The organism is Xanthobacter oligotrophicus (genome assembly GCF_008364685.1).
GTDB lineage: Bacteria > Pseudomonadota > Alphaproteobacteria > Rhizobiales > Xanthobacteraceae > Xanthobacter > Xanthobacter oligotrophicus.
On record NZ_VTTL01000013.1, the window covers coordinates 56,916 to 169,246 of the forward strand.

The 112,331-nt window shown below is 68.6% G+C and carries 105 protein-coding genes and 1 other RNA gene (1 of these 106 only partly in view); 41 read left to right on the forward strand and 65 right to left on the reverse strand.

Features of this window, described 5'->3' with window-relative positions:
* The 11 genes from FZ033_RS20530 to FZ033_RS20580 all read right to left on the reverse strand — a co-directional run.
* Positions 1 to 31: the 5' portion of a bacteriophage N4 adsorption protein A gene (locus FZ033_RS20530; protein ID WP_188079603.1), read on the reverse strand. The gene continues 3,371 nt to the left of window position 1, outside the view; the window shows 31 of its 3,402 coding nt (coding positions 1-31); the start codon lies at positions 29 to 31; its stop codon lies beyond the left edge, outside the window.
* Between the two features lie 251 nt (positions 32 to 282).
* The gene (locus tag FZ033_RS20535; RefSeq protein ID WP_149577926.1) at positions 283 to 1,296 is read right to left on the reverse strand and encodes an alginate O-acetyltransferase AlgX-related protein; all 1,014 of its coding nucleotides are present in this window, start codon (positions 1,294 to 1,296) and stop codon (positions 283 to 285) included.
* Positions 1,293 to 2,369, reverse strand: coding sequence for an alginate O-acetyltransferase AlgX-related protein (locus tag FZ033_RS20540; protein WP_149577927.1), 1,077 nt, complete (start codon positions 2,367 to 2,369; stop codon positions 1,293 to 1,295). Before FZ033_RS20540 ends, FZ033_RS20535 begins: the two co-directional genes overlap by 4 nt.
* 6 nt (positions 2,370 to 2,375) lie before the next feature.
* Complete coding sequence (locus tag FZ033_RS20545; RefSeq protein WP_149577928.1) at positions 2,376 to 3,761, reverse strand: MBOAT family O-acyltransferase; 1,386 nt, start codon at positions 3,759 to 3,761, stop codon at positions 2,376 to 2,378.
* A gap of 13 nt (positions 3,762 to 3,774) precedes the next feature.
* A complete protein-coding gene (locus FZ033_RS20550; RefSeq protein WP_149577929.1) occupies positions 3,775 to 4,476 on the reverse strand; it encodes an alginate O-acetyltransferase AlgF in 702 nt (233 codons plus the stop codon).
* A 181-nt stretch (positions 4,477 to 4,657) separates the two neighbouring features.
* Positions 4,658 to 5,287, reverse strand: coding sequence for an LbetaH domain-containing protein (locus tag FZ033_RS20555; RefSeq protein ID WP_149577930.1), 630 nt, complete (start codon positions 5,285 to 5,287; stop codon positions 4,658 to 4,660).
* A complete protein-coding gene (locus FZ033_RS20560) occupies positions 5,269 to 5,988 on the reverse strand; it encodes a DUF1045 domain-containing protein (RefSeq protein WP_149577931.1) in 720 nt (239 codons plus the stop codon). Before FZ033_RS20560 ends, FZ033_RS20555 begins: the two co-directional genes overlap by 19 nt.
* Positions 5,989 to 6,053: 65 nt before the next feature.
* Positions 6,054 to 6,695 (reverse strand): MBL fold metallo-hydrolase, encoded by a 642-nt coding sequence (locus FZ033_RS20565; RefSeq protein WP_149577932.1) that lies wholly within the window; start codon positions 6,693 to 6,695, stop codon positions 6,054 to 6,056.
* A gap of 134 nt (positions 6,696 to 6,829) precedes the next feature.
* Positions 6,830 to 8,185: a DUF3422 family protein gene (locus FZ033_RS20570; RefSeq protein WP_149577933.1), complete on the reverse strand. Its 1,356-nt coding sequence runs from the start codon at positions 8,183 to 8,185 to the stop codon at positions 6,830 to 6,832.
* 138 nt (positions 8,186 to 8,323) lie between these two features.
* The gene (locus FZ033_RS20575; protein WP_149577934.1) at positions 8,324 to 10,879 is read right to left on the reverse strand and encodes an ABC transporter permease; all 2,556 of its coding nucleotides are present in this window, start codon (positions 10,877 to 10,879) and stop codon (positions 8,324 to 8,326) included.
* A complete protein-coding gene (locus tag FZ033_RS20580) occupies positions 10,879 to 11,604 on the reverse strand; it encodes an ABC transporter ATP-binding protein (protein WP_149577935.1) in 726 nt (241 codons plus the stop codon). Before FZ033_RS20580 ends, FZ033_RS20575 begins: the two co-directional genes overlap by 1 nt.
* 106 nt (positions 11,605 to 11,710) lie before the next feature.
* Here FZ033_RS20580 and FZ033_RS20585 point away from each other — a divergent pair, with 106 nt between their 5' ends.
* Together FZ033_RS20585 and FZ033_RS20590 are read left to right on the forward strand one after the other, a co-directional pair.
* Positions 11,711 to 12,355 carry an arylesterase gene (locus tag FZ033_RS20585; RefSeq protein WP_149577936.1) on the forward strand — a complete coding sequence of 215 codons (645 nt, stop codon included), beginning with the start codon at positions 11,711 to 11,713 and terminating at the stop codon, positions 12,353 to 12,355.
* A 193-nt stretch (positions 12,356 to 12,548) separates the two neighbouring features.
* Positions 12,549 to 12,857 (forward strand): hypothetical protein, encoded by a 309-nt coding sequence (locus FZ033_RS20590; protein WP_149577937.1) that lies wholly within the window; start codon positions 12,549 to 12,551, stop codon positions 12,855 to 12,857.
* Between the two features lie 149 nt (positions 12,858 to 13,006).
* Here the strand turns inward: FZ033_RS20590 and FZ033_RS20595 are convergent, their stop codons facing one another.
* Entirely contained in the window at positions 13,007 to 15,031 is a 2,025-nt protein-coding gene (locus tag FZ033_RS20595) for a c-type cytochrome (RefSeq protein ID WP_149577938.1), read from the reverse strand.
* 196 nt (positions 15,032 to 15,227) lie between these two features.
* Here FZ033_RS20595 and ligA point away from each other — a divergent pair, with 196 nt between their 5' ends.
* The 4 genes from ligA (at position 15,228) to FZ033_RS20615 (ending at position 19,014) form a co-directional block, all read left to right on the forward strand.
* Complete coding sequence (gene ligA, locus FZ033_RS20600; RefSeq protein WP_149577939.1) at positions 15,228 to 17,405, forward strand: NAD-dependent DNA ligase LigA; 2,178 nt, start codon at positions 15,228 to 15,230, stop codon at positions 17,403 to 17,405.
* Positions 17,406 to 17,438: 33 nt separating this feature from the next.
* An RNA gene (rnpB, locus tag FZ033_RS20605) (RNase P RNA component class A) lies at positions 17,439 to 17,830 on the forward strand.
* A gap of 178 nt (positions 17,831 to 18,008) precedes the next feature.
* Positions 18,009 to 18,719, forward strand: coding sequence for an AzlC family ABC transporter permease (locus FZ033_RS20610; RefSeq protein ID WP_138400685.1), 711 nt, complete (start codon positions 18,009 to 18,011; stop codon positions 18,717 to 18,719).
* Positions 18,709 to 19,014, forward strand: a complete 306-nt coding sequence (locus FZ033_RS20615; protein WP_149577940.1) for an AzlD family protein — start codon at positions 18,709 to 18,711, stop codon at positions 19,012 to 19,014. Before FZ033_RS20610 ends, FZ033_RS20615 begins: the two co-directional genes overlap by 11 nt.
* A gap of 93 nt (positions 19,015 to 19,107) precedes the next feature.
* On the opposite strand, the gene FZ033_RS20620 is transcribed toward FZ033_RS20615, so the two are convergent.
* Positions 19,108 to 19,800, reverse strand: coding sequence for a thioesterase domain-containing protein (locus FZ033_RS20620; protein WP_149577941.1), 693 nt, complete (start codon positions 19,798 to 19,800; stop codon positions 19,108 to 19,110).
* Between the two features lie 351 nt (positions 19,801 to 20,151).
* Between FZ033_RS20620 and FZ033_RS20625 the strand changes: the two genes are divergently transcribed.
* Positions 20,152 to 20,364, forward strand: a complete 213-nt coding sequence (locus FZ033_RS20625) for a hypothetical protein (RefSeq protein ID WP_188079604.1) — start codon at positions 20,152 to 20,154, stop codon at positions 20,362 to 20,364.
* Between the two features lie 137 nt (positions 20,365 to 20,501).
* On the opposite strand, the gene FZ033_RS20630 is transcribed toward FZ033_RS20625, so the two are convergent.
* The 4 genes from FZ033_RS20630 to FZ033_RS20645 all read right to left on the reverse strand — a co-directional run bounded on the left by FZ033_RS20630 (position 20,502) and on the right by FZ033_RS20645 (position 24,059).
* On the reverse strand, positions 20,502 to 21,182 hold the full coding sequence (locus FZ033_RS20630) for a LutC/YkgG family protein (RefSeq protein ID WP_149577943.1): 681 nt from the start codon (positions 21,180 to 21,182) through the stop codon (positions 20,502 to 20,504).
* Positions 21,179 to 22,639: a LutB/LldF family L-lactate oxidation iron-sulfur protein gene (locus FZ033_RS20635; protein WP_149577944.1), complete on the reverse strand. Its 1,461-nt coding sequence runs from the start codon at positions 22,637 to 22,639 to the stop codon at positions 21,179 to 21,181. The genes FZ033_RS20630 and FZ033_RS20635 overlap by 4 nt, the downstream gene beginning before the upstream one ends.
* The gene (locus FZ033_RS20640) at positions 22,636 to 23,436 is read right to left on the reverse strand and encodes a (Fe-S)-binding protein (protein WP_149578066.1); all 801 of its coding nucleotides are present in this window, start codon (positions 23,434 to 23,436) and stop codon (positions 22,636 to 22,638) included. The genes FZ033_RS20635 and FZ033_RS20640 overlap by 4 nt, the downstream gene beginning before the upstream one ends.
* A 101-nt stretch (positions 23,437 to 23,537) precedes the next feature.
* The gene (locus FZ033_RS20645; RefSeq protein WP_232847587.1) at positions 23,538 to 24,059 is read right to left on the reverse strand and encodes a L,D-transpeptidase family protein; all 522 of its coding nucleotides are present in this window, start codon (positions 24,057 to 24,059) and stop codon (positions 23,538 to 23,540) included.
* 144 nt (positions 24,060 to 24,203) lie between these two features.
* On the opposite strand from FZ033_RS20645, the gene FZ033_RS20650 reads away from it, so the two are divergent.
* Both FZ033_RS20650 and FZ033_RS20655 read left to right on the forward strand, forming a co-directional pair.
* Positions 24,204 to 24,890 carry a response regulator transcription factor gene (locus FZ033_RS20650; protein WP_149577946.1) on the forward strand — a complete coding sequence of 229 codons (687 nt, stop codon included), beginning with the start codon at positions 24,204 to 24,206 and terminating at the stop codon, positions 24,888 to 24,890.
* A gap of 59 nt (positions 24,891 to 24,949) precedes the next feature.
* Entirely contained in the window at positions 24,950 to 25,435 is a 486-nt protein-coding gene (locus FZ033_RS20655) for a cyclic nucleotide-binding domain-containing protein (protein ID WP_149577947.1), read from the forward strand.
* Positions 25,436 to 25,477: 42 nt separating this feature from the next.
* Here FZ033_RS20655 and chrA read toward each other — a convergent pair whose 3' ends face one another.
* Complete coding sequence (gene chrA, locus FZ033_RS20660) at positions 25,478 to 26,743, reverse strand: chromate efflux transporter (protein ID WP_149577948.1); 1,266 nt, start codon at positions 26,741 to 26,743, stop codon at positions 25,478 to 25,480.
* 200 nt (positions 26,744 to 26,943) lie between these two features.
* Positions 26,944 to 28,284, reverse strand: coding sequence for a dicarboxylate/amino acid:cation symporter (locus FZ033_RS20665; protein WP_149577949.1), 1,341 nt, complete (start codon positions 28,282 to 28,284; stop codon positions 26,944 to 26,946).
* 276 nt (positions 28,285 to 28,560) lie between these two features.
* Between FZ033_RS20665 and FZ033_RS20670 the strand changes: the two genes are divergently transcribed.
* Both FZ033_RS20670 and FZ033_RS20675 read left to right on the forward strand, forming a co-directional pair.
* Entirely contained in the window at positions 28,561 to 30,411 is a 1,851-nt protein-coding gene (locus tag FZ033_RS20670; RefSeq protein WP_149577950.1) for a sensor histidine kinase, read from the forward strand.
* The gene (locus FZ033_RS20675; protein ID WP_149577951.1) at positions 30,408 to 31,763 is read left to right on the forward strand and encodes a sigma-54-dependent transcriptional regulator; all 1,356 of its coding nucleotides are present in this window, start codon (positions 30,408 to 30,410) and stop codon (positions 31,761 to 31,763) included. Before FZ033_RS20670 ends, FZ033_RS20675 begins: the two co-directional genes overlap by 4 nt.
* A gap of 23 nt (positions 31,764 to 31,786) precedes the next feature.
* Here the strand turns inward: FZ033_RS20675 and FZ033_RS20680 are convergent, their stop codons facing one another.
* The 9 genes from FZ033_RS20680 to FZ033_RS20720 all read right to left on the reverse strand — a co-directional run bounded on the left by FZ033_RS20680 (position 31,787) and on the right by FZ033_RS20720 (position 40,902).
* The gene (locus tag FZ033_RS20680) at positions 31,787 to 32,638 is read right to left on the reverse strand and encodes a quinoprotein dehydrogenase-associated SoxYZ-like carrier (protein ID WP_149577952.1); all 852 of its coding nucleotides are present in this window, start codon (positions 32,636 to 32,638) and stop codon (positions 31,787 to 31,789) included.
* Between the two features lie 125 nt (positions 32,639 to 32,763).
* Entirely contained in the window at positions 32,764 to 33,333 is a 570-nt protein-coding gene (locus tag FZ033_RS20685) for a PQQ-dependent catabolism-associated CXXCW motif protein (protein WP_149577953.1), read from the reverse strand.
* Entirely contained in the window at positions 33,333 to 34,256 is a 924-nt protein-coding gene (locus FZ033_RS20690; protein ID WP_149577954.1) for a substrate-binding domain-containing protein, read from the reverse strand. The genes FZ033_RS20685 and FZ033_RS20690 overlap by 1 nt, the downstream gene beginning before the upstream one ends.
* The gene (locus FZ033_RS20695) at positions 34,228 to 34,698 is read right to left on the reverse strand and encodes a c-type cytochrome, methanol metabolism-related (protein ID WP_188079613.1); all 471 of its coding nucleotides are present in this window, start codon (positions 34,696 to 34,698) and stop codon (positions 34,228 to 34,230) included. The genes FZ033_RS20690 and FZ033_RS20695 overlap by 29 nt, the downstream gene beginning before the upstream one ends.
* 460 nt (positions 34,699 to 35,158) lie before the next feature.
* Positions 35,159 to 36,964: a lanthanide-dependent methanol dehydrogenase XoxF5 gene (gene xoxF5, locus FZ033_RS20700; protein ID WP_149577955.1), complete on the reverse strand. Its 1,806-nt coding sequence runs from the start codon at positions 36,962 to 36,964 to the stop codon at positions 35,159 to 35,161.
* A 345-nt stretch (positions 36,965 to 37,309) separates the two neighbouring features.
* Entirely contained in the window at positions 37,310 to 38,257 is a 948-nt protein-coding gene (locus tag FZ033_RS20705) for a quinoprotein relay system zinc metallohydrolase 2 (RefSeq protein WP_149577956.1), read from the reverse strand.
* Between the two features lie 56 nt (positions 38,258 to 38,313).
* Positions 38,314 to 39,069 (reverse strand): ABC transporter ATP-binding protein, encoded by a 756-nt coding sequence (locus FZ033_RS20710; protein WP_149577957.1) that lies wholly within the window; start codon positions 39,067 to 39,069, stop codon positions 38,314 to 38,316.
* A gap of 15 nt (positions 39,070 to 39,084) precedes the next feature.
* Positions 39,085 to 39,846, reverse strand: coding sequence for an ABC transporter permease (locus tag FZ033_RS20715; RefSeq protein ID WP_149577958.1), 762 nt, complete (start codon positions 39,844 to 39,846; stop codon positions 39,085 to 39,087).
* A 24-nt stretch (positions 39,847 to 39,870) separates the two neighbouring features.
* The gene (locus tag FZ033_RS20720; RefSeq protein WP_149577959.1) at positions 39,871 to 40,902 is read right to left on the reverse strand and encodes an ABC transporter substrate-binding protein; all 1,032 of its coding nucleotides are present in this window, start codon (positions 40,900 to 40,902) and stop codon (positions 39,871 to 39,873) included.
* Between the two features lie 344 nt (positions 40,903 to 41,246).
* On the opposite strand from FZ033_RS20720, the gene FZ033_RS20725 reads away from it, so the two are divergent.
* From FZ033_RS20725 to FZ033_RS20750, 6 genes are all read left to right on the forward strand, one after another.
* Positions 41,247 to 43,721: a TonB-dependent receptor gene (locus FZ033_RS20725; RefSeq protein WP_149577960.1), complete on the forward strand. Its 2,475-nt coding sequence runs from the start codon at positions 41,247 to 41,249 to the stop codon at positions 43,719 to 43,721.
* A gap of 365 nt (positions 43,722 to 44,086) precedes the next feature.
* Positions 44,087 to 44,980 carry a methylene-tetrahydromethanopterin dehydrogenase N-terminal domain-containing protein gene (locus tag FZ033_RS20730; protein WP_149577961.1) on the forward strand — a complete coding sequence of 298 codons (894 nt, stop codon included), beginning with the start codon at positions 44,087 to 44,089 and terminating at the stop codon, positions 44,978 to 44,980.
* 96 nt (positions 44,981 to 45,076) lie between these two features.
* Positions 45,077 to 46,069 carry a methenyltetrahydromethanopterin cyclohydrolase gene (mch, locus tag FZ033_RS20735; protein ID WP_149577962.1) on the forward strand — a complete coding sequence of 331 codons (993 nt, stop codon included), beginning with the start codon at positions 45,077 to 45,079 and terminating at the stop codon, positions 46,067 to 46,069.
* A gap of 1 nt (position 46,070) precedes the next feature.
* Entirely contained in the window at positions 46,071 to 46,967 is an 897-nt protein-coding gene (locus tag FZ033_RS20740) for a RimK family alpha-L-glutamate ligase (RefSeq protein ID WP_149577963.1), read from the forward strand.
* A gap of 40 nt (positions 46,968 to 47,007) precedes the next feature.
* Entirely contained in the window at positions 47,008 to 47,964 is a 957-nt protein-coding gene (locus tag FZ033_RS20745; protein WP_149577964.1) for an ATP-grasp domain-containing protein, read from the forward strand.
* Complete coding sequence (locus FZ033_RS20750) at positions 47,961 to 48,989, forward strand: hydantoinase/oxoprolinase family protein (protein ID WP_149577965.1); 1,029 nt, start codon at positions 47,961 to 47,963, stop codon at positions 48,987 to 48,989. Before FZ033_RS20745 ends, FZ033_RS20750 begins: the two co-directional genes overlap by 4 nt.
* A 134-nt stretch (positions 48,990 to 49,123) precedes the next feature.
* Here FZ033_RS20750 and FZ033_RS20755 read toward each other — a convergent pair whose 3' ends face one another.
* From FZ033_RS20755 to secB, 15 genes are all read right to left on the reverse strand, one after another.
* Entirely contained in the window at positions 49,124 to 49,522 is a 399-nt protein-coding gene (locus FZ033_RS20755) for a c-type cytochrome (RefSeq protein WP_138400707.1), read from the reverse strand.
* 68 nt (positions 49,523 to 49,590) lie between these two features.
* Positions 49,591 to 50,397 carry a formylmethanofuran dehydrogenase subunit C gene (locus FZ033_RS20760; RefSeq protein ID WP_149577966.1) on the reverse strand — a complete coding sequence of 269 codons (807 nt, stop codon included), beginning with the start codon at positions 50,395 to 50,397 and terminating at the stop codon, positions 49,591 to 49,593.
* Entirely contained in the window at positions 50,394 to 51,317 is a 924-nt protein-coding gene (gene fhcD / locus FZ033_RS20765; protein WP_149578068.1) for a formylmethanofuran--tetrahydromethanopterin N-formyltransferase, read from the reverse strand. The genes FZ033_RS20760 and fhcD overlap by 4 nt, the downstream gene beginning before the upstream one ends.
* A gap of 11 nt (positions 51,318 to 51,328) precedes the next feature.
* On the reverse strand, positions 51,329 to 52,978 hold the full coding sequence (locus tag FZ033_RS20770; protein WP_149577967.1) for a formylmethanofuran dehydrogenase subunit A: 1,650 nt from the start codon (positions 52,976 to 52,978) through the stop codon (positions 51,329 to 51,331).
* Positions 52,975 to 54,297: a molybdopterin-binding domain-containing protein gene (locus tag FZ033_RS20775; RefSeq protein ID WP_149577968.1), complete on the reverse strand. Its 1,323-nt coding sequence runs from the start codon at positions 54,295 to 54,297 to the stop codon at positions 52,975 to 52,977. Before FZ033_RS20775 ends, FZ033_RS20770 begins: the two co-directional genes overlap by 4 nt.
* Before the next feature lie 328 nt (positions 54,298 to 54,625).
* Entirely contained in the window at positions 54,626 to 54,979 is a 354-nt protein-coding gene (locus FZ033_RS20780) for a hypothetical protein (RefSeq protein WP_149577969.1), read from the reverse strand.
* On the reverse strand, positions 54,960 to 55,676 hold the full coding sequence (locus FZ033_RS20785; protein WP_149577970.1) for a hypothetical protein: 717 nt from the start codon (positions 55,674 to 55,676) through the stop codon (positions 54,960 to 54,962). The genes FZ033_RS20780 and FZ033_RS20785 overlap by 20 nt, the downstream gene beginning before the upstream one ends.
* On the reverse strand, positions 55,673 to 56,827 hold the full coding sequence (gene pqqE / locus FZ033_RS20790; protein WP_149578069.1) for a pyrroloquinoline quinone biosynthesis protein PqqE: 1,155 nt from the start codon (positions 56,825 to 56,827) through the stop codon (positions 55,673 to 55,675). Before pqqE ends, FZ033_RS20785 begins: the two co-directional genes overlap by 4 nt.
* A gap of 17 nt (positions 56,828 to 56,844) precedes the next feature.
* Entirely contained in the window at positions 56,845 to 57,120 is a 276-nt protein-coding gene (pqqD, locus tag FZ033_RS20795; protein WP_138400714.1) for a pyrroloquinoline quinone biosynthesis peptide chaperone PqqD, read from the reverse strand.
* 3 nt (positions 57,121 to 57,123) lie between these two features.
* Complete coding sequence (gene pqqC, locus FZ033_RS20800; protein ID WP_188079606.1) at positions 57,124 to 57,924, reverse strand: pyrroloquinoline-quinone synthase PqqC; 801 nt, start codon at positions 57,922 to 57,924, stop codon at positions 57,124 to 57,126.
* A complete protein-coding gene (gene pqqB, locus FZ033_RS20805) occupies positions 57,921 to 58,820 on the reverse strand; it encodes a pyrroloquinoline quinone biosynthesis protein PqqB (RefSeq protein ID WP_149577971.1) in 900 nt (299 codons plus the stop codon). The genes pqqC and pqqB overlap by 4 nt, the downstream gene beginning before the upstream one ends.
* 52 nt (positions 58,821 to 58,872) lie before the next feature.
* Positions 58,873 to 58,950 carry a pyrroloquinoline quinone precursor peptide PqqA gene (gene pqqA, locus FZ033_RS24685; RefSeq protein ID WP_081437156.1) on the reverse strand — a complete coding sequence of 26 codons (78 nt, stop codon included), beginning with the start codon at positions 58,948 to 58,950 and terminating at the stop codon, positions 58,873 to 58,875.
* Between the two features lie 144 nt (positions 58,951 to 59,094).
* Entirely contained in the window at positions 59,095 to 59,793 is a 699-nt protein-coding gene (locus FZ033_RS20815; RefSeq protein WP_149577972.1) for a response regulator transcription factor, read from the reverse strand.
* Positions 59,794 to 59,819: 26 nt separating this feature from the next.
* Entirely contained in the window at positions 59,820 to 61,433 is a 1,614-nt protein-coding gene (locus FZ033_RS20820) for a sensor histidine kinase (RefSeq protein WP_149577973.1), read from the reverse strand.
* Positions 61,434 to 61,681: 248 nt separating this feature from the next.
* Positions 61,682 to 62,152: a protein-export chaperone SecB gene (gene secB, locus FZ033_RS20825; protein ID WP_149577974.1), complete on the reverse strand. Its 471-nt coding sequence runs from the start codon at positions 62,150 to 62,152 to the stop codon at positions 61,682 to 61,684.
* A gap of 181 nt (positions 62,153 to 62,333) precedes the next feature.
* Here secB and FZ033_RS20830 point away from each other — a divergent pair, with 181 nt between their 5' ends.
* Positions 62,334 to 62,768 carry a lipocalin-like domain-containing protein gene (locus FZ033_RS20830; RefSeq protein ID WP_149577975.1) on the forward strand — a complete coding sequence of 145 codons (435 nt, stop codon included), beginning with the start codon at positions 62,334 to 62,336 and terminating at the stop codon, positions 62,766 to 62,768.
* Positions 62,769 to 62,822: 54 nt separating this feature from the next.
* Complete coding sequence (locus FZ033_RS20835; RefSeq protein ID WP_149577976.1) at positions 62,823 to 63,020, forward strand: DUF1674 domain-containing protein; 198 nt, start codon at positions 62,823 to 62,825, stop codon at positions 63,018 to 63,020.
* 39 nt (positions 63,021 to 63,059) lie between these two features.
* Here FZ033_RS20835 and FZ033_RS20840 read toward each other — a convergent pair whose 3' ends face one another.
* Positions 63,060 to 63,866 carry an undecaprenyl-diphosphate phosphatase gene (locus FZ033_RS20840; RefSeq protein ID WP_149577977.1) on the reverse strand — a complete coding sequence of 269 codons (807 nt, stop codon included), beginning with the start codon at positions 63,864 to 63,866 and terminating at the stop codon, positions 63,060 to 63,062.
* Between the two features lie 377 nt (positions 63,867 to 64,243).
* On the opposite strand from FZ033_RS20840, the gene FZ033_RS20845 reads away from it, so the two are divergent.
* The 10 genes from FZ033_RS20845 (at position 64,244) to trmB (ending at position 74,598) form a co-directional block, all read left to right on the forward strand.
* Positions 64,244 to 64,933: a glutathione S-transferase family protein gene (locus tag FZ033_RS20845; protein WP_149577978.1), complete on the forward strand. Its 690-nt coding sequence runs from the start codon at positions 64,244 to 64,246 to the stop codon at positions 64,931 to 64,933.
* Positions 64,930 to 66,087 carry a tRNA epoxyqueuosine(34) reductase QueG gene (gene queG, locus FZ033_RS20850; RefSeq protein WP_149578071.1) on the forward strand — a complete coding sequence of 386 codons (1,158 nt, stop codon included), beginning with the start codon at positions 64,930 to 64,932 and terminating at the stop codon, positions 66,085 to 66,087. Before FZ033_RS20845 ends, queG begins: the two co-directional genes overlap by 4 nt.
* 150 nt (positions 66,088 to 66,237) lie before the next feature.
* Positions 66,238 to 67,650, forward strand: coding sequence for a tRNA (N6-isopentenyl adenosine(37)-C2)-methylthiotransferase MiaB (gene miaB / locus FZ033_RS20855; protein ID WP_149577979.1), 1,413 nt, complete (start codon positions 66,238 to 66,240; stop codon positions 67,648 to 67,650).
* A gap of 101 nt (positions 67,651 to 67,751) precedes the next feature.
* Positions 67,752 to 68,792 (forward strand): PhoH family protein, encoded by a 1,041-nt coding sequence (locus FZ033_RS20860; RefSeq protein ID WP_232847599.1) that lies wholly within the window; start codon positions 67,752 to 67,754, stop codon positions 68,790 to 68,792.
* A 4-nt stretch (positions 68,793 to 68,796) separates the two neighbouring features.
* Entirely contained in the window at positions 68,797 to 69,327 is a 531-nt protein-coding gene (gene ybeY, locus FZ033_RS20865; RefSeq protein WP_149577981.1) for an rRNA maturation RNase YbeY, read from the forward strand.
* Positions 69,328 to 69,350: 23 nt separating this feature from the next.
* Positions 69,351 to 70,325 carry a hemolysin family protein gene (locus FZ033_RS20870; protein WP_149577982.1) on the forward strand — a complete coding sequence of 325 codons (975 nt, stop codon included), beginning with the start codon at positions 69,351 to 69,353 and terminating at the stop codon, positions 70,323 to 70,325.
* 40 nt (positions 70,326 to 70,365) lie between these two features.
* Positions 70,366 to 71,958 carry an apolipoprotein N-acyltransferase gene (gene lnt, locus FZ033_RS20875; protein WP_269152437.1) on the forward strand — a complete coding sequence of 531 codons (1,593 nt, stop codon included), beginning with the start codon at positions 70,366 to 70,368 and terminating at the stop codon, positions 71,956 to 71,958.
* Between the two features lie 99 nt (positions 71,959 to 72,057).
* Positions 72,058 to 72,471, forward strand: coding sequence for a helix-turn-helix domain-containing protein (locus tag FZ033_RS20880; protein ID WP_149577984.1), 414 nt, complete (start codon positions 72,058 to 72,060; stop codon positions 72,469 to 72,471).
* A 120-nt stretch (positions 72,472 to 72,591) separates the two neighbouring features.
* A complete protein-coding gene (gene metK / locus FZ033_RS20885; protein WP_149577985.1) occupies positions 72,592 to 73,785 on the forward strand; it encodes a methionine adenosyltransferase in 1,194 nt (397 codons plus the stop codon).
* Positions 73,786 to 73,902: 117 nt separating this feature from the next.
* Entirely contained in the window at positions 73,903 to 74,598 is a 696-nt protein-coding gene (gene trmB / locus FZ033_RS20890) for a tRNA (guanine(46)-N(7))-methyltransferase TrmB (protein ID WP_408068501.1), read from the forward strand.
* A 30-nt stretch (positions 74,599 to 74,628) separates the two neighbouring features.
* Here trmB and FZ033_RS20895 read toward each other — a convergent pair whose 3' ends face one another.
* The 9 genes from FZ033_RS20895 to hemE form a co-directional block, all read right to left on the reverse strand.
* The gene (locus FZ033_RS20895; protein WP_149577987.1) at positions 74,629 to 75,495 is read right to left on the reverse strand and encodes an SDR family oxidoreductase; all 867 of its coding nucleotides are present in this window, start codon (positions 75,493 to 75,495) and stop codon (positions 74,629 to 74,631) included.
* The gene (locus tag FZ033_RS20900; RefSeq protein WP_331251201.1) at positions 75,492 to 76,433 is read right to left on the reverse strand and encodes a lysophospholipid acyltransferase family protein; all 942 of its coding nucleotides are present in this window, start codon (positions 76,431 to 76,433) and stop codon (positions 75,492 to 75,494) included. Before FZ033_RS20900 ends, FZ033_RS20895 begins: the two co-directional genes overlap by 4 nt.
* A complete protein-coding gene (locus FZ033_RS20905) occupies positions 76,430 to 76,849 on the reverse strand; it encodes a Fur family transcriptional regulator (protein WP_149578073.1) in 420 nt (139 codons plus the stop codon). Before FZ033_RS20905 ends, FZ033_RS20900 begins: the two co-directional genes overlap by 4 nt.
* A gap of 91 nt (positions 76,850 to 76,940) precedes the next feature.
* Positions 76,941 to 77,417: a GNAT family N-acetyltransferase gene (locus FZ033_RS20910; protein WP_149577988.1), complete on the reverse strand. Its 477-nt coding sequence runs from the start codon at positions 77,415 to 77,417 to the stop codon at positions 76,941 to 76,943.
* Positions 77,414 to 78,097, reverse strand: a complete 684-nt coding sequence (gene tsaB, locus FZ033_RS20915; RefSeq protein WP_149577989.1) for a tRNA (adenosine(37)-N6)-threonylcarbamoyltransferase complex dimerization subunit type 1 TsaB — start codon at positions 78,095 to 78,097, stop codon at positions 77,414 to 77,416. Before tsaB ends, FZ033_RS20910 begins: the two co-directional genes overlap by 4 nt.
* 101 nt (positions 78,098 to 78,198) lie before the next feature.
* Positions 78,199 to 78,759: a NifU family protein gene (locus FZ033_RS20920; RefSeq protein WP_149577990.1), complete on the reverse strand. Its 561-nt coding sequence runs from the start codon at positions 78,757 to 78,759 to the stop codon at positions 78,199 to 78,201.
* 383 nt (positions 78,760 to 79,142) lie between these two features.
* The gene (gene rho / locus FZ033_RS20925; RefSeq protein ID WP_012113847.1) at positions 79,143 to 80,411 is read right to left on the reverse strand and encodes a transcription termination factor Rho; all 1,269 of its coding nucleotides are present in this window, start codon (positions 80,409 to 80,411) and stop codon (positions 79,143 to 79,145) included.
* Between the two features lie 249 nt (positions 80,412 to 80,660).
* On the reverse strand, positions 80,661 to 81,095 hold the full coding sequence (hemJ, locus tag FZ033_RS20930) for a protoporphyrinogen oxidase HemJ (protein WP_149577991.1): 435 nt from the start codon (positions 81,093 to 81,095) through the stop codon (positions 80,661 to 80,663).
* 23 nt (positions 81,096 to 81,118) lie between these two features.
* On the reverse strand, positions 81,119 to 82,165 hold the full coding sequence (gene hemE / locus FZ033_RS20935; protein WP_188079607.1) for a uroporphyrinogen decarboxylase: 1,047 nt from the start codon (positions 82,163 to 82,165) through the stop codon (positions 81,119 to 81,121).
* 338 nt (positions 82,166 to 82,503) lie between these two features.
* On the opposite strand from hemE, the gene FZ033_RS20940 reads away from it, so the two are divergent.
* The 5 genes from FZ033_RS20940 to dnaQ all read left to right on the forward strand — a co-directional run bounded on the left by FZ033_RS20940 (position 82,504) and on the right by dnaQ (position 86,397).
* Complete coding sequence (locus tag FZ033_RS20940) at positions 82,504 to 83,355, forward strand: pyruvate, water dikinase regulatory protein (RefSeq protein WP_149577992.1); 852 nt, start codon at positions 82,504 to 82,506, stop codon at positions 83,353 to 83,355.
* 253 nt (positions 83,356 to 83,608) lie between these two features.
* Positions 83,609 to 84,208: a Maf family protein gene (locus FZ033_RS20945; protein WP_149577993.1), complete on the forward strand. Its 600-nt coding sequence runs from the start codon at positions 83,609 to 83,611 to the stop codon at positions 84,206 to 84,208.
* Complete coding sequence (locus FZ033_RS20950) at positions 84,205 to 85,053, forward strand: shikimate dehydrogenase (RefSeq protein ID WP_149577994.1); 849 nt, start codon at positions 84,205 to 84,207, stop codon at positions 85,051 to 85,053. The genes FZ033_RS20945 and FZ033_RS20950 overlap by 4 nt, the downstream gene beginning before the upstream one ends.
* 3 nt (positions 85,054 to 85,056) lie before the next feature.
* Positions 85,057 to 85,659 carry a dephospho-CoA kinase gene (coaE, locus tag FZ033_RS20955; RefSeq protein WP_149577995.1) on the forward strand — a complete coding sequence of 201 codons (603 nt, stop codon included), beginning with the start codon at positions 85,057 to 85,059 and terminating at the stop codon, positions 85,657 to 85,659.
* A 15-nt stretch (positions 85,660 to 85,674) separates the two neighbouring features.
* On the forward strand, positions 85,675 to 86,397 hold the full coding sequence (gene dnaQ / locus FZ033_RS20960; protein WP_149577996.1) for a DNA polymerase III subunit epsilon: 723 nt from the start codon (positions 85,675 to 85,677) through the stop codon (positions 86,395 to 86,397).
* A 190-nt stretch (positions 86,398 to 86,587) separates the two neighbouring features.
* Here the strand turns inward: dnaQ and FZ033_RS20965 are convergent, their stop codons facing one another.
* The gene (locus FZ033_RS20965) at positions 86,588 to 88,597 is read right to left on the reverse strand and encodes a thioredoxin domain-containing protein (RefSeq protein ID WP_149577997.1); all 2,010 of its coding nucleotides are present in this window, start codon (positions 88,595 to 88,597) and stop codon (positions 86,588 to 86,590) included.
* A 135-nt stretch (positions 88,598 to 88,732) separates the two neighbouring features.
* Here FZ033_RS20965 and mnmE point away from each other — a divergent pair, with 135 nt between their 5' ends.
* From mnmE to FZ033_RS20990, 5 genes are all read left to right on the forward strand, one after another.
* On the forward strand, positions 88,733 to 90,028 hold the full coding sequence (gene mnmE, locus FZ033_RS20970) for a tRNA uridine-5-carboxymethylaminomethyl(34) synthesis GTPase MnmE (protein ID WP_149577998.1): 1,296 nt from the start codon (positions 88,733 to 88,735) through the stop codon (positions 90,026 to 90,028).
* 121 nt (positions 90,029 to 90,149) lie between these two features.
* Positions 90,150 to 92,024, forward strand: a complete 1,875-nt coding sequence (gene mnmG / locus FZ033_RS20975; RefSeq protein ID WP_149577999.1) for a tRNA uridine-5-carboxymethylaminomethyl(34) synthesis enzyme MnmG — start codon at positions 90,150 to 90,152, stop codon at positions 92,022 to 92,024.
* A 103-nt stretch (positions 92,025 to 92,127) separates the two neighbouring features.
* Positions 92,128 to 92,823, forward strand: coding sequence for a 16S rRNA (guanine(527)-N(7))-methyltransferase RsmG (rsmG, locus tag FZ033_RS20980; RefSeq protein WP_232847588.1), 696 nt, complete (start codon positions 92,128 to 92,130; stop codon positions 92,821 to 92,823).
* Positions 92,820 to 93,668: a ParA family protein gene (locus FZ033_RS20985; RefSeq protein ID WP_149578001.1), complete on the forward strand. Its 849-nt coding sequence runs from the start codon at positions 92,820 to 92,822 to the stop codon at positions 93,666 to 93,668. Before rsmG ends, FZ033_RS20985 begins: the two co-directional genes overlap by 4 nt.
* A gap of 32 nt (positions 93,669 to 93,700) precedes the next feature.
* A complete protein-coding gene (locus tag FZ033_RS20990) occupies positions 93,701 to 94,618 on the forward strand; it encodes a ParB/RepB/Spo0J family partition protein (protein WP_149578002.1) in 918 nt (305 codons plus the stop codon).
* Positions 94,619 to 94,715: 97 nt separating this feature from the next.
* Here FZ033_RS20990 and FZ033_RS20995 read toward each other — a convergent pair whose 3' ends face one another.
* Positions 94,716 to 95,183, reverse strand: a complete 468-nt coding sequence (locus FZ033_RS20995) for a MucR family transcriptional regulator (RefSeq protein WP_149578003.1) — start codon at positions 95,181 to 95,183, stop codon at positions 94,716 to 94,718.
* Positions 95,184 to 96,156: 973 nt separating this feature from the next.
* On the opposite strand from FZ033_RS20995, the gene recR reads away from it, so the two are divergent.
* Complete coding sequence (gene recR / locus FZ033_RS21000; RefSeq protein WP_012113862.1) at positions 96,157 to 96,762, forward strand: recombination mediator RecR; 606 nt, start codon at positions 96,157 to 96,159, stop codon at positions 96,760 to 96,762.
* A gap of 29 nt (positions 96,763 to 96,791) precedes the next feature.
* Here recR and FZ033_RS21005 read toward each other — a convergent pair whose 3' ends face one another.
* The 6 genes from FZ033_RS21005 to murD all read right to left on the reverse strand — a co-directional run bounded on the left by FZ033_RS21005 (position 96,792) and on the right by murD (position 105,574).
* The gene (locus FZ033_RS21005; RefSeq protein WP_232847589.1) at positions 96,792 to 97,640 is read right to left on the reverse strand and encodes an outer-membrane lipoprotein carrier protein LolA; all 849 of its coding nucleotides are present in this window, start codon (positions 97,638 to 97,640) and stop codon (positions 96,792 to 96,794) included.
* Positions 97,641 to 97,992: 352 nt separating this feature from the next.
* Positions 97,993 to 100,476 carry a DNA translocase FtsK gene (locus FZ033_RS21010; protein WP_408068502.1) on the reverse strand — a complete coding sequence of 828 codons (2,484 nt, stop codon included), beginning with the start codon at positions 100,474 to 100,476 and terminating at the stop codon, positions 97,993 to 97,995.
* A 15-nt stretch (positions 100,477 to 100,491) separates the two neighbouring features.
* A complete protein-coding gene (locus FZ033_RS21015) occupies positions 100,492 to 101,742 on the reverse strand; it encodes an aminotransferase class I/II-fold pyridoxal phosphate-dependent enzyme (protein ID WP_188079608.1) in 1,251 nt (416 codons plus the stop codon).
* A gap of 72 nt (positions 101,743 to 101,814) precedes the next feature.
* On the reverse strand, positions 101,815 to 102,765 hold the full coding sequence (locus FZ033_RS21020) for a bifunctional riboflavin kinase/FAD synthetase (RefSeq protein WP_149578005.1): 951 nt from the start codon (positions 102,763 to 102,765) through the stop codon (positions 101,815 to 101,817).
* Positions 102,766 to 102,880: 115 nt separating this feature from the next.
* Positions 102,881 to 103,783, reverse strand: a complete 903-nt coding sequence (locus tag FZ033_RS21025) for a TIGR01459 family HAD-type hydrolase (RefSeq protein WP_149578006.1) — start codon at positions 103,781 to 103,783, stop codon at positions 102,881 to 102,883.
* A 228-nt stretch (positions 103,784 to 104,011) separates the two neighbouring features.
* Positions 104,012 to 105,574 carry a UDP-N-acetylmuramoyl-L-alanine--D-glutamate ligase gene (murD, locus tag FZ033_RS21030; protein WP_232847590.1) on the reverse strand — a complete coding sequence of 521 codons (1,563 nt, stop codon included), beginning with the start codon at positions 105,572 to 105,574 and terminating at the stop codon, positions 104,012 to 104,014.
* A gap of 223 nt (positions 105,575 to 105,797) precedes the next feature.
* Between murD and FZ033_RS21035 the strand changes: the two genes are divergently transcribed.
* Positions 105,798 to 106,046, forward strand: a complete 249-nt coding sequence (locus tag FZ033_RS21035) for a YgaP family membrane protein (RefSeq protein WP_331251202.1) — start codon at positions 105,798 to 105,800, stop codon at positions 106,044 to 106,046.
* Between the two features lie 76 nt (positions 106,047 to 106,122).
* Here FZ033_RS21035 and mraY read toward each other — a convergent pair whose 3' ends face one another.
* The 4 genes from mraY to FZ033_RS21055 all read right to left on the reverse strand — a co-directional run bounded on the left by mraY (position 106,123) and on the right by FZ033_RS21055 (position 112,325).
* Positions 106,123 to 107,208 carry a phospho-N-acetylmuramoyl-pentapeptide-transferase gene (gene mraY / locus FZ033_RS21040; RefSeq protein WP_149578008.1) on the reverse strand — a complete coding sequence of 362 codons (1,086 nt, stop codon included), beginning with the start codon at positions 107,206 to 107,208 and terminating at the stop codon, positions 106,123 to 106,125.
* A 7-nt stretch (positions 107,209 to 107,215) separates the two neighbouring features.
* On the reverse strand, positions 107,216 to 108,667 hold the full coding sequence (locus FZ033_RS21045; protein ID WP_232847591.1) for a UDP-N-acetylmuramoylalanyl-D-glutamyl-2,6-diaminopimelate--D-alanyl-D-alanine ligase: 1,452 nt from the start codon (positions 108,665 to 108,667) through the stop codon (positions 107,216 to 107,218).
* Positions 108,668 to 108,735: 68 nt separating this feature from the next.
* On the reverse strand, positions 108,736 to 110,220 hold the full coding sequence (locus tag FZ033_RS21050; RefSeq protein WP_232847592.1) for a UDP-N-acetylmuramoyl-L-alanyl-D-glutamate--2,6-diaminopimelate ligase: 1,485 nt from the start codon (positions 110,218 to 110,220) through the stop codon (positions 108,736 to 108,738).
* Positions 110,221 to 110,378: 158 nt separating this feature from the next.
* Positions 110,379 to 112,325, reverse strand: coding sequence for a peptidoglycan D,D-transpeptidase FtsI family protein (locus tag FZ033_RS21055; RefSeq protein ID WP_232847593.1), 1,947 nt, complete (start codon positions 112,323 to 112,325; stop codon positions 110,379 to 110,381).
* Between the last annotated feature and the right edge of the window lie 6 nt (positions 112,326 to 112,331).

Genomic DNA, 112,331 nt, shown 5'->3' on the forward strand with positions numbered 1-112,331 from the left:
CCGAGGCGGCCAGCATCACGCCGAGGACCATGCGCCGACGGCGCCGAGGGTCCCGGAAGGCATGGAGGGAAAGGGCCGTGCAGAGAGGAATCGCGGTGGTCATGGGGCCACCGTCTCAGGGATTATTTAAGCCGGGGTTAACCTTAAGAGATACGGTGAACAGAATACTTCCATAAATACTCTGTTTACCATATTGGCCGGCATGCCCCCCATGCGCGCACAAGAAACGCGCCACTTCGGCCAATGGTGCAGCGCGGCGCGGAGGCATTCTTAACTTGCTGTTTACTTTCCGATCGCTGCCAGCATGCGCTCGCGCCAGGTCTGCGCGCTCATGATGGAGGGCGCATCCCATTGGTCGGTGGCCTGCGGGCCGCTGTGGAACGGCCCCTCGTTGAACTGCCACACCATCACCTGCGGCGGCGCCTTGGCGAAGTCCGGCGTGCCTACAGCCTGGAGGAAGGTGACCCACGGCCCCACATTGCCGGGGTTCCAGGTGAGGGAGACCGGGCGGTCGAGCACGTTGGAGAGCTTCTGCGGGAAGCCGAGATAGGGCTGCACGAAGCTGTTGCCCACCACATGGACGGGGGCCGGCCCGCCATCGAGCAGGGACGCCTTGGCGGCGGGCGGGGTGCGCACCGTGTAGAGGTCCGGCCCCACCTGCTTCTGCTGGTCGGGCGGCAGGAAGCGCTCGGCAAGGTCCCCCAGATGGCGCTGGGTGACCCATTCCCCCAGCTTGTCGCCGCCCGGCGCGCCGGCGATCTTGGCGACCTTGCCCTTGATGAAGGTGGCCACCGCGTCCGCCGCCGCCTCAGCCGACCATGCGGTCCAGTGGTAGTCGGCCCGGTAGAAGCTGGTCTGCCGGCCGGTCTCCACCGATTTCTGGGCGGGACGCAGGTCCAGCGTGTCGATACCGGCCTTCTTCAGTTCATCGAGGATGAAGTCGTACTGGCCCGCCACGTCCGCCGACAGGCTGGTGCCGTCCGGCAGGCGCGGCGCGTAGAAGCGCGCCTTCAGCGGCACCACGAGGGTGACGAGGGTGACGCCCCGCGCCGCGAGGGCCGCCTTGGCGTCCTTGATCAGCCCCACATTGGCGGTGATGCCGGCGCGGTCCAGAACGGTGAGGCTTTCCCAGCCCGGAAACAGCCAGCCGTCCCTGCCGATGATGAGGGAAGTGCCGCCAGGTGCGCCCTGCGCCGCCGCCGGAGCCGCACCCATGGGGGCGACAGACATCACCGCGAGCGACATGAGGCCGCCGACGATGATCCGGCGTCGGTTCAAGAAGGGGCGAAGCCTCATGTCCTCTCTCCCAGATAGCGGCGCTCGGTTTCGGTAAGAGGCTGTGTCAGGACCCGCAGGGGAAATTCCCACACCACCAGACGCACGCCGTCGAGCATCTGCGGTGTCGCATCGAGAATGTCCAGAAGGGCGCCGGCAAACCCCCCGCCATCCCGACTCCTCTGCGCCACCTCGCGGCCCAGCGCGGCCTGGAGGCGGTCGGCAAAACCCGAATTCAGGGAAAAGGACGAGCCGGCGAGAAGCACCGAGGGCACCGGAACGTCATCAAGCAGGCCGCCGGAGCGGGCAATGGCCGCATGCACCGCTCTTACCTCGTCCGGCGCAGGACCCGACCAGGGCCAGGAGCGCGACAACCCTGCAAGGCGCATGAGGTCGCCTACGCGGGGGGCGGGCGCGCTCTCGCCAAGCGACACCCGCGTGTCGCCCGGCCCCAGCCGCCGGGTGATCGCTTCCGCGAGGCGGCTGGCAGCGAAGCTGGCGCCCGTACCGCTCCAATGAGTGTCGGTGCGCAGGGAACCGCCCTTCGGCCAGTCCTTTGCGACATAAACCTGGTCGAGACCGAGGGACGCGCTCGTCGCCTGCCACGCCCCGCGCCGCCCTCGTGCCTGACCGGAGACAGCAAGCCCGCACAGGCTATCGGCCGCCAGTTCCGCTTTGTCCGGCACCGGCAGCACCACAAGCGCGATGTTGCGCCTGGCCATCTCGTCGCGGATGCGGACAGCAAGCTGTGCGCGGGCGACGAGGTTCTTTTCCCCGCCCTTGTACTCAACCAGTTCCTCGGCGAGGAAGAGCCAGCCCGGACAGCCGGCGCGCACCTGCGCCCCCGCATCCCCGAACAGGCGATAGGCGAGGCCGGAGGAGATATCGTCCAGGGCGGTGGTCTTCGGCATCGCCTCCACCACCGCCTTGTCCAGCACTGCGGCGAAGCGGCCGTTCTTGAGATTGCGGCCGGTGAGCGCCGCCGCAACGTTCGCACCGCCCGCTCCCGCAAGATGCGCCACGACGAAGCCGAGGCCGGCCAGCATCAGCGCCAGGAAGGCCAGGGTGGCGAGGGTGCGGGCGAGGGTCGTCATGGCGCGTCAGAACTGGAAATAGAGGAAGGGCACGACGATCCGCCCCTGCAGCACGAACACTGCGAACAGGAACAGGGGCAGCGCCGTCCACGCCCGCAGCGCATGGCCCGGATTGGGCGCGGAAGGGTCGATGCGCATCAGCTTGGGCAGATAGATGAGGCCGATGCCGAGGGCGAGGGTGACCAGCTCCAACGGCCGGATCGCCGCCCCCATGGCAGGCGACAGGCCGAGCCCGTGGGCGCCCACGAGGCCGGAGAAGATGCGCCCCGCCTCATCCCAGCTCGCGGCGCGGAACAGCGCCCAGCCGACCATGACGAAGGCCAGCGTGAGCACATGGCCCAGCACCGCCCCGGTGCCGGGCAGGCGCGCGGCCTTCCACACCCGCCCCACCATCAGGCCGAAGCCGTGCCACAGGCCCCAGATCAGGAAGGTCCAGCTCGCCCCGTGCCACAGGCCGCCGAGGCCCATGGTGACGAGCAGGTTCATGGAGACGCGGCCGGTGGCGCCCCGGTTGCCGCCCAGCGGAATGTAGAGATAGTCGCGTAGCCAGGTGGACAGCGAGATATGCCAGCGCCGCCAGAAATCGGAAAGCGAGGTGGCAAGATAGGGATTGTCGAAATTCTCCGGGAATTTCAGCCCCACCATCAGCCCGAGGCCAATGGCCATGGCGCTGTAGCCGGAAAAGTCGAAATAGAGCTGCAGCGTATAGCCGGCGACCGCCAGCGCCACGTCCGCCGTGGTGGGCTCGGCGATGGCGTAGCCCGCATCCACCATGGGGGCCAGCGTGTCGGCGATAAGCACTTTCTGGGCGAAGCCGAGCATGAAGCGCTCCACCGCGAACATGAACTCGGCGCGGTGGAAGGTGCGCGCCTTCAGCCGCTGCGCCACCCATTCGTAGCGCACCACGGGGCCGGCCACGAGGTGGCCGAACATGGACTGGTAGGTGGCATAGTTCACGAACGAGGGCTCTGCCGCGACCGTGCCGCGGAACACGTCGGTGGAATAGGAGATGGCGCCGAACACGAAGAAACTGAGGCCGATGGGCAGAAGCACGTCGTGCCAGCCCCACACCGAGGCCCCCAGCGCCCCGGCCGAATGGACGAACATGTTGGCGTATTTGAACCAAGCCAGGGACGCCAGCGGCCACGCGATCCCCACCACCAGCGCCCGCCGCCTTCCTGCGCCGTCCGCACGGGCGATCCACAGGCCCGTGGCCCAGGACCACACGGCGATGGAGACGATGAGCGGCAGGAAGTCCGCCCGCCACCAGGCATAGAACAGCCAGGAGAAGGCGAGGATGGCAAGGTTCCGCGCCGCCCCCGGCGTCAGCGCGTAGACGATGAGGAACACCGGCAGGAACAGGAACAGGAAGCTGTCGGAGGCGAAGACCATGGACCCCGCCCGACTAGTTGGCGGCGCCGCGATAGGGCTCGGTCTCGTCGCGTTGGCCGGTGAGCACCGGACCGGAGGCGCCGGGCAGCAGGAACAGGCTGTAATGGTCCCCGGCCTTCAGCGGCGGCAGGGTCAGGGGGCCGGAGGCCGCCGCCCCGCAGGTCGCCGCAAGGATCGCCTCGATGGGATTGATGGCGCGCTGGCGGGTGGCGTTGGGCGCCACCGCCTCGAACACGGTGGGTCCGCCATCGGCCACGGTCACCGCGCCCTCGCACCCGGGCACGAGATTGTAGAAGCGCAGTTGGGCCTTCAGGTCGTTGCGGCCCTCGGTGGAATCGGCGATGACCACCGCCGGGCCGCTCGACGGCACCACCACGGTTGAGAAGGCGTCGGCCGCCGGCACGATCTCCCCTGCCACCGGCCGGCCATCGATGCTGAGGGCAAGCGGCGCCCCGCCCTTCACCACGCGGTAGATGGTGGCCGTGTCGCCCGGTGGCACCGGCGCCGCCGGTCCGCTTCCGAAAGCGATGGGCGCGCCACTGCGGGCCAGGTCGATCACGCGCACATAGGCCGAGCCGGCCGGGGGCTTAGGCGCATAGAGCCGGGTCAGCTCCTGCCCCTGTGCGCCGAGGCCCGCCATGGTGAGCGCCAGGACGCCGAAGCCGGCGACGACATGGCGTGCGGCGGCACGCGTGACACGGATGGAGACAGGCATGCGCGGACCCCTGACCAGCCTGAAGACGGCTCAAGCCTTCGGCACCGCCCCGGAGCAAGTCCCGGGATCGTGCCGCGATCGAACGCTAGACAGTTAGGCCCTGAGCCGGCCGCAGACAACCAAGCCGCGCCGCCCATCACCCTCTATGGTTACGTGGTGACCGAGGCTGGCGCGCCAGCGCTCACCCCTCGTACTTCTCCAGGAAGCCCTCGATGGGCAGAGCGCGGAAGTCCGGCAGGGCGGCCCGAAGTCGCTCGTGGCTCCAGTCCCACCAGCCCAGCGCCTGGAGGCGCGTGGCGATATCCGCCGGGAAGCGCTCCTTCACCACCCGCGCCGGCACCCCGGCGACGATGGCGTAGGCCGGCACATCCTTGGTCACCACAGCCCCCGCCGCCACCACAGCGCCGGTGCCCACGTTGCGCCCGGCGAGCACCACGGAGGCATGGCCGATCCACACGTCATGGCCGAGGGTCAGGCGCTGGTCGCGGCGCCACTGGAAGAAGTCCGCCTCGTCCTCCTCGCCGGGAAAATAGGCGGAGGCGCGATAGGTGAAATGCGCCTGCGAGGCCCGCCACGTGGGATGATTGCCCGGATTGAGCCGCGTCATGGCGGCGATGGAGCAGAACTTGCCGATGCGCGCATAGGCGATGTCGGCGTCGTTCATCACGTAGGAATAGTCGCCCATCTCCACTTCGAGCAGCTTGGTGCGGGCACCCACCTCCGTATAGCGGCCAAGGGTGGAGGCCTTCACCTGCGCGGTGGGATCGATGAGGGGGACTTCGCCCAGCACCTTCACAGAAGCCCCCCGCAAGGCTCACCTCCGAACGGCAGGCGCTTGAGGATGCGGAAGCGCGCGCCGGGCGTCTCCTGCACATAGAGGGCGATATCGCCAACGCTCACCGGCACGTCGGCCCCGCTGGCCCGGTAGGCGTCGGCAAGGGCGTTCATGGCGTGGCTCCGCTCGCCCTCGCCCAACGGGCCGGTCAGCGTCATGTGGAAGCGGAACTCGTCCAGCACATAGGGATAGCCGTAGGTTTCGAGATATCCCGTCTGCCGCGCCGACAGGCGATCCGGCTTGCGACGCGCCATGTCCGCCGGTGAAAGCTGCGCCCGCATCCCCTCGAGCTCCAGCACGCAGGAGGCCGCGAGGTGTTCGAGCTTGGGTGCCGCCACCGCCGGTACCAGCGCCACGAACGGGCCGATGGCGCGCACTTCCAGGGGCGGCATCTCGAACGGATGGTGGCCGGCGGCGCAGACGGCGACCGCATCCACGAGGTCCCGTTCCGTCTTCCCCTCCGCGAGGCGGAACGGCGCCTTCAGCGTGCCGTGGAAGCCGTAGCGCCGGGGCTCGGCGGTGGCCGCATGCCAGACCTCGGCATCGAAACCGGGCAGGTCGGGACAGGCCGGCTCGGCGCCGGTCTGCGCGTCATAGCCGAGCACGCACGAGCCGAACCGCCACAGGGCGCTTTCGGCGGGCGGGGCAAGATAGAGGGCATAGCGCGGGGCGGTCACGGTGGCAGCGCCTCCTTGCGCGTCACGAGCGAAAGATCAGGGGGCAGAGGTCAGCGCGGCAAAAGTCAGCGCGGAAGGAACGGGTTGTGGGCCTTTTCGTCGCCGATGCTGGTGACAGGACCATGACCGGGCAGGCAGACCACAGTGTCCCCCAGCGGCAGCAGCTTGCCGACGATGCCCGCGATCAGCAGGTCCGGGTCGCCATAGGGAAAGTCGGTGCGACCCACCGAGCCCCGGAACAGGGTGTCGCCCACGATGGCGATGCCGACGCCCTTGTGCACGAAGACGAGATGGCCCGGCGTGTGCCCCGGCACATGCAGGATATCGAGGGTGAGATCGCCCACGCTCACCGTTTCGCCCTCGCTGAGGTAGCGGTCCGGCGTCACCGCCCGGGCATTGGGAATGCCATACTTGGCGGCGGCGGCGGGGATGTCGTCCATGATGAACTGGTCCGCCTCCCCCGGCCCCTCCACCTTCACGCCGAGGGTTTCGGCAAGCTCGGCGGCGCCGGCGGCGTGGTCCACATGGCCGTGGGTCAGAAGGATCTTGTCCACCGTGATCCCGGTCTCGGCGATGGCCGAGCGGATCTTGTCGAGGTCACCGCCGGGATCGATCACCACGCCCTTCATGGTCCTGGTGCACCACAACAGCGAGCAGTTCTGCTCGAACGGCGTGACGGGAACGACGGCGATCTGGATCGGCTGCATGAAGGGCTCCGCGTGAGCACGTTTGGCGCCGGCGGCGGGCATGGCCCGTCTCCGGTGAGGTTGTAAAGGGTCCGGCAGGATGGGCGCGGACGCAAGATGGCGGATGGTCCGCGATGGGCGAAAGGCCGCCGGCCTCAGTCGCTGTCGCCGTGGGACCGGCGGATTCGCCGCACCACCGACCACACGCCGAGCACCGCCACGGGCACCGCCAGCGCCGTCGCGAGCCCCACGTCCAGGTGGATGCCGAAGGTCCGCGCGTCGATCCCGCTCTCGTGGATGCCCTCGGCCATGTGGTGGAACAGGCTGACCACATAATAGGAGATGGCCGCCACCGAGAGGCCTTCCACCGTGCGCTGCAGGCGCAGTTGCAGGCGGGTGCGCTCATTCATGGAGGTGAGCAGGTCGCGGTTCTGCTGCTCCAGCTCCACGTCCACGCGGGTGCGCAGCAAATCGGCGGCATTGGAAAGCTTGCGGGCGATCTTCTCCTGCCGCTCCTCCACCGCGAAGCAGGTGCGCATGGCCGGCTGCATGCGGCGATCGAGGAATTGCTGCCAGGTGGGAAAGCCCGTCACCGGCACCTCGCGGATGGTGGCAAGACGCAGCCGCACGATCTCCATATAGGCCCGGCTGGCGCCGAAGCGGAACAGGGCGCCGGCCGCCCCCGCCTCCAGCTCGGCCGCGAGGCCGACCAGCTGGTTCAGGAGGTTGTTGTTGTCCACCAGTCCCTTGGCGGAGGTCATGGCGGTCGCCGCCGTGGCGAGCCGCGCCTCGATGCGCGCCACCTCCGGCGACAGGCGCTGCGCCTCCGGCAGGCCGAGCAAAGCCAGGGTGCGGTAGGTTTCGATCTCCAGCAGGCGCTGTACCAGCGCGCCGGCCGATTCCGCCCCCAGGCCCCGGTTGCGCACCAGGATGCGCACAAAGCCGGAGGGGTCGGGCATGAAGTCGGTGGCGATCTCGGCCAGGCCGTCGTTCACGTCGGCACGGGCGAGGCTCGAGCGGTCGAACACCTGGTCGAGGAAGAAATCCTCGGCAGTGTCGGGCACGAGGTGGAGATCCACCGCCACCAGCAGCGGGCCGGGCTGCGGCACTTCTCCGAAGGGGCTCGCCAGCGTCGCCGCCGGGGGCTGGAACGGCAGGCCGCCGGGCTGGATGCCGCTGGAGGGCAGATCCCAGGTATAGGTGCAGAATTCGGCGTGGCTCTCCCAGCGCAGCTCGGCGCCGCCGAACGAGACGTGATGATACTTGGCGCTCGATGCCGGCGTGGGAAGCCCCCGCGCGTGGCACAGGGCCGCCACGGCGGCGCGGTCGGCCTGGGCCGTGGCCGCATCCAGCAGGAAGGCGGCATGCAGCATGCGCCGGGGCGCCTGCACCGGCGCGAACGGGCGCGCGTGCAGTTCGCGCAAGACCTGCGCGCGCAAGGGATGGGCGTGAAGCGCCCGCCCTTCGCCGATGACGAGATCCGCCTCGCCCCCCGAGCGCTCATTGGCCATTGCGTCCGCTCCCCTGTGTGTTTTCTCCGTGCTGGCACGGCAACGACGCGCGATCAAGGCGCATGGCCCGTCGCAAGCGTCGCACCGGACCGGGCGGGAGAGGCGCGGACTGTCGGGGAAAACACCGCCCCTCCTCCCTCACAGATGCCGCAGCACCCGCGCCGGCGGCACGGACAGCGCCCGCAGGGTGCCGGCCAGCCCGACGCCCACGGTGACCACCAGCGCGCCGATGACCGCGCCAACAGCGGCCGGCAGAGAGAAGCTGAAGCCGATGTCCATCACCTGCGTCACCACCGCGAAGGCGGCAAGGCTGCCCGCCGCCACGGCCACCAGCGCGGTAGCAAGCCCCAGCCCGGCATATTCGAGGCCGTAGGCGAACATCAGTCGACCCCGCGTTGCCCCCAAAGTCTTCAGGATCACCGCGTCATAGATGCGGCCCTCGCGCCCCGCCGCCAGCGCCCCGGCCAGCACCAGCACCGAGGTGACGAGGGTGACGAGGCTCGCCGCGCGGATGCCGAGCGACAGGTTGTCCAACATGCGCTGGGCCTCCTCCAGCGTCTCCTTCACCCGCACCGTGGTGATGGCCGGAAAGCGCCCTGCCACGGCCTTCAGCAGCGCGACTTCCCGCGCCGTGTCGCCGCCGTCGGGAAAGGTGAGGGTGGCGAGCACCGTGTGGGGCGCCCCGGCGAAGGTGGCCGGCGAGAACACCATGACGAAATTGATGCCGAGCCGTTCCCACTTCACCTCGCGCAAATTGGCGATGCGGGCGGTGATGGGGCGGCCGAGCACGTTCACCGTCACACTGTCCCCCAGCGCGAGGCCGAGGCCCTTGGCCAGCTCGGCGTCGAAGGAGACCAGCGGCTCTTTCTCGTCGCCGCTCCACCACTGGCCCGCCACCACCCGCGAGCCTTCCGGCACCTCGGCGGCGCTGGAGATGCCGCGATCGCTCTGCAGCACCCAGGCGGCGGCGGCGCGCGGCTTCACCTCCTCGGCGGGGGTGTCCTTCACCTTGGTGATGCGCCCGCGCAGCATGGGCACCGCCTTCACCTCGGCGCCGGGGGCCGTCGCGGCCAGGAAGGCGCGGAACTCCGCCTCCTCGCCGCTGGGCACATCCACGAAGAAAAAGCTCGGAGCCGCCTGCCGCAGCGGGCCAGCCAGCTCCCGGCTCAGGCTCGCATCGATGAGGGCGATGCCCACCATCAGCGACAGGCCGAGCCCCAGGGACAGCACCACGGACGGTGTGAGCGCCCCCGGCCGGTACACATTGGCCAGCGCAAGGCGCACCATGGCGTCGCGCGGCCGGGGCGCCCGACGGGCCAGCGCCATCAGGCCGGCGGCGACGCCGCGCAGCAGCAGGAACACCAGCGCCGCCGCCCCGAGGAAAACCGCAGCTGCGCGCCGGTCCTCGGACGTGGCCATCGCCAGCACGACCAGCGCCGCGCCCACCACCGCCACCGCGAAAAAAGTGCCGAGGCCGACCTTCACCGCCGGCTCGCCGATACCATCCCGGAACAAGGCGGAGACCCGCGCCTGCTGCGCCCGCGCCAGCGGCAGCAGCGAGAACAGGGCCGACACCAGCACCCCGTAGAGCGCGGCCAACGCCAGCGCCGCCGGATCGATGCGCGGTTGCAGCGGAAACGGCACCAGGGCGCCGATGGCCGCGCTCGCCGCGAACGGCAGCGCCGCCCCCAGCACCAGCCCGATGCCGATGCCCAGCGCCGCGATGAGCCCGATCTCGGCGGCATAGGTGAGGAAGATGTCGCGCCGCGTGGCGCCCACCGCCTTCAGGGTGGCGATGACCTCGCGCTTGGCCGCCAGATGGCTCGACACCGCATTGGCGACCCCTACCCCGCCCACCATGAGCGCGGTGAGCGCCACCAGCGCCAGGAACTGGCTGATGCGCCGCACGTTGCGGGCAAGCTGCGGGGTGGCGCCGTCGCGGGTGCGCATCTCGAAGCCCGCCGCGCCGAAGCGCTCACGCGTGGCATCCATGAAGGCGGTGAGCGCCGCCGGCGCGGGATCGGCCAGCGCCACGCGATAGCTCCAGCGCACCAGGCTTCCGGGCTGGATCAGCCGGGTCTGCGGCAGCACCGCCTGCGAGACCAGAAGCCGCGCGCCAAAGCCGACGCCGGAGGAGAGCTTGTCCGGCTCGCTGTCGAGCACGGCGCGCACCTCCACCGTGGCGTCGCCCAACAGCAGGCGGTCGCCCACCTTCAGGCCGAGCCGGCCAAGCAGCACCGGATCGGCCGCCGCGCCGTAAAAGCCGCCCTTTTCGCCCAGCACGTCGGCGAGCGGCGCCGGCGGGCTGAGGGTCACCTGCCCCACCAGCGGATAAAGGCCATCCACTGCCTTCACCTCGGCCAGCGCCGCGTCGCCGCCGGCGGTGCGGGCCATGACCCGCAGCAGGGCGGTGGTGCCGAGGGTGCCGGCGCTTTCGAGCACCGCGCGTTCGTCGGCGCTCGCCTCCCGCTGCACCAGGGTGAAGGCGGCATCGCCGCCGAGGATGGCGCGGCCCTCTCGCTCCAGCCCCTGGGTGAGCGCCCCGGCAAAGGAGCCGATGCCGGCAATGGCCATCACGCCCAACACCAGGCAGCCGAGGAACACGCCGAAGCCTCGCCGCGCCCCGCGCAATTCACGCAGGGCGAAGCGCAGGGACCGGGGCAACTGCGGCGCGGCGGCGACGAACGCCCCCATCACAGCGCCTCCGCGCCGGCGCGGGGCATCATCGCGCTGTCGTCCTTCACCACCCCGGAATGCAGGGAGAGCACCCGCTGGCAGCGCCGCGCCAGGGCGGTGTCGTGGGTGACGAGCACCAGCGTCGTGCCCCGCGCCCGATGGACTGAAAAGATGAGGTCCATGATCTGCCGGCCGGTGGCCTCGTCCAGATTGCCGGTGGGCTCGTCGGCGACGAGGATGGGCGGCTCGGGGGCCAGCGCGCGGGCCAGCGCCACCCGCTGCTGCTCGCCGCCGGAGAGCTGCCCCGGATAATGCTGCGCGCGGGCGGAAAGTCCCACCGCCTCCAGCTCCTGCGCGGCGCGGGCGAAGGCGTCGGCGCGGCCCATCAGCTCCAGCGGCACGGCCACGTTCTCCAGCGCCGTCATGGTGGGGATGAGGTGGAACGACTGGAACACGATGCCGATGTGCCGGCCGCGGAACCGCGCCAGCGCATCCTCGCCGAGCCTTGTGATGTCGGTGCCGGCCACGGTGACACGGCCCTTGTCGGCGCGCTCGAGGCCCGCCATCACCATGAGCAAGGTGGACTTGCCGGAGCCCGAGGGGCCCACCAGACCCACGGCCTGCCCCGCCCCGATCTCGACAGAGATGTCCTTCAGGACGTGGACCCGGGCCGCCCCGGTTCCCAGGGAGAGGTCCACGTGCGACAGCGCAATGGTGGAACGCGGAGAGGACACATCATCCATGCCTGAAAATGCCGTGGCTCGAAAAAAGGGATCTGCGACGAGCGCCGCCGGGGAACGCCGGCGCGCCCGCCCATGGGAGACGGCATTTAAGGCACTGGCGGGGCTGATGGCCGCGCTCGCCCTGTTCACGTTCGCGTCAGGGATTGGCGCGTCAAGGATTTCCGCATCGGCGGCTGAGGCGCGCACCGTGCGCATCGTCGCCCTCGGCGACAGTCTCACCGCCGGCTACGGCCTGCCCGCCAGCGCCGCCTTCCCGGTCCAATTGGAAGCGGCGCTGAAGGCGAAGGGCCTCGATGTGAGCGTGGAGAATGCCGGCGTCTCCGGCGAGACCGCATCCCAGGGCCTCGCCCGGCTCGACTGGTCCATTCGCGAGGGCACCGATGCGGTGATCGTGGAACTGGGCGCCAACGACATGCTGCGCGGCCTCCCTCCCGCCACCACGCGCAAGGCGCTGACCGAGATCGTCCAGCGGCTGAAGGGGCGCAGCATCACCGTGCTGCTGGCCGGCATGAAGGCCGCGCCCAACCTGGGCAAGCCCTATCAGGAGACGTTCGACGCCATCTTCCCCGAACTGGCGGCGGCGGAGGGGGTGCTGCTCTATCCCTTCTTCCTTGACGGCGTGGCCGGCGAGCGCAGCCTGGTCCAGCCGGACGGGCTCCACCCCACTGCGGAAGGCGTCAAGCGCATCGTCTCCGGCATCCTGCCCAAGGCCGAGGAGCTGGTGGCGCAGGTTCAAGCCAAGGGGAGATAGGCGGGGAAGACAGGCCGGAGCGGGCGATGGGCCAGCTTGACTGACTAATTTTTCATCATTTTCCGCATCACCCATCAGCACTTGACCAATCCATAATCATTCATCTAAATTCCGCCGCTTTCCGGGAGGGATCGCCCTGCCCATTCGTTGCGTTTGCGTCCCCATTTTGCTTGAAACAACAGTGAGAATGACAATGGTTCGGGAATTCGAGTATCAGGGCGAGACCTTCCGCGTCACGGCCCACGGTGTTCATGGCCACGAAGAAATTTTCATCGTGCATATTGAAGAAGACGGCGTGGAGGGCGCGGAAATCTCCATCGACCGCATGACCGAAGAGAACGACACCAGCGCCCCCATCGAGGCCATCCTGGTGATGCTCTGCGACAAGCTCATCCCCCAGAGCGAGATCACCGTGCAGAACCCCGCCGCCCCCTTCGCGTGGCGCGAGGGCAACGTGGTGTTCCAGGTCCACGACGGCCTACAGGACATCAAGCACGACTGATCGGCGATCGGGTGCGCGCGGGCGGTTCGCGCGGCGCCCCATTGGAACGAAAGCGGCCGTCCCGGAGCCTCCGGGACGGCCGTTTCATGTGAAACATCGTTAACGGAACCTTGCACCGTGGCTTGAACCCAAGCCGCGGTGCAATCGTACTATTTTTTCTGGGCAGGCGCGGGCGCCGGAGCCGCCGGCTTGGCCGGAACCTCCACCACCACCTTGCGCGGCGGCAGCAGCTGCAGCGCCTGCACCGCCTGACCGGCGAAGCCGTTCAGCAGCTCGTTCTGGTCGGCCACCGTGGTGCTGGGCTGGACTGCCACCACCCGGCAATAGGCCGCGATCAGTGCATTGGCCACATCGGCGGGGCGCGCCTTGGGGTTCTGCTGATACAGGGTCGTGGCCAGGGTGGAGATGGCGTCCGCAGCGAGGGGCGGCTTGGGCGTGCCGAGGAGCTTGGTGGCGGCGGCGGACAGGTCAGCCGGCACCGCCTTGCCGTCGTCCGCCGGGCAGGCGAGCTTGCCCACCAGGCTCTTCGGCTCCTTCAGCACCAGGCCCGGCCCCAGCGGCAGCGCCCAGGCGATAGGCTGGCTGTCCACCGGGCCGGTGACGGTCCGCCGCGACACCTCCAGCGCCGTCTGCAGGGTGAAGCGGCGCAGCTCCGCATATTTCTGCCAGATGGGCGCGTCGCTCTTGGCCACCACCGGGCAATAGGCGGCGGTGAGCGCATCCACCACCGTGCCGCTGCCGGCACTGCCGGAGGCGGCCTTGTAGGCATCCACCATCATGGGAATGGAGCGCTGGCCGCCGGCCATCATGGCGGAGAGCGCCGCCACCGCCTTCGGGTCCGACCCATCCGAGCCGGGGGCGCCGCCCACGTCGGGGCAGGTGAAGGCGGAGGCTGCCTGCGTGCCATAGTCCGGCACATGGGCGGTGGCGCGCCAGGAGGCGACCATGGAAGAGGTCACATTCGGCGCGGCGGCGTTGCCCCAGGAGGAGCGCACATAATTGGCGAGGTCGGCGATCTGCTGGTCGTCGAGCCGGCCGGCGAAGGAGGGCATGGCGCCATAGGTGCCGCCCGTGGGCAGGCCGCCGAGCACGGCCATGATGATGTTGTAGGGCTCGGCCGCCACCACCGCCGGATTGCCGGCCAGCGCCGGCACCGTGTCGCCGCGGCCGGCGCCCTTGTCCATGTGGCAGACGGCGCAATTGTCCACGTACAGCGCGGAGGCGCGGGCGTAGACCGCCGCCGGGAGCGGAGAGGCCGCCTGCGGGGCCGGCACGTCCGCCGGCCGGGGCGAATCGAACAGATAGGTGACGATGGCGGCGCGGTCCGCATCAGTGAGGAAGCCGAGGGAGTCATGCACCACCTCGGCCATGGGGCCGAACACGGAGGTCTTGGCGGGCGCCGAGCCGGTCTTGAGGAACACCGAGAGGGTGTCCACCGTCCAGCCGTCTTTCTTCAGCGCGTCGGCGGCAATGTCCGGCGCCCAGAAACCGTCCACGTCGGCGCCGAGGAAATGGGCCTTGCCCTTGGTGGCGCCCATGATGTTGCGCGGGGTGTGACAATCCGAGCAGTGGCCCAGCGCGTTCACCAGATAGGCGCCGCGATTCCATTCCGCGCTCTTGGCTGCGTCGGGAATGAAGCGGGCGTTCTGGAAGAACAGCTCCCGCCACGCCAGCATGCCGAGGCGCACGTTGAAGGGGAATTCGAGACCGTTGGCCGGCGGGGTGTTGGGAATGGGCGGAATGCGCCGCACAAAGGCCCACAGGGCCTTCATGTCGTCGTCGCTGATTTCCGTATAGGCGTCGAACGGCATGGCCGGATAGAGATAGGCGCCGTCCTTGCGGATGCCGTTGCGCACCGCATTCACGAACTCGTCGTAGGTCCACAAGCCGATGCCGGTGGAGCGGTCCGAGGTGATGTTGGGCGAATAGATCACGCCGAACGGGGTGTTCAGCCCCAGCCCGCCGGCGAAGGGCTTGGCCTTGTCGCCGGTGTGGCAGGGCATGCAGTCCGCCGCCTTGGCGAGATATTCGCCGCGCCCCACGAGGTCGGCGTCCTTGGCCGCGTCAGCCACCGGGTAAGTGGCCATCTGCGCCACCGCCGGCGCCCCGGCGCACAGGAAGGTGGCGGCCGCCAGCGCGGCGATCCTGCGGGAAAATCCTGAAGCCCTGGCCATTCTGTCCCCCGTCGAATCTTGTTCTGATGCTCTAGCTTGGACATCTTACAAGATAGCGACATGGATACAGCCCGGTCTTTCCCGGAGGCAGCACCGGCGCGGCCGGCGAGTTGCCCCCGGAGACATGCTTTGCCAAAAAGGGGCGCCAGAGAGTGAGCGCGACCGATCCGACGGATCGCGCCCGTTGGGGACCCCCATGACAGTGCCCAAATCGACCGCGCCCGCATCGACCGCCGCCACCTTCCGCGCCATCCCGGTCGAAGACCTCTCCCCGGCCGAGGCCGCGAGCGAGCACAAGGCCCTGGCGCAGGAGATCACCGGCCACGACGCCGCCTATTACCGCGAGGACGCCCCCGTCGTCTCCGACGCCGAATACGACGCCCTGCGGCAGCGCTACGAGGCCATCGAGGAGCGCTTTCCGGGGCTGAAGGGCGAGGACAGCCTGTCGGAGAAGGTGGGCGCGGCGCCATCGGAAAAGTTCGGCAAGGTCGCCCACAAGGTGCCCATGCTGTCCCTCTCCAACTGCTTCTCCGACGAAGAGGTGGTGGAGTTCGTGGCGCGGGTGAAGCGCTTTCTCAACCTCGGGGCCGAGGACGAGGTGGCCTTCACCTCCGAGCCCAAGATCGACGGCCTGTCCTGCTCCCTGCACTACGAGAACGGGCGCCTCACCGTCGCCGCCACCCGGGGTGACGGCAGCCAGGGCGAGGACGTGACGCAGAACGTGCGCACCATCGCCGACATCCCGGAGCGCCTCGCGGGCGCGGACGTGCCGGACACCATCGACGTGCGCGGCGAGGTCTATATGGCGGGGGCCGATTTCGAGGCGCTGAATGCCCGGCAGGCGGCGGCGGAGGACAAGGTATTCGCCAATCCGCGCAACGCGGCCGCGGGCTCCCTGCGCCAGCTCGACCCGACCATCACCGCGTCCCGGCCGCTGAAATTCTTCGCCTATGCCTGGGGCGAGGCTTCGTCCCTGCCCGCCGAAACCCAGTTCGGCGTGGTGGAGGCGTTCGCCCGCTGGGGGTTCACCACCAACCCGCTCATGGTGGTGGCGAAAGACGCCGCCGGGCTGATCGCCCATTATCGCTCCATCGAGGCGCAGCGCGCGCTGCTGGGCTACGACATCGACGGCGTGGTCTACAAGGTGAACAGCCTGGAGCTGCAGCGCCGGCTCGGCTTCGTCTCCCGCTCGCCGCGCTGGGCCATCGCCCACAAGTTCCCGGCCGAGCAGGCCACCACCGTGCTGGAGGACATCGAGATCCAGGTGGGCCGCACCGGCGCCCTCACCCCGGTGGCCAAGCTCACCCCGGTGACGGTGGGCGGCGTGGTGGTGTCCTCCGCCACCCTGCACAACGAGGACGAGATCGCCCGCAAGGACGTGCGCATCGGCGACACGGTGGTGGTGCAGCGCGCCGGCGACGTGATCCCCCAGGTGGTGCGGGCGATCGAGGACAAGCGGCCGGCCGGATCGAAGCCGTATGAGTTCCCCATCCTGTGCCCCGCCTGCGGCTCCCACGCGGTGCGCGAGACAGATACCAGGACCGGCAAGATGGACGCGGTGCGCCGCTGCACCGGCGGCCTCATCTGCCCGGCGCAGATGGTGGAGCGGCTGCGCCACTTCGTGTCGCGCAACGCCTTCGACATCGAGGGGCTGGGCGAGAAGCAGGTGCGTGCCTTCTACGAATGGGACCTCATCAAGTCCCCCGCCGACATCTTCACGCTGGAGACGCGCAACAAGGAAGGCCTGCAGCGGCTGGAGAATCGCGAGGGCTGGGGCAAGACCTCCGCCACCAACCTGTTCGCCGCCATCGCGGAGCGGCGCACGGTGGCGGTGGACCGCTTCGTCTTTGCCCTCGGCATCCGCCATGTGGGCGAGACCAACGCCAAGCGCCTCATGCGCCACTACAGCACCGTGGAGGCCCTGGAAGCCGGCGCGCTGGCGGCGGTGATCCCCGGCGAGGACCACCCCAAGGGCAACGATGCGTGGCAGGAAATGCTCGGCATCGACGGCATCGGCGACGTGGTGGCGGAAGCCGTCATCGAGTTCTTCGGCGAGCCCCGCAACCGCGAGGTGGTGGCCGCCCTGCTGAAGGAGGTGACGCCCGAGCCCATGGAGCAGGTGGCGGCGGCAAGCCCCGTCTCCGGCAAGACCGTGGTGTTCACCGGATCCCTGGAGAAGATGACCCGCGACGAGGCGAAAGCCATGGCGGAACGCCTCGGCGCCAAGGTGGCGGGCTCGGTGTCCGCCAAGACCAGTCTCGTGGTGGCCGGCCCCGGCGCCGGCTCCAAGCTGGAGAAGGCGCAGGCGCTCGGGGTTCAGGTGATCACCGAGGACGAATGGTTCGAGCTGGTGCAAGCCGCCCCCGCCCCTTGACGCGTCCGCTCCCAGCGCCCATTGCTCCCCCCACCAGCCGGCCGGGCGGCCGCGGTGTGGGACCTTGCGTCCGCATCGAGGAAAGTCCGGGCTCCACTCAGACACGGTGCCGGATAACGTCCGGCGGGGGCGACCCTAGGGAAAGTGCCACAGAAAACAAACCACCCGTGAAGGACTTTCGGGTCCGCGCGGGCCAGGGTGAAACGGTGGGGTAAGAGCCCACCGCGCGACCGGCAACGGGAGCGGCACGGCAAACCCCACCGGGAGCAAAGTCGAATAGGGACGGCACGGGAAACCACCCCTGTCTGCGGGGCGCCGTCCGGGTTGACTGCTAGAGGCGCCGGGCAACCGGCGTCCCAGAGGAATGGTCGCCACGCGGGCGCGAGCCCGCCGTACAGAACCCGGCTTACAGGCCGGCTGGTGCATACCCCTCCCCAAGGTGATGGGTCATGCCGTCACCCTTCATCAGCCATGCATCTGACGCATGGCAAGCGCCGGGGCCCCCGGGGGAAAACGGGTTGGCCTTCCGCCGGGCTACGGCCATAAGGCTTCAATCCCACCGTTTCGGTGTTGATTACCCCTGCCCCGCACTGCCCCTGCCCCATGACCAAGCCGCCCCCCGTACCCCTCACCTTGCACGGCATGCTGCACGGCGCGCGCGAGACCCTTCCGCTCATGCCGGGGCTCGCCGCCTTCGGCATGGCGTTCGGCGCCGCCTCGGTGCAGAAGGGCTTCTCCATGCTGGAGGCTGTCCTTTCCAGCGGCCTCGTCTTTGCCGGCCTCGCCCAGATGGTGGCACTTGAAGGCTGGCGGGAGCAGTGGACGCCGGCCGCCCTGCTCGCCCTCGGCCTGCTGACCATGACCGTCAACATGCGCCATGTGCTCATGGGGGCGTCCATGCGGCCCTGGCTGTGGTCCATGCCGGCCTGGAAGACCTACCCCTCCCTGCTGCTGATGGCGGACAACAACTGGGCCGCCGCCATGCGCTACCACCAGGAGGGCGGTAACGACGCCGGCTATTTCGTCGGCTCGGGGCTCGTCACCTGGGTGCTGTGGGTGGTCTCCACTGCGGCCGGGCACGCCATCGGCGGCGGCATTCCCGATCCCAAGGCGGTGGGCATCGACCTGGTGGTGCCGGCCTTCTTCGTGGCCATGCTGCTGCCCAACTGGAAGGGCCGGCGCGAGGCGGTGGGCTGGGGCGTGGCCGCCGCGGTCTCCATCGCAGTGTCGTTCGTGCTGGCAGGGTGGTGGTTCATCGTCATCGGCGCCTTGGCCGGCGCGTTCGCAGGCGGGTTCACCGACGATGAGCGTTGATCCGCAAACCCTCGCCGCCATCTGCGTGATGGCGCTCGCCACCGCCTTCAACCGATCGGCGGGCTTCTTCCTGATGCGCCTCATCCCGGTGACACCGCGGGTGCGGCGGGTGCTGGACTGCCTGCCGGGGGCGGTGCTGGTGGCGCTGCTGGCGCCCGGCGCGGTCCATGGCGATGCCGCCATGCTGGCGGGCCTTTGCGCCGCCTTCCTCGCCGCGAAGTTCACGCGCAGCGACCTTCTCGCCGTGGTGGCCGCCATGGCAACGGCGGCGGGCCTGCGCGCTTTGGGGGTCTGACACTGCCCAAACAGAACGCCGGCGCGGCGAGGAGCCGGCCGGCGTCTTAAGTGTCCGAATACGTCCCTTGAAACCCGTGGCCTCGAACCGGGCTCAGCCCGGCGCGCCGGGCCGGGCCGCCGCCTGGGTGCCGGGCACAGACGGGGTAGCGGAGGGGACCGCCGGCGCCGCGGGTGCCGCAGGCTTCGGCTTGGGCTTCGGCTTGTTGGTGAAGGACCGCACCTGGGTGATGACCTCGTCGTGCAGCCGCGGCGACTTCTCGATGTTGAAATGATCGATGGAGCCGATGGCGTCGAGGTTGCGGTTCACGATGTTGCCGCGGAAGCCGCGCGCGGCGGTCAGGCGCTTACCGTAGCCGTTGTTGGACTGGTAGTAATTGACGAAATAGCCGAGCGACGGCCCCACCTGGGTGACACCCACCGGATCGAAGGTCACCACCAGCTTGGGCGGAACGCCGAGGGCGGTGAGGCGCTCGGCCATCTCGATGGCGGCGTCCGCTCCCAGCGAATGGCCGACAATGACGATGGGCGCATTGCCGGCAGCCCGGCTCTCGGCCGCCGCCGCGTCGGCGAGCTGCTGCCACTGGCCATACTCGTGAACCGTGGCGGGGATGCCGCGCGCATTCATCTTCGCGGCGAGGTCGTCCATGCCCAGCGAAAAGACGTTGGCGAGGCCGCGCAGCAAATAGACGTGACCGCGATTCTGCTGGGCCAGCGCGGGCTGGGCGGCACAGAATATGACGAGCGCTGCGAGCAGCGCCTGGGCGAAGCGCAAGCCAGACTTCATGATGGCACCGTCCTTGATAGTGACCGAGTTCTGCCGCCAAAAAACAGGCTGGGCAACTGCGGATCGGTTATCCGGCGCACAACCTCGGGCAAGGGCTGCACTTTTCACCACCTGCGTGGCCCGCCTGCATCAGGCCGCTGCGGCAGGGGACGTAAGGTAAATTTGGATTGTAGGTACGGCCACACTACCCACCACGTATATAGGTTGTATAACGTTAAACTTCGACTTAGATTGCCTCCCAGTGAGGGCAAGAGCGTGAACGCACATCTCACAGGCTTGATCGTCCAGCGCGACGGGCGCGGCTTTCCTCCGGACCTCCAGGTTCTCGCGAACCTGAGGTTGGACACGGAGTTGAAGCGTGCGCGTCAGGCGCAGCGGCCGGAACCGGAGGCGCCCGATTCGCGTCCCCCGGGCAGCGTGCTCATCGTGGCCGCCTTGTCGGCCATCTCCGGCGCGGTCATGGGCCTCGTCTTCGGCGGACACTTCACCATCGCGACCGCCGTCCTCGTCAGCATCCCCATCGGGGTCGCCGTGGGCATGTGGGTGCGCGGGCTGGCGGGCTGAGCAATTTCAGCAGAAGCGTGAAGCGGTTTTGCGGTCGAAATTTCATTAAAACAACAGGCTAAAACCTATTTCGCGAACCGGAGTTCGCGAAATAGTTCGAGACTCTTCCGCCCCGAGCCGTCCCCCGATCTTCTGGGTCAAGCCCCGCCCACCAGCAGCACGTGCAGGCTGCGCGGCCCGTGGGCACCCAGAAGCAGCGTCTGCTCGATGTCCGCGGAGCGCGACGGCCCGGTGATCCAGTTCACCGTGCGCGGCATCTCCCCCGGCCCGAAGCGATCGCGGACACGCGTCCACACGGTCTCGTAGTCGCCAGCCACGTCGGAGGCGTCCACCACCACCAGGTGATGATCGGGCAGCAAGTTCAGCGTGCTGGGATTGTCCGGGCCCGAGAGCATCACCAGCGTGCCCGATTCCGCCACGCCCGCGAACGCATGGGACAGGCCGGCCAGCTGGCGCCCGTCGGAGGCGCCGATCCACACATCGAGGTTGGGCTCGCGGCTCCAGGGCAGCGACGCCAGCCGGGCATCGCCCCCGCGCAGGATGGTGGGCGGCAGGTTGCGACCGCGCAGATAGGCTGCGACCGCGCCCGGCACATCGTCCGCGCTCGGCAGATGATCGATGCTGGCCGCAGCAGCCACCACCATGTCCTTGAACAGGGCGAGCCGCTCCCCCGCCGGAAGCTGGGCGCGGGCGGGCACGAGGCCGCGCGGATGGCCGGCGAGCCGCCCCTCCACCTCCTGCCGGCGCGGCGCCTCCTGGGAGGTGACGCCCAGCGCGCGGCGGACCGAGGCGAAGACGGTGTCGCGGGAAGAGGTCATGGGCGGGCGTCCCTGTTGGCGTGCCGGCTATTGCGCGCGGCCCGCTGGGCGCGCCACTGGGCCTGGAAGGTGCCGCCCTCGGGCGCGGGGAAATCGCGGTGGCCGGTCCAGCCGCCGGCGAGCGGCAGGGCGGAAAAGCGCCCCTTCTTGCGGCCGAGAACCGAAAGCAGCCTCATGGCGACGCCCGTCGCCGGCCGGTACAGCCAGCCGCGCCGCGCGAAGAAACCCCACACCTTCAGCCCGTAGCGCTGGGGCGCGGGAGTGAGGTGCCGCTCGAATTCCTTCTCCCGCCAATGCCGCATGAGCTTGGGCAGGGGGATGCGCACCGGGCACACCTCCTCGCAGCGGCCGCAGAAGGTGGAGGCGTTGGGCAGGTTGGCGCCTTTCTCGATGCCGATGAGCGACGGCGTCAGCACCGACCCCATGGGGCCGGGATAGACCCAGCCGTACGCATGCCCGCCCACCGCGTGATAGACCGGGCAATGGTTCATGCAGGCGCCGCAGCGGATGCAGCGCAGCATCTCCTTCAGCGGACCACCGAGCATGCCGGAGCGGCCGTTGTCGAGGATCACCACGTGATATTCGCCCGGCCCGTCCGGATCGCCGGGGCGGCGGGGGCCGGTGGAGAAGGTGGTGTAGACGCTCATCTCCTGCCCGGTGGCCGAGCGGGCAAGCACGCGCAAGAGCTGGCTCACGTCCTCCAGGGTCGGCACCAGCTTTTCCAGCGAGGCCAGCACGATGTGCGCCTTGGGCAGGGTCTGGGTGAGGTCGCCGTTGCCCTCGTTGGTGACGATGATGGAAGTGCCGGTCTCCGCCACCAGGAAGTTGGCGCCGGTGATGCCTACGTCCGCCATGAGGAACTTCTGGCGCAGCTCGCCCCGCGCCTCGGCGAGCAGCGCGGTGGGCTCGGAGAGATTGCGCTCGGGGGCGAGGTGGGCGTGGACGCGGCGGAAGTCCTCCTCCACCTGCTCCTTGTTGAGGTGGATGGCGGGGGCGATGATGTGGGACGGCGCCTCGCCGCGGATCTGGATGAGATATTCGCCGAGATCCGTCTCCACCGGCTCGATGCCGGCGGCGGAGAGGTGATCGTTGAGGCCGATCTCCTCCGAGATCATGCTCTTGCCCTTGGTCACCGTCCTGGCGCCAAGGTCGCGGCAGATCTTGGTGACGATGTCCCGCGCCTCGGCCGCGTCCACGGCGAAATGCACGTGGCCGCCGGCCGCCTTCACCTTCTCCTCGAAGCGCTCCAGATAGAGGTCGAGGTGGGCCAGCGTGTGGTTCTTGATGTCCCGCGCGCTGTCGCGCAGGGCGTCGAACTCGGGCAGCTTGTCCGCGGCCGCCGTCCGCTTGCCGATGAAGCCGGGCCCGACCTTGGACAGCGCCGCCTGCAGCGGCCCGTCGGCGAGGGCGCGCTTCGCATTGTCCTTGAAGTGGGGCGAGGTGATCTCGACGCTCATGGGGTTTTCTCCGGAGCGGGCTCGCCGAGGGCGGGGGCGTCGCCCATGCCGGCGAGCACCTCGGCCACGTGGCGCGCCACCACGGGTCGACCCTGGCGCTGGAGCTTGCCGGCCATGTTCATGAGGCAGCCCAGATCTCCCGCCAGAAGCGTGTCCGCCCCCGAGGCGACGATGTTGGCCGCCTTCTTCTCCACAATGGCGTTGGAGACGTCCGGATATTTCACGCAGAAAGTGCCGCCGAAGCCGCAGCAGGTGTCGGCATCCGCCATCTCGGCGAGGGTCAGCCCTTCCACCGAGGCGAGCAGCGCGCGCGGCTGATCCTTCACCCCCAGTTCGCGCAGGCCGGAGCAGCTGTCGTGATAGGTGACGGTGCCGTCATAGGCGGCCTCCACCCGCCTCACTCCGCGCACGTCCACCAGGAAGGACACCAGCTCGTGGACCTTGGCGCAGAAGCGGTCCACCCGCGCCATCCAGTCCGGCTCGCCGGCGAACAGCTCGGGATAATGGGCCTTGATCATGCCGGCGCAGGAGCCGGACGGCGCCACCACGTAATCGAAATTCTCGAACGCCGCGATCACCTGCTCGGCCAGCGCGCGGGCGGTGACCCGGTCGCCGGAATTGAAGGCGGGCTGGCCGCAGCAGGTCTGCGCCGGCACGTCCACGTCGCAGCCGGCATCCTCCAGCAGCTTGGCCGCCGCGAACCCGATGGAGGGCCGGATCATGTCCACGAGGCAGGTGCAGAACAGGCCGACCCGCGGCGGCGACAGGTCCGCAGTGCGTGGCGAGGAGAAGGGCATGGCATCCCGGGCGTTGTGGGGGGTGCGCGCGGCGCGGTTGAGCTGTCGCGCTTTTTTAGAACGATTCATATAGCACCCAGTCCGACGCCCCGGAAAGGCGCTCACGCCTCGATCAGCAGCCGGGGCGCGCGGGACAGCCGGGCCAGGAGCCGCAGCATGTCGGCCCGCCTCAAGGCCACGCAGCCCTCGGTGGGCCGCAAGCCGGGACGCGCCAAATGGACGAACACCGCCGAGCCTCGCCCCGCCACCCGCGGGCGGCTGTTGTGATCGAGCACCAGCACCAGATCGTAGAGCCCATCCTCCCGCCACATGCGCTCATGGGAGATTTTTCGGGCGCCGCCCAAGGGCAGCGCGACGGGGCGGTTGTAGCGCCGGTCGGAGGCGTCATCGCACCAGCCGTCGCTCGGCTTCAGCGGCCGGCAGGGCAGGCGCGTCACCGGGCGCGGGCCGTGGTCCGGCCGGTAGAGGAGGCGCAGGATCCGCCAATGCCCGGCGGGGGTCCGCCCATCGCCCTCGCGCTTGTCGAAGGCGACCCCGGAGCGGCCCAGCGCCACCGGAAGGGTGAGGCCGCCGCAGCGCAAAATGCCGTCATGGCGGGCGCCGGGGCGCCGCCTGACGCTCATTTGGGAGATGCCCACAGGATATCGCTCAATCATGACGTAGTGTAATACCCCTCGACGCCCGTCCATGGATGGAAATTTGCGTCAAGCCATGGGCATGCTCTACTTGCGCGATTCGCGCGCCTGCAAGGGCGCAGGAGGAATTGAATGCCCAATGCGTGGAAAATCCTGGTGGTCGAAGACGACCCGGAACTGCGCGACGCCCTGATCGAGCAGCTCGCGCTCCAGGACGAGTTCGAGCCGGTGCCCGCCGAGACCGCCGCCGGCGCTATGGAACTGGCGAAGAACGGCGCCATCGATCTCGTCATCATGGACGTGGGCCTGCCCGACATGGACGGGCGCGAGGCGGTGCGCCTGATGCGGCGCTCAGGCTTCAAGGCGCCTATTCTCATGCTCACCGGCCACGATACCGACAGCGACACCATCCTGGGCCTCGAGGCCGGGGCCAACGACTATATCATCAAGCCGTTCCGCTTCGCCGTGCTGCTGGCGCGCCTGCGGGCGCAGATGCGCTCCCACGAGGCGAGCGAGGACGCGGTGTTCGCCATCGGCCCCTATTCCTTCCGGCCCGGCGCAAAGCTGCTGCTCACCGAGCGCGGCTCGAAGATCCGCCTGACCGAGAAGGAGACGGCGATCCTGCGCTATCTCTACCGCGCCGGAAAGACGCCGGTGCCGCGCGAGACCCTGCTGCAGGAAGTGTGGGGCTACAATTCCGGGGTAACCACCCATACTCTGGAAACCCACATCTACCGCCTGCGCCAGAAGATCGAGCCCGATCCCTCCAACCCCACCCTGCTCGCAACCCAGGCCGGCGGCTACAAGCTGGTGCCCTGAGCCATGGGGATGCGCGTCCAGCATCCCAAAGGCTCCAATGAAGTGAGGAAACCCCGTCGGTGAGCATTGAGAGGGACATCGCGCTGCTTCGGTCAGTCGCCACCTTCGACATGCTGAACAGCGAGGCGCTGCGCCTGCTGGCGGCCGATGCACGGACCGAGACCCTGGCCAAGGGCGACATCCTGTTCCGCATGGGAGAGATTGCCGACTGCGCCTACGTGGTCGCCGCCGGCCGCATCCGCCTCGTGGACGACCGCAAGGCGGACGCGCCGCGCCCCCTGAAAGAAGTCGGCCCAGGCACCCTCATCGGCGAGACCGCCCTGATCGTGCCGACGCCCCGTCCGGTGACGGCGGTGGCCGACGACGAGGTCCAGGTGCTGAGGATATCCCGCACCGCCTTCGTCGCCATGCTGGAGCGCTTCCCGGATGCCACCGCCAAGATGCGGCGCGCCATCGCCAAGCGGTTGGAAGACACCATCCGCGCCCTCGACACGGTGCGCCTGAAGCTTGAGGACCAGCGCGCACGCCAGCGTCGCCGCCGCTGAGCGGACCATAACCTTTATGCCGGAATTCTTCCGGCAGAGGGCTCAGACGAGGAAGACCCCAGCACCCGCGAGCAGCACAACCACCGCCAGCGGCGGCACCCGCCACACGGTCAGCAGCAGGAAGCCGGCCACCGCCGCCACGAAGTCGGGCGCGTCGAACACAGCGCCGGTGAAGACGGGGCTGTACAGCGCCGCCCCGATGAGGCCCACCACCGCCGCATTGGCGCCGCGCATGGCGGCCTGGGCGCGGGTGCGGCGCCTCAGCTGGTCCCAGAACGGCAGCATGCCGGTCACCAGCAGCAGGCCCGGCAGGAAGATGGCGATGAGCGCGATGGCCGCTCCCGCGATGCCGTTGGGCGCCGGCCCCATGGCGGCGCCGAGATAGGCGGCGAAGGTGAAGAGGGGGCCGGGCACCGCCTGCGCGAGGCCATAGCCGGCGAGGAAGGTGGAGGCGGACACCCAGCCGGGCGCCACCACCTCGGCCTGGAGCAGGGGCAGCACCACGTGGCCGCCGCCGAACACCAGCGCGCCGGAGCGGTAGAAGGCATCGAACAGGGCCAGGCCCTGGACGCCGGTCGCCGCCGCGACCACCGGCGGCACCACCAGCAGCGCCGCAAACAGCGCCAGCAGGAGCGCGCCCGTGCGTCGGGAGAGCGGAACCGCCAGGGTCGGCTCCGGGCCCGGCACATCCCCACGCGCGGGGGCCGCCTCGGCGCACAGGACGAGCCCGGCGAGAGCGCCCAGGGCGATGGCCGCCACCTGCCCCAGGGCACTGCCGGCGAACACCACGAGGGCAAGGGCGGCAAGGGCGATGCCGGCGCGGGCGCGATCCGGAGTCAGGGTGCGGGTCATCCCCCACACCGCCTGCGCCACCACCGCGACAGCCACCAGCTTGAGGCCATGCAGCACGCCGTCGGTGCCGGCAAGGCTCGCCGCACCCAGAGCACAGGCGGTCAACGCAATGGCCGAGGGCAGGGTGAAGCCGGCCCAGGCGGCGAGCCCGCCGAGCAATCCGCCGCCGCGCAGCAGGCCCAGCGCGAAGCCGAGCTGGCTGGAGGCGGGGCCGGGCAGGAACTGGCACAGGGCGACGAGATCGCCATAGGCGGCGTCGTCCATCCAGCGCCGGCGCAGCACCAGCTCGTCGCGGAAATAGCCGAGATGGGCGACAGGGCCGCCGAACGAGGTGAGGCCAAGCTTGAGGAAGGCGCCGAAGACTTCGCCGGGCGAGCCGGGGGGTGCGTCTGTTCCTCGAGGACCCGTATCCCGAGGGCCTGCATCCCTCGCGCGCGAGGCGTCCTGATCCGTCATGGCGTACGGCCCCCTTGTGTCGGAGCCTTCGATGTCATCGGGACGGGCAGGCGGTCAAGGCGGCGCGGCGCCACCCCAAAAAACAAACCGCCTCCCCTAAGGGGAGGCGGTTGCAGACCTTGCGGTCCAGATCCGGCGGACCCCCGCCCGCCTCTCCGGGGAGAGGCGGAGCCCGCCGAATGGCTTCGACTGGAGCCGGTTCAGGCCGCCACGGCCGGGGCGCTGGTCTCCAGCTCATCCTCCAGCGAGAAGTGCTCACCGTTAAGGGCGCGGTTGAGCTGGTCCTTGTTGAGCTCGCCTTCCCAGCGGGCGACCACGATGGTGGCCACCGCATTGCCGATGAAGTTGGTGATGGCCCGGCACTCGGACATGAAGCGGTCGATGCCGAGGATGAGGGCGAGGCCCGCCACCGGCACGCTCGGCACCACCGAGAGGGTCGCGGCGAGGGTGATGAAGCCGGCGCCGGTGATACCCGCCGCGCCCTTGGACGAGAGCATGGCCACCAGCAGCAGCAGGATCTGTTCTTCAAACGACAGGTGGATGCCGGTGGCCTGGGCGATGAACAGGGCGGCCAGCGTCATGTAGATGTTGGTGCCGTCGAGGTTGAACGAGTAGCCCGTGGGGATCACGAGGCCCACCACCGACTTGGCGCAGCCGGCACGCTCCATCTTCAGCATCAGGCCCGGCAGGGCGGCTTCCGAGGAGGAGGTGCCGAGCACGAGGAGCAGTTCCTCGCGGATGTAGCGCAGCAGCTTCAACAGGGAGAAGCCATTGTAGCGCGCCACCAGGCCCAGGACCACGAAGATGAACAGCGCTGCGGTGATGTAGAAGGTGACGATCAGCATGGCGAGGTTCGCCACCGAGCCGATGCCGTATTTGCCGATGGTGAAGGCCATGGCGCCGAACGCGCCGACGGGGGCCGCCTTCATCAGGATCGCCACCAGGCGGAACATGGCCGCCGAGGCCGAGTTCAGGATCTTCATCACCGGCTCGCCGGCCTCGCCGACGCCGCCCAGCGCGATGCCGAACAGCACGGCAAAGAACAGCACCTGCAGGATGTCGCCCGAAGCGAGCGCCGAGATGGGCGTCGTCGGGATGATGTTCATCAGGAAGCCGATGATGGTGGAATCATGGGCCTGCGCCGCATAGCCGGCCACCGCCTTGGGGTCCAGCGACTTGGGATCGATGTTGAGGCCCGAGCCGGGCTGCACCACGTTCGCCACCACGAGGCCGATGAACAGCGCCAGGGTGGAGAAGGTGAGGAAGTAGATCATCGCCTTGCCGGCCACGCGCCCGACCTTGGCGAGGTCCCGCATGCCGGCGATACCGGTGACCACGGTGAGGAAGATGACCGGGGCAATCACCATCTTGACGAGCTTGATGAATGCGTCGCCGAGCGGCTTCAGGCTGGCGCCCACATCCGGGTAGAAATGGCCGAGCAGGATGCCTGCGATAATGGCGATGATCACCTGGAAATACAGGTGGTGGTAGAACTTACGGGGATGCGCCGGCACCGCCGCGGCGGGAATTGCATGGGCCATTGGAGAGTTCCTCCGCCGGGGCCGGGGTGCCTCTTGCGATGGGCACTGCGGACTCCGGATGCTTCGTTGACAGGGTGGCGCAGGACGCCGGGTACGCCCCCTCTTGCGCAAGCCGCATGCCAGTCCCGCGTCCCACGCGTATCTTTGTTAGACCCTTGCAAGCCATAGATAATTTCCATGAGGCCGGGAATCGGGCTCGACTTCGCGTGCGGATGGATGCACTCTCGCCCTCAATAGCGTGCGGAAAATCGCACAGTTCGAGAGCAGGAAACGGGAGTGGAGGCGTCCCTCAGCGTGGATCGTCCGGCGACGCGCCGGCGGCCCATCCTCATGGCGGCAGGGGTGGTGGCGGTGGTCGCCCTCGCCCTGCTGGGGCTCGACCGGGCGGCCGACTATGCCGCGCGCCGCTGGGCCGTCGCCCAGGTGGAGGCCAGCGCGGCCACGGCCGCCGCCCTGCGCGTGGCGGTGCTGCGCTCCGAGATCGAGAAGCAGCGCTCCCTGCCCCTCGCCCTGGCCCAGGACCCGGACGTGCGCCGCGCGCTGGAAACCGGCAATGCGGCGCGCATCGACGCCCTGAACAAGAGGTTCGAGCAGCTGGCGGCCGGCACACGCACCGGCGTCATCTATCTCATCGATGCCGACGGCCACACCATCGTGGCGAGCAACTACCGCTCCCCCGAGAGCTTCCTCAACGCCGACTACGGCTTCCGCCCCTATTTCCGCCTCGCCCTCGCGCAGGGCCGGGCCGAGCATTTCGCCTTCGGCACCGTCAGCCGCCGCCCCGGCCTCTATCTGGCCCAGCGGGTGGAGGCGGACGGCGTGCCCATCGGCGTGCTGGTGCTGAAGGCCGAGTTCGACGCGCTGGAAGACGAGTGGCGGCGCTTCGCCGAGCCCACCTTCGTCACCGATACCCGCCACATCGTGCTCATCTCCAGCGTGCCCGGCTTCCGCTTCCGCACCACCCGGCCCCTCGACCAGGTGGAGCGCGAGGCCATCCGCGAGAGCCTGCAGTTCGGCGACGCGCCCCTCGACCTCCTCGACCTCGACCCCACCGCCGCCGATCCGGCGGTGAAGCGGGTGCGGCTGCCCGGCCAGGCCAAGCGGGAGGATTTCCTCGAATCTTCCCTGCCCGTGCCAACCACCGACTGGACCCTGTCCGTGCTGGCGCCCACCGCCGCCACCACCAACCTTGCCGCCACCGCGGCGCGCACCTCCGCCGCCCTCCTCGGGGTCGTCGCCATCGGCTCGGCGGGGCTGTGGCGCACCCGCCGCCGCCGCCGCGCGCGCGCCGAAGCGCAGGAGGCGGAGGCCCGGCGCGAGCTGGAGGCCCGGGTCGCCGACCGCACCGCCGAGCTGAGCGCCGCCAACGCCCAGCTGCGCACCGAGATGGAGGAGCGCCGCAGCGCCCGTCTTGCCATCGACGCCCTGCAGGACGAGCTGGTGCAGGCCTCTAAGCTCGCGGTGCTGGGCCAGATCGCCGCTGGCGTCGCCCACGAGGTGAACCAGCCGGTGGCGGCCATCCGCACCTTCGCCGAGAATTCCCGCGCCTTCCTGGCGCAGGGCCAGACCGGCCCGGCGGTGGAGAATCTTCAAACCATCGCCGCGCTCACCGAGCGCATCGGCGCCATCACCGGGGAATTGCGCGCCTTCGCCCGCAAGTCCGCCGCGCGCCTCGAGCCGGTGGGGCTGGGCACGGTGGTGGACGGGGCGCTGCTGCTGCTGCGCTACCGGCTGCTGCAGAACGACATCTCCCTGAAGGTCGACCTCGATGTGCCGGAGGTGCAGGTGACCGGCGACCGTGTCCGCCTGGAGCAGGTGTTCGTCAACCTCATCCAGAACGCCGCCGAGGCCCTCGACACCCGCCGCGACGGCGAGATCCGCATCGCCTCCGCCACGGGCGCAGACAAGGTGGTGGTCACGGTGGCCGACAACGGCCCCGGCCTGCCGCCGGAAGTGCTGGGGGCGCTGTTCCTGCCCTTCACCACCACCAAGCCCCAGGGGCTGGGGCTGGGGCTGGTCATCTCCAAGGACATCATCACCGAATCGGGCGGCACGCTGGCCGTGGCCAATGTGGGCGGCGCCGTCTTCACCATCACCCTACCGAGGGCTTCCGAGGCAACCTCATGAGCGATGTCGCCTTCATCGACGACGACGACCTGCTGCGCGCCGCCAATGAGCAGGCGCTGATGCTGGCCGGCCTCACCGTCACCGGCTACGGATCGGCGCTGGCCGCGCTGGAGGAGATCGGCGCCGATTTTCCCGGCATCGTGGTCAGCGACGTGCGCATGCCGGGGGTCGACGGGCTGGAGCTGTTCCGGCGGCTGCGGCGCATCGATCCGGACCTGCCGGTCATCCTCATCACCGGTCACGGCGACATCGCCATGGCGGTGGATGCCATGCGCGAAGGCGCCTACGACTTCCTCGCCAAGCCCTATGCCAACGACCGGCTCCTCACCAGCGTGCGCCACGCCCTCGACCGCCGCCGCCTGGTGCTGGAGAACCGCGACCTGAAACGCTCGGTGGAGGCGGCGAGCGAGGACATGCCCCTTTTGGGCGCCACCCCTGTCATGGCGCGCATGCGCCAGATGCTGCGCCAGATCGCCGATGCCGACGTGGACGTGCTGGTGGAGGGCGAGACCGGATCCGGCAAGGAAGTGGTGGCGAATGCGCTCCACCGCTGGAGCCGCCGCGCCTCAAGGCCGTTCGTGGCGGTCAATTGCGGCGCGCTGCCGGAAACCGTCATCGAGAGCGAATTGTTCGGCTACGAGGCCGGCGCCTTCACCGGCGCGCTCAAGAAGCGGGTCGGGCGCATCGAGCACGCCAATGGCGGCACCCTCTTCCTCGACGAGATCGAGGCCATGTCGCCGGCCCTGCAGGTGAAGCTGCTGCGGGTGCTGGAAGCCCGCGAGATCGCCCCGCTGGGCACCAACGAGACCCGGCGCGTGGACATCCGCGTGGTCGCCGCCTCCAAGGTGGACCTGCCGGCGCTGGTGCGGCAGGGCACATTCCGCGAGGACCTCTATTATCGCCTGCACGTGGCCGGCGTGCGCATTCCCGCCCTGCGCGAGCGGCGGGCGGACGTGCCGCTGCTGTTCGGCCATTTCCTCGCCCGCGCGGCGGAGCGCTTCAACCGGCCGCCGCCGGAGCTGGACGCCGCCGTGCGCAAGCATCTCGCCGAGCACGACTGGCCGGGCAATGTGCGCGAGCTGGTGCATTATGCCGAGCGCGTGGCGCTGGGGCTGGTGGACGACCTGCGGGAGGACCTCGGCACGCCGGGCGAACCCACGGATGGCACCCTGCCGGAGCGGGTGGACCGCTTCGAGGCCGGCGAGATCCGCGCCGCGCTGGAAGCCAGCCAGGGCGACATCCAGGCCACGGTGGCGGCCCTCGGCATTCCGCGCAAGACCTTCTACGACAAGCTGCGCCGCCACGGCATCGACCAGTCCGCCTACCGCCCCACCCGCCAGACCGCGCGGTGAGGGTGGGTGGGGAGACATACCCCTCAGCTGCCCCCGCCCGGGAAGGTGCGGGTGAAGACCTTGCCTTCCGTGTCCTCGGCGCGGACGCTCACCTGGTCCGATGAGGGCGTGTAGCTGAAGCGGAAGGTGGGGTCCTCGCTGATGGAGATGCCGCCCTCCATGGCGAAGATCAACTTCTCGCCCTGCTTCACCTCCACCTCGCGCACGAACCAGGCCGGGGTGTAGCCGCGCGTCTCCGGATCGATCTGGAGGCCGGAGAAATTGGGGTGGCGGATCTGCACCTGGGCTTCCGGCCGGCCAGTGGCGGCAAACGAGCGGAAACGCATCTCGCCCACATGGGCGATGGAATCCGCCGTGTCCTTGGTGGCGGGAGCGGAGCAGCCGCCCGCCGCCTTCACATAGGCCTTGGTCATCAGCAGCGCGCCGTCACTGGTCTCAGCCACTGCGCGCACGAAGGAATAGGAATTCACCCGCACCCGCAGCGACAGGGAAAAGTCCCGCGTGCCCTCGGCCAGGGTGAAGCGGCCGGCCATGGGCGCGGGGTTCTCGTCCACCACGAGCGTGACCGCCTTCAGCGTGCGCGGATCGCCCGCGGGCAGCGCCAGCTGGATGGTGATGGGGACGAGGGCGGCATCCTCCGCCCGGCCCGGCGCGTCGAGCTGCACGATGGCGCCGGCCTCGGCGATGGCCTTGCCCGGGAAGAGATCGGGCCGGATGGAGGCCCAGGTGGACTCGCGGTTCGGTTCGGTGACGGTCCCCTGGACGGCTTCGGGGGCCTGCGCCAGGGCCGGGCCGACAAGGGGCAGCGCGGCGCACAGCGCCAGCGCGACGAGCCCCGCCCGGCCGGCGGTGCGGGATGGAGAGCGGCGCATCATGGCGGTTCCTCCTAGACCGGCTTCCGCTCGCCTTGGCTCACGGAAGCTGCTCCAGACTATCGAGATTGCGCATTTTCTTCACGCGAACCGGTACCCACTTCGCTCGAAAATGCTGTTGTGCCGGATCAGGGCCGCGGCGTTGCGGGCGTGAGCGGAAGGCCCGCCTGCGCCCAGCCGTCGGTTCCGTCCGGAAACCAGGCGACGTTGCGATAGCCGTGTTCCAGCACCCGCTTCGCCGCGTTCCACGACATCCAGCACTGACGCTGGCAGAAGATGACGAGGGGTGCGTTCACATCGCCGCGACTGGCGGCTTCAAGCCCGGCGCGAAAATAAGCCTCGGTATCGGCATTGAGGGCGCCGAAGCCCACATTCGGCAGCCAGATGGCGCCGGGAATGCTGTCATGGGGCGCATCGCGCCACACCGTGCCCTCGGGCAGGCCGGCGGGCCGGGGCGGACGCGGCAGCACGTCGATGAAGGCGGCGGTGCCGGCGCGCCAGATTTCGGCGGCGGCATCCGTATCCAGCACCTTGGCGCCGGCAAGGGTCGCCGGAGTCGGCGCGCGATAGGCCTCGAGGCGATAGCCGCCCGGTTCCGGTGGCGCGTCTTCGGCGGCGGCGATGGAACCGGAAAGGCACGCCGCGAGGCAGAGGGCGGCGAACGCAGCACGGGCAGCGGTTGCCGCGCCTCCCGCCATCACTGGCCGATCCTCGTGTCCCCGGCAGGCGCTGCGGCGGTGATGAGGGCGCCGTCCTCGTCGACGAGGGGCACGTGGGCGGCGAGCAGCACCTTCTCGATGTCCGCGGCGCGCTTGCGCAGCACGGTGTTCAGCGTCTGCTTCCAGGCGTGGTCGGTGGGCCGCACGCCCATGGTGATGCGATAGGTCATGGAGGGACGCTCGGCCTCCTTCAGCAGCGGCACCACCTTGAGCGGCGTCGGCGGCTTCGCGGCGAAGGCGCCGGCGGTGGGGCCCCACAGCAGCGCGCCGTCGATCTCGCCCCTGGCGAGGTCGTCCAGCATGTCCTGCGCGGGCGAGGCGAAGCGGCGGTCCACCAGGAGCGAATAGGTCCGCGCCTTGGGCAGCAGGCCGTATTCCAGCAGGTGATCCGCCGGCGGCGTCGCCGCCATGACGCCGAGGCGCGCTTCCTTCAGGCGCGGATCGGACAGCTGCTCCACGCCGTCGAAGGGGCCGCCGGCCTTCACCACCAGCACATAGACCGACTGGTAATAGGGATTGGTATGCAGCACCGGATCGGCGCCGGCGGCATAGCCGATGACCACGTCGCACAGCCGCCGGCCGAGGGTGTTGCGCACGAAGCCCGGCCCCTGCGGCATGAAATAGGTGCGCACCGGGACCTTCAGCTCGTCCGCCACGATGGCGGCGATCTGGTTCTCGAAACCCTCTCCCGCCATGTTGGAATAGGGCATGTTCGCCGGATCGGCACATACGCGCAGGGCGTCCGCCGATACCTGGTCGGGGATCTGCTGGCCGCGCGCCCCCGAGGCGCTCAGCAGCAGGATCGCGGCCAGCGCACCGGTGGCGAAGGAGGCGAGGAGCGCGGCGAAACGCTCCTTGGTCGCCGGAGGTCGACTACTCGCCGAGGCAGGCTTTTTCCGCATCGGTGGTTCCCTGCGTCTTGTCATCCCGCTTGGCGGGACGCACGCGGCCCAGTGCATCATTTGAACGGGCGCGCAGGTAGACGTAGATGTCGTCCAGGTAGCACATCACGTTCTTGTTCAGGCCGAAGGACGGCATGACCTTGTCGTTACCGCTGCTGATATTCTGCCGGCCGCCAACCACCACTTCGCTGAACTGGTCGAAGTTCATGACCTTGACCGAATCGATGAGGGCCGGCGCATAGGTGGAGCCCATGCCGTCGGGGCCGTGGCACACATGGCATTCGGCGTGATAGCGCCGGTAGCCGGAATAGGTGAACCAATCCACCGTGCCGTCCGGCTTGATGTTGTAGGTGGGCGCGCCGGATGCGTCGAAATATTTGCCATCCTCGTCCTTCACCGGCTTCGGGTCACCCGGAGGGGTGGTTTCCGCGAACGCGGGCAGGCTGGCGCCGACCACTTGAAAGCTGAACGCCGCGAAGAAGAAAACGCCGGCGCGCTTCAGATTGACTGTTGAAACCACACGATCTCTCCAAAAGGGCAGACGAAGGGCTCGAGCCGGCGCCGCTGCGGCGGCCCGTCCCTCGCTCTCCAATGCAAAGGCGCCAAGGCACGCGCGGGATGGCAGATCGGCGCGCTCGAGCACGCGCCGATGCGCTTGCACCGCAAGCTGATCGGAAAACGCGTTCTCGTTCCTAAAGTTAGAGGGCGATTCACTGATCAGATTGTTTCAATCTGATCAGATCGCGCTCTAGCGCGTCCGACTGAGGCCCAATCTTGAATGCGGTGCCGATTTCAGGGCCGGCACGCCGCCTGAGATGAGGGGGCGTGCCGGTCCTTCTGGGGACGCGCCGGAGATCCTGTCATCCGGAACGCGTCAGTCGCGGTTCAGGCCGTCCGTCCCGTCACGGGACGGCGAACACCGTGAGCTGGCCGCCGAGGGCGGTGTAGTTGCTCAGGGCCGCATAGCCGCCCACAGCGCCGAGGCCGGCGTTGGGGTCGTTGAGGCCGGCCGCGAGGCCGATGCCGGCCCAGCCGCCGACGCCCGAGAGCACGGCCACATACTGCTTGCCCTGGTGGGTGTAGGTCATCACGTTGCCGATGATGCCGGACGGGGTCTTGAACTTGTAGAGTTCCTTGCCCGTCTTGGCGTCGACCGCCTTCAGGTAGCCCTCGAGGGTGCCGTAGAAGACCACGCCGCCAGCGGTGGCGAGCGCGCCGGACCACACGGAGAACTGCTCCTTGTTGGACCACACGATCTTGCCCTGGCGGGCATCCCACGCGATGAAGTTGCCCATGCCACCGTGGCTGTTCGGCGCCGGGAACATGGAGAGCGTGGCGCCCACATAGGGCTGGCCCGGGGTGTAGCTCACGCGGAACGGCTCGTAGTCCATGCACACATGGTTGGTGGGCACATAGAACAGGCCGGTGTCAGGCGAGAAGGCCGCGGGCTGCTGGTCCTTGGTGCCAAGCGCCGCCGGGCAGATGCCGGTGGTGTTGGTGTCCTCGCCGCCCTTCTCGGTAGAGTAGCGGCCCACAACCTGCGGACGACCGAAGGTCGGGCTGTTGCGGTCCATGTCCACCTTGGTGGCCCAGTTCACAGCGGGGTCGTACTTTTCGGCCACCAGCAGTTCGCCGGTCTTGCGGTCCAGCGTGTAGCCGAAGCCGTTGCGGTCGAAATGGACGAGGAGCGGACGATCCTTGCCGCCGATCTGCTGATCGACCAGGATCATCTCGTTGACGCCGTCATAGTCCCACTCGTCGTGGGGGGTCATCTGGTAGACCCACTTGGCGATGCCCGTGTCGGCATCGCGGGCGAACACGGTCATGGACCACTTGTTGTCGCCGGGACGCTGCTTGGGGTTCCAGGTGGAGGGGTTGCCGGAGCCGTAATAGACGAGGTTGGTCTGGGGGTCGTAGGAATACCAGCCCCAGGTGCAGCCGCCGCCGGTCTTCCACTGGTCGCCCTGCCAGGTCTTCAGCGAAGAGTCCTTGCCGACCGGCTTGCCGAGCTCCGTGGTCTTCTCCGGATCGACGAGGATGTCGCTGTCCGGGCCGATGGAGTAGGCACGCCAGATCTGCTTGCCGCTGGCGAGATCATACGCCGTCATGTGACAGCGCACGCCGAACTCGCCGCCGGAGATGCCGACCAGCAGCTTGTCCTTCACCGGGATGACGGTGGCGGTGTTGGTCTCGCCCTTCTTGGGATCGCCGTTCACCGCCGACCACAGCACCTTGCCGTTTTGGGCGTCGAGGGCCACCACCTTGGTGTCGGCCTGATGCAGGAACACCTTGCCGTCGGCATAGGCGAGACCGCGATTGACCGTATCGCAGCACATCACCGGGATCACGTTGGGATCCTGCTTGGGCTCGTACTTCCAGATGATCTTGCCCTCGTTCTTCAGATCGAGCGCATAGACGATGTTCGGGAAGGGCGTGTGCACGTACATCACGTCGCCCACCACGAGCGGCGAGCCTTCATGGCCGCGCAGCACGCCGGTGGAGAAGGTCCAGGAGACCTGGAGCTTGCCGACGTTGTCCGTGGTGATCTGCTTCAGCTTGGAATAACGCGTGTTGGCGTAATCTCCGGTCTGGAGCGCCCACTGGTTGGGATCTTGAGTGAGTTTCAGAACACTATCGTTGGCGCGGGCTGGCGCGCCGGCAAATGCCGTGACCACCGCCGCGGCGGTCAGAACCAAAAGACGTCTCATCCGGGCTTCCTCCGATGGATGCGCGCCCGCCTCCACACACGTGGATCGGGTAACGCACTGAGCGCGTTGTTTTCGCCTTGGGGGACTCCATCTACTTCGGCAGCGTGTCACGACCGGCGTGATGCCATGAAGCCATGCGGTGACTGGCGTCCCGCAGGCCTGCGAACCAACCCCGCGTTCCCCGCACGGAGTTGTTGAAGCCGAAGCTGAGAGGAACGTAAGCAATGTTCTCTCCGGACGCAATACGCCAAATGTCTGCCCCGCCCAGAGTTTTGTTCTGCACCTGCGAAGTAACCATACGTAGTTTTTGCACTGCAATAATGGCTGCGCTGCCACTGGAAAAAATTATTCCCACTCCAGCTCATGGAACGTGGTGGTGGCGTTGCGGGCGTTGAAATCGTCGAACAGCTGCCAGTTTCCGGCCTCGCTCCGGCCGGCCTCCCGGGCTGCCTCCGAGAGGGTGCGTCCCTCCCGCACCATGCCGCGCACATCGGCCACCAGCCGCCTGAGATAGCGCTCCGTGGGCTCGGCCGCCTGCGGCCACGCCACAGAGGCCGGGCCATGGCCGGGCACCGCGCGCGCGGCGGGGCGGCGCTTCAGCTCCTCGATCAGCGCGATCCATCCCGCCGCCTTGCCGTCCAGCGCCGGCACGTGGCCGAGGAACAGCAGGTCGCCGAGGAACCAGGTTCCGGTGGCCACGTCGAGCACGGTGAGGTCGGTGGCGGTGTGGGCGGTGGGCCAGGCTTCCAGGCGCAGCACGCGGTCGCCGAGGTCGATGTCGCGCACGTCGGCCACGGTCTCGTCGGGCAGCACCACGCGGGTGCCGGCCGCCGCCGGACCCACCAGGCGCTCGGTGGCGGACACATAGGCCTCGGCGCGGGCGGCGAGCGCCTCCGGCAGGTTCCTGTGGCCGATGAAGGTCACGCCGGGGCCGGCGAACGCGGCATTGCCGAGCACGTGGTCGGGATGCATGTGGGTGTTGATGACATAGCGTACCGGCAGCGCCGTCTGCTGCCGGATCGCAGCCTTCAATTGCTCCCCAGCCTGAAGGCTGCCGCCGGTGTCGATCACCGCCACGCCGTCGCGCCCGATGATGAAGCCGGCATTGCCGACGAAGCCGAGATTGCGCGGTAGCGCAAGGGCATAGGGAGCTTGATGGACGAACACGCCGCCCGCCACCTCGCTCACCGTGAAAGGCTCCGCTTCAGGTTGCGCTGCAGCATGAACGGGCACGGCGAAGAGGAGGAGTGCGGCGAGCCGCCGCAAGGGGCGAAGGGTCAGCCGCAGGGTCATGAGCCGTCTCCCGGAGCGCTTGCGTTGTTTCTCAATTTGCGAGGGATTTGTGGGGCTTACACCTCGCTCAGAACCGGGAAGCGGGCGGCGAGGGCTGCACGCTCGGCTTCGATCCAGTCCGGCGATCGTGCCGCGCGCGGCACGTCAAGGCGCACCTCCTCAAGGATATAAGTAGGGCGCGGTGCCAGCAGCACCAGACGGTCGGCGAGCTGCAGCGCCTCGCGCACATTGTGCGTCACCATCAATACGCCCATTCGGCCGGCCGCGCCCTTCTGTTCGCGTTCGGCGGCCAGCGTCACGCAGCGCCGCAACTCCACCGCCGCCTGCGCGTCGAGGGAGACGAAGGGCTCGTCCAGCACCAGGAGATCCGGCTCCACCGCCAGCGCCCGTGCCAGCGACACCCGCCGCGCCAGCCCCAGCGACAGCTCGCCGGGATAGCGGGCGCGGTGCACCGTCAGGCCGAAGCTCTCCAGCAGGCCGGACAGGTCCATGCCACGCCGCGCCGGCGGCAGGACGATGCGGATGTTCTCCTCCACCGTCCGCCACGGCAGGAGCCGGGGCTCCTGGAAGGCGATGCCGATGGAAAGCTGCGCCGGATCGGGCGCCAGCGTGCCCTCAAAGTCCCGGTCGAGGCCGGTGAGAATGCGCAGCGTCGTGGTCTTGCCGCAGCCCGACGGGCCGATGAGGCACACGAATTCCCCGCGCGCGAGGGAAAGGGAGAGCTCGCGCACCGCCTCCATAGCGACGCCATCGGGCCGCCGGTAGGTCTTCCCCGTGATGCGGGCTTCAAGGAGGCTGGTGGCGGCGCTCACCTGTCGCACCTCATTTCAGCGGGCCTCAAGGCGCCAGCGCCGGGCATGGGCTTCAAACGGTTGCAGCACGCCGTATTCGATTGTCAGCATCACGGCCATGAAGGCCAGCGAATAGCCGAGCACGGCGGCCACATCGAACAGCTGGAAATAGACGGAGATGGCATAGCCCACCCCGTTCGGCCGCCCCAGTAATTCCACCACCAGCACAATCTTCCACACCAGGGCGAGCCCGGAGCGCGCCGCGCCCGCAAGGTGCGGCTCAAGCTGCGGCAGCACCACATGGCGCATGCGGTCGAGGAAGGACAGGCGGAAGGCACCGGCCATCTCGTCCAGCTCCGGCGACAGGGCCCGCGCGCCCTCCCGCAGCAGCACGGCGACGGTGGGGATCTTGTTGAGCGCCACCGCCAGCACCGCCGCCGTCTCGGTGAGGCCGAGCCAGATGTAGCAGAGCACGGTGATGACGAGGGCCGGCGTGTTCAGCAGCACCACCAGCCAGGTGTCGAGCGCCCGGTCCAGGCGCCGCATGCGACCGAACGCAACCCCGATCACCGCCCCCACCGCCATGGCCAGCACGAAGGACACCGCCACCCGCGCCAGCGTCACCGCGAGGTTGGAAAACAGGTCACCCGCCGCTGCCTCCTTCGACAGGAAGGCCAGCACCGCCTCGGGCGTGGGCAATGCGCGGCTGTGGGCAAGGCTTGCCGCCCCCTGCCACAGCACCAGCAGAGCGAGGAGGGAGCCGACCCGCACCAGGGCGCCGGACCAAGGGAACCTCATGAACCGCATCTCATCAAACGCATCTCATGGCGCCCCGCGCTCCGGCGCGAAGAAGAGGCCGGGCGGCAGGGCGGCTGCCGGCCCCACCAGGCGCTCGCCGCCCAGCTTTGCCAGCACCGCATAAAGCTGCGCCGCCGCCGCTTCGTCCTCCGCCAGCGACAACCGCGGTACGCCGGCGATGAAGCCGGCCTTGAGGGCGGCGAAGGTGGCTTCATCCGGCGCCTGCATCTCCCGCCGCGCGGCGGCCCAGGCGGCCTCGGTCCGGGCCGGATCATCGCCTGCGAGTGCCGCCTTGGTGGCGCGGGAGGCGCGGGCGAAGGCGGCCACGACGGCGGGATTGGCGCGGGCGAAGGCGCCGTCGAACACATAGCCCACCAGGGTCGGCTCGCGCGGCACGCCGAAGCCGCGCACCAGCTCCTCCACGCTGATGAGCGGGCGGAAGCCCTTGGGCGCCAGCCGTGCGCAGAAGGTCCAGTAGAGCAGCGCGGCGTCGAGATTGCCCTGCTCCAGCTCTGCCGCCAGCAGGGGTGGGGCGGCGAACACGGGGCGGGCCGCGCTCTGGAGGTCGAGGCCCGCCTGCGCCTGCGCATGGGCCTTCAGCATCAGCCAGCTCTTGTCGAGGGCGCCACCCGCCACCCCCAGCCGCTTGCCGGCCAAGTCCGCCACGGTCCTGAGGGGCGAATCGGAGCGCACCATCACCGCGCCCTCGGCGGAGGAGAAGGGCAGATAGACGAGGTCGCGCCCCTCCGCCTTCACCCGCGCGGCCCACAGCAGGTCGGAGAGGATGGCATCCACCGCGCCGGCCTGGAAGGCGATGCGGCCGGCATCATTGGTGGCGAAGCGCTGCGGGGCGAGGCTGACGCCGTGGGCGGCATCCAGCCCCAGCGCCGTCATGGCGGCGATCTCCCACGCCCCGGTGCCGAACTGCAGCAGGCCGAGGCGCAGCACGGGAGGACCGCTGGCAGACGGGCCGGCGGCGGCGGGCGGCATCGGGAGCGCGGCGGCACCCGACAGCACGCCCGTGGTGAGCGCGAGCATGCGGCGGCGGGTCAGCATCCCCTGTCCTCCCTTGTTTCCCACGGGGTGCACGAAACCGCAGGCTTGATTGGAGCGCAGTCTGGAGAAGTTCCAGTTTGCTGTCCACGACAACCCGACGCGCCACCAATTCTGAGAGAAAAATGAGAGATCATCTACCGTGTTCGCATCTGCACTTGGCCCATGACCGCACAGGCGGCCCATCTTTGCACCCGCGGTGTTCTCAAAGATCTCTAAAGATTTGAGGAGATTGACTGAACACCTGAAATCACTATCCTGCCACAATCAAGAGATGGCGGTGATACTGCTGCACACTCACCGGAGCGCAGGTTCTGCGTCCGGATAGAAAAGCAGGGGACGGGGCGATGAGGGCGGAAACTTCCTGGCGGGCCATTGCCGTGGCGCTCGGCCTTTCGGGAGCCACCCTGCCGGCGATGCTGGTCGTGTCGGGCACGGCGCTGGCCCAGTCGGCATCGACCCAGCCGGCCCCGGCAGCCGGCGGCGCGATCGAGCTGCCCACGGTGGAGGTGGTCGCCACCACGCCGCTCAGCGGAACCGGCATCGATGCGGACCGGGTGCCCGGCGCGGTCACGACCATCTCGGCGGAGGAGTTCAACCGGCTGCAGTCCTTCTCCACCATCGACGCCTTGGTCCAGTACACGCCCAGCGCCACCTCCACCGACGTCCAGGGCAACGCCTTCTTCCAGGATTTCCGCTTCCGCGGCTTCTCGGCCTCGCCGCTGCAGGGCACGCCGCAGGGCATCGCGGTCTACCAGAACGGCATCCGCGTCAACGAGGCGTTCGGCGACACGGTGAACTGGGACCTCATTCCCGAGGTCGCCATCGACCGCGCCGAGGTGTTCTCCAACAATCCGGCGTTCGGCCTCAACGCGCTCGGCGGCGCCGTCTCCATCCAGATGAAGAACGGCTTCACCTATCACGGCTTCGAGGGCTCGGTGCAGGGCGGCTCGTTCGGCCAGATCGGCGGCTCGATCCAGTATGGCGGCGAGAAGGACGGCGTCGGTCTCTACATCGCCGCCGACGGGGTGCGCAACGACGGCTGGCGCAAGCAGTCCCCCTCCGAGCTGGCGCGGTTCTACGGCGACCTCGGCTGGAAGGGCGACAAGGGCGAATTGCACCTCATCGCCAGCGGCGCCAGCAATTCCCTGGGCGTGGTGGGCCCCACCCCGGTGGAGATGCTCGCCGCCGACTACAACTCGGTCTACACGTGGCCGCAGACCACCCAGAACGACATGGGCATGCTGGCCCTCAACGGCCGCTACGACCTCAGCGACACCTGGCAGCTGCAGAGCAATCTCTACGTCCGCCGCTTCAAGCAGGCCCACGTGGACGGCAACGACGCCGACCTCGAGAACTGCAGCAACAAGTGGAACCCCGGCGTCGGCAACACCAAGATGTGCCTGGAGGAGGACCAGTTCACCGGTCCCGCCGGCGGCGGCAACCCCCTCTCCAATCCGCAGTATGCCGCCTTCCGCAGCCAGATGGTGCTCTACGACCAGGGCGGCAACACCATCCCGTTCAACGAGCTGGGCTCAAACCAGCTCTATGGCGTGATCAACCGCACCTGGACCGACACCACCACCTATGGCGGCTCTGTGCAGGCGGTGAGCACCGACAAGCTGATCGGCCACGACAATTATTTCGTGGTCGGCGGCAGCGTCGACTACAGCACGGTCAATTTCAAATCGACCACCGAGCTGGGCATCACCGACATCAACACCCTGGGCGTGGCCGGCACCGGCATCTACCTGCAAAACAAGCCGAATTATTCGCTGCCGGACGAATACCAGGTGTTCTACCTGCCGGTGAACCTGGACGCCACCACCACCTATTACGGCCTCTACGCCACCAACGCCTTCGACATGACCGACCGCGCCACCCTGACCATGGGCGCGCGCCTCAACATCGCGAAGATCACCATGCAGGACGCCAGCGGCACCAGCCCGCAGCTCAATGGCGACTACACCTTCGCGCGCATCAATCCCATCATCGGCCTCACCTACAAGATCACGTCCGATGTCACCGCCTACGGCGGCTATTCGGAATCCAACCGCGCCCCGACCCCGCTGGAGCTGAACTGCGCCGACCCCAACCGGCCGTGCCTGCTGGAGAATTCGCTGGTGGCCGATCCGCCGCTGGAGCAGGTGGTGTCGCACACCTACGAGGCCGGCCTGCGCGGCGCCAGCAAGCTGTTCGGCGGCAACATGAGCTGGAAGCTTGGCCTCTACCGGGTGGACAGCGACAACGACATCATCGCCCTCGCCAGCGAGCAGACCGGCTACGGCTATTATACCAACGTGCCCGCCACCCGCCGGCAGGGCTTCGAGGCCGGGCTGCAATACGTCAACGGCCCGTGGAAGCTCTACGCCAACTACGCCTATATCGATGCCACCTTCCAGTTCACGGGGACGCTCGCCTCGCCCAACAATCCGCTGGCCACAGACGGCGAGATCTTCGTGACCCCGGGCGATCATATTCCCGCCATCCCGGCCCAGACCCTGAAGTTCGGCCTCGACTACATGGTGACGGACAAGTGGAAGGTGGGCGGCGATGTCATCGCCGTGTCGAGCCAGTATTATGCGGGCGATGAATCCAACATCAACCCGATGCTGCCGGGCTATTGGGTGGCCAATGTGCGCACCAGCTACCAGGTGACGCCCAACATCCAGGTGTTCGGCCTGATCAACAATCTCTTCAACCAGAAGTACGCCTCCTACGGCACCTTCTTCGACACCGGCTATCTCGGCCTCAACAACGCCCAGATGCAGACCCCCGGCCAGCCTTTGTCCGCCTATGCCGGGATGAAGGCGACCTTCTGAGGGCGGGTTTGAAGAGGCGGCGGGATGGCCCTTACGGCCCCAGCGGGCGCTTTACCATCGTCATGCCCGGCCCTGTGGCGACCATAACGTCGGGAAAGATCCCGGACGCCCCCGTCCCACCCGTGCACCGCAGCATTCCGCGGTGTTTTCCTACTGTTATCGACTGTCCGTTTTTTCGCAGTGCAAGGAAAAGGTATCCTGCGGCAAAGACACGCCAAGGATAGCTTCAAACGCCCTTGCGCGGCGCGCGGCGTTGGTTCAAGAGTCTCACCCATTCGACTGCGTGCGGGGAAACAACCGCCGAGTTCCGGAGCGATCCGGGGCAAAGCCACCCGCTAATGTTTCCCTCGACACGGAGCTGCGCCATGGCGGAATCCGCCCCCATTCTCCACATCATCACGCCCCTCAGCCACGTCAGCCCGTTTGACGTGAACATGGCGGTGGATGCTGGCTACACCACCATCGCCCCCTATTCCCGCGTCGCCCTGAGCGAGGTGCGGGACCTGACGCAGGACATGATGTTCTCCCGCGCGCCCCAGTCGGCGCCGCGCACAGGCCTGTTCATCGGCGGCAAGGATGCCGCCCTTGCCCTCGACATGGCGGCGGAGGCGAAGGCCTCCATCTTCCCGCCCTTCGAGATTTCCATCTTTCCCGATCCCGCCGGCTCCTTCACCACCGCCGCCGCCATGATCGCAAAGGTGGAACAGGCGCTGCTGAAGACCCGGCCCAAGGGCCTGGAAGGTGTCGCCGTGCAGGTCTATGGCGCCACCGGCGTGGTGGGCTCCATCGCCGCCGTCATCGCGGCGCAGGCGGGGGCGAACGTCACCCTCGTCAGCCATCGCGAGGTCGCCGCGGTGGACGAGAAGGCGAAGGACCTGAAAGCCCGCTTCGGCGTGGAGCTGGCCACCACCGCCGCCGTGACCGACGACGAGAAGGCGAAGCTGGTCCCCGAGGCGGAAGTGGTGCTCGCCGCCGGCAAGGCGGGCGTGGAAATCCTCACCGCCGCGCACCTTCAGGCCGCGACCCGGCTGCTTGTGGCGGCCGACGTGAACGCCGTGCCGCCTGCCGGCATCGCCGGCATCGGCGCCCATGATGCGGCGGCGGTGCTGCCCCACGGCATCGGCATCGGCGCGCTGGCCATCGGCAATCTCAAATACGCCGTGCAGCACACCCTGCTGAAACAGATGTGCGTTACCGACACCCCGCTGTTCTTCGATCTTCCCGCCATCTTCAAGCTCGCCCGCGAGCTCGACGCGTAGGAAGGCCACCATGCAGATCCGTATGTCCTCCCCCGCCCGGCCCCGCGCCCGCCGCGCGGGGCTTGCCCGCGTTCGCCCGCTCCGGGAGACCCGGCCATGACGTCACCCCTGCCCCTCACCACCGCCGTGGAAGCCGCTCCGCAGATCAGCCTCGCCACCTGCGTGGCGCCGCTGGTGGACGCCCTCATCCGCGATGCCGACGCTTTGCGCCTCAAGGTGTCGCGCGGCCCCCGCGATGCCCTCATCGTGGATGCCGGCATCACCGCCGCTGGCGGGCTGGAAGCCGGCCGCCGCATTGCCGAGATCTGCCTCGGCGGCCTCGGCCGGGTGGCGCTGGTGCCCGCCGGCCGCTTCTCGCCCTGGGACACGCTGGCGAGCGTCTCCACCACCGACCCGGTGCTGGCCTGCCTCGGCAGCCAGTATGCCGGCTGGAGCCTTGCCGCCGGAGACTTCTTCGCCCTCGGCTCCGGACCCGGCCGCGCCATCGCGGCGGTGGAGACCCTGTATGGGGAGCTGGGCTACCGCGATCGGGGCGAGAAGGTTACCCTGGTGCTGGAAACTTCTGTAGTGCCCCCGGTCGAGGTGGTGGACGAGATCGCCGCGCGCTGCGCCGTGGCGCCGTCCGACATCACCTTGATCCTCACCCCCACCAGCTCGCTCGCCGGCACGGTGCAGATCGTGGCGCGGGTGCTGGAAGTGGCGCTGCACAAGGCGCACGCCCTGCATTTCCCGCTGGAGCACATCGCCGATGGCATCGGCTCCGCGCCCATCTGCCCGCCCTCCCCGGATTTCCTCACCGCCATGGGCCGCACCAACGATGCGGTGCTCTATGGCGGCGACGTGCACCTCTTCGTGCACGGACCGGCGGAGGCGGCGAAAGACCTCGCCACGCGGCTGCCCTCGCTCGCCTCCCGCGACTATGGCCGGCCGTTCGGCGAGATTTTCGCCGGCTATGACTGCGACTTCTACAAGGTGGATCCGCTGCTGTTCTCCCCCGCGCGGGTGACGGTGACCGCCATCGACCACGGGGAGAGCTTCACCGCCGGCGGCTTCGATCCCATCCTCATCGCCCGGTCGTTCGGGGGCTGAGGTGGCGGGCCTCGTCCTCTTCGCCGAGCGGGTGGATTGGCACACCCGTTCTCTCATGGCCGCCATCAAGGCCCGCGGACACACCGCGCGGGTGATCTCGCTGAAGACCTGCGGCTTCGCCGTAGGGGAGACCGCCCACGGCCTGCTGCTGCCGGGCTTCGCCGACGATCTGCCGGACGCCTGCTTCGTGCGCTCGGTGCCCGCCGGCACGCTGGAGCAGGTCACCGCCCGGCTCGGCGTGCTCCACGCCCTGCGCGAGATGGGGGTGCGGGTGATGAACGACGCCCGCGCCATCGAGCGCTGCGTGGACAAGAGCGCCACCACCTTCCTGCTGGCCCGCGCCGGCCTGCCCACCCCGCGCACCCTGGTGCTGGAAGATCGCGCGGCGGCGCAGATGATCATCGATGCCGCCCCCGGCGACAGCGTGCTCAAGCCCATGTTCGGCGCCCAGGGCCGCGGCCTCATGCGCCTTGCGCCCAAGGCCCGGCTGCCCGAGGCCGAGGAGGTGGGCGGGGTCTATTACCTGCAGGATTTCGTTTCCGCGCCGTCCGGCACCGGGCCGTCCGCGACCCACGAGGATTTCCGCGTGTTCGTGGTGGGCGGACGGGCCGAGGCCGCCATGGCGCGGCGTGGCACGTCCTGGATCACCAATATCCACCAGGGCGCCACCGGTGTGGAAGTGGCCGCCGAGGGCGCGCTGGCCGACCTCGCCGTGCGCGCGGCGGCGGCGGTGGGGGCGTCCTATGCCGGGGTGGACCTCATCGCCGATGCGGAAGGGCGCCTCACGGTGCTGGAGGTGAATTCCATGCCGGCCTGGCGCGGCCTTCATGACGCCACCGGCCGTAACATGGCCGAGCCGCTGGCCGCCCACCTCGTCGCCGAGCCGGTGGCGGCGTAGGCTCGCGACCGGGACCTTCGGCATTTAAGGAAAACCGCGCATGCGCGTCTTCGTCTGCGAGTTCGTCACCGGCGGCGGCCTGCGCGACGCGGCGCTGCCGGAGAGCCTGGCGCGGGAAGCCGCCCTCATCCGCGATGCCATGCGGCGCGACCTTGCCGCCCTGCCGCAGGTGAACGAGATCCTGCTGGCCGCCGACGACCGTCTGCCCGTGCCCGGCGCCGTTGCGGTGACGGCGGGGGCGGATGCCTGGGCCATCTGGCGCACCCTCGCCCAACAAGCCGACGTGGTGTGGCCGGTGGCGCCGGAGACCGACGGCGTGCTGGCCCGGCTGGTGGAGATGCTGCGCGAGCATTGTGTCCGCGTCCTCGCCTGCGATCCCGAGGCCATTGCTGTCGCCACCAGCAAGCTGGAGACTGCACGCCGCCTCGCCGCCGCCGGCGTGCCGCACATCTCCACTTTCCCGTTGGCGCAGGCGCCGGACCTGCCCGGCCCGCGCATAACCAAGCCGGACGATGGCGCCGGCTGCGAGGACACCCTGTTCTGGCCGGAGGAGGTGCCGGCAACGCCGGCCCGCCGCGATGGACTGGTGATCCAGCCGTTCGTGGCGGGGGAAGCGGCGAGCCTCACGGTGCTCGCCGGACCTGAAGGGCTGCGGCTCCTCACCGTGAACCGCCAGCACATCGCCGTGGAGGACGGCCGCGTCTTCCTCGCCGGGCTCACCGTGGGGGCGCTCGGCGACGGGGATGGGCGCCTTGCCGCGCTGGCGGGGGAGGTCGTGCGCGCCATGCCGGGCCTGGAAGGCATCTTCGGCATCGACATCCTGTTGACCGACGCCGGGCCGGTGGTGGTGGAGGTCAACCCGCGCCTCACCACGGCCTATGCCGGCCTCGGCGCGGCCCTCGGCCTCAATCCGGCGACGCTGCTGCCGCCCTTCGCGGACGCCGGCGCAACGCCCCGCACGAGCAACCGCACCCCGGTGGAGCTGGCGCTGGCATGAGCACTCCGAGCGATCTCATCCTCGGCTGGGACGTGGGCGGCGCCCATTTGAAGCGCGCCGTGCTGGCGCCGGACGGCACCCTTCTGTCCGTGGAGATGGCCGCCTGCCCGCTGTGGCAGGGCCTCGACAAGCTCGATGCCGCCATGGCCGCGCTCTCGCCCGCCACCGGCCGCTCGGTGGTGACCATGACCGGCGAGCTGACCGACCTGTGGCCGGATCGCGCCACCGGTGTCGCCGGCCTTTCTAAGGCGCTGGCGGAACGGCTGGGGGCGGACACGCTCATCTATGCCGGCCGCGCCGGCTTCGTCCCGGCCGCCGATGCGCCGGATCATGCGGTGGACGTGGCCTCTGCCAACTGGCACGCCACCGCCGCGGCACTGGCCCGCATATGCGGTGACGGCGTTCTGGTGGATATTGGCTCGACGACCACAGACATCATCAAGTTTGCCGGCGCACAAATTCATTTTGCCGGCTATAGCGATGCTGAGCGGATGGAGGCCGGCGAGCTGGTCTACAGCGGCGCGGCGCGCACGCCGGTGATGGCGCTGGCCGCCGCCCTGCCCTTCCGGGGTCGGCAGGTGCCGCTGATGGCGGAGCATTTCGCCACCACCGCCGACGTCCATCGCCTCACCGGCGACCTGCCCGAAGGCGCCGACCTGCACCCGGCAGCGGACGGCGGCGAAAAGACTCGCGAAGCCAGTGCCCGCCGGCTGTTGCGCATGGTGGGGCGCGACCTCGGACCCTGCTCCCTCGCCGAGGCACAAGCGCTGGCCGCCTTCGCCGCGGAGGTGCAGTTGCACCGGCTGCATGGGGCGCTCGCGCAGGTGCTTTCAACCGGGGGCGTGGCGGTGGATGCGCCGCTGGTGGGAGCGGGTGTCGGGCGGTTTCTGGCCGAACGGCTGGCGGCGCGCACTGGGCGGCCCTACCTGGATGCGGGAGATGTGCTGGCTGGCGATCCCGCACTCGCGGCTGCCGCGGCGGACTGCGCGCCGGCCGTGGCCGTGGCCCGGCTATCAGCTTTTTAGCCGGCGCAGTTTATCGACGTGAGCTTCGATCGCGTCGGCCCGCCCGGTCAATCATCCCGCCCAGACGGAGAGATGGATGCCCCGGTCAAGCCGGGGCATGACGGTGGTGCGGGATCACGCGACCCCGCGCGCGCCTACTTCTTGCTGCCGTCGGCGTTGAACTGGGCGAGGAAGGCGATGAGATCCTTGCGCTCGTCCTCGTTCTTGATGCCGGCAAAGGCCATCTTGCCCTTGGGGGCGAGCACCTTGGGGTTGGTGATGTAATTGTCCAGCGTCGCCTCGTCCCACACCTTGCCGGCGGCGGCGCCGTCCTTGATGTCGGCGGAATAGGCATAGCCCTCGAAGTGCGCCCACTTGGCGCCGACGATGCCGTTCAGGGGCGGCCCCACCTTCACCTTGGCGTCGGGGCCGATGGCGTGGCAGGCCATGCACTTCTTGAAGGCGGTCTCGCCCTTGGCCACGTCCGGGTCCGCGAGCGCGGAGCCGGTGGCGGCGGCCAGGAGCAGGGCGGAAACAAACACGGCGCGAATCATCAGGCGTTCCTCTCGTTGATCTTGATTTCTACGAAGGGCGGGCCAGCCCGGCCCACCCTCTTGGTCCATCACTGAAGGACGAGAATCTCGCCCGTGCCGCCGGCAATGCGGTTGCCCACCAGGCGCTCGGCCCGGCCGGTGAGACGACCGCCAAACAGGCCGGCAAGGTCCGGCACGCGGCGGGCGAGCAGCGCCAGCATCACCAGATCATGCGGGCCGGTGGAGACAAAGCCCGGAGCCGGCGCGTCTGGCGCGGTGGCGACGAGGATCGTGCCCCGCTTCATGCCGCGTCCGGCGCCGGCAGCGAGGCGTCCCGCCACCGCAAGCGTGCCGGCGATGAGACCGTCCGCCGCGCGGGGGCCGGCATCGCCGCCCACCAGGATGAGCCCGCCGCGCATACGCGCGCCAAGGCTTGGCCCCACGGAACCGGCCACGGCCACGATACCGTCCTTCATGCCCTGCCGGTCGCCGGTGAGGGCCCCGCCCACCCCGGCGCCGGCCGAGCCGGTTACCTCGATGCGCCCGCCCTCAAGGCCCGCCGCAAGGCCGTCCCCGGCATCGCCGCGAATGAGGAGGCGGCCGCCGATCATGCCCGATCCGGCGAGGACACCCACCGGGCCGTCCACCTCGATGGCGCCCTCGGCCATCTGCGCGCCCACGAAATCGAGGCGGGGATCGCCGCCGATGATCAGGGCACCACCCTCCACCTCGGACACCTCGAACAGGTCGCCGAGCTGAACGGCGCCGTTGCCATAGGGCACCGTGAGCCAGCCCACCGCCTGGGCGGAGAGGCCGGCCAGCGTCGCCGGGTTGATACCGGAAAGGTCCGCGCGGGCGGTGAGCGGCGCGCGCAGGGTCAGGCGATAGGCGCTCATACGGTCGTCTCCCCTGCGACAGGAGCCATCAACTGGCGCAGCTTGAAATGGAAGGGGCCGAGATTGCCGCCATAATTGCCGGCATCCACCGCCACCACGCCGGCCGCGGCGCCAAGACCGCAGACGGCCGTGATGCCGGCCTGCATGCTGGCGGCCACGTCCTGCTCGCTCAGCCCGTCGATGACGATCTCCAGCACGCTCTCCACCTCCGGCGGCAGCGCGCTCTGGGAGACGCCCCGCAGGGTCGGGCAATAGGCGTCGTTGGTGGAGGCGATCATGCCGGCATATTTGGCGCCCACCTTGGAGCCGGAGCGAACCACACCGCCGGGAAACGGCATGATGGCGCCGCGCACCTTGCCCATGGCCTCAACCGCCGCCTCGGCAGCGGTAAGAGCCGCAGGCCGCGAGCGGGCGAGGATGAGGAAGTTGCCGCCGCCCACGGCCGCAGTGGTGGAGCCCACCACCTCGTCGCAGACGAACTCGCCTTCCATCACCGGGATGCGCCAGAAGCGGCGCCCCTCGATGGACTTGGCGATCTGGTAGCCGTCGCCGAAATAGCGCAGCGCCCGCCCCAGCGCGATAGCGGCCCCGCCCTCCAGCCCCGAATAGCAGGCGGAGGTGGGCGAGGTGAGCACGCATTGCCCGGCCCGGAGCGGCACCACCTTCTTCAGGTCCTTCAAGGACATGGCGAAGATGAGCACGGCATAGCCCGGCCGCCCGTCCGGGGTCTCGTCGGGGTTGAGCTGCCGCTCGATGGCGGCCTCGCAGCCGCAGCCGATGACCGAGGTGGCGAAGCCAGTGAGGCTGGCGGCGGCGGTGTGGGCCCAGCGCTCCGTGTCGGCGGTGATGATGAGGCGCGTTCCCGCCATGGGAAACGCCTCGGCGAAGCTGTCGCGGATCTCGACGCCGTTGATGATCATGGGAGCTTCGGTCACGGCATCAGCTCCACGATTTCGGGACCCTGGCCGTCGCGGATCTCGCCGTCGGCGATCTTGTAGTGGCTCGCCTTCAGGCCCACCGCCTCGTCGAACCAGCGCTCCAGCCGCTTGTCCATGAGCGGGTCGGAGGGCGGGTGCACCGCATAGGTACGTCCCTGCGTGAGGGCCACCACCTCGCCGTTCACCACCACCACCTCGCCGTCCTTCATGACCAGGCGCGGGGCTGCAAACATGGCCTCGCGGTCGGCCTGCTCCTCATAGAGCACCACGTCCGCCCGGGCGCCGCGGCCGAGATGGCCGCGATCCCGAAGGCCGAGGGTGCGGGCCGGCGCGGCGCGGGTCACCACCGCGATCTCCTCCAGCGTGTATTCGCGGGAAATCTCGGCGAGCCTGGTATGGGCGCGCGCCGCCTTGTGGATGCGCGAGAGATGGTCGTCGCGGAACGGCTTGTCCATCAGCAGGCGGATGAGGTGCGGGTAGGAGGTGAACGGACCGCCGTTGGGATGATCGGTGGTCAGGTACACCCGCCACGGGTCCTCGATGAGCAGGAACAGTTCCAGCCCGATGGCCCATTGCAGCGCGTTCACGAAGGAGGTGTCGCGGTAATTGAACGGCACCACCCCGCAGGCCGCGTCCATCTCGATGTCCATGCCGATCCACTTCTTGGGATCGGCGATGTTGTGGTTGCGATACTGGGACATGAGGTCGGCCGAGGCGGTCACCGTCTGGCCGAACATGATCTGGCCCACGTCCACCGAGATGTGCGGATTGGCGTTCACCGCCTCCGCGATCTCGGCCGAGCCGGAGGAGAAGTGCCGGTCGCCCTCGGTGCCGTAGGAGTGGAACTGGATGTGGGTGAGATGGAGGGGGAAGCCCTCGGTCGCGCCGATGGTGGCGAGCGTCGTCTTGACGTTGCCGGGCACCCCCAGGTTGCAGCCGTGGAGGTGGATGGGGTGCGGCACCCCCAGTTCCGATACGGCGCGCTGAAGTGTGTTCAGAACTCGCCGCGGGGTGAGGCCGTAAAACGGCCCCGTCTCGTCAAGATCGAGGGCGCGCCCGTTGAACTTGAAGGCGTTGATACCGCCGGGGTTCACGATCTTGATGGCGCAGCACTGGGTGGCCTTGAGCATCCAGGCCACATAGTCGTTGATGGCCTGCTGGCCCTCGCCCTGGGCGATGAGGCGCAACAGGAAATCATCGTTCCCCAACACCAGGAAGCCGCCGGTGTCGATGTTGGGGATGTCCGCCATCTCCAGGTGCGCGTGGCGGGCATTGGCCCCCACCACCGCCGGCTCGAACACGGCGGTGTAGCCCATTTGCGAGTAGCGGCAACCGGTTGCATGGGTGGTGGGCGCCGCCCGCCCGCCGCCACAGCCGCAGAAATCGCCGAACGGCTCGGGGAACAGCGCCCGGTCCTCGTTCATCAGCAGGCGGCCGAGACTGACCTTGCCGCCGGCGATATGGCTGTGCAGGTCGATGCCGCCCGCGAGCACGATTGTGCCTGAGGCATCAACCACTTGCTCGCCATTGACCGGCGGCGCGTCGGCGATGACGCGGCCGTCTTCCAGGAGGATATCGCGGACCTGGTCGATGATAGTGTTGGCGGGGTCGAACACGCGCCCACCGGTGATGCGCGTCCTCATGCACCCCTCCCGAACGACACAAGAATAGCCGCCGCCGCCTCGGCGACGCTGGGCAGTTCGGCAGGCCTAAGGGCCTGAAGCGGCAGGCAAACCACCGAGTCCATGCGGAAGACATGGCCGCCATAGTCCACCCCCGGCGTCCCCACCGGAATGAACACCTCCGGCTCCCGCGCGAACACCGTGTCGGGATGGGCGATGGCGATCACCGGACCCCGGTCGAAGTCGGGCGGCGCATCGGGACGGAAGGCGCTGGTGTGGAGCAGCAGGTCGGCATCGTAAAGCGCTGCCGCCGTTGAATAAAGCTCGGGCACATGGCGCGACGTGCCCGCCCCCACCGCCGTGCGCAGGGGATAGCCGAAGCGCCACAGGGCGAGCTGGTGCGCCCCGGTCACATTGTCCCGACCGCCCAAGGGAAACACCGCCGCGCGGGTGGTGACGGAGAGGATATCCACCGCCTCCGACGCCGCGCCGGCAACCACCGGCGCATCCTCTGCCGGCAGGCTGGCGGCGTTCCAGGTGAAGACGGCATAGCGCGCCGCCTTGAGCTGTTCCGCCAGCGCCGCGAGGGCCGCCACCGTCGTCTCCGGCAGGCCGCTGAGCCCGTCCACCACACGCCCGGCGACCAGTGCCGTCAGCACGGATGCGGCAGTGGCAACATCCTGTTCAGCAACGGCAATTTCCGTCACCTCATGGGCGGCGAGCACCCGGCGCGATGCCTCCGACAGCGGCCCGCCGACGACGGCGATCTGCCGCCGGCCGGGCGCGGTGACGAAGAGCGGGGCGGCATCCCCGTCCGCCCCCTCCCCGCGCACCGGAACGGCGCGGGAGAAGAAGCGGCTGAAGGCGGAGGCAGGGTCTTCGCCGAACACCACCATCACGTCGCAGCGGTTGCGCACCTCGGCGAGGGTGGCGGCGATCCAGCCCTTGCGGGCGAGGCGCTCCAGATTGGCGAACAGGCCGCCGGACGCCGCATGGTCGAGGCTGGCGCCCGAGGCCATGGCGAGGTCGAACAGGCGGCGCAGGCCTTCCAAGTCCGCGCCCAGGCCGCTGAAGGCGGCGGAACGGGCGACTTTGAGATGCCCCGCGGCGGCGGCGGCGGCTTCCTCGAAGCTCGCCGGAACGCCATTGACGCGCGGCGACGGCGGCGGCGCGTCGCTGCGGGCGAGAAGGCGCGCGGCCTCGGGGCATGCGGTGCGCGGCGTGATGGCGCGGCCGGCGACCGTCACCTCCAGGTCATCGCAGCCGAGGCCGCAGAAACCGCAGACGATGTCTCGGACGGTGCGAGGGGCACCGCCGGTGATCGACTCTCCCGATGTCATGGCGTCACCCGAAGGCGATGGTGGCGGGGCGCGCTGCGCCAGGCCCACGCAGGAGCGTGTAGCTGGCGCCGGAACCGGCCCGCGGAGGTGAAAATGGGACGAAATGGACAGACGCAGAGCGTTGGGATGCCATGGCATTGCCTTGGGGGTTGATGGTCCCGATCAAGACGCCGCGGCGGTTGCCCGCTTGTCGTTGCAGTGCGCTTCGGAAAACTCCGTGCGCCATGCGTCTGTTCTTGGGGAGGAAGCTAACATAGCCGCACGGGGCAGAAAACCCGTCATCTATGCGGCAGATGCGAGCAGGTGTTGTGCAGCGCGGTATCGGATTCTACTTGAAGCAGCGGACCTCGGCTTCCGCCTGGGCCCGGCGCAATTCGGCAATGTTGTCCTCGTATTGGGGCGTATTGCGGAAAATGCTCGCCGCTTGCCCCACCCCCTGCCGCATGGACAGGATGGTCTCCGCCGCCACGTAGCGGTCATAGGGCAGGATGGAGGCCAGCGTATCCACCGAGCAGGAACAGCGGGTCATGGCCTCGCGCGACTGCCCGTTCGCCGCCATGCAGGCGATGACGTAGTCAACGCGCGCGGAGGTGGGATAGTCGTTATCGACGGCGGTGGCGGCAAGCGCCGCGCCGGCTGACGCAAGCAGCAGCCCCGCCGCCTCAAGAACCTTTCGGATCATAGGCGATCGTCTCCTCCCAGAGCCGGCCGCCGGGGGCTTCGGCCGCGATCTCGATGCGCGCGATTTCCCCCGGCAGGTCCGGTGCCACGCCGAATGTGTAGGTCAGGCTGTCCAGCCCCCGCATGCGGGTGGCATTGGCGTCGCCCTCGAAGGGCTTCACCGTGATGCGCCAGCCCTTGAGGGTGCGGCCATCCACCGTGATGTCGGCAACCTCCACCCGCGCCCGGTCGCGCAGGGCGGAGCGGATGGCGTTCTTGAGATAGCGCGGATTGCCCTTGAGCCGCCCGGACAGATCCACCAGGTGATTCTCCAGGAACAGCATCAGCACCGGATTGGTGGTGACGCCCTCGAACGGGCCGGCGGCATGGTGGCGCTCGGGCGAAAAGAAATCGACCCGCACGTCGCGGGCATCCCCGCCCGGCCCCTGATCGATCATCAGGCGGATGCGGTCGTCGAAGGAGGGGCCGAGCTCCGCGTCGGTCACCTTGCGCGTGTAGGCATAGGCGAGCGTGTCGCCGGGCTTGGTGCCGGCGAGCTGATGGCGCTCGAACAGGATGTCGGCCGCTTCCGGCGGCGCGATTTCGGTGGCGGCCTGCGCCTCGGCGGCGCGCGCGGGCAGCGGCTCCACCAGGAAGCCGGCGGCGAACAGCGCGGCGGTGAGCACGAGACAAAGGCCGATGATCCTGCGGGCGCTCACGGTTTTGCTCCTTCCCGCCGGCCCGCCGGCATTCCGCCGATGGTGCGGTAGATGAAATCGGGCGCGGTGCCCGCCGCCTCGGCGGTGGCCAGTGCCTCCACCTTGGCATGGAACGGGGATTTCGAGCAGGCCGGATCGGTCAGGCTGGCATCTCCCGCCAGCGCCATGGCCTGGCAGCGGCAGCCGCCGAAATCCATCTCCCGCCGGTCGCAGCTGCGGCACGGCTCGCGCATCCAGTCGGTGCCGCGATAGGCGTTGAAGGCCGGCGAGGCGCGCCAGATATCGCCCAGCGCGTGATCGCGCACCGACCAGAACTCAAGGCCCGGAATGCTCTCAGCCGCATGACAGGGCAGCACCCGGCCGGTGGGCGTGACATTCAGCGTGCGCCGGCCCCAGCCGCCGGAACAGGGCTTGGGATAGCGGGCGTAATAGTCCGGGATCACCATGTCGATGACCAGCACGCCTTCGAGCCGCTTGCGCGCCTCTTCCACGATGGCGACCGAGCGGTCCACGTCGGGGCGCGCCGGCATCAGCGCCGCGCGGTTGGCATAGGCCCAGCCGTAATATTGGGTGTGCGCCACCTCCAGCCGCCGCGCCTTCAGCGCGATGGCCAGTTCGATCATGTCCTCCACCTCGTGGATGTTGGCGCGATGGAACACCGCGTTCACGGTGAGCGGCAGGCCGAGGTCAGTCACCTGCGCGGCGAAGGCGAGCTTGGCGGCATGGCCGCCCGCATAGCCGCCGACGCGATCGGTGGTTTCAGCCTTGGCGCCCTGGAAGGAGAGCTGCACATGGTCCAGCCCCGCCTCGGACAGGGCAGGCAGCATGGCCCCGGCCCGGCCGACGCCGGAGGTGATGAGATTGGTGTAGAGCCCCTCGGCCGCGCAATGGGCGGTCAGTTCCACGAGGTCCGCCCGCGCCGTGGGCTCGCCGCCGGAGAGGTGGACGTGCAGCACACCAAGGGCCGCCGCCTCGCTCAGCACACGCTTCCAGGTGGCGGTGTCCAGCTCCGCCTCGCGGCGCTCCAGCTCCAGCGGATTGGAGCAATAGGGGCAGCGCAGGGGGCAGCGATGGGTCAGCTCGGCGAGGATGCCGATGGGATGGCCGACAGGATGCACCGCCGCCGGGCGGGGCGCCGTCTCCAGATTCAGTTCGGCCGTGGCATTGGTCATCGCTCGATCACCCGCCGCGCAATGAGATCGCCGATCATGTCGCGCACGTCGTCGGCGATCACCTCGCGCTTTTCGTCGAAGCGCAGCGCCAGCTCATCCACGATCTGGCCGCAGGTGCGCTGGCCGTCCACCAGCTCCAACACCGCGGCGGCGGTCTCGTCGATGTCGAAGGCCCGCTCCGGGGCGAGCAGCACGTGGCGCTCGCGGACCTGATCATACTTCAGTTTCACCCCGCGCGGCAGGCGCGGCACGTCGGTCTCTTCCGCCCGCATGGCTCAGCCGGCCTCGACCAGAGCGATGCCCGGCCGCCACGCACCGGGCGCCGGCCAGCCGGGCTCCACATAGGCGAAGTAAAGCGCATCGAGCTGCGCCCAGAGAACTTCGGTCTTGAAAGTCAAGGCGCGGATGACGGCGCGCTGCTCGGCAACCGTGCGCGCGTTCTTCTTCACATAGTCGAGGGCGAAGTCGGCATCCTTCGGCGCCTGGTCGAGGCGGCGGCGGAAATAGGCGACGACGCGCTCGTTGATGAAATCGTAATTGGCCAGCATGCCCGAGATGCGCTCGGCATGGATGCCCGGCGCGAACAGCTCGGTGAGGGAAGAGGCCACCGCCTCCAGCAGCGAATGGTCGGCGACGAAGCGCACATAGGCTTCCACCGCGAATTTGGTGGCCGGCAGCGCGCCCTCCTTGGACACCACATAATCGCGGTCGAGGCCGAGGCCGTCAGTGAGCACCAGCCAGCGCTCGATGCCGCCGGTGTCGCCCTCGAATCCGTCATGGTCAGTGATGCGGTGGAGCCATTCGCGGCGCAGCTCACGATCGTCGCAGCGGCTCATGAGCGCCGCATCCTTGCGGGGAATGGCGGACTGGTAGCAGTAGCGGTTAAGCGCCCAGGCGCGCACCTGGTCCCGGCTCAGCTTGCCGGAATGCAGCAGCTTATGGAACGGGTGGAGATTGTGGTAGCGCGTGGCTCCCACCTCACGCAGCGCCGCTTCCAGCCCTTCGGGCGACAAAGGCTCGGACGGCGCGGGCAAGGGCGGGAACACCGGCGGCTCGGCAAGGGCGAGGAAGGTCATAACGAGAACTCCATTCCGTCGCGGGCCACCGTCCAGCCGGCCTGCTCCACGGCGTGGCGCTCCTGCGAGCCATCCACCAGCGCCGGGTTGGTATTGTTGATGTGGATGAACACGCGCCGCGCCACCGGCACGTCCTTGAGCAGCGCCACGGTGCCGTCGTCGCCGGACATGGAGAGGTGCCCCATGCGCGCACCGGTCTTGGTGCCGACGCCGGCCTCGATCATCTCGTCGTCGCGATAGAGCGTGCCGTCGAAGAACAGGAGATCGGCCCCGACGATCCGCTCGCGCACCGCCGGCGTCACCGCCGCGCAGCCGGGAATGTAGACGAGGCGCTTGTCCGCGCAGGTGATAGTGACGCCCACGGTGGAGCCGGTCTCCTCGCCGATGACGAGGCTGGCGTCCTCGCGCCAGAGCGGCACCTTTCCGGGCACGGTGAAGAATTCCATCGTAAGCCCCGGCGCCGGTGAGAACGCCTCGCCGAACACGGCGGCGGTGCGGCTGACGAAGGCCCGCGCCACCACGTTGAACACCTGGTTCTCTTTCAGCAGCCCGAGGGTCTCCGCCGTGCCAAAGAGGGCAAACGGCTGGGATTCGCGGAGCGAGAGCAGGCCAGCAATGTGGTCCACGTCCCCGTTGGTGAGGACAACCGCGCGAATGGGGCTGTCGCGCTCGCCCGTTCGCGGCTTGAGCGCGGGCGTGGCCGAAATCTGCGCCCGAAGGTCGGGCGAGGCATTGAGCAGGACCCAATCTGAGCCGTCTGCGGAGACGGCAATGCTCGACTGGGTGCGCGGCGTGACGCGAGGGTCTCCCGACCAGGCCATGCGGCACACCGGACAGCGGCAATTCCATTGGGGAACGCCGCCGCCGGCCGCCGAACCGAGAACGATCACCTGCATGATGCGTCGAACGCTCCTGCCTTATCGCTCCCGGCCACCGACCTCATTCGGATCAGAAATCGGCCGGCAGATAAGCGGTGACTTCCATGCCAACGCAGACTTCGCAGACCTGAGGCTTGTTCCAACGCATGTTGCTTCCTCCGGTTATGTGCTCCAGATCTTTCTAAGAAGATCATAAGAACACTCTGCAATGATGAAGTTCATCGCATTGAGATCAAATATTGGCGTTAGATTTGGTTCCCGCAAGCAAAATGTGATGCTGCGCCGCAACAGATCATTGGGCGGCGGCGGGCGCCGAGAGGTCCAGCATGAAGCCGCGGCCGCGCACCGTGGACACCTGCGGGCCGCCGGCTCGGCTCACCGGCGCCAGCTTGGTGCGCAGGTAGCCCACATAGACATCCACCACGTTGAGCGAGGCGCCGCCCTGGTTGGCCCAGAGCCGGTCGAAGATTTCGCCGCGTGGCACCGGCCGGTTGGGGGTCGCCATCAACAGGGCCAGCAGCTCCGCCTCCCGCTCCGTCAGGCGTGCATGGATCTCGCCGAACAGCACGGTGCGGGTGGACTGGTCGAGCACCAGGCGCCCTGCGACAATCCGGCCCGCGTGGTTGTCGCCGAGGCGGTGCAGCAGGTGGGCACGCAGCCGCGCCACCAGCTCGGCGAACTCGAACGGCTTCACGATGTAGTCGTCGGCGCCGGCGCCAAGGCCCTCGGCCCGGTCGCGCACCTCGTCCTTGGCGGACAGGAACAGGATGGGGCCGGAGTGCCCGGTCTCGCGCAGCGCCCGGCACACCTCGATCCCCGAGCCGTCGGGCAGCATGATGTCGAGCACCACGGCGCAGGGATTGTACTGGCGCGCCGCCTCCAGCGCCTCGTCGGCGCGGCCTACCACGGTCACGTCGAAGCCTTCGGCCGAGAGCCCGCGGCTCAGCATCGCGCCGATGTCGCTGTCATCCTCGACCACCAGAATGTTCATGTGTCCTCCTCGCCGGGCGGGTTCGCTCAGGCGCCGCGTGTCTCCACAGCCTCTTGAAGGGCCTGCGACCGGGGCAGCGCGATGACCACGCGGGTACCGCCCCCTTCTCCCTCTTCCAGTGTGATCCGTCCACCGTGCCGCGTCACCACCCATTCCGCCAGCGCGAGGCCGAGGCCGAATCCTGTCCCCTCGCCCAACCGCTCACCCCGCTCGAAGCGCTTGAACAGCCCGGCCCGCGCCTCCGGCGGGATGCCGCGGCCGTCGTCGCTCACCGTGATCTCATCCGCCACCACCCCGCCGGCTCCGGCCACGGTGGCGACCGCGAGCGTGATGCGCGTCACCTTGCCGCCATGGCGCAGGGCATTGTCGATGAGGCCTTCCACCACCTGCCGCAGCCATTCGCGGTCGGCATGGACGAGAGGGCCGGGCGCCTCTCCCTCCAGCGTGAGACTCACCCCCTGCCGGCGCGCCACGGTCTCGAAGCCGGCGACGGCGTCGGCCAGAAGCGGCACCAGCGGCACGTCCTGGAACACCAGCTCGATCTCCCCGCTTTCCGAGCGGGCGACGCGCAGCAGGTCCTCGATCCGCCGGTGCAGGCGCCCGGCCCGCTTGCGGATGGTGGCGAGCACCGTGCGGCTGAGATCCTCGGGAATGGCGGGGGCACGCTGGGTCACGTCGCATTCGCCGATGATGACGGTGAGCGGCGTGCGCAACTCATGGCTCACATCGGTGAAGAAGCGCCGGCGGGAGGCGTCGATGGCGGCGAGCCGGGCATTGGCCGCCGTGAGGTCGGCAGTACGCTCGGAAATGGTCTTCTCCAGCAGGGCGCGGTCCTCGACCACCTGCCGCTCACGGCGGCCGAGGCGCGCGGCCATGCGGTTGAAGCGCGCCGTCAGCACGCCCAGCTCGTCGCGCGGGCCGATGGTGAGGCGGGTATCGAGGTCGCCCCGACCGATGGCGGCGGCGGCCCGGTCCATCTCCCGGAGCCGGGTCAGCAGCGGCCGGGCCAGCGCGCGATAGAGGATCACCGCCGCGGCGAGCACGAGGGCGGCGAGCGCCACCGCGCCCAACCGGAGGCGGAAGGAGAGGCCCAGCGCCTCCTCCCGCGCGCTCGTCACGGCGCGGCGCTCGCTCTCGACCAGCAGCGAGAGGGTGGGACCGGCGGAGGCGGCAAAGCCGTTGAGCGCGCCGCGCACCCGATCGCCGCGGCTGCGGGCATCCACATCGGCCACGGCTCCGGAGATCTGGCGGTCGAGCACGGTGAAATCGGCCCGCAGGTGGGCGAGCATGCGCTCGCGCGGGCGCACCCCGGTCTCAAGCGCGGGACTGGTCTCCGCCGCGCGCACGGTCGCGGCTTCCAGCACGGCGGCCACGCGGGCGCCGGCATCCTCCATGCGGCCCAGATCCGCACGTCCCATCTCCGCGCCGGGGCTTTCGGCGACGGCCACGGCGGCAAGGCCGAAATCGGAAAGGCGGGCGGAGATTTCGGTGAGCAGGTCCAGTCGCTGCTGGGCCGAGACTGTCGCCTCCAGGGCGCGATCCGCCGCCCCGGCCGCAAGGAGAACCCCCACGGCGGCCAGGATGGCAAAGGAAGCCGCTGCCCCGCTCAAGGCGGCGAGCTTGAAGCGGATGGATCGCATTGCCCGCGCCGGTCTTCCTCCCGGGGACACCCGGTCGTTCTGATTATCCGTCTTTATACCATCGGCCTCGGTCTTCGACCGATGCCAAGTGGGTCCGCTCAAACGCCGCGCGGGCTCGGCCGATGGCCCGTAAGCAAAGCTCACGAGCCATCGGCAATAGATACACGAAAACAGCGGACACCAAAGGAAACGCCGCCGAACGCACAAAGCATCCGGCGGCGTTCTGTCGGTCAGGTTTGCGTCAGCGCTCAGGCCTGGAGGCGCCCGCCTTCCTGCTGGATGCGCTGCTGGAACAGCGCGGCGAAATCCACCGGATCGATCATCAGGGGCGGGAAGCCGCCGTTGCGCACCGCGTCGGCGATGATCTGACGGGCGAAGGGGAAGAGCAGGCGCGGGCACTCGATGAGCGCCACCGGCTGCAGGCTCTCTTCCGGCACGTTCAGGATGCGGAACACGCCAGCATAGACCAGCTCGAAGGCGAACAGGGTGTTGCCCTCGATGCTGGCGCCGCCTTCGATCTTCAGCTCCACCTCGAACTCGCCATTACCGCCGGGGCGGGCGTTGACGTGGATCTGGATGTTGACGTCGGGCTGGCTGGGCGGAGCGGCGAGGGAGCGCGGCGCGTTGGGATTCTCGAAGGAGAAATCCTTGATGTACTGCGCGAGCACGTTCAGCGACGGCGCCGCATTCTGGGTGGGGCCGCCATTCTGCGTGGCCATGCGCATCTCCGTTTGGTATCGATGGTGTCCAGACGCGCCCCGATCCGAGGCGCGGCGTCCGCTACCACGCTTGGAGCCAAGCGGCAAGGTTGCGTGCCCCTGCCGGCGTATCGCGAAGTGCAACAGGGTGCCGTTTGGCCAGACCTTGCGGTTCGGCGCGATGCACCAAGGGAGCAGATCCATGCCCGACGCATCGGCTCTTCTTGGCACCTGGCGGATGGTGTCGTGGACACGCACGGTCGTCGCGACCGGGGTCACGACCGACGCCATGGGCGCCAATCCCAATGGATATATTGCCTATCATGCGGACGGCCGGATGATGGCTCTCGTGGTCAGCAGCCAGCGGAAGAAGCTCGGCGCCCCGACTCCGACCGACCCGGAGAAGGTGGCGCTGTTCGATTCCATGCTTGCTTATGCGGCGACCTATGAGATCAAGGGCAACGTGGTCATCCACCACGTGGATGCGACCTGGAACCCGGCCTGGGGTCCCGATCTGGTCCGGCCCTTCACGCTCGACGGGGACACGCTGGTGATCAGCGGCGCCCCCGGCCGGGATCCGGTTTCCGGCGAGGACGTGGTTTACCGGATGGAGTTTCGCAGGGTGGCGCAGCCCTAGAGCACGCGGGAAAAGAGCACGTGCGTCGCGCGCCCATGACGTAAGGAGCACATCATGTCCGATGAAACCCCCGCGCCGCAGCGCAAGCCCCTGAGCGAGGCCGCGCAGCGCGCGCTCGCCGAGGCTCAGGCCCGCCGCGCCGCCATTGATGCGGCCACCAAAGAGCGGCCGAAGGAGATCAACGGCCGCGACGGCCTCGAGCCGGTGCGCTACGGCGACTGGGAAGTGGGAGGCATCGCCTCCGACTTCTGAGCGGCGATGCCTCTTCCGTTACGGGAGTGGGCGGAGCCCTCAGCCCACCAGCGCGAGGCCGATGAGCCCGGCGACGCCGACGACGATGCGCCACCAGCCGAACGGCGCGTAGCCGTGCTTGGCGACGAAATCGAGCAGGGTCCGCACCACCAGCACCGCCGCGCAGAACGCCGCGATGAAACCGATGACGATGAGCAGGCCATCGTCCATGGAGAGGTTGTTGCGGTTCTTGAAGAGGTCGTAGGCGAACGCCCCGGCCATGGTGGGCAAGGCGAGGAAGAACGAGAATTCCGCCGCCGCCCTCTTGTCGACGCCCATCAGCATGGCGCCGACGATGGTGGAGCCCGAGCGCGACATGCCGGGGATCATGGCCAGGCACTGGAAGAAGCCGATCTTCAGCGCCAGCAGCAGCGGCAGACCCATGGCGTTGTTGTAGCGCGGCTCCGGCACCACCTTGTCGATGAACAGAAGCACGATGCCGCCGAGAATCAGCGTCACGCAGATCAGGGCCGGCGTCTCGAACAGCACGCTCTTGATGAAGCCGTGGGCCAGCGCCCCGATGACCGCCGCCGGCAGGAAGGCGACGAGGATGCCAATCACGAAGCGCCGCGCGCCCGGATTGGTGGGCAGCTGCTGCGCCACCTTGAGGAAGCGCTGGAAATAGACGGTGAGGATGGCGAGCACCGCGCCGAGCTGGATCAGCACCTCGAAGGTGTGGCCGGCGCTCTCGAACCTCAGGAAATGCCCCAGGAGCAGGATGTGGGCGGTGGAGGAGACGGGAATGAACTCCGTCAGCCCCTCCACAAGGCCGAGAACGAGGGCTTCGAGCATGGCGCCGAGGGTCATGAGTGAGGTCATCCGGAAGGCGGGTAGGGATGGCGCATCCTGTTCCGTCCCCTTCGCAGGTGCAATCGCGCGTCCGTGACCGGAGGCGTCGCGCACCCTGCCGCCGCGTCATTTCCTCACGGCATGTGGCCCGCCCGCCACAGGCCAGATTGCCGCAACGGCAAGTTCTAAGCCTTGAGCTGCCAAGAGAATCCGCTCACGGCGGCGTTCTCATCTTGTCGTTCTGTTAACCCTGTTTCGCCGGGCCGCCCGGCCGCCCCATGCCCAGCGCAAAATGCTGCACTGCGGTGGAACCAATCGGAAAGAATCGCGCTCTAAAACTGATGGGAGCCGGTGACTGGCCTTCTCCCCACCTGACCCCCGGCGAAAATTGCATCATGTATCTGCATCACCATCCCTTTTGCCCGCATTCACGGTTTGTCCGCCTCCTGCTCTCCGAATACGGGCTCGAACCGGAGCTCGTCGAGGAACGGGTGTGGGAGCGCAGGCCCGGCTTCCTGGCCCTCAACCCGTCCGGCGAGACGCCGGTGATCGTAGAGGAGATGGCGGCTTCGGTGCCCGGCGCCAGCATCATCGCCGAATGGCTCGACGAGACGCGCGGCCTTGCCCTCGGCGACCACCGCCTGCTGCCGGATTCCCCGGCGGCGCGGGTGGAGGTGCGCCGGCTCACCCAATGGTTCAACGAGAAGATGTATGTGGAGGCCACCGAGCCCCTGGTGCGCGAGCGCATCCACAAGCGCTACATGACGCGCGAGCAAGGCGGCGGCTCGCCGGATGCGACCTCGCTTCGCATGGGCCGCAGCAATCTGCGCTATCATCTGAAATATATCGGCTGGCTGGCCAAGGCGCGCAAATGGCTCGCCGGGGAGAAGCTGAGCCAGGCCGACCTTGCCGCCGCAGCCCATCTCTCGGTGGCCGACTATCTGGGCGACGTGCCGTGGGACGAGGACGATCACGCGAGGGACTGGTACGCGCGGATCAAGTCGCGCCCGACCTTCCGTGCCCTGCTGACCGAGAGCATTCCGGGGATGCCGCCCTCCAAGACCTACGCGGACCTCGATTTCTGAACGAAGCGGCCGGCGGCGCCCTCGAGGAGATCATCGCCGGCATCGCCCGTTCGGAAGGCTTCGATACCGTCGGCATCGCCCGCGCGGAGGCGATCCCTCAGGCCGGCGTCCGGCTGAAAGAGTGGGTCGCCGGCGGCGCCCATGGCGATATGGGCTGGATGGCCGAGACCCTGGAGCGCCGGGCCGATCCCGCTGTGCTGTGGCCGCAGATGCGCTCCGTCATCATGCTGGGGCTCAATTACGGCCCAGCGGACGACCCGCGCGCGGTGCTGGCGCAGCGGTCGGCGGGCGCTATCTCCGTCTATGCGCGGGCGGAGGATTACCACGACATCATCAAGCCCAAGCTGAAGCGCGTCGCCCGCGCCCTGCTCGTCGAGGCGCAGCGGCGCGGGCTTGAGGGCGACGTTAAAGTGTTTGTGGATACCGCCCCGCTCATGGAGAAGCCATTGGCTGCGGCGGCAGGGCTCGGCTGGCAGGGCCGGCACACCAACCTGGTCTCGCGGGATTTCGGCTCCTGGATGTTCCTCGGTGCCATCGCCACCACGCTGGAGCTGAAGCCGTCCGCGCCCGAAAAGGACCATTGCGGCTCCTGCCGCGCCTGCCTTGAGGCCTGCCCCACGGCGGCCTTTCCCGCTCCCTACGTCATCGATGCGCGGCGCTGCGTCTCCTATCTCACCATCGAGCACAAGGGTCCGATCCCGCGCGACCTGCGCCCGCTCATGGGCAACCGCATCTATGGCTGCGACGATTGCCTCGCCGCCTGCCCATGGAACAAGTTCGCCGAACTCGGGCGCGAAATGAGGCTTGCGGCGCGGGCGGAGAATGACGCCCCGCCCTTGGCCGAGCTCGTTGGGCTGGACGATGCCGCCTTCCGCGCCCGCTTCCCGAAAAGCCCCATCAAGCGGGTGGGACGCGACCGCTTCGTGCGCAACGTGCTGGTGGCCATCGGCAATTCGGCCGACCCGAGCCTGCTGCCCCAGGTGGAGGCACGGCTTGGCGATGCGTCGGCGCTGGTACGCGGGGCGGCGGTGTGGGCGCTGGGGCGGTTGGCTGATCCTGATACCGTCATCGCCCACGCACGTGAGGCCCTGCCGCAGGAAGTGGACGCGACGGTGCGGGCGGAATGGGATGCCGCGTCGGCCCAACCGCTCTAAGTTCCGTCGCAGTTGGTGCCGGCGCTGTTTCCAACCGGCGCGTTTGCCGGTAGGATTGCCACCTCACGAACCATGAAGGGGGCGACAAGAGCTGGCGTCACGATCGCGTCGCGCCCACGCGCGATGATCGACGGCGACAGAACAGGCAACATGCACGAGCCCCGCAAGCTTTATGTGAAGTCATTCGGCTGCCAGATGAACGTCTACGATTCCCATCGTATGGCGGACACGCTGGCACGCGAGGGCTTCGTGGAGACGCAGGACCCGGCCGAGGCCGATCTTGTCATCCTGAACACCTGCCATATCCGCGAGAAGGCCGCCGAGAAGGTCTATTCGGAGCTGGGACGCCTGCGCAAACAGAAGCAGGAGGCTGGCTCCGACACCATGATCGCGGTGGCGGGCTGCGTCGCCCAGGCCGAAGGCGCCGAGATCATGCGCCGCGCGCCGGTGGTGGACCTCGTGGTCGGCCCCCAGAGCTACCACCGCCTGCCCGAGCTTCTGGCTGAAGCCAAGGCCGGCAAGCGGGTGGTGGACACCGAATTCCCGGCCGAAGACAAGTTCGACCACCTGCCAGCCCCGACACGGGCGGCGACCCGCTCCCGCGGGCCGGCGGCCTTCGTCACCGTGCAGGAAGGCTGCGACAAGTTCTGCACCTTCTGCGTGGTGCCCTATACCCGCGGCGCGGAGGTGTCCCGCCCGGTCGCGAAGATCATGGATGAGGCGGCGCGACTGGTGGACCAGGGGGTCCGCGAGATCAGCCTCATCGGCCAGAACGTCAACGCCTTCCATGGCATCGGGCCGGACGGCACCAGCTGGAGCCTCGCCCGGCTCATGGAGCGCATGGCCGGCATCGAAGGCCTCGCGCGGCTGCGCTACACCACCTCCCACCCCCGCGACATGGACGACGACCTCATCGCCGCCCACCGCGACCTGCCCCAGCTGATGCCCTACCTGCACCTGCCGGTGCAGTCGGGCTCCGACCGCATCCTCGCTGCCATGAACCGCAAGCATGGCCGGGACGACTTCTTCGCCATCATCGAGAAGATGCGGAAGGCGCGCCCGGACATGGCCCTGTCGTCTGATTTCATCGTGGGCTTCCCCGGCGAGAGCGAGCAGGATTTCGAGGACACCCTCGACCTGGTGCGCCGGGTGGGCTTCGCCAGCGCCTATTCCTTCAAGTACAGCCCTCGCCCCGGAACCCCGGCCGCCGACCATGAGGCGCAGGTGCCGGAGGAGGCGAAGGCCGAGCGCCTTGCCGAGCTTCAGCGGCTGCTGGAAGCCTCCAAGGCCGCCTTTGACGAGAGCTGCCGCGGCCGCACCTTCGACATCCTGCTGGAAAAGCCCGGCCGCCAGACCGGCCAGCTCATCGGCCGCTCGCCCTATCTGCAGAGCGTGGTGGTGAACGATCCGCCCGCCGCCATCGGCGACCTCCTCACCGTGACCATCACCGACGTGGGCCCCAACAGCCTCGCGGGTGTTCCGGCGGAGGCGAACGACACTTCCGTTTCCCAGTCCCCAGCTTCTTCCGCCCGATCCCGGCCGCTTGCGGCCATGGAGGCTTGAGCTTGCGCAGATCCGGCAGCGACCGCGACCGTCCCCTCGATCGTTCTTCGGAACGCCAATCCGAACGCCCTTTGCCGCCCTCCGGCCCCGCCCGCGCGGCGGTGACGGCGCCGTGGGCGAGCCCGGACGACGAAGGCCCCGCCCATGTGGTGCTGGCCTTCGACGACAACCGGCTCGCCACCCTCCTGTTCGGCCATTACGGGCGCAACCTCGCCGTGATCGAGCGCAAGCTCGGGGTGAAGGCCGATTCGCGCGGCAACCACGTGACGCTGGAAGGCGCGCGCGATGCCTGCGAGCAAGCTAGAGCCGTGCTGGAGCACCTCTACGAGGCCTTGCGCAAGGGCCGCGACATCAGCCAGGGCGACGTGGACGGGGCCATCCGCGAGGTGACCTCGCAGGGCTCCCTGTTCGATTTCGATCCGGCCGAGAACCGACAGTCGTTCGATGAGATCCAGCTGCGCCGCCGCCCGGTGCGGGCGCGCACCGCCGCCCAGGACGCCTATATAAGGGCGCTGAAGCGCCACACCCTCGTGTTCGGCTCGGGTCCCGCCGGCACCGGCAAGACGTGGCTCGCGGTGGCCTATGCGGTGCACCTGCTGGAACGGCGCATGGTGGACCGCATCATCCTGTCGCGGCCAGCGGTGGAGGCGGGCGAGCGGCTCGGCTTCCTGCCCGGCGACATGAAGGACAAGGTGGACCCCTACCTGCGCCCCATCTACGACGCGCTCTATGACCTCATGGACCGCCCCTTCGTGGAGCGGGCGCTGCAATCGGGCGAGATCGAGATCGCCCCGCTGGCCTTCATGCGCGGACGCACCCTCTCCAACGCTGCGGTCATCCTGGACGAGGCGCAGAACGCCACCTCCATGCAGATGAAGATGTTCCTCACCCGCCTGGGCGAGAACTCGCACATGATCGTCACCGGCGACGCCAGCCAGACCGACCTGCCCCAGGGCCAGATCTCCGGCCTTGCCGAAGCGGTGCGGCTGCTGGAGGGCATCGAGGGGGTGGGCGTGTGCGTCTTCAAGGCCGAGGACGTGGTGCGCCACGAGATGGTCGGGCGCATCGTCTCGGCCTACGAGAAGCTTGACGCGGCCAAGCTCGAGGCCGCTTCCGCCCGCCTCGGCAAGGCCGGAGCCTGATCCCATGGCCGCCCTGAAGCTTGTCGCCACGAGCGTCCCCCCCGAGGAGGACCCCGTCGCCATCGACGTGCTGGTGGAGGCGGAGGGCTGGTCTGCCGTCCCCGACGCCGAAGCCATCTGCGTGCGGGCCGCGCAGGCAGCGCTCGCGGCCTGCGGCGACGAGGTGCCGGAGCCCTGCGAGGTCGCCATCACCCTCACCGACGACGCGCGCATCCGCGTGCTGAACCGGGAGTGGCGCGGCAAGGACAAGGCCACCAACGTGCTGTCCTTCCCCCAGCCGGACCTGCCCGACGACGTGGACGCGCCCCAGCCGCTGGGCGACATCATCGTCGCGCTGGAAACCCTCACCGGCGAAGCCCAGGCAGAAGACAAGACGGCGGGGCACCACCTCGCCCATCTGGTGGTGCACGGCACGCTGCATCTTCTGGGCTACGACCACATAGACGAAACCGAAGCAGAGGAAATGGAGGCGCTGGAACGGCGGATCCTCGCGGGGCTCGGGATCGACGATCCCTATGCCCTGCCCCAGGACTGACGTTCCAAGGCGAAAATCAGGCCATGTCCAACATCGACCAGCCAACGACCGAGACCAGCGCGGAACCGCAAAGTTTTCTCGATCGATTGCGTGCCCTCCTCGGCACGTTCCGTCCGCACGGCTCGCTCCGCACCGACCTCGTGGAGGTGCTGGACGCGGCGGAAGCGCCCGAGGAGGAAGGGGAATTCACCCCATCCGAGCGCAAGATGCTGCGCAACATCCTCCATCTCAAGGAGGTGGGCATCGGCGACATCATGGTGCCCCGCGCCGAGATCGTCGCCGTGCGCAAGGATGTCTCCCTCGGCGAGCTGCTGAAGCTGTTCGTCGGCGTCGGCCATTCGCGCCTCGTGGTCTATGACGACACGCTGGACGACCCCGTGGGCATGGTCCACATCCGCGACCTCATCGCCTTCCTTGCCGGCGACCTCACCAGCCAGCCGGGCAACAAGCTCGATCTCGGGGCGGTCAATCTCGACGGCTCGCTGGAGGATGCCGGGCTCATCCGCCGCATCCTCTATGTTCCGCCCTCCATGCCGGCGGTGGACCTTCTGGTCGCCATGCAGGCGGCGCGCACCCATCTCGCCCTCGTCATCGACGAATATGGCGGCACCGACGGCCTCGTCTCCATCGAGGACGTGGTGGAGGAGATCGTCGGCGAGATCGAGGACGAGCACGACGAGGCGGCCGAAACCCTGCTCATCCGCCAGCCGGACGGCAGCTTCCTCGCCGATGCGCGCACGCCTCTGGAAGCCGCCGTGGAGGTGCTCGGCCCCACCTTCGCCTCCGAGGAGGCCATGGAAGAGGTGGACAGTCTGGGCGGCCTCCTGGTCATGGTGGCCTCGCGGGTGCCAAAGCAGGGGGAAGTGATCGCCCTGCCCGGCGGCTTCGAGGTAGAGGTGCTGGAGGCGGATCCGCGCCGGGTGAAGAAGCTGCGCGTCATTCCCCCGCGCGAGAACACACCGGTGCCCGCCACCGAATCCAGCGCATCCGACCTGTAGCGACCCCCGCGTGCTCCCATCCTCCTCCCCGACCGCGCGGCTGCGCGGGCGCCTGCTGGCGCTGCGCTTCCTCTCCGGCTGGCGCCGGCGCCTTGTCGCGTTCGTTGCCGGCGCGATCGGCGCCCTGGCCATGCCCCCGTTCGGCCTGTGGCCTGTGCTGGTGCTCAGCTTCGGCGTGCTCGTGCTGCTCATCGACGGCTGCCGCGGCGGGCTGAAGCGCCGCCTGTGGGGCGCCGCCGGCGTCGGCTGGTGGTTCGGCTTCGGCTATTTCCTCGCCTCCCTGTGGTGGATCGGCGACGCCTTCCTGGTGGAGGCGGACGTGTTCGGCTGGCTGCTGCCCTTCGCGGTGCTGGCCATGCCCACGGGGCTCGCCCTGTTCACCGCGCTGGGCGCGGTGCTGGCGCGCCTCCTGTGGTCGAAGGGGGGCGCGCGCCTGTTCGCCCTCGCCTTCGGCCTCACCGTGTCGGAGTGGCTGCGCGGCCATGTGCTCACGGGCTTTCCCTGGAACACCTTCGGCTATGCCTTCGCGCAGTCGGACCTGCTGATGCAGAGTGCCGCGCTGGTGGGCATCTGGGGCCTCACCTTCTTCGCCGTGCTGTTGCTGTCGAGCCCGGTACTGCTGCTGGTGCCGGGCCGGCGCAACCTTGCCGCCGTCGCCTGTGCGGCGCTGCTGCTGGCCGGGGCTACGGCCTGGGGCGGCTGGCGGCTGGCGGCAACGCCCTCCGCGGTGGTTCCGGGCGTCCACCTGCGGGTGATGCAGCCCAACGTGCCGCAGGACAAGAAGTTCGCCTATGACCGGCGGCGCGAGATCCTGACCGACTATCTCGCCCTGAGCGCCCGCCCGAGCCCCACCTATCCAGCGGGCCTCGCCGATGTGACGCTTCTCATCTGGCCCGAATCGGCCTTCCCCTTCATCTACGAGCGCGAGCCCTGGGCGGCAGAGGACATCGCCGCCGCGCTGCCGCCCAACGTGACACTGGTGACCGGGGCGGTGCGCATCGACCTGCCCCCGCCCGGACAGCACGCGCCGTTCTTCAATGCGATCCGCGTTATCGATGCGAAGGGCCACGTGTTGCGCAATACCGACAAGGTGCACCTCGTGCCCTTCGGGGAATACTTGCCGTTCCAGTCGTTCCTCGAATCCATCGGCATCGAGCAATTGACGCGGGTGAGGGGCGGCTTCTCGTCCGGCAGCATGCTCACCGGGCTCGAAGTGCCCGGCGCCGGCCTTGCCGCACCGCTGGTATGTTATGAAATTATCTTTCCTGGAAAGGTAATTCCGGGCGGACCCCGCCCCACCTGGCTCCTCAACGTCACCAACGACGCCTGGTTCGGAACCACGCCCGGCCCCTACCAGCACTTTGTGCAGGCTCGCTTGCGCGCCGTTGAGGAAGGCCTTCCCCTGGTGCGCGCAGCCAATACGGGCATCTCGGCCATCATCGACCCTATGGGTCGTATTGTCGCAGCATCGCGCCTCGGCGAAACGAGCCTCGTCGATGGTCCTTTGCCGCAGCCGCTGGAAACAGTTCCGGTAGCGGCGCGTTTCAACCTTGCTGTCCTTGCGGGCCTGCTGATGGCTGCACTGGCACTTGCGGTGGCGCCTTCAAGCGGCTGGATTACACGCAAAGGTTGATCGACGCTCGTAGATTGTATGCCTATGTTCGCCGGCAATCAGGGCAGCCTTCGCACCGCGAAGTAATGATTAATCTTTTCCGACATAGCCGGAGAGACCATGGCCAAGAAGGCGCCGAACCCTATTGACAAGCACGTCGGCTCGCGCGTCCGCATGCGGCGGATGATGGTCAGCATGAGCCAGGAGAAGCTCGGCGAGCATCTCGGAATTACCTTTCAACAAATCCAAAAATATGAAAAGGGCACAAATCGCATAGGAGCAAGCCGGCTTCAGCAGATCTCGATCGTGCTCGGCGTTCCCGTGGCGTTCTTCTTCGAAGGCGCTCCGACCGTGGGACCCGAGGGAGAAGGCTTCTCTGAAGACCAGTCGCCCGCCTACGTCTCCGACTTCCTCGCGACCTCGGACGGGCTGACGCTCACCCGCAACTTCATGCGCATCGCCGACCCGAAGGTTCGCCGTCGGATCGTGGAACTGGTCATTGCCATCGCCGGAGAAGCCGAGACGCCGACCTGAACCGTTCTTTTTGACGAACGATTTCGTACAACCGACCTTGACCGCTCGCTGCCGCGTTGCCACAAGAAGGGACCGCAACGCGGCGCGGGCGCAAGAGGGTCGGAGAAGAGGGTCGGAGACATGGCGCGTCAGTCCTATCTGTTCACCAGTGAGTCGGTTTCCGAAGGCCATCCTGACAAGGTCTGCGACCGCATTTCCGACGAGGTGGTGGATACCTTCTTCCGCACCGCCGCCGTCGAAGGCTGGGACCCCAGCCAGATCCGCGTCGCCTGCGAGACGCTCGCCACCACCAACAAGGTGGTGATTGCGGGCGAGACGCGCGGCCCCTCCACCATCACCCGCGACCTGCTCACCCACGTCGCACGCCTCGCCATCAGGGACATCGGCTACGAGCAGGATGGCTTCCACTGGCAGAAGGCGGACATCGACGTGCGGCTGCACGCCCAGTCGGCCGACATCGCCCAGGGCGTGGACATCGCGGGGAACAAGGACGAGGGCGCGGGCGACCAGGGCATCATGTTCGGCTACGCCGTGCGCGAGACGCCGGAGCTGATGCCGGCGCCCCTCTATTACGCCCACAAGATCCTGAAGACGCTGGCGGAAGCGCGCCGGTCCGGCGAGACCCACGCCCTCGGCCCCGACGCCAAGAGCCAGGTTACCGTCCAGTACGAGAACGGCAAGCCGGTGGGTGTCACCCAGATCGTGCTGTCCACCCAGCACCTCGACGAGAACCTGTCGTCCCACGACGTGAAGTCCATCGTCGAGCCCTATATCCGCGCCACCCTGCCCGAGGGCTGGATCTCCAAGGACACGGTCTGGCACGTCAATCCGACCGGCAAGTTCGTGATCGGCGGACCGGACGGCGACACCGGCCTGACCGGGCGCAAGATCATCGTGGACACCTACGGCGGAGCCGCGCCCCACGGCGGCGGCGCCTTCTCCGGCAAGGATCCCACCAAGGTGGACCGCTCGGCCGCCTATGCCGCGCGCTATCTGGCCAAGAACGTGGTTGCAGCGGACCTCGCGGACCGCGCCACCATCCAGCTGGCCTACGCCATCGGCGTGTCCGATCCGCTGTCGGTCTATGTGGACCTGCACGGCACCGGCAAGGTGGACGAAGCCAAGCTCGAGACCGTGCTGCGCGAGGTCATCAACCTGCGCCCCCGTGGCATCCGCGAGCATCTGGGCCTCACCAAGCCCATCTATGCCCGCACCGCCGCCTATGGCCATTTCGGCCGCGCGCCGGAAGCGGACGGCGGCTTCTCCTGGGAGAAGACCGACCTCGTGGACGCTCTCAAGTCCGCCGTGGCCTGACAGCACAATTCCCTTGGTCGCCGCGCCCGGACCTGCGGGCGGACGGCCGAACGGGATGGCGCGGCGACGGAGCGAAGGGATCCCGGATGCCACCGCATCGTCGGGATCCGTCATGACATGCAGGACATGACCGAAGAAACGGAACGTCACGGCGCCTTCTACGGCCGGCGCATCGGCAAGTCGCTGCGCGGCGCCCAGCAGGACGCCATGGTGCGCCTCCTGCCCACGTGGCGCTTCGCCCTCGAAGAGGTGCGAACCCCGGCCGCCCTGTTCCCCCACGACATCAGTGGCCTGTGGCTGGAGATCGGCTTCGGCGGCGGCGAGCATCTCATCTCCCACGCCGCGCGCCGGCCCGACATGGGCTTCATCGGCGCCGAACCGTTCGTGAACGGCATGGCGCGGATGCTGGTGGACCTGGAAAAGGCCGGGCTCACCAACATCCGCCTGTTTGGCGAGGACGCGGCATTGCTGCTGGATCGCCTTCCGGAGGCGAGCCTCGACGGCGCCGACCTGTTCTATCCCGACCCCTGGCCCAAGCGTCGCCACTGGAAGCGCCGGTTCGTCCGAGCGGACAATCTGGACCGTCTCGCCCGCGCCATCCGACCGGGCGGACTGTTCCGCTTCGCATCCGACGTGCCCCATTATGTAGGCTGGACCCTAGCCGAAGTGCGCGCCCACGGTGCCTTCCGCTGGACCGCGGAGCGGGCCGACGACTGGCGCCAGCCCTATCCCCACTGGCCGGGCACCCGCTACGAAGCGAAGGCTTTGGAGGAGGGACGCAGTCCCACCTACCTGACGTTCGAGCGGATCTGATCCGGTCTGGCTCAGGTCGCGCCGATGGCCTCAGGCGCCCGAATCGTGAAGCGCCGTAAGGCCCTCGCGATAGGTGGGATAGGCAAGGCTCACACCCAGCTCGTCCTTGAGCCGACGGTTGGCCACGCGCTTGTTGGCGGCCCAGAAGGTCAGCGCCATGGGGCTCATGTCCTGCGCCGCTTCATCGAACGGGATGGCCGGCGGCACCGGCAGGCCGAGAAGCCCGGCCGCATAGGCGATGGGATCGCCGGGCGGGGCGGGCAGGTCGTCGGTGACGTTGAGGATGCCATCGAAGCGCCGGTCCACCACCGCGCTGATGGTCCGGGCGATGTCCGCCACATGGATGCGGTTGAACACCTGGCCCGGTTTGTCGATGCGCCGCGCCTCTCCCGCCCTGAGCTGCTCCAGCGCATTCCGCCCGGGCCCATAGATGCCGGCGAGGCGCAACACCGAAACCGGAATGCCGCGCTTCTGCCCGAAGGCGAACCACTCGTCTTCCGCCGCGAGCCGCCGTTCCAGGCGCGGGCTACCGGCGCGCGGGGGGGTCGTCTCATCCACCCAGCCGCCGCCATGGTCGCCATAGACGCCGAGGGTGGTGAGATAGACCACCTGGCTGAGTCGTCCTGCCTCCAGCACGGTGCCGGCGCAGCGCAGAATCGGATCGCCCCGCGCATCCGGGGGCGCTGACGCGATGATCAGGTCGGTGCCGGCGAGGGCATCGGCGAGAACGGCGGACAGGCTCTCCCCATCGAACAGGAAGGGCTCCACCCCGGTGGGCAGCGCGACAAGGCGCTCCTCGGTCCGAGCGGTGCCGATGACACGGGAAAAGGCCGCAGGCTCACCCGCCACCAGATGACGGACGCAATAGCCGAAGCCCAGAGCCGCAAGCGTCGTCATGGAGCAGGGGACACGTGAACCGCAGGGGCGTGAGATGTGCCCTCGTCCGTCTCGGGCGGCCGGCCGGTGAGGGCGTGGACGCTCATGAGCCGCACCGCCTCCTCGCACTGGCGGGTGACGGTCTTGCGATCATGAGCTTCGTCGAGCCGCACCGGTTCGCCGAAGGAGACCTCCACGTCGATGGAGCCGTGGCGCAGCACCTCCAGCAGGTGCGGCGCCAGGTCCATGTCGCCATACCAGGCGGCGATGTGACGGTGGAGACGCCCCATGGGCAGGCCCTGGAGGCGTACATAGGACACGGCGAGAGGCTGCACCGTCACCTCGGCGCCATCGGCGATGGCTTCGCGCACCGCACCCACCAGCGCCGTGCGGAACGGCAGCACTCGGTTGCCGTCGCTGGAGGTGCCCTCCGCGAACAGCACCACCGGGTCGCCGTCCTGCAGGCGCTCGGCGATGGTGCGGTTGACTTCGCCGGTGGCGTGCCGGCGCTGGCGATCCACGAACACCGTGCGCTGGAACTTGGCCAGAAGCCCGATGAGCGGCCAGCGCCCCACCTCGCTCTTCGCCACGAACACCAGCGGCGTAAGCGACCCGATCACCGGAATATCGATCCAGGAGGAATGGTTGGCGAGGATGAGCAAGGGCCGGTCGGCCGCCGGCGCCCCCTTCACCGTCACCCGTACCCCGAGGAACTTCAGGAGGATGCGGTGGTAAAGCTGCGGGATGCTGCGGCGGGTGGGCAGCGAGAGCTTCAGCGACAGCCATTGCAGCGGAATGCCGACCGCCGTCACCAGTCCCACCGGAACCAGCACGGCCGCCGCTCTCAGGCGATCGAGAAACCGCGAGACCGCCGGCTGCTCAGGCCCCAGGGGCTCCAGGCCGCCGAATTCGAGGGGGAGGCGCGTGGCCTCGCCCGCCGGCTCGCGGGCGGGCGTCACGATTTCTCGTCCTCTTCGAGGGGAACGGCATAAAGCTCGAGACGATGGCCGCGCAGCTTGAAGCCGAGGCGGCGGGCGATCGCCTCCTGCAGCGCCTCGATCTCCTCCGAGCGGAATTCGATCACGCGGCCGGATCTCAGGTCGATGAGATGGTCGTGGTGCTCGTCCGGCATCTGCTCGTAGCGGGCACGACCGTCGCCGAAATCGTGGCGCTCGATGATGCCGGCATCTTCCAGCATCTTCACCGTGCGATAGACGGTGGAGATGGAGATGTTGTCGTCGATGGCGACGGCACGGCGGTGCAGTTCCTCCACGTCAGGATGGTCCTGCGCGCCGGACAGCACGCGGGCGATGATCCGGCGCTGCTCCGTCATCCTCATGCCCTTGGCCAGGCACGCTTCCTCGATGACGCTCATGTTGCTGCCGCTCAAGCGGAACCTCCGCGATCCAACGGGACAGACGCCTTATCGCCCCCCGGCCCGATCCCTGCAAGGGGGCGGATGTGCCTCAAAAATCCCGCCGCAGCAGCAGGGCGTCCGCGCCACCGGCATAATAGCCCCGCCGGCGCCCCACTTCGCGGTAGCCAAGATGCTCGTAAAGGGTGCGCGCGGCCAAATTGCCCTCCTCCACCTCCAGGAACGAGGTGGAAACCCCCTCGGCGGCGAGGCGCGCCAGATGGTGGGACACCAGCGCCCGGCCGATGCCCCGGCGGCGGCGATCGGTCACCACGGCAACGGTGAGCACCTCGGCTTCCGGCGGCACCACGTGGGACAGGATGAAACCCACCGGCGGGCGCCGGGTGCCGAGCGTCGCCACATGGGCGCGCACCGCCCGGTCGGACAACAGGCGCTCGAACTCGTCCGTCCCCCAGCCGCGGGCGAAGGCGCGGCCGTGGATGGCGGCCAGATGCGGCATGTCGGCCGCAACCGCATCCCGCAGCAGCGGCGGGCGGGGCGGGAAGAAGCGTTCGAGAAGGCCGATCATCGGCGGGCGACGCGCGCCTTGTCCTGCGGCTTGGCGTCGGGCGAGCGCAGATAGAGCGGGCGGGGCTCAGCGGCTTCCGGATCGGCCACGGCGCCGAGCCGCGCCACCCAGGCCACATCCGGGGCGGGGGTTTCGTCCACCAGCAGGGGCGGCTGCTCGGCCGGCGGCCAGGCCTCCGCCACCAGGGCCGCGCCCGAGCCCACGAGGCGCACCGCGCCGATGGCAACCGAGCGCGCGGCCTCCCGGACGCTGGTGACGCGCGGGGCGATCAGGGTGCGGGCACCGACGCCGAACATCTGGAGAAAAACGTGGCCGTGCCGGGCATCGATGGCGGTGACCACCGGAACCGCATCATCCTGGGCAAGATAGGGGGCAGCCAGAGCGGCCAGCGTCGTCACCCCAACCACCGGCCGGTTGGAGGTGAGCCCGAAGCCGCGGGCGGCCGAAAGCCCGACCCGGAGCCCGGTGAAGCTGCCGGGCCCGATGGTGACGGCGATGCGTGACAAATGCTCGAAATCAAGGCCTGCCGCCGCCATCACCTGCTCCACGAGCGGGATCAGCGTCTCGGCGTGGCCGCGCTCCATGAGCAGCGAATCGCCGGCGACAATGCTGTCCGTCTCGGTGTCGAGCACCGCGGCGGAGCAGGCGGCAAGCGCCGTATCTATGGCTAGAACGAACATGAAACCGGGTGCCCCACTCCTCGCCACGATCAACCGAAACCGTGGCGAGGGGAAGCGACCCCGAACGCTCACCTTACAGAAAGGTTAACGGCAATTGACCTTTATACCGCCTGGACCTCGGCAACCTCCGGCACGAAGTGCTTGAGAAGGTTCTCGATACCGTTCTTCAGGGTGGCGGTGGAGGACGGGCAGCCGGAGCACGAGCCCTTCATGTTCAGGAACACGATACCGTCCTTGAAGCCGCGGAAGGTGATGTCGCCGCCGTCATTGGCCACCGCCGGGCGCACCCGCGTGTCGAGCAGTTCCTTGATGGTGGCGACGATCTCGGCGTCCTTCGCCTCGTAGAACTCGTCAGCATCGGCGGCTTCGGGTTTCACGCCATCGGACAGCACCGGGGCGCCGGACATGAAGTGTTCCATGATGGCGCCGAGGATGGCCGGCTTGATCTGCGGCCATTCCGCCTCCGCCTTGGTGACGGTGACGAAATCCGACCCCAGGAACACGCCCGCGACACCGCGCACATCGAACAGGCGCTGGGCGAGGGGGGAAAGGTCCGCATCCTCGTGGGAGCGCAGGTCGAGGGTGCCTTCCCCAAGCACCGAACGGCCGGGCAGGAACTTGAGGGTTGCCGGGTTCGGCGTGGTTTCGGTCTGAATGAACATGGCTCAATCCTCAAAAGAAAAGCTGCGGGTGGGGCCGCGCGTTTCCTTGAAGATAGGAGTTCGGGCGCGAAACGGAAAGGGCGCCTCGGGAAAGGTCCCGAATTGACACAGGCCGCCGCTCATGGGGGAACGCGACCGGAACAGACAGGGCGCGAATCGGATGAGGCGGCCAGTTGCACGCCTGTTCCCCCGCGAGGGCCTCCCATCCCTTATCGGGACAGATCAGCGCCGGCAGGCGAACAGCACCGGAACACAAGCGGGGCGAATCGGCCGAACGGTCCTGTTGGCGCTTTGTTCAGGCCCCCGAAACGGCACAGCCGCCACGCCCCGGGGGGCATGACGACTGCATCTTGCACCAACCATGGAGGGCGCAGGCGCCCCCCTCAGGTGTTCATGGAATCGAAGAAGTCCGCGTTGGTCTTGGTCTGGCGCAGCTTGTCGAGCAGGAACTCGATGGCGTCCACCGTGCCCATGGGATTGAGGATGCGGCGCAGCACGTACATCTTCTTGAGCGTGTCGGCCGGCACCAGAAGCTCTTCCTTGCGGGTTCCCGAGCGGGTGATGTCGATGGCCGGGAACACGCGTTTGTCCGAGACCTTGCGGTCGAGGATGACTTCCGAGTTACCGGTGCCCTTGAACTCCTCGAAGATCACCTCGTCCATGCGCGAGCCGGTCTCGATGAGCGCGGTGGCGATGATGGTCAGCGAACCGCCTTCCTCGATGTTGCGCGCCGCGCCGAAGAAGCGCTTGGGGCGCTGCAGGGCGTTGGCGTCCACGCCGCCGGTGAGCACCTTTCCGGAGGACGGCACCACGGTATTGTAGGCGCGGCCGAGGCGGGTGATGGAATCCAGCAGGATCACCACGTCGCGCCCGTGCTCCACCAGGCGCTTGGCCTTCTCGATCACCATCTCGGCGACCTGCACATGGCGGGTGGCCGGCTCGTCGAAGGTAGAGGAGACCACCTCGCCCTTCACCGAGCGCTGCATGTCCGTGACTTCTTCCGGCCGCTCGTCGATGAGCAGCACGATGAGGAAGCATTCGGGATGATTGGCAGTGATGGACTTGGCGATGTTCTGCAGCAGCACCGTCTTGCCGGTGCGGGGCGGAGCCACGATGAGACCGCGCTGGCCCTTGCCGATGGGCGCCACGATATCGATGATTCGCGGCGAGAAATCCTTCTTTCCGACGGTTTCCTCATGCTCCAGCTTGAGGCGCTCGTCGGGATAGAGCGGCGTCAGATTGTCGAAGTTGATCTTGTGGCGCGTCTTCTCGGGGTCTTCGAAATTGATCGTATTGACCTTGAGAAGCGCGAAATAGCGCTCGCCTTCTTTCGGCGAGCGGATCTGTCCTTCCACCGTGTCGCCGGTGCGCAGGCCGAAGCGCCGGATCTGGGACGGGGAGACATAGATGTCGTCCGGTCCCGGCAGATAGTTCGCCTCGGGCGACCGCAGGAAGCCGAAGCCGTCCTGGAGCACCTCGACGACGCCTTCGCCAATGATCTCGGTTTCGGTGGCCGCCAGCTGCTTCAGAATGGCAAACATGAGCTCCTGCTTGCGCAGGGTGCTGGCGTTCTCCACCTGGCTCTCCTCGGCAAAGGCGAGGAGCTCGACGGGGGTCTTGGACTTAAGGTCTTGAAGTTTCACTTCCCGCATAAGGGAAAGCCTCGATAAATCTTGAGTGTGCCGAAGCCGATCGCAACGATCAGGCACGGCCGGCGGGGGGAGGGACGGGGTCGCAGGTCTTCAGGGGAAGCCGGGGCACGCAGCCTGCCGCCTGACACGCCGGCCGGGCTAATGACAGCACCGGACTGAAGGAAGCGCGTTCGCCTGCGTTTAGGAAAGCGCCCCCAAGATAAGCGGGTGAGGAAGGCGGCGCAAGTCCTCCTTCCGGTCAAGGGTGCATCAAAACGGTTTGACCACCACGAGAATGACGATGCCGACCATCAGCAATGTCGGCACCTCATTGGCAATGCGATAGAAACGGGCCGGGCGGGTATTTTTGTCCTCGCCGAAGTCGCGCACCCAGCGCGACAGGGCGCCATGGAAGCCGGACAGGACGAGGACCAGGGCGAACTTGGCGTGAAACCAGCCGGCCACATACCAGCCGCCGGCATAGGCCAGATAAAGCCCGGCGAGCCAGGTGACGATCATGGCGGGGTTGATGATGGCCTTCAGCAGCCGCCGTTCCATCACCTTGAAGGTCTCGGATTGCACCGAGCCGGCTTCGGCGGCGCAGTGATAGACCATGAGGCGCGGCAGATAGAGCATCCCCGCCATCCAGGAGATGACGGCGATGACGTGCAGCGCCTTGATCCAGCTATATAAATCGTGAGCCATCAGGGTCCTGACCTTGAGATGGATCAGCGCGCCCGGCGCACCGCTTCCACCAGCTTTTCCACATGGTCGAGCGGCGTTTCGGGGCGAATGCCGTGGCCGAGATTGAAGATGTGCCGCGCGCCGGAGAAATCGTCGCGAATCCGCGCCACTTCGTCCTCCAGCGCCGTACCGCCGGCGATGAGACGCAGCGGGTCCAGATTGCCCTGGAGCGCCACGCGGCCGGACAACCGCCGCCGGGCCGCTTGCCGATCCGCCGACCAGTCCAGGCCGATGGCATTGATGCCCGTATCGGCCAGCCGTTCCAGCGCCTCCAGCGTCGCCCCCTTTGGGAAGGCGATGACCCGCACATGAGGATACAGCGCCTTCAATCCCGCGACGATACGGCGCAGGGGTTCGGCGCACCAGCGCTCGAACGAAGAGGGATCGAGCACGCCGGCCCAGGTATCGAAGATCTGCACCACGTCGGCTCCGGCCGCCACCTGCCCCGCCAGATGGACGATTGAAGCCTCCACCAGCCGGTCGATGAGGCTCTGGAACAAAGCTTCGTCGCGCAGGGCCAGCATGCGGGCGGGGGCCTGATCGTCGGTGCCCTGGCCCGCCACCATGTAGGTGGCCACGGTCCAGGGCGCGCCGCAAAAGCCGATCAGCGCCACTTCGGCCGGAAGGGTGGCGCGCACGGAGGCGATGGCCTCGTAGACCGGGTCCACCTTGTCAGGGTCCAGCCGGTCTTTGAGGGCGGCAACGCCTTCCCGGTCCGTCACCGGGGTCAGCCGAGGGCCCTCGCCGGCCTCGAAGGTGAGGCCGACGCCGAGGGCGTGGGGCACCACCAGGATGTCCGAAAAGATGATGGCCGCATCAAAGCCATAGCGGCGGATGGGCTGGAGCGTCACCTCGGCGGCGAGCTTCGGCGTGTAGCACAGGGTGAGGAAGTCACCGGCCTCAGCCCGTACCGCGCGATATTCGGGAAGATAGCGCCCCGCCTGCCGCATCATCCAGAGCGGCGGGGGATCGAGCGGGGTGCCGTCGAGCACCCGCAGGAAGGGGGATCGTGTCTCGAGCGCGGCGGTCATCCCGGTCCTTCAATCTAACTAGATTCTTTTAAAGAGAGAGAGTCTTTGGAGTCTTAACGGTTGATTAACGATGTGAGCGGCTCTCGACAACCGATCCACAGGCATCCCCATTTCCGAAGGCCCACTTGCCGCAGGTGCGAAGCCGGCGAAAGGCCGGTTAACAAAGGATTAACGCGGGGGTCGGCGAACGGTGTCCACATGGACGCACAGGGGGTGCATGGAATCCGTCCCGGACGGGTTGGGTGTGGATGGATTTCAGGGTTATCCAGAGCCCGCACTTGCACGGCGTCATCGGGCGTGCCTTTTTCAACAGTGTTCCACAGGAGCGGTGGATAATTGTGACTGTGAAAACGCCCAGCGAGAGTTTCTTCCATCTCCACCTCGTTTCCGATGCCACGGGCGAGACCCTCATCAATGTGGGGCGGGCGGCCTGCGCGCAGTATGCGAACGTGCTGCCCATCGAGCACGTCTACCCGCTCATTCGCTCCATGAAGCAGTTGGAGCGGGTGCTCAACGAGGTGGAGAATAATCCCGGCATCGTGCTCTACACGCTCGTGGACAAGGAGATCCGCGAGCGGCTGAAGGAGCGCTGCCGCGAGCTGGGCGTGCCCTACATGTCGGTGCTGGCGCCGGTGGTGCAGCTGTTCCAGTCCTATCTCGGCGGCAGCCCGACCCCGCGCGTCGGCGGGCAGCACTCGCTGGATGCCAATTATTTCAAGCGCATCGATGCGCTGAACTACACCGTCATGCACGACGACGGGCACATGACGGACGACCTCGAAAGCGCCGACGTGGTGCTGCTCGGGGTGTCCCGGACCTCCAAGACGCCCACCTCCATCTATCTCGCCAATCGCGGCATCAAGACCGCCAATATCCCGCTGGTGCCCAGCGTGCCCTTGCCGCCGGGGGTGGAGAAGCTGAAGAAGCCGCTCGTGGTCGGCCTGGTGGCGAGCCCGGAGCGCATCGTCGAGATCCGCCAGAACCGCCTGCTCGGGCTCAATGCGGCGGATCTGGGCGCGTCCTACATCGACCGGGAGGCGGTGAACGAGGAGATCATCCTGTCGCGGCGCCTATGCGCCCGCAACGGCTGGCCCCTCATCGACGTCACCCGCCGGTCGGTGGAAGAGACTGCGGCCACCATCTACGCGCTCTACAGCGAACGCCGGCGCCGGGCCATCGCCGAGACCTGAGACCGTCAGCCTCGGTCTTCGACCGATGCCAAGTGGGTCGCGCCACAACTCGGGTGTTCCCGAGTTGTGGATGTTAATGCCGGATCCGGCAATGGCCGGAGCCGGGCGCCGCGCGGGCTTGACCAATGGCTTTGAGCAAAGCTCATGCGCCATTGGTATGAGACGAGAGCACAGCTTGCACCCCGGCCGCCTTTGGGGGAAACCCGAACAGGCATCGGTTCCGGCCGGCGCGGAGCAGCAGAGGAGAGAGCTTGTGTGGCGTGATGAACAGCCGCTCGTCCTGGCATCCAAGAGCGCGACGCGCCTGACCCTTCTCGTCCATGCCGGCGTGCCTGTGGAAACCGTGGCCGCCGAGGTGGACGAACGCTCCATCCAGGCGGAGGCGGGCGCGGTGGATCCCGCCGGCATCGCGGTGATCCTGGCCCGGGCGAAGGCGCTCGCCGGATCGCGCGCAGCGCCGGGGCGCCTGGTGCTGGGGGCGGACCAGACCCTGGCGCTGGGGCCGAAGATCTACCACAAGCCCGCCAGCCTCGAGGCGGCGCGCCTGCAGCTTCAGGAACTGGCAGGCCAGACCCATGCCCTGCATTCGGCGGTGGCGGTGGCCCGCGACGGCGCGATCCTGTTCGAGACGGTGGTCAGCGCCTTTCTCACCATGCGGCCTTTGAGCGACGAGGCACTGAATACCTACATCACGGCCGCCGGGCCGCGGGTGCTCACCTCCGTGGGCGCTTACCAGCTGGAATCGGTGGGCGTGCACCTGTTCACCCGGGTGGACGGGGACCATTTCACCATCCTCGGCTTGCCGCTGCTGCAGCTTCTGCCGTTCTTCCGGGAACAGGGGCTTTTGCCGTGACGGTGCGCGTGTGCATCACCGGCTCGCCGGTCAGCTATTCCAGGTCGCCGCTGCTCCACGACTATTGGCTGAAGGCCTATGGCATTGATGGTGAGTATGGCCGGGAGGAAGTGCCTCCGGCGCAGGCGGCGGAATTCTACCGCAGCCTTGCCGCGCGCGGCTATGCCGGCTGCAATGTCACCGCCCCCAACAAGGAAATCGCCTTCTCCGTCCTCGACGAGGCGGACGAGAGCGCGGCGATCTTGGGCTCCGCCAATACCCTGTGGCTCGACGGCGGCCGGCTGTGCGGAGCCAGCACCGACGGCTACGGCTTCATCGCCAATCTGGATGCCACCGTTCCGGGCTGGGACGGCGCGCGCAAACTGGCGCTGGTGCTGGGGGCAGGCGGTGCCTCGCGGGCCATCGTCCATGCGCTGGTTGAGCGCGGGTTCGAGCGGGTGGTCTTGGCCAATCGCACGCTGGAGCGGGCCGAGGCCATCGCGGCGGCGTTCGGCAAAAAGGTCGTTCCGCTGGCCTTCGACAAAGCCTCCGACGTGATGGCGGATGCCGACATCCTGGTGAACTGCACGTCGCTCGGCATGAAGGGCGCCTCCGCGCTCACCATCGACCTGTCGCGTCTCAAGCCCGAGGCGGTGGTGAGCGACATCGTCTATGTGCCGCTCCTCACGCCCTTGCTGACGGCGGCGGCGGCGCGTGGACTGCGCACCGTGGACGGCCTCGGCATGCTGCTGCACCAGGGGGTGCCGGGCTTCGAGCGCTGGTTCGGCGTGCGCCCGGAAGTGACCCCCGAATTGCGCGAGGTGTTGATCGCGGATCTCCGGGCCAAAGGCCAGTTGGCGGCCTGAACCATGTGGATCCTCGGCCTCACCGGTTCCATCGGCATGGGAAAGTCGGCCACGGCGGGCCTGTTCCGCGCCATGGGCGTGCCGGTGCATGACGCCGATGCCTCCGTGCACGCACTCTATCGCGGGGCGGCGGTTGAGCCGGTGGAGGCGGCCTTTCCCGGCGTGACACGGGACGGTGCCATCGACCGCGCCGCGCTGGGCGTCCGCGTGCTGGCGGACCCCGAGGCCATGAAACGGCTGGAAGCCATCGTCCATCCCCTGGTCCGCGCCGAGGAGGAAGCCTTCCTTGCCAAGGCCCGTGGAGCTGGGGCGCGGCTGGTGGTGCTGGACATTCCGCTGCTGTTCGAGACCGGTGGCGCCGGGCGCGTGGATGCGGTGGCTGTGGTCAGCGCGTCGAAAGCTGTGCAGCACGCCCGCGTGCTGGAGCGGGCCGGCATGACGGAAGAAAAATTCGAGACCATTGTGGCCAAGCAGATGCCGGACGCGGAAAAGCGTCGCCGCGCCCATTTCGTCATCGACACTGGCCGGGGCTTCCCGGCGGCGGCCCACCAGGTGGCTGGGATCGTGCGGGCGCTGTCGGGACCGGGACGCCGCGTGGCCGGCTGAGGAAGAGGGGACCCCATGCGGGAGATCGTGCTCGACACCGAGACCACCGGCCTCGAGGCCTATGGCGGCGACCGGCTGGTGGAGATCGGCTGCGTGGAGATGGTCAACCGCATCCTCACCGGCACGGTGTTCCACGTCTATATCAATCCCGAGCGGGACATGCCGGTGGAGGCGTTCAACGTCCACGGCCTGTCCGCCGAATTCTTGTCCGACAAGCCGAAATTCAAGGACGTTGCCGACGAATTCCTGAACTTCATCGCCGAAGATACTTTGGTGATCCACAATGCGGCGTTCGATATCGGCTTCCTGAATGCGGAGCTGGAGCGCCTCAGCCGCCCCACCATCGCCCGCGACCGGGTGGTGGACACGCTGGCGCTGGCGCGGCGCAAGCATCCCGGCGGCGGCAACCGCCTCGACGACCTCATGAACCGCTACGGCATCGACAGCTCGCGCCGCGTGAAGCACGGGGCGCTGCTGGATGCCGAGCTTCTGGCCGAGGTCTATGGCGAACTGCTCGGCGGCAAGCAGGCAAGCCTCATCGGCCTGGTGGAGGATGCCAGCGAGGCGCCGCGTCTGGTGGTCGCCGCGCAGGCTGCCCATCCCCGCCCCGTTCCGCTCGCGTCGCGCCTGACGGCTGACGAAGCGGAAGCCCATGCGGCCTTCGTCGCCAGCATGGGCGAGAAGGCGCTCTGGCTGAAATATGCCGACGCGCCGGAGGCGGAGAAGGCGAGCAGCTGAGCGGGCCCGGCGACACTCGTTTTGCGGTATTATAACTTTAAATCAACCAAAAGTTGATCGATTGGGAAGCCCGTGAGCGGCAAAGCGGCCTCCGGTCCGATCCATTCTTCATCCGCAGAAAGTCACCCGCAGGTGGCTTTCTGACGCGATCTGAAGGGGTATCGGTTCGCTCGCCCGGAAAATTTCCGCCTCAAGAGATCATTTCGCCCACCGCCGCCGCAATCTGGGCCGGATCGCTCACCGGCAGCGAACAGCGCTCCCCGACGCAGACAAAAGCCGCCCCTTCCGCCGGCGCGGAGGCGATGCGGGCCGCCATCACGCTGCCGGGCGCCACCCCACCGCTCGCCCGCGCCACCACGCGCAGCGGGAACGGCACCTTGAGCGCGGCCGCGGTAAGCGCCTCGCGGTTGGCTCCAACCGCCACGATCTCGGCGAGGCCGAGGCGGGTGTCGATGGCGTTCAGCGTGGCGCCATGGGACAGCACATTCTTCGCCGTCGCGCCGGAGATGCCGGCCAGCACCCGGTCCGCCCGCGCCCTCAGCCCGTCGTTTCCGGTGAGCGCGGCGAGGCGGATGAGGGCATCGGCTGCCACCGCGTTGGAGTTGGGCACCGCCTCGTCGTGGGTCGCGAGCGGCCGCAGGATGAGGCTGTCGCCATCGTCGGCCGTGAGGAAATAGGCGCCGGTGTCAGGGTCGCGATGGTGGGTTTCCAGCACCTCCAGGAAGTGCACGGCGTGGGCCAGCGGCTCGGCTGCGCCCGTCGCCTCATGGAGCGCGATGCCGGCGCGGGCCATGGCGGCAAGGTCGGACGCAAGGCCCGGCAGCACGATCTTGGCGCCGCACCAGGAGTGGGCGAGACGCCCTTCCACCACCATGTGCGTCACCACGGCGTCGAACGCGCGCTGTGCCAGCGCCACCCATTCGGCCTCGCCGAGGAAACCACCGGCCCGCGCCAGCGCCGCGATCATCAATCCGTTCCAGTCGGCCAGCACCTTGTCGTCCCGGCCCGGACGCACCCTTTTTTCCCGCACCAGAAGCAGCTTTTCGCGCAGGGGCTGAAGGCGCGCCTCGTCCTCGGCGCTCACCACGCCGGCCTCGGTGCGGTTGAGGATGTTGCCCACCTCCCAGTTTCCGGCCCGGGTCACGTCATAGAAGCGGTTGAAGAAGACGGCGTCCTCCGCCCCCAGCACGGCCGTGATCTCGGCCTCGCTCCACACATAGAAGCGGCCTTCGTGGCCCTCGCTGTCGGCGTCGAGGCTCGCAGCGAAGGCGCCCTCGGGGGTCAGCATCTCCCGCTTCAGCCAGCCCACCGTCTCCCGCGCGCGGGTAAGGAAGAGCGCGTCGCCGGTGTCGGAATAGGCCAGCGCCAGCAGCTCCATGAGCAGCGCATTGTCGTAGAGCATCTTCTCGAAGTGCGGGACGAACCAGATCTCATCCACCGAATAGCGGGCAAATCCCCCGCCCAGATGATCATAGATGCCGCCCTCGCACATGCGGTTGAGGGTGAGGGCGACGATGGCCTTCAACGCGTCGTCCTTGCGCCGCGTGCCCACCCGCCACAGGAATTCCAGGAGCCCCGACTGGGGGAATTTCGGCGCGCCCTTCAGCCCGCCATGGACCGGATCGAACATCGCCGGCAGGCGCGCGGCGGCGTCATCCAGATCCTCCCGGCCGATAGCGTTGCCGGCCACGGGCGTGGCGGCCTTCTTGAGCCGGGCGAGGATGGTGGCGGTGTTCTTCTCCACCTTGTCCTTGTTCTGGGTGAAGACGGTAGAGACCTGCTGCAGCACGTCGGTGAAGCCGGGGCGCCCGTAGCTCGCGGCGGGGGGGAAATAGGTGCCGCCCCAGAACGGCTTTCCCTCCGGATCGAGGAACATGGTGAGCGGCCAGCCGCCACTCTGGCCCAGCTGCTGGAGCGCGGACATGTAGATCTGGTCCACGTCTGGCCGCTCCTCGCGGTCCACCTTGATGTTCACGAACAGGGCGTTCATGAGCCCCGCCACGTCCGCATTCTCGAAGCTCTCGTGGGCCATCACATGGCACCAGTGGCACGCCGCATAGCCCACCGAGAGAAGGATGGGCTTGCCGGTGGCCTGCGCCTCCGCAAACGCCTCCGGCCCCCACGGCCACCAATGCACCGGATTGTCCTTGTGCTGGAGCAGATAGGGGCTGGTCTCGCGGGAGAGGCGGTTCTCGCTCATGATCTGAAAATCCCTCGGCTGACGCCGGCTTTGGTGGCAATGGAAAGGGCGACGAAAGGTTCAGGCAATGAATGGCGCATGGTCCGCCATCTGTCGGCGCCGTGCAAATCCGTCGCCAGTTTGGGAGACGACGCCATGATCGACACCCTCTTCGCCCTCTCGTCGGGCCGCCTGCCGGCCGGTGTGGCGGTGCTGCGCATCAGCGGCCCCGAGGCGGCGGCGGCTGTCCTCGCCCTTGCGGGCGTGCTCCCCCCGCCCCGCGTCGCCCGCTACGGCGCCTTGAGCGATCCCCGGACCGGGGAGGAGCTGGACCGGGGCCTCATCCTGTTCTTCCCCGGCCCCGCCAGCGCCACGGGGGAGGATGTGGCCGAGCTTCATCTCCATGGCGGTCGCGCGGTGGTGGCGGCGGTGCTGCGGGCCTTGTCCGCCCTGCCCGGCCTGCGACCGGCGGAAGCGGGCGAATTCACCCGCCGTGCCCATGCCAACGGCAAGCTGGATCTGGCGGAGGTGGAGGGCCTGGCCGACCTCGTGGCGGCGGAGAGCGAGGCCCAGCGCAGGCAGGCTCTGGCGCTGGCCTCGGGTGCCCTCTCCCGCCGGGTGGAGGACTGGCGCGTGGGGCTGGTCTCCGCCCTGGCGCTGATCGAGGCCGGCATCGACTTCTCCGACGAGAGCGATGTGTCCGGAGAGGTCACGACGGATGCCGTCGCCCGCCTCGCCCGGCTGAAGGACGAGCTGCTTGCCGCCCTCACGGACGCGGCGCGGGGCGAGCGGGTGCGGGACGGGCTGGTGGTGGCCATCTCCGGTCCGCCCAATGCCGGCAAGTCCACCCTGCTGAACCGCCTTGCGGGGCGCGAGGCGGCCATCGTCTCCGCCCTTCCCGGCACCACCCGCGACGTGCTGGAGGTGCATCTGGAGCTGGCCGGCCAGGCCGTGACCCTACTGGACACGGCCGGCCTGCGCGAGACCTCGGACCTAGTGGAAGCCGAAGGCGTGCGCCGCGCGCTGGCGCGAGCCGAGGGGGCGGACGTGGTGCTCTGGCTTTGCGATGCCGGGTCCGAGCCGCCCCCTGCCCTTGCCCACGCGGTGAAGGTGCGCACCAAGACCGACCGAGACGCGGCCACCCCCGAAGGCTGGATGGGCATTTCCGCCGCCACCGGAGCGGGTGTAGACGCCCTCATCGCCCGGCTGGAACGGGAGGCGGACCGCCTCGGCGGTCGCGAGCCGGCGCTCATCACCCGCGAGCGGCAACGGCGGGCGCTGGAGATCGCCACGCTCCATCTGGAACGGGCGCTGGGCGACTTCGGGGGCCACGAGGAATTGCGCGCCGAGGATGTGCGCCTGGCGGTGCGGGCGCTGGACCAGCTTATCGGCCGGGTGGATGTGGAGGATGTGCTGGACGCCCTGTTCAGTACCTTCTGCATCGGAAAATGAGGCGCGCGCTCGCTCCGGAACGTGTTTCACGTGAAACATCCGGGGCTGCGGCCTTGACGGCGCCGGAAAGAGGGCGTTTCCAGAAGGGGCGGCGCGGGCCGCCTTTCTGCCCCGGATAAGAATGACCCAAACCCTGTCAGCGAATGCCTTCGACGTGATCGTGGTGGGCGGTGGCCATGCGGGCTGCGAGGCCGCCGCTGCGTCCGCACGCACCGGCGCGCGCACGGCGCTGCTCACCCATTCCGGTGCCACCATCGGCGCCATGTCCTGCAATCCCGCCATCGGCGGGCTGGGCAAGGGCCACCTGGTGCGGGAGATCGATGCGCTGGACGGCCTCATGGGCCGGGTGGCGGACCAGGGTGGCATCCAGTTCCGCGTGCTAAACCGCCGCAAGGGTCCCGCCGTGCGCGGGCCGCGCGCCCAGGCCGACCGCAAGCTCTATGCCCGCGCCATGCAGGCGGCGTTGGCCGCGCAGGAGGGCCTCGCCATCGTCGAGGGCGAGGCGGACGATCTGCTGGTCGCCGGCGGCCGCATCACCGGCGTGCGCCTTGCCGATGGGCGCGATCTGTCCTGCGGCGCGGTGGTGCTCACCACCGGTACCTTTCTCAACGGCCTCATCCATATGGGCGAGGTGAGCTATCCTGCCGGGCGCATGGGCGAGAAGCCGGCGCTCGGCCTCTCCCCTGCCCTCGCCCGCCTCGGCTTTGCCCTCGGCCGGCTGAAGACCGGCACGCCCGCCCGCCTCGATGGTCGCACCATCGATTGGACGAGCCTGGAGATGCAGCCCGGGGATGATCGGCCCGAGCCGTTCTCGGCCCTCACCACTTTCCTGCCCAACCCGCAGGTAGAGTGCGGCATCACCCGCACCACGGATGCGACCCACGACCTGATCCGGGCCAACCTCTCCCGCTCGGCCATGTATTCCGGCCGCATCGAGAGCAGCGGCCCGCGCTATTGCCCGTCCATCGAGGACAAGATCGTTCGCTTCGGCGATCGCGACGGCCACCAGATCTTCCTGGAGCCCGAGGGGCTCGACGATCCCACCGTTTATCCCAACGGCCTGTCCACCTCCCTGCCCGCCGAGGTGCAGACCGCCTTCCTGCGCACCATTCCGGGGCTGGAGCAGGTAGAGGTGCTGCGGCCGGGCTATGCCATCGAGTACGACCATGTGGATCCGCGCGAGCTCTCCCCCACGCTGGAGGCCAAGCGCGTCAACGGGCTGTTCCTCGCCGGCCAGATCAACGGCACCACCGGCTATGAGGAAGCCGGGGCCCAGGGGCTGCTGGCCGGCCTCAACGCGGCGCGGCGCGCCGGCGGGGCGGACGGGACGATCTTTGACCGGGCGGAGGCCTATCTCGGGGTGATGGTGGACGATCTCGTCACACGCGGGGTGAGCGAGCCCTATCGCATGTTCACCTCCCGCGCCGAATATCGCCTGACGCTCCGCGCCGACAATGCGGACCAGCGCCTCACCCGGCGGGGTGAAGCCCTCGGCCTCGTGGGCGCCGAGCGCTCGGCCCATTTCGCCCGTCGCAGCGCGGCGCTGGACGAAGCGCGGGCGCTGGCGGAAAGCCTCAGCCTGACGCCGACGGAAGGGGCGCGGCACGGCCTCAGCGTCAATCGCGACGGCCAGCGGCGCACGGCCTTCGATCTCCTGGCTTATCCGGACATCGATGTGGCGCGCCTTGGCGCCATCTGGCCGGAACTGGCCGAGCTCGACACGGCGGTGGCGGAGCAGGTTGAGATCGACGCCAAGTACGCCGTCTATCTCAACCGGCAGGCGGCGGACATTTCCATGCTGCGTCGGGACGAGCAGCTCAACCTGCCTGAGGACCTGCCTTACGCCGACCTGCCGGGCCTCTCCAACGAACTGAAGCAGAAGCTCGCCCGCATCCGCCCGCGCACGGTGGGGCAGGCGGGGCGCATGGAGGGCATGACCCCGGCGGCACTCGCCTTGCTCGCCACCCATGCGCGACGGGCCGGGGCGGCCTGTTGATGGCTGGCCTGTGGATCATGGGGATAGTGGCGGCGGAGCAAGGGACCCGATGAAGGGCGGCAAGCGGGAAAGCGGGAGCGCGGCGCGCGAGGCCATAGCGGCCATGGTTTCACGTGAAACACTGGGCCGGCTCACCATCATCGCCGATCTGCTGGTGAAGTGGCAGAAGACCATCAACCTCGTCGCCCCCGCCACCCTGCCCGATCTGTGGGCGCGGCACATGGGTGATTCGCTCCAGCTCGTTCACCATGTTCCGCAGACGCCCTTGCGCTGGGTGGATCTGGGGTCCGGCGGCGGCTTTCCCGGCCTGGTGGTGGCTGCTGTGCTGGCGGAGCGCGACGGCGCCCACATGCATCTTGTGGAAAGCGACACCCGCAAGGCCGCCTTCCTGCGGGAAGCGGCGCGGGTGGCGCAACTGCCTGTCACCGTTCATGCCGCGCGCATCGAGCAGGTGGCGCAACTGCTGGCGCCGGGGACGGATGTGGTCTCCGCCCGCGCGCTGGCGCCTTTGCCGAAACTATTGGATCTGGCCGCGCCCTTCCTCGCCGCAGGGGCCATTGGCCTATTTCCCAAGGGCCGCGATGCGGAACGCGAATTGACCGACGCGGCAAGAAGCTGGACACTCGACTGTGACCTGCGCCCCAGTACGAGCGATCCCGAAGGCCGGATCCTCCTGGTAATGGGCGCCAGGCGCGGGACCGACACCATCGAACCCCAGTCCGGCGCGCGCTCCCCCGGGGAGCCGGATGCCGGTGGCGGGCCGCCCGAATGCGACGCGTCGAGGATGAAGGCGCCATGATCGATCAAGAGACCCCTTCCCCCGCCGGTGGCACCCCCGCCGCGCCGCGCGTGCTCGCCCTTGCCAACCAGAAGGGCGGGGTGGGCAAGACCACCACGGCCATCAACCTGGGCACGGCCCTCGCCGCCATCGGCGAGACGGTGCTGGTGGTGGATCTCGACCCCCAGGGCAATGCCTCCACCGGCCTCGGCATCGAGCGCCGCTCGCGCAACCTCTCCACCTATGACGTGCTGACCGGCGAGGCCAGCATGCGCGAGACGGTGATGGAAACCGGCGTGCCGCAGCTTTATGTGGCGCCCTCCACCCTCGACCTGTCGGGCCTGGAGCTGGAGATCGCGGCCGAGCGCGACCGGGCCTTCCGGCTGCGCAGCGCGCTGAAGGCGCTGGCGGCGGACAGCGCCGCGCCCCGCTTCACCTATGTGCTGGTGGACTGCCCGCCCTCGCTCTCGCTGCTGACGGTGAACGCCATGGCGGCGGCGGACGCCATCGTGGTGCCGCTGCAGTGCGAGTTTTTCGCGCTGGAGGGCCTGTCCCAGCTGCTGAAGACGGTGGAGCAGGTGCGGGTCAGCCTCAATCCGGCACTCACCATCCACGGCATCGTGCTGACCATGTATGACGGCCGCAACAACCTGTCCGAGCAGGTGGTGCAGGACGTGCGCCAATTCATGGGCGACAAGGTCTATGAGACCGTGATCCCGCGCAATGTGCGGGTGTCGGAGGCGCCGTCCTATGGCAAGCCGGTGCTGCTCTATGATCTCAAGTGTGTGGGATCACAAGCTTATCTGCGCCTCGCCTCGGAGGTGATCCAGCGCGAGCGCGCGGCGCGGGCGGATGCTGCGGCCTGATCGCCGCGTGCTTAAGGGAACGGGACACGGTCATGGCGGATGAACAGCGCTCGCGGCTCGGCCGCGGTCTTGCGGCGCTCATCGGGGAGATGGAGCCTCAGGCGGCCCCGGCGGCGCGATCGGGGGCAGGGCGCGGCGGGCCGCGCCGGGTGCCCATCGAGCATGTGCGGCCCAATCCGCGCAACCCGCGCCGCACCTTCCTGGAGGAGGGGCTGGAAGACCTCACCGCCTCCATCCGCGAAAAAGGCATCATCCAGCCCATCGTGGTGCGCCAGTTGAACGGCAGCGACAGCTTCGAGATCGTCGCCGGCGAGCGGCGCTGGCGCGCGGCCCAGCGCGCGGCGTTGCACGAAGTACCGGTGGTGGTGCTGGAGCTGTCCGACCGGGAGGCGCTGGAAGTCGCCATCATCGAGAACGTGCAGCGCGCCGACCTCAACCCGGTGGAAGAGGCCCAGGGCTATGAGTCCCTCATGGGGGAATTCGACTACAATCAGAATGACTTGGCCCGTATCATCGGCAAGAGCCGCAGCCATATCGCCAACACCCTGCGCCTGCTGAAGCTGCCGGCCGGGGTGAAGACCTATCTCGCCGACGGGCGCCTGAGCGCCGGCCACGCCCGCGCGCTGCTGGCCTGCGCCGATCCCGAGCGCATGGCGAAGGACGTGGTGGAGAAGGGGCTGACCGTGCGCGACGTGGAGGCCCTGTCCAAGGCCCGCACCGCGCTCACCGCGGCGCCGGTGAAGGGCCAGGTGGCGCCGACGGGGAAGGCGAGCAAGGGCGGTGCGCCTGAGCGCAAGAGCGCGGACAGCCGGGCACTGGAAAAGCGTCTCGGGGATGTGCTGGGTCTCAGTGTGGACATCGAGGGCAAGGGCGAGGCGGGCGAATTGCGTATCCGCTACAAGAGCCTCGATCAACTCGATGAAGTCTGTCGACGCCTCGGGCTCGACTGAGTTTTTCTCTCGAATATAGAAATAGGACAGCGAAAGGGTGCTGTCCGTCAATAAAGGGCCGCGCCGGGATTGCCCCGGGCGCGGCCGCTTTTTTGGATCAGGCCGCGGCCTTGGCGCGGCGGGCGGGCTTCTTGGCCGGGGCGACGGGCGCCTTCTTGCGGGTCTGGCCGAGGCCCATGTTCTTGGCCAGCTCGGAGCGGGCGGCAGCATAGGCCGGGGCGACCATGGGATAGTCCTTCGGCAGGCCCCACTTCTCGCGGTAGACTTCGGGGGTCATGCCGTAGCTGGTGCGCAGGTGACGCTTCAGCGACTTGAACTTCTTCCCGTCTTCCAGGCAGATGATGTATTCGGGGGTCACCGACTTCTTCACCGGCACGGCGGGCTTCTGCTCTTCCACCACGGGCGCGGCCGGGGTGCCGAGCTGGCCGAGGGCGCGGTAGACGGATTCGATGAGAGCCGGCAGCTCGGTCGCCGAAACACTGTTGTTGCTCACGTAGGCAGCGACAATTTCAGTGGCGAAGTCGATGTAGCTCGGCGATGTGGAATTGGAGTCGGAGTCGCTCACGTGGGGTCCCTTTCTGTTTGTTCGTGGCGATGGGCGTTGCGGGAGCACCGCCCTCGGGCCAGAACGCGATCCAATCAGAGGGGCTCAATCTGATCGGATCGCGTTCTAACTTTAAGAAGCGAGAACGCGTTCTCCGATCAGCTTGCACCGCAAGCTGATCCGCGCGTGCTCGAGCACCACATCGGCTTCTGAACTTTTCGCAAATAATCTATAGCACCAGCCGGAAGAAATACAATCCTGCCTGTGAAAACTCTTGAAGATCGAGCAATAATGCGGGTTTGCGCCTGCCATCGGGCGTGGCGAGAGGCACGGAAAGGCCGCATTTGATCCTTGGGACATCAGCGAATCGCCCCCTTCTCAGATGAAAACATCGGGGCGGGGAAGTGTTGGCGTCCGGCATCCGCATCGCGCCTTGGAGCGGTCGCCCGCGAGATGGTGCTCAGGCCTTCCAGACGGCGCTTCTTCTTGTTTCCTGTGAGGAAGTACAGCGCGTCACGGTGCGCAACTTTCGGTCGCAATGCGATGTGGGCAAACCTTCAGGCGGGCATGACCTGCCGAGATCCGGCCGCAAAGAAGAGGCGCGTACGGCAAAGCTGTAGACCACGCAGTGCGCGATGTCTCTGCGGTACAGGTCTGCATGTCGCGTTGCACTGGCGCGCGCCGGCAGGCCGCGTGACCTGAGCGCGCGCGGATCGGCGGCCGTGTTGGCCTTTCGGGGGCGTGTTGGCGTATTGCGGGTCTTGTGGCAGCACAGGTTCCACAGGGGCCGGATATGTTCCGGCGCGCCGGAAGCACTTATACCATCGGCCTCGGTCTTCGCCCGATGCCGAGCGGGTTTCGCTCAATCCGCGCCGCTGTTGGCGTCTTTGTTCAGCGTGCGCCAAGTCTGTAGTAGACCGGCGCCAGCAACTTGACGCAAGAGAGCGGCTGGCTGCCCGATTGCGATCCGACCGAACCTGTTCCAGGAGACCTCATGCCCCGCGCCGTCGCCGGTCCCGAGATCGAGCGCCTGATCCAGCTCATCGCCCGCCTTCCGGGGCTGGGCCCGCGCTCGGCGCGCCGGGTGGCGCTGCACCTCATCAAGAAGCGCGAGGCGCTGATGGCACCGCTCGCCGCCGCCATGACGGACGCGCTGGGCAAGATCGTGGAATGCCGCCGCTGCGGCAATGTGGATGTGTGCGACCCCTGTACCATCTGCACGGACACGTCGCGCGACCGGCGCACCCTGGTGGTGGTGGCGGACGTGGGCGACCTGTGGGCGCTGGAACGGGCGGGCGTGCTGAATGCGCCCTATCACGTGCTCGGTGGTGTGCTCTCGCCCCTCGACGGGGTGGGGCCGGAAGACCTCAACCTCGCGAAATTGGTCACGCGGGTGCATGAAGACGAGGTGGGGGAGGTCATCCTGGCCCTCGGCGCCACCGTGGACGGCCAGACCACCGCCCATTACATCACCGATCTGCTGCGGGAGGCCCATGTGCGGGTCACCCGCCTCGCCCAGGGCGTGCCGGTGGGCGGCGAGCTCGACTATCTGGACGAGGGCACCTTGTCCGCCGCCATCCGCGCCCGCACGCAGATGTGAACAGCTGAACCGGGTCCCATCGCCTTTTGTTACTGAAGCATCCGCTCGAAATTGATCACGAACAGCTTCGGGTCGGGCTTCTTGTTCACCTGCACGTTGGAAAGGGTCACCTGGGTGTCGTAGCCCTGCGGATCGGTGATGATCCACTGTTTCAGGGCCGAGGTCTTGGCGTCGAACAGGATGAGCAGGCGATAGGTCCCCATCATGGGCACCTGCTCCTGGATGATCACCGAGATGAACTTGTCGTCCTGGAACACGCCGGCCACGTGCGGGTCGGTGGCAAGGTCGATGCGCTCGGCCAGAAGGAAGCGCAGGGGCGTCTGCGACAGGGGCGTGATGTCCTGGGTGTTCAGCTTGCGGTCGCGCACCGCCACCGACTGGCCGTTGGCGATCAGCTCCACCGGGCTCGGCGCATCATATTCGAAGCGCACGCGGCCGGGCTTCTGCATGTAGACATCGCCAGTGCGGCGGGTGCCGTCCGGGTCGATCTGGGTGAAGTTGCCAGTCAGCGACTGTACCGAATTGTAGTAATTGGTGACCCGATCGACAGTGGCGCGGGGCGCCCGTCCGTCCGGGTTGGCGGCGGCCGCCTGCACCTGCGGCCCTGCCGCCTGGGCCGTCCCCTGGGCGACCGAGAAAGAGGGCGCGCCGGGCTTCTGCGCCGGCAGGGGGGCGGCGTTGGGCGCGCTCTGCTTGGCTTGGGGCTTCATCAGGTCGCCGGGGGGCAGGATGGTCTGGGCCGAGGCGACGGCGCCCGACAGCACGGCGAAGGTCGCGGCCAGGGTCGCGGCCAGGCAGCCTGCGTTGGCGAAGCTGCGCGCGAACGGCGACAGGCAGCGGCGGACGCGGGACGAGGCGGGTGGGCGGCTCGGCATCATTGAGGGTCTCTGGCGCGCGGCGTTCGGGACGGGAAGTGCGTAACCCTGGAACTGGTTCCGACCCCGCCCCGGCGCAGGCTGATCGGAAGTACATAAGGTCAATATAGACCCTGCCCAAGGCGTATGGCGATCCTGTGGCCTGGCATTGCGTGCGCAATACCCAACGGGCGGTGAGCTTGTCTCATGGACCATTGGTCAAGCCCGCGCGGCGATTGAGCGTAACCCCTCGGCATCGGTCGAAGGCCGAGGTCGATGGTATAGTTGAACCGGCGAATGCCGCTGCCGGCACCGAGTGTAGAGCGCGAGGGATTTATACCAACTGCCCCGGTCTTTGACCGGTGCCGAGGGGGTTTTACTCCGCCGCCTCTTCCGGCATCAGGATTTCGCGCTTGCCGGCGTGGTTGGGGGCGGCGACAAGGCCTTCCTTCTCCATGCGCTCCACCAGCGAGGCGGCGCGGTTGTAGCCGATTTGCAGCCGGCGCTGGATGTAGGAGGTGGAGCATTTGCGGTCGCGCATGACCACGGCGACCGCCTGCGAATAGAGGTCCTGCCCCTCCTCGCCGAAGCCGCCCTTGTCGAACACCGCGCCGTCCGCGTCTTCCTCGTCGGTTTCGGCGGTCACCGCCTCCACATAGGAGGGCACGCCCTGGGCCTTGAGGTGCTTCACCACGCTCTCCACCTCCTCGTCGGAGACGAAGGGGCCGTGCACGCGGGAGATGCGCCCGCCGCCGGCCATGTAGAGCATGTCGCCCTGGCCGAGCAACTGCTCGGCGCCCATCTCGCCGAGGATGGTGCGGCTGTCGATCTTGGAGGTGACCTGGAACGAGATGCGGGTGGGGAAATTGGCCTTGATGGTGCCGGTGATGACATCCACCGAGGGGCGCTGGGTGGCCATCACCAGATGGATGCCCGCCGCGCGCGCCATCTGGGCGAGGCGCTGGATGGCGCCTTCGATGTCCTTGCCGGCCACCAGCATCAAATCGGCCATCTCGTCGACGATGACGACGATATAGGGCAGGGGCTCGAGGTTCATCTCCTCGCGCTCGTAGATGGCCTCGCCCGTGTCGTGGTCGAAGCCGGTCTGCACGGTGCGGGCCAAAGTCTCGCCCTTGTCGGTGGAATCCTTTACCCGCGCGTTGAAGCCGTCGATGTTGCGCACGCCCAGCTTCGACATCTTCTTGTAGCGGTCTTCCATCTCCTTCACCGCCCACTTGAGCGCCACCACCGCCTTCTTGGGATCGGTGACCACGGGGGCGAGCAGGTGCGGGATGCCGTCATAGACGGAGAGCTCCAGCATCTTGGGGTCCACCATGATCAGCCGGCACTGCTCCGGCTTCAGCCGGTAGAGCAGGGACAAGATCATGGTATTGATGGCCACCGACTTGCCGGAGCCGGTGGTGCCGGCCACCAGCAGGTGGGGCATGCGGGCGAGGTCCACGATCACCGGATCGCCGCCGATGGTCTTGCCGAGCGCGATGGCGAGCTTGTGGCCGGAATCGCCGAAATCCTTGGTGGCGAGCAACTCGCGCAGCAGCACCTTCTCGCGCTTCTGGTTGGGCAGCTCGATGCCGATGGCGTTGCGGCCGGGAACCACCGCCACGCGCGCCGACACCGCGCTCATGGAACGGGCGATGTCGTCGGCAAGGCCGATGACGCGGGAGGACTTGATGCCCGGCGCGGGCTCCAGCTCGTAGAGGGTGACCACGGGGCCGGGGCGCACCTGGCCGATCTCGCCGCGCACGCCGAAATCCTCCAGCGTGCCCTTCAGTTCCTTGGCGGTGTCGGCCAGGGCCTCCGGGCTCATGGCCGGGGCCTTGGTCTGCACCGCCGGGGTCAGGAGATCGAGGGCCGGGTGCTGGTAGCCGCCCCTGCGGGACCCGCGTCGTCCGCCGGTATCGCGCTTTGCGGAGCGGCCGCGCGGCTCGCTGGTGCCGAGATCCTGCGCGGCCTCGGCTTTCGGTTCCAGGGCCGTACCGGCGCCGCCGATGCGGGGTTCCATGCGCTCGCCGCCGCGCCGCGCCACCGGGCCGGCCGCGTCCGCGCCACGGGGCGCCGCTTCGCGCTTGTGGCCGAGGAGGCCGGCGACGTTCAGGCGTGCCTTCCAGGACAGAAGCGTGTGGGTGAGCGCGCCGAGGGACACGGCGGCGCCATCGTCCTCCTCATCCTCGTCGCCCATCTCGCCGGGCAGCTCGGTGTCGGGGGCGACCCTGAGCGGCGTGCGCCGTCCCCCGCTCACCGCGAAGAACAGGCCGGTGGTGCCGAAGGCAAGGCCCGCCGCGCCGATCACCAGCGCATCGATGATGGAGGCCGCTGTGCCGCGAACCACGCCCAGGGCCCGGGGAAACAGGTCGCCCAGCGCCCCGCCCATGCCGGTGAGGCCGGGCCAGGTGTCGGGACGGGGCAGGGCACCGAGGAAGGCGGTGGCCCCCAGCACGCCGATGAGCCAGCAGGTGGTGCGCATGCGCTCGCGGCTGAAGGGGCGGTGGGTCACCAGCCGCCAGCCGTAATAGAGCGGCGGCAGCAGCACCGCGAGGGCGGCAAGGCCGAACAGCTGCACCAGCAGGTCCGCCACCACCGCGCCGGGCCAGCCCAGCAAATTGGTGACCGGGGCATGGGTGGCGTTGGACAGGCTGGGATCCGAGGCCGACCAGGAGCCCAGCGCGACGAAAGACGTCAGTGTCGCGATGATCAGGCTGGTGCCGACGATCTCGCGGCCGCGCCGCCGCACGGCGAGCCGCACGCCCTCGGGGATGAGGTCGAAGCGTGGGGCGGCAGGCGGCATGCGGGTGTTCAGCACGGCATCGGCGGTGGAGGAACGGCTTCTGGCCCTCGGCATCGGCGCTGCTCTCCTTCAGGTGAGGGCGGCGACGAGGCGGGTCAGCACCTCCTCGCAGGTGGGAAGATCCTGGACCAAGGCGACGCGCAGGAAGTTCGCGGCGGGGTTAGCTCCGGTCAGGTCGCGGCGGGCGAGGTAGCCGCCGGGAACCGTGCGCAGGCCCTGTTCGCGCCACAGCTTCACCGCCGCCGCCTCGCCCCCCGAAAGGGTGTCGGAGGCGAGGTGCGACACATCGAGCCACAGGAAGAAGCCGCCGCCCGGCCGCTCATAGCCCAGGCGGCCTTCGAGCATGCGGTCGGCGAGGTCGAACTTGGCGCGGTAGAGGTCGCGGGAGGCGGTCACATGGGCCTCGTCCTCCAGCGCCGCCACCGCCACCGCCTGCAACGGCTCCGGCACCTGCGGCGCCGCGACCCAGCGGAAGGCGAGGAAATCCTTCAGGAAGGCCGGGTCGCCGGCGCAGAAGCCGCAGCGCAGGCCGGGCAAAGACGAGCGCTTCGACAGGGAGTTGAAGGCCACCGCCCGGCTGAAGTCGCCGCCCGCCACTTCCAGGATGCCGGCGGGCTTTTCCGCGCCCAGATAGATTTCCGAATAGCACTCGTCCGAGAACAGGAACGCCCCGTGGCGTCGCGCCAGCTCCAGCGCCCGGCCGAGATAGGCGGCGGAAGCGATGGAGCCCTGCGGATTGGCGGGCGAGGCGATGTAGAGCGCCACCGTGCGCTCCAGCAGCTCGGTGTCGAGGGCGTCGAGGTCGGGCAGCCAGCCGCTGTCGCGGGAGGTGGGCACCACCACCGCCTCGCAGCCTGCCGCCTCCGCGCCGGCGGCATAGGCGGCATAGAAGGGGTTGGGCAGCAGCATGGCGGGGCGGCCCTTGGCGCCCTTCTTGGGATCGGTCAGCCGCCGCGCCACGATGGCGGCGGAGAACAGGCCCTCGCGCGACCCGTTGAGCGCCAGCACCTCGCGGTCGGCATCGATGGGGCGGGCGAGGGCGTAGCGCTGCGCCAGCCAGCGGGCGGCGGCGGCGCGGAAGGTGGGGGTGCCCTCGGCGCGGGGATAGCGGCCGAAGCCGGGCAGCGCCTGCGCCAGCACCGGGCCGACGAAATCCGGCATGGCATGTTGCGGCTCGCCCACGGCCGCGCTCAAAGGCTGGCGGCCGGGATCGATCCCCGCCAACAGGTCGGCGAGGCGGATGAAGGGCGAGCGGCGGTCCTCGGGAGGCGCGACGGGGGAGGCTGGCACGGCGGAGCGGTCTTTTCTCGCGGCGATCATGGTTGCCGCGAGAATGGGGCCGTGTCGGTTAAGGTGCGGCTAACTCAGATCGCACGGTGGCGCCGGGCGCGCTCAAATCCGGGCGAGAACGTCGCGGGCCTGCCGCGCATCGGCCGCGATCTGGGCGATGAGGGCGTCAATGCCGTCGAACTTCAGCTCCGGCCGCAGATAGGCGTGGAATTCCACTTCCAGCGTGGCGCCGTAGAGATCGCCGGAAAAATCGAACAGGTGCACTTCCAGCAGCGGGCGGCCATTGTCGAAGGTGGGCCGGCGGCCGTAATTGGCCACCCCGTCGAAGCGGCCCAGCGGCGTCAGCGCGCGCACCGCATAGATGCCGAAGGCCAGCTCCATGTCCTCGGCGAGGGCGAGGTTGGCGGTGGGAAAGCCGATGGTGCGGCCGCGCTTGTCGCCGTGCAGGACTTCCGCCGCTACCGCGAACGGCCGGCCCAGCATGTGCGCCGCATGGCCCACCTGCCCGGAGGCCAGCGCGCTGCGGATGGCGGTGGAGGAGATGGCGTCGTCCTCGTCCCGCATGGGGGGCACCACCGTGACGTTGAAGCCGTGCCGCCGCCCCGCCTCCTCAAGGAAAGCCGGGGAGCCGGCGCGGGCGCGGCCGAAATGGAAGTCGAAGCCCACCGCCACGCCGGTGACATTGTAGCGGCCCACCAGGATCTCGCGCACGAAATCCTCCGCCTCCATGGCGGCGAGCTGGGCGTCGAAGGGCAGCACGACGGCGCCTTGCAGCCCGCTTTCGGCGATGTGGCGCAGCTTGCGCGCCTCGGGGGTGAGGCGGAACGGCGCCGAGGCCGGATTGAAGAAGGTGCGTGGATGGGGTTCGAAGGTGACGGCGATGGCCGGCACGCCGGCCTCGGCGGCCATGGCGCGGGCGGTGTCGAACACGGCCCGGTGGCCGCGATGCACCCCGTCGAAATTGCCGATGGCCACCACCGGCCTCGCCAAAGCGGGCGGAAGCTGTGCGTTGCCGCGCACCAGGAGAAAGTCGGAGGAGAGATCACCTGTCATCGGCGGGCTGCGGCCTTGCCTTGTCTTTTCGTCATTCGGCGAAACCGGGCGGCACCCGGCGCGCCAGCGGCGACGGTGATAGGTGCTCTAGGCGCCGGGAGGCGTCAAGGGCGCCTTACCAGGCGAGGCGAGGCATGACGCCCCGCGGATGGGCATGACCGGTGAACAGCTCGGCAAGGCTTTCGGTGTCCGGGATGGCGCCGTCGACCGATTTCAGCTCCTGGGCATGGATGCCGCCGGAGATGAACAGGCTGTCGAAGCCGGCATCGTTGGCGCCGGCGATGTCGGTGCGCAGGGCATCGCCGATGCCGAGCACGCGGGCGCGCTCGATGGCGCCGCCGCGGATCACCTCGGCATGGGCGAAGGCGGTGTCGTAGATGGGCCGGTAGGGCTTGCCGCACCAGATGGCCTTGCCGTCCAGCTCCTCATAGGCCTTGGCGATGGCGCCGGAGCAGAAGATGAGCTGGTCGCCCCGCTCCACCACGAGGTCCGGATTGGCGCAGATCATCGGCAGGTCGCGGGCCTTCATGGCCTTGAGCGCTTCGGCGTAATCGTCCGGGGTTTCCACGTCGTCGTTGAACAGGCCGGTGACCACGACCAGGTCGGCGCCGGCAAGGTCGGTGAGGGTGAGGTCCAGCCCCTGGAACAGGCTCAGGTCCCGCTCGGGGCCCAGGTGATAGGTGCGCGCGCCGCTGCGGGCGGCCAGCATCTCGCGGGTGACATCGCCGGAGGTGACGATGCCATCATAGGCGGTGCGCGGCACGCCGAAGCCGTCCAGCATCTCCATGACGAAGCGGTTGGGCCGCGGCGCGTTGGAGACGAGGATCACGCTGGCCCCGCCGGCGCGGGCACGGGTCAGGGCGTCATGGGCGCTTTCGAAGGCGGCGACGCCGTTATGCAGCACGCCCCACACGTCGCAGAGGATGAGATCGTACTGGCCCGCGTAGGCGGACAGGCCGGACACCAGAGGCGGTGCGTGGGGGTGTGTCCTCTGCGTGCTGTCGGAGCGCTCGGCCATAAGTCGTCTTTCTCTTGTGCAGCGCACAAGTGCCACGACGAAAGGCGGACCACAAGGGCGGGTCGCTGGGGGTGACCGGTGGGGGTGGCCGGTCTCAGTTCGAAAAGACGCGCCGTGCAACCATCGTGTCCCGACGGAAGAGGGGAGGGGGCAGGCGCCGGGGCTTAATACGAGTGCTGGCGAGGGGCGCCGTCGGCTCCAGCCGGAAGGCCTCCCCTCAAAGCCCGATCAGGGGTGCCCCTTGCCGGGATGGCCGCTGCCATGGGGGTTGCCCATGCCGTGAGGGTGTCCGCCACCCATGCCATGGGGCGCGCCACCGGGATGACCTCCGGGATGTCCGCCCGGATGCCCGCCTTTCGGCTGCTCCTTCTGGGCCACCGGCGTGGTGGAGCGCGTGCGCGCCTCCACCCCCGGCACCTGCCGCACCAACTCGCGGAAGGCGTCGCCGCGCACCTCGAAATTGGGGAACTGGTCGAAGCTGGCGCAGGCCGGCGACAGCAGCACCACCGGCTCCTTCAGCCCGGAGGCCTCGGCGTCCCGCGTGGCGGCTTCCACCGCCTTGTCGAGGGTGCCGACGATCTCGTGGGCCACCGTGCCGCCCAGGGTCGCGGCGAAATCCGCGGCCGCCTCGCCGATCAGATAGGCCTTGGCGACACGATCGAAGAACGGCGCCAGCGGGGCGATGCCGCCCGCCTTGGGCTTGCCGCCGGCGATCCAGAAGATGTCGGTGAAGCTTGCCAGTGCCCGCTCGGCGGCGTCCGCATTGGTGGCCTTGGAATCGTTGACGAAGAGGACCGGCCCCTTGTTCCCCACCTCTTCCATGCGGTGGGCAAGGCCGGGGAAGCGCTTCATGGCGATGGTGATGATCTCGGGCGCGACCCCCACGCCGCGGCAGGCGGCAAACGCCGCGGCTGCGTTCTGCGCATTGTGCGTGCCGCGCAGGGAGCCGATGCCGCCGAGCGGCAGGCGGAAGCGCTCGGCCCCGCCTTCGGATGCCACCAGTGTCTCGCCATCGAGCCAGACGCCGTCGGGCAGGGGGCGCTTCACCGAGATGCGAACCACATACTTGCCCGACTGCTCCGCCCGGTCGGCCATGGCGGCGGAGAAATCGTCGTCCACCCCCACCACGGCAGCGCCGCCGCCCTCGACGCCGGTGACGAGGCGTTCCTTGACCGCCGCGTACTGCTCCAGCGTGCCGTGCCGGTCGAGATGGTCGGGGGTGACGTTCAGCATCACGCCCACGGAAGGGTCGAGGCTGGGGGCGAGGTCGATCTGGTAGGACGAGCACTCCACCACATGCACCCGGCCCGGCTTGGGCGGGGCGAGGGAGAGGATGGCGGTGCCGATATTGCCGCCCATCTGCACGTCGCGCCCGGCCACCCGCAGGATGTGGGTGATGAGGGCCGTGGTGGTGGACTTGCCGTTGGTGCCGGTGATGGCGATGAAGGGCGAGCGCCGGGCGATGGCGTGCCGCTCCCGGCAGAACAGCTCGATGTCGCCGATCACTTCCGCGCCGGCGTCACGCGCCAGCTTCACCGACCAGTGCGGCTGCGGATGGGTGAGCGGCACGCCGGGCGAGAGCACGAGGGCGGCCACGATCGTCCAGTCGATGGACCTCAGGTCCTGGACGAGGATGCCGGCCTCGCCGGCCTTGCGGCGGGAGGGTTCGGCATCGTCGAAAGCGACGACATGGGCGCCGCCGGCCTTGAGCGCTTCGGCGGTGGCGAGCCCGGAGCCGCCGAGCCCGAAAAGGGCGACGGTCCGGTCCTTGAAGACGGTGACGGGGATCATGGCTTTGCGAAAATTCCGGTGCGGCAATGGTCGTCTCATTTCCGTCTAGAGCAAGACGGCCAAAAGTGCGAATGCCTTTCGCAACCACAGAAGTCTTACGGGAAATCCCGTGGTTGACCGCCGACAACATTCGGAACATTGAATGTTGAACGAGGGGAGCCGGATCGGTTCGGGAGGATCTGCCTGAACGGCAAATCCGTATCTCTGATCAACAGGCGAGACCGTGCTGCCGCTCGGGACGCAGGAGGTGGGCATGGCCAATGTGGGTGGAATAGACCGCGTGCTGCGGTTCGTCTTCGGAGTGGTGCTGATCCTGGTGCCGTTCGTGGCGCCTTCGATCCCGGCGCTGGCGGGGCTCGGCAACTGGGGCTGGCTGATCGGCGCCTGGGGCCTCGGCATGCTACTCACCGCCATCTTCCGCTTCTGCCCGGCCTATGTGCCGTTCGGGGTCAGGACGTGCGGGCGGGAGTGAGGGCCAGCCTGCGGCCATGAAAAAGGCCCGGGGAGATCCTCCCGCGGGCCTTTTTTCGTCGGGCTGAAGCCGCCCCTCACCGAAGCTTCAGCGTCGCCAGTCCAGCCAGCGCCAGCACCACGGCGACGATCCAGAAGCGGATCACCACCTGCGGCTCGGTCCAGCCGAGCTGCTCGAAATGGTGGTGGATGGGCGCCATCTTGAACACGCGCTTGCCGGTGAGCTTGAACGACACCACCTGCACGATCACCGACACCGCCTCCAGCACGAATAGGCCGCCGATGACCGCCAGCACGATCTCGTGCTTGGTCGCCACCGCCACCGTGCCGAGCAGGCCACCCAGCGCCAGCGAGCCGGTGTCGCCCATGAACACCTGGGCCGGCGGCGCGTTGAACCACAGGAAGCCGAGGCCCGCCCCCATCAGCGCCCCGCAGATGACCGCGAGCTCGCCGACGCCGGCCACGTAGTGGATCTGCAGATAGTCGGCGAACACCACGTTGCCGGCGAGATAGGCGATGAAGCCGAACGAGCCCGCCGCGATCATCACCGGCACGATGGCCAGGCCGTCGAGTCCGTCGGTGAGGTTCACCGCATTGCCCGCCGCCACGATCACGAACAGTCCGAAGATGGCGAAGAAGGTGCCGAGGTTGAGCAGCAGGTCCTTGAAGAAGGGGAAGGCTACCGAGGTGGAGAGCCCCGGCTTGCCCACGGTCATGATGATGACCACGGCGACACCGGCGATCACCGCCTCGATGCCGAGGCGCGCCTTGCCGGACAGGCCGTTGTGGGTCTGCTTCGTCACCTTCAGATAGTCGTCGTAGAAGCCGATGAGGCCGAAGCCCAGCGTCACCAGCAGCACCACCCAGACATAGGGATTGGAGAGGTTCGCCCACAACAGGGTGGCGACCACGATGCCCGACAGGATCATGAGCCCGCCCATGGTGGGCGTGCCCTTCTTGGTGAGCAGGTGCGACTGCGGCCCGTCGGTGCGGATCGGCTGGCCCTTGCCCTGCTTCAGGCGGAGCGTGGAGATCATGCCCGGGCCGAACAGGAACACGAACAAGAGCGCCGTCATCACTGCCCCGCCGGTGCGGAAGGTGATGTAGCGGAAGACGTTGAAGGCGGGGAACGACGCGTGGAATTCGGCAAGCCACTGGAGCATTGAAAAATTATCCTTCGAGCAGCGCGTCCTCGCCGGCGCGGAAGCGCTCGGCGAGTTTCTTGACCAGGGGTCCCATGCGGCTGCCGTTGGATCCCTTCACCATGAGCGTGTCGCCGGCGCGGATGGCGGCGGCCACCATGGGTTCGAGGTGGGTGGCGTGGATGGCATAGCCGCCCCGCCGATCCGAGGGGAGAGCCTGCCACAGGGCGTGCATCTGGGGGCCGCAGCAATAGACCTGGTCGATCTTGGCCGCGACGATGGCCTCGGCGAGGCCGGCATGGTGCGCCTCCCCGTCCGGACCCAGTTCCAGCATGTCGCCGAGCACCGCGATGCGTCGGCCGCGCGGCCCCACCGGGGTGCGGCTGAGCACGTCGAGGGCGGCGCGCATGGAGGCGGGATTGGCGTTGTAGCTCTCGTCCAGCAGGGTGGCCTGACCGCTCTTCACCTGCAGGCGAAGGGGCACGCCGCGCCCCGGCGGCGGCTTGAGGTGCGACAATGCGAGGGCGGCAAGGGCCATGTCGGCGCCGGCGAGCTTGGCGGCGGCGAGCACCGCCAGCATGTTCTGCACGATGTGGCGGCCGGGCATGCCCACCTTGAAGGTGACCGGCGTGCCCATCACGTCCGCCACCACGACCGAGCAGTAGGATTTCAGCGCCGCATCCTTGAGCCGCACGTCCGCCCCTTCGCCGGAGCCGAAGCTGACGATGCGGGAGATGCCGCGCGCCTCGGCCGCCGCCTTCAGGCGGTCGAACAGCGGGTTGTCCAGGTTCAGCACCGCCGCGCCGCCCGGCTCCACCCCGTCGAAGATCTCCGCCTTGGCGTCGGCGATCTCCTCGATGGAGGCGAACTGGGCGATGTGCACCGGCTCCACCGTGGTGACGATGGCGACGTGCGGGCGCACCAGCCGCACCAGGGGCGTGATCTCGCCCGGATGGTTCATGCCGATCTCGAACACGCCGTAGCGCGCCTCCCGCGGGAAGCGGGCGAGCGACAGGGGCACGCCCCAGTGATTGTTGTAGGAGGCGGCGGAGGCGTGGGTCTCCCCATCGGCGCCCAGCGCGATGCGCAGGGCCTCCTTGGTTGTGGTCTTGCCCACCGATCCGGTCACCGCCACGATCTGCGCCGTTGAGCGCGCGCGGGCGGAGCGGGCCACGTCGGTGAGGGCGGCGAGCACGTCGTCCACCACCAGCAGCGGCGCATCGTCGGGGAAGCCGTCCACCCTGTCGCGGGCGACGACGGCCAGGGCCGCGCCGGCGCCGAGGGCCTTCTCCACATAGGCGTGGCCGTCGCTGTTCTCGCCGGTGATGGCGAAGAAGGCGTCGCCGGGGACAAGGGTGCGGCTGTCGATGGAGATGCCGGTGACATCGCGGGGTGTGCCGCGCACGGCGGCACCCGTGGCCTCCACCATTTCGGCGACGGTGTGCAGGACCCGACCGCTCATGCCAGCGCTCATGTTCATGCCGCTACCTCCTGCGAAGCTCGCGCCCATCGTCCCGCTCCGCGCGGCGATCGGATGACGCGTCCTTCTTACCCCAAGTTGAGAGACGGATTCGCCGAACCTGACCCGAGAGCGGCGAGGACTTCCGCCGCGTCCGAGAACGGATATGTCCGGTCGCCGATGATTTGGCCGGTTTCGTGACCCTTGCCGGCAACAATGAGCGCATCCCCAGGCTGGAGCAGCGCCACGGCCGCCTTGATGGCCTCCGCCCGGTCGCCGATTTCCCTGGCCCCGTGGGCACCTTCGAGGATTTCGGCGCGGATGGTGGCGGGGTCCTCGCTGCGCGGATTATCGTCGGTGACGATCACCACGTCCGCCTTGGAGGCGGCGATGGCGCCCATGAGCGGGCGCTTGCCCTTGTCCCGGTCGCCGCCACAGCCGAACACCACCATGAGGCGCCCCGGCACCGCCGCGCGCAGGGTATCGAGCACGGTGGCCAGCGCCTCCGGCTTGTGGGCGTAGTCCACGAACACCGGCCGGCGCGGGTCGTCGCCGATACGCTCCAGCCGGCCGGGCACGCCGGTGAGATGGGCGAGGGCCTCGAGCGCCGCCGCGCGCTCCGCCCCGCAGGCGATGGCAAGGCCGGCGGCGAGCAAGGCGTTGTCGAGCTGGAAGCGGCCCACCAGCGGCACGATGGCGTTTGTGCCGTCCGCGAACATCACCTTCTGCCCGGTGCCGGACCCGGTGGTGCCGAAGATGTCGAGGCCGCCCGATTGTCCCTCGCCGATGGGCAGCAGCTTCAGGCCGCGCGTCTGCGCCCACGCCAGGGCATTGGCAGCGAACGGCGCGCCCGTCACCGCCACGGCGGTAGCTTCCTCCGGCATCACCTGGGTGAACAGGCGGAGCTTCGCCCGGAAATAGGCATCGATGGTGGGGTGATAGTCCAGATGGTCGCGGCCGAGATTGGTGAAGCCGCCGGCGGCGAAGCGCACGCCGTCGAGGCGCTTCTGGTCCAGCCCGTGGGAGGAAGCCTCCAGCGCCATGTGGGTCACGCCCTCGCCGGCGAGGCGGTCGAGGGTGGCGTGCAGTTCCACCGGATCGGGGGTGGTGAGGCTGCCATAGGTGGAGCCGTCCGGCGCGACCAGGCCAATGGTGCCGAGATACGCCGCCTTGTGGCCGAGCCGCTCCCAGATCTGCCGCAGGAAGAAGGCGACGGAGGTCTTGCCCGCCGTCCCCGTCACCGCCGCGATGGTGGTCGGCTGGCGCGGATAGAAGCGCGCCGCCGCCAGCGACAGGGAGCGCCGCACGTCGAGGGAGAAGGCAAGCGCCACCTGGGGCGGCAGGACCGGACGGGGCGCGGTGGGCTCCATCAGCACCGCGCCGGCGCCCCGCGCCACCGCATCGGCGATGAAGCGGCTGCCGTCCGCATGGGTGCCGGGGATGGCGACGAAGAGGTCGCCGGGCGTGATCCTGCGGCTGTCGGCGGAGAGGCCGAAGACAGGGTCGTTGCCCGCGCCGGCGGAAAGGATGCGGGCGTGGCCGTCGAGGAGCTGTCCGAGGGAAAGGCTGGTCATCGGACCTCTTTTGGCATCCACCCGCGCCGGTTGTCACCCTCGACCTGAGGACGCGTCCCGCGGGTGGTATTCATGTGCGGCCGAGGACTATTCCAAGAGCCGGCGCGCTTTTCTCACCGACCAGGGGTCAAGCCCGCGCGGCGCTTGAGCGAAGCTCCTCAATGCCGGTCGGCGACCTTGAGCGGCATGCGCAGCAGCTGTTCCGCATTGGGCAGGTTCTGCCGCGGCGCGATGTTCAGGAGGGGCGCGATGCGCTCCACGATCTTGCCGGCGGTGGGCGCTGCGTTCCAGCCGGAGGTGGCGAAGCCGTAGGTCTCCGAGGTCGCCTTGGGCTCGTCCAGCATCACCAGGATGAGGTAGCGCGGCTTGTCCATGGGGAACACGGCGGTGAAGGAGGTGAGCAGCTTGTTCTTGGCGTAGCGCCCGTTCACCACCTTCTCGGCGGTGCCGGTCTTGCCGCCCACCAGATAGCCGGGAACCTCGGCCTTGGTGGCGGTGCCCTTCTCGGCGTTGAGGCGCATGATGTAGCGCATCTTGTCCGAGGTCTCGGGCTTCAGCACCCGCACCGCCACCTTCTGCGCCTCCTCGGGGGTGCGCTTGATGAAGGTGGGGGTGATGAGCCAGCCGCCGTTCACCATGGAATTCACCGCCATCACCGCCTGCAGCGGGGCGACGGAGAGGCCGTGGCCGAAGGCGATGGTGGCCGAGTTCAGTTCGCCCCAGCGCCGGGGCACGATGGGCTCGGCGCTTTCCGGCAGCTCGGTGCGCAACCGGTCGAGCTGGCCCATCTTCTTCAGGAACGCCTTGTGGGCCTCGACCCCGAGGGAGAGCACCATCTTCGCCGTGCCCACGTTGGATGAGACCAGGAAGATCTCGGGCACCGTCAGCACGCGGTTTTCCGCGTGGTAGTCGGAAATCTTGAAGCGGCCGAAATGCATGGCGCCGCGGGCGTCGAACGACGAGTTCAGGCCGATCTTGCCGGAATCCAGCGCCATGGCGAAGGACAGGGCCTTGAAGGTGGAGCCCATCTCGAACACGCCGGTGGTGAGCCGGTTGAGATAGGCGTCGTCCTTCGGGTTGCCGGGCACGTTGGGGTCGAAGTCCGGCAGCGAGACCATGGAGATGATCTCGCCGGTGTTGACCTCGGTCACCACCGCCATGGCGTGGAGCGCGGAGAACTTGTTCTTGGCCCGGATCAGCTCGTCGCGCACGGCGTGCTGCACCCGCATGTCCATGGACAGCTCCACCGGCTCCTGCTGGAGATCGGTGGCGAAGCCCGCCTGATGCAGCTCGGCAAGGCCCCGGCCGTCGATGTATTTTTCGAGGCCCGAGATGCCTTGGTTGTCCACGTTCACGCCGCCCATGACGTGGGACAGGATGGGCCCATCCGGATAGATGCGGCGGTTTTCCTTCAGGAAGCCGATGCCCGGCAAGCCGAGGCGGTGGATGGCCCGCATCTGCGCCGGAGTGATCTCGCGCTTCAGCCAGGCAAAGCCCTTGCCGGAATTCAGCCGCTTGCGGCTCTCCTCCACGTCGAGGTCGGGCAGCACCTTGAGCAGGCCTTCCAGCGCCTCGTCGGGATCGATGAGACGGCGTGGCTCGGCGAACAGGGACGGCGACTTCACGTCGATGGCGATGATGTCGCCGTTGCGGTCGATGATGTCGGGGCGCGCCGAGCTCACCGCGTCCGAGCTGCGCCCGCGGGTGGCGCCGGGATCGGAGATGATGGCGAGGTGGGACAGTTGCACGCCAATGGCGACGAACACCGCGCAGAAGGCGAGCATGATCAGCTTGATGCGTCCGCGCGCGACCGTCTCCATGTCGCCCCGGTCGAGGCCGAACAGGCCGCGCACCACATGCCGGCCGGCGCGCCAGCTGAGATGGCCCAGGCGCACCGCGATGGCCGAGGCCAGGGTCCAGGTGGCGATGGCGGCACGACGCAGCCCGCGCAGCAGGGCGCGGCCGGCGGCAGCGGCATAGCGGCCGACATGATCCAGCAGCACCGCGCAGGCGGCGTCGGCCTTCTGGATCTCGGGACCCAGGGCGGCCGCCGTGTCGGCGGCGAAACGGGCGATGCGGGCGGAAAAGGGCGTCTTCTCGACCATGGCGAC

Coding starts and splice junctions, on each gene's coding strand:
- FZ033_RS20760 (WP_149577966.1), bottom strand. CDS start 50,397: ATGAGCGCCTATCGCCTGACCCTGCGCGCGCCGCTCACCGCCCGCGCG.
- FZ033_RS20650 (WP_149577946.1), top strand. CDS start 24,204: ATGCCCAATGCGTGGAAAATCCTGGTGGTCGAAGACGACCCGGAACTG.
- FZ033_RS20615 (WP_149577940.1), top strand. CDS start 18,709: ATGAGCGTTGATCCGCAAACCCTCGCCGCCATCTGCGTGATGGCGCTC.
- FZ033_RS20905 (WP_149578073.1), bottom strand. CDS start 76,849: ATGAGCGTCATCGAGGAAGCGTGCCTGGCCAAGGGCATGAGGATGACG.
- FZ033_RS20920 (WP_149577990.1), bottom strand. CDS start 78,759: ATGTTCATTCAGACCGAAACCACGCCGAACCCGGCAACCCTCAAGTTC.
- xoxF5 (WP_149577955.1), bottom strand. CDS start 36,964: ATGAGACGTCTTTTGGTTCTGACCGCCGCGGCGGTGGTCACGGCATTT.
- rho (WP_012113847.1), bottom strand. CDS start 80,411: ATGCGGGAAGTGAAACTTCAAGACCTTAAGTCCAAGACCCCCGTCGAG.
- mnmE (WP_149577998.1), top strand. CDS start 88,733: ATGATCGACACCCTCTTCGCCCTCTCGTCGGGCCGCCTGCCGGCCGGT.
- pqqB (WP_149577971.1), bottom strand. CDS start 58,820: ATGCAGGTGATCGTTCTCGGTTCGGCGGCCGGCGGCGGCGTTCCCCAA.
- FZ033_RS20540 (WP_149577927.1), bottom strand. CDS start 2,369: ATGACGACCCTCGCCCGCACCCTCGCCACCCTGGCCTTCCTGGCGCTG.
- hemJ (WP_149577991.1), bottom strand. CDS start 81,095: ATGGCTCACGATTTATATAGCTGGATCAAGGCGCTGCACGTCATCGCC.
- FZ033_RS20545 (WP_149577928.1), bottom strand. CDS start 3,761: ATGGTCTTCGCCTCCGACAGCTTCCTGTTCCTGTTCCTGCCGGTGTTC.
- FZ033_RS20610 (WP_138400685.1), top strand. CDS start 18,009: ATGACCAAGCCGCCCCCCGTACCCCTCACCTTGCACGGCATGCTGCAC.
- FZ033_RS21020 (WP_149578005.1), bottom strand. CDS start 102,765: ATGACAGGTGATCTCTCCTCCGACTTTCTCCTGGTGCGCGGCAACGCA.
- FZ033_RS20570 (WP_149577933.1), bottom strand. CDS start 8,185: ATGGCCAATGAGCGCTCGGGGGGCGAGGCGGATCTCGTCATCGGCGAA.
- rsmG (WP_232847588.1), top strand. CDS start 92,128: ATGGTTTCACGTGAAACACTGGGCCGGCTCACCATCATCGCCGATCTG.
- FZ033_RS20575 (WP_149577934.1), bottom strand. CDS start 10,879: ATGGGGGCGTTCGTCGCCGCCGCGCCGCAGTTGCCCCGGTCCCTGCGC.
- FZ033_RS20720 (WP_149577959.1), bottom strand. CDS start 40,902: ATGCTGACCCGCCGCCGCATGCTCGCGCTCACCACGGGCGTGCTGTCG.
- FZ033_RS20635 (WP_149577944.1), bottom strand. CDS start 22,639: ATGAGCGTCGAGATCACCTCGCCCCACTTCAAGGACAATGCGAAGCGC.
- dnaQ (WP_149577996.1), top strand. CDS start 85,675: ATGCGGGAGATCGTGCTCGACACCGAGACCACCGGCCTCGAGGCCTAT.
- FZ033_RS20835 (WP_149577976.1), top strand. CDS start 62,823: ATGTCCGATGAAACCCCCGCGCCGCAGCGCAAGCCCCTGAGCGAGGCC.
- FZ033_RS20910 (WP_149577988.1), bottom strand. CDS start 77,417: ATGATCGGCCTTCTCGAACGCTTCTTCCCGCCCCGCCCGCCGCTGCTG.
- recR (WP_012113862.1), top strand. CDS start 96,157: ATGCCCCGCGCCGTCGCCGGTCCCGAGATCGAGCGCCTGATCCAGCTC.
- FZ033_RS20590 (WP_149577937.1), top strand. CDS start 12,549: ATGGTTCGGGAATTCGAGTATCAGGGCGAGACCTTCCGCGTCACGGCC.
- FZ033_RS21015 (WP_188079608.1), bottom strand. CDS start 101,742: ATGATCGCCGCGAGAAAAGACCGCTCCGCCGTGCCAGCCTCCCCCGTC.
- FZ033_RS20775 (WP_149577968.1), bottom strand. CDS start 54,297: ATGACATCGGGAGAGTCGATCACCGGCGGTGCCCCTCGCACCGTCCGA.
- FZ033_RS20535 (WP_149577926.1), bottom strand. CDS start 1,296: ATGAGGCTTCGCCCCTTCTTGAACCGACGCCGGATCATCGTCGGCGGC.
- FZ033_RS20985 (WP_149578001.1), top strand. CDS start 92,820: ATGATCGATCAAGAGACCCCTTCCCCCGCCGGTGGCACCCCCGCCGCG.
- FZ033_RS20675 (WP_149577951.1), top strand. CDS start 30,408: ATGAGCGATGTCGCCTTCATCGACGACGACGACCTGCTGCGCGCCGCC.
- FZ033_RS20815 (WP_149577972.1), bottom strand. CDS start 59,793: ATGAACATTCTGGTGGTCGAGGATGACAGCGACATCGGCGCGATGCTG.
- FZ033_RS21005 (WP_232847589.1), bottom strand. CDS start 97,640: ATGATGCCGAGCCGCCCACCCGCCTCGTCCCGCGTCCGCCGCTGCCTG.
- pqqD (WP_138400714.1), bottom strand. CDS start 57,120: ATGCGGGCGGAAGAGACCGACGTGCCGCGCCTGCCGCGCGGGGTGAAA.
- FZ033_RS20680 (WP_149577952.1), bottom strand. CDS start 32,638: ATGATGCGCCGCTCTCCATCCCGCACCGCCGGCCGGGCGGGGCTCGTC.
- FZ033_RS20830 (WP_149577975.1), top strand. CDS start 62,334: ATGCCCGACGCATCGGCTCTTCTTGGCACCTGGCGGATGGTGTCGTGG.
- FZ033_RS20550 (WP_149577929.1), bottom strand. CDS start 4,476: ATGCCTGTCTCCATCCGTGTCACGCGTGCCGCCGCACGCCATGTCGTC.
- FZ033_RS20620 (WP_149577941.1), bottom strand. CDS start 19,800: ATGAAGTCTGGCTTGCGCTTCGCCCAGGCGCTGCTCGCAGCGCTCGTC.
- mch (WP_149577962.1), top strand. CDS start 45,077: ATGACGTCACCCCTGCCCCTCACCACCGCCGTGGAAGCCGCTCCGCAG.
- FZ033_RS20640 (WP_149578066.1), bottom strand. CDS start 23,436: ATGCCCTTCTCCTCGCCACGCACTGCGGACCTGTCGCCGCCGCGGGTC.
- FZ033_RS20645 (WP_232847587.1), bottom strand. CDS start 24,059: ATGAGCGTCAGGCGGCGCCCCGGCGCCCGCCATGACGGCATTTTGCGC.
- FZ033_RS20820 (WP_149577973.1), bottom strand. CDS start 61,433: ATGCGATCCATCCGCTTCAAGCTCGCCGCCTTGAGCGGGGCAGCGGCT.
- FZ033_RS20845 (WP_149577978.1), top strand. CDS start 64,244: ATGTATCTGCATCACCATCCCTTTTGCCCGCATTCACGGTTTGTCCGC.
- secB (WP_149577974.1), bottom strand. CDS start 62,152: ATGGCCACGCAGAATGGCGGCCCCACCCAGAATGCGGCGCCGTCGCTG.
- mnmG (WP_149577999.1), top strand. CDS start 90,150: ATGACCCAAACCCTGTCAGCGAATGCCTTCGACGTGATCGTGGTGGGC.
- FZ033_RS20990 (WP_149578002.1), top strand. CDS start 93,701: ATGGCGGATGAACAGCGCTCGCGGCTCGGCCGCGGTCTTGCGGCGCTC.
- FZ033_RS20685 (WP_149577953.1), bottom strand. CDS start 33,333: ATGGCGGGAGGCGCGGCAACCGCTGCCCGTGCTGCGTTCGCCGCCCTC.
- FZ033_RS20725 (WP_149577960.1), top strand. CDS start 41,247: ATGAGGGCGGAAACTTCCTGGCGGGCCATTGCCGTGGCGCTCGGCCTT.
- FZ033_RS20730 (WP_149577961.1), top strand. CDS start 44,087: ATGGCGGAATCCGCCCCCATTCTCCACATCATCACGCCCCTCAGCCAC.
- FZ033_RS20880 (WP_149577984.1), top strand. CDS start 72,058: ATGGCCAAGAAGGCGCCGAACCCTATTGACAAGCACGTCGGCTCGCGC.
- ybeY (WP_149577981.1), top strand. CDS start 68,797: ATGGCCGCCCTGAAGCTTGTCGCCACGAGCGTCCCCCCCGAGGAGGAC.
- ligA (WP_149577939.1), top strand. CDS start 15,228: ATGACAGTGCCCAAATCGACCGCGCCCGCATCGACCGCCGCCACCTTC.
- FZ033_RS20580 (WP_149577935.1), bottom strand. CDS start 11,604: ATGGATGATGTGTCCTCTCCGCGTTCCACCATTGCGCTGTCGCACGTG.
- FZ033_RS21050 (WP_232847592.1), bottom strand. CDS start 110,220: ATGACCAGCCTTTCCCTCGGACAGCTCCTCGACGGCCACGCCCGCATC.
- FZ033_RS20840 (WP_149577977.1), bottom strand. CDS start 63,866: ATGACCCTCGGCGCCATGCTCGAAGCCCTCGTTCTCGGCCTTGTGGAG.
- coaE (WP_149577995.1), top strand. CDS start 85,057: ATGTGGATCCTCGGCCTCACCGGTTCCATCGGCATGGGAAAGTCGGCC.
- FZ033_RS20755 (WP_138400707.1), bottom strand. CDS start 49,522: ATGATTCGCGCCGTGTTTGTTTCCGCCCTGCTCCTGGCCGCCGCCACC.
- FZ033_RS21055 (WP_232847593.1), bottom strand. CDS start 112,325: ATGGTCGAGAAGACGCCCTTTTCCGCCCGCATCGCCCGTTTCGCCGCC.
- FZ033_RS21045 (WP_232847591.1), bottom strand. CDS start 108,667: ATGAACATGAGCGCTGGCATGAGCGGTCGGGTCCTGCACACCGTCGCC.
- miaB (WP_149577979.1), top strand. CDS start 66,238: ATGCACGAGCCCCGCAAGCTTTATGTGAAGTCATTCGGCTGCCAGATG.
- FZ033_RS20745 (WP_149577964.1), top strand. CDS start 47,008: ATGCGCGTCTTCGTCTGCGAGTTCGTCACCGGCGGCGGCCTGCGCGAC.
- hemE (WP_188079607.1), bottom strand. CDS start 82,165: ATGACCGCCGCGCTCGAGACACGATCCCCCTTCCTGCGGGTGCTCGAC.
- chrA (WP_149577948.1), bottom strand. CDS start 26,743: ATGACGGATCAGGACGCCTCGCGCGCGAGGGATGCAGGCCCTCGGGAT.
- trmB (WP_408068501.1), top strand. CDS start 73,903: ATGCAGGACATGACCGAAGAAACGGAACGTCACGGCGCCTTCTACGGC.
- pqqC (WP_188079606.1), bottom strand. CDS start 57,924: ATGACCTTCCTCGCCCTTGCCGAGCCGCCGGTGTTCCCGCCCTTGCCC.
- FZ033_RS20770 (WP_149577967.1), bottom strand. CDS start 52,978: ATGAGGACGCGCATCACCGGTGGGCGCGTGTTCGACCCCGCCAACACT.
- FZ033_RS20595 (WP_149577938.1), bottom strand. CDS start 15,031: ATGGCCAGGGCTTCAGGATTTTCCCGCAGGATCGCCGCGCTGGCGGCC.
- FZ033_RS20565 (WP_149577932.1), bottom strand. CDS start 6,695: ATGCAGCCGATCCAGATCGCCGTCGTTCCCGTCACGCCGTTCGAGCAG.
- fhcD (WP_149578068.1), bottom strand. CDS start 51,317: ATGATCATCAACGGCGTCGAGATCCGCGACAGCTTCGCCGAGGCGTTT.
- FZ033_RS20630 (WP_149577943.1), bottom strand. CDS start 21,182: ATGACCTCTTCCCGCGACACCGTCTTCGCCTCGGTCCGCCGCGCGCTG.
- FZ033_RS20585 (WP_149577936.1), top strand. CDS start 11,711: ATGGCCGCGCTCGCCCTGTTCACGTTCGCGTCAGGGATTGGCGCGTCA.
- FZ033_RS20665 (WP_149577949.1), bottom strand. CDS start 28,284: ATGGCCCATGCAATTCCCGCCGCGGCGGTGCCGGCGCATCCCCGTAAG.
- FZ033_RS21025 (WP_149578006.1), bottom strand. CDS start 103,783: ATGGCCGAGCGCTCCGACAGCACGCAGAGGACACACCCCCACGCACCG.
- tsaB (WP_149577989.1), bottom strand. CDS start 78,097: ATGTTCGTTCTAGCCATAGATACGGCGCTTGCCGCCTGCTCCGCCGCG.
- FZ033_RS20870 (WP_149577982.1), top strand. CDS start 69,351: ATGTCCAACATCGACCAGCCAACGACCGAGACCAGCGCGGAACCGCAA.
- murD (WP_232847590.1), bottom strand. CDS start 105,574: ATGATCCCCGTCACCGTCTTCAAGGACCGGACCGTCGCCCTTTTCGGG.
- FZ033_RS20690 (WP_149577954.1), bottom strand. CDS start 34,256: ATGCGGAAAAAGCCTGCCTCGGCGAGTAGTCGACCTCCGGCGACCAAG.
- FZ033_RS20705 (WP_149577956.1), bottom strand. CDS start 38,257: ATGACCCTGCGGCTGACCCTTCGCCCCTTGCGGCGGCTCGCCGCACTC.
- FZ033_RS20895 (WP_149577987.1), bottom strand. CDS start 75,495: ATGACGACGCTTGCGGCTCTGGGCTTCGGCTATTGCGTCCGTCATCTG.
- FZ033_RS20750 (WP_149577965.1), top strand. CDS start 47,961: ATGAGCACTCCGAGCGATCTCATCCTCGGCTGGGACGTGGGCGGCGCC.
- FZ033_RS20715 (WP_149577958.1), bottom strand. CDS start 39,846: ATGAGGTTCCCTTGGTCCGGCGCCCTGGTGCGGGTCGGCTCCCTCCTC.
- FZ033_RS20780 (WP_149577969.1), bottom strand. CDS start 54,979: ATGATCCGAAAGGTTCTTGAGGCGGCGGGGCTGCTGCTTGCGTCAGCC.
- metK (WP_149577985.1), top strand. CDS start 72,592: ATGGCGCGTCAGTCCTATCTGTTCACCAGTGAGTCGGTTTCCGAAGGC.
- FZ033_RS21010 (WP_408068502.1), bottom strand. CDS start 100,476: ATGCCGAGGGCCAGAAGCCGTTCCTCCACCGCCGATGCCGTGCTGAAC.
- pqqA (WP_081437156.1), bottom strand. CDS start 58,950: ATGCGTTGGAACAAGCCTCAGGTCTGCGAAGTCTGCGTTGGCATGGAA.
- mraY (WP_149578008.1), bottom strand. CDS start 107,208: ATGCTCCAGTGGCTTGCCGAATTCCACGCGTCGTTCCCCGCCTTCAAC.
- FZ033_RS20965 (WP_149577997.1), bottom strand. CDS start 88,597: ATGAGCGAGAACCGCCTCTCCCGCGAGACCAGCCCCTATCTGCTCCAG.